Annotated in this window: 136 protein-coding genes, 2 tRNA genes, 5 pseudogenes and 2 riboswitches; of the genes and pseudogenes, 53 read left to right on the top strand and 90 right to left on the bottom strand. The window is 50.0% G+C overall.

Going from position 1 to position 111,675, the window contains the following annotated elements:
* Window positions 1-166: 166 nt before the first annotated feature.
* The 6 genes and pseudogenes from BM299_RS19910 to BM299_RS03805 all read right to left on the bottom strand — a co-directional run.
* Window positions 167-313: pseudogene (locus BM299_RS19910) on the bottom strand (FtsX-like permease family protein); the annotation flags it as partial.
* A gap of 51 nt (window positions 314-364) precedes the next feature.
* Entirely contained in the window at window positions 365-958 is a 594-nt protein-coding gene (locus BM299_RS03825; RefSeq protein ID WP_245779631.1) for a response regulator transcription factor, read from the bottom strand.
* A gap of 93 nt (window positions 959-1,051) precedes the next feature.
* The gene (locus tag BM299_RS03820; protein ID WP_092482132.1) at window positions 1,052-1,522 is read right to left on the bottom strand and encodes a Spy/CpxP family protein refolding chaperone; all 471 of its coding nucleotides are present in this window, start codon (window positions 1,520-1,522) and stop codon (window positions 1,052-1,054) included.
* 113 nt (window positions 1,523-1,635) lie between these two features.
* Window positions 1,636-1,698, bottom strand: a riboswitch (Fluoride riboswitch).
* Window positions 1,699-1,792: 94 nt separating this feature from the next.
* Window positions 1,793-2,389, bottom strand: coding sequence for a YueI family protein (locus tag BM299_RS03815; protein ID WP_207545120.1), 597 nt, complete (start codon window positions 2,387-2,389; stop codon window positions 1,793-1,795).
* A 238-nt stretch (window positions 2,390-2,627) separates the two neighbouring features.
* Complete coding sequence (locus BM299_RS03810) at window positions 2,628-3,791, bottom strand: MFS transporter (RefSeq protein WP_092482131.1); 1,164 nt, start codon at window positions 3,789-3,791, stop codon at window positions 2,628-2,630.
* Between the two features lie 83 nt (window positions 3,792-3,874).
* Entirely contained in the window at window positions 3,875-4,408 is a 534-nt protein-coding gene (locus BM299_RS03805) for a Chromate resistance protein ChrB (RefSeq protein WP_092482130.1), read from the bottom strand.
* 522 nt (window positions 4,409-4,930) lie between these two features.
* A riboswitch (Fluoride riboswitch) is annotated at window positions 4,931-4,988 on the top strand.
* A 79-nt stretch (window positions 4,989-5,067) separates the two neighbouring features.
* On the opposite strand from BM299_RS03805, the gene BM299_RS03800 reads away from it, so the two are divergent.
* From BM299_RS03800 to BM299_RS03785, 4 genes and pseudogenes are all read left to right on the top strand, one after another.
* A complete protein-coding gene (locus tag BM299_RS03800; RefSeq protein WP_092482129.1) occupies window positions 5,068-5,601 on the top strand; it encodes a helix-turn-helix domain-containing protein in 534 nt (177 codons plus the stop codon).
* A gap of 58 nt (window positions 5,602-5,659) precedes the next feature.
* Window positions 5,660-6,130 carry an HAD family hydrolase gene (locus tag BM299_RS03795; RefSeq protein ID WP_092482128.1) on the top strand — a complete coding sequence of 157 codons (471 nt, stop codon included), beginning with the start codon at window positions 5,660-5,662 and terminating at the stop codon, window positions 6,128-6,130.
* Between the two features lie 35 nt (window positions 6,131-6,165).
* Window positions 6,166-6,279 (top strand): annotated as a pseudogene (locus BM299_RS20165) (universal stress protein); the annotation flags it as partial.
* Window positions 6,280-6,325: 46 nt separating this feature from the next.
* The gene (locus BM299_RS03785) at window positions 6,326-6,976 is read left to right on the top strand and encodes a hypothetical protein (RefSeq protein WP_092482127.1); all 651 of its coding nucleotides are present in this window, start codon (window positions 6,326-6,328) and stop codon (window positions 6,974-6,976) included.
* A 13-nt stretch (window positions 6,977-6,989) separates the two neighbouring features.
* Here the strand turns inward: BM299_RS03785 and BM299_RS19225 are convergent, their stop codons facing one another.
* Window positions 6,990-7,151, bottom strand: coding sequence for a hypothetical protein (locus BM299_RS19225; RefSeq protein WP_165608169.1), 162 nt, complete (start codon window positions 7,149-7,151; stop codon window positions 6,990-6,992).
* A gap of 10 nt (window positions 7,152-7,161) precedes the next feature.
* The gene (locus BM299_RS03780; protein WP_165608168.1) at window positions 7,162-7,389 is read right to left on the bottom strand and encodes a transposase; all 228 of its coding nucleotides are present in this window, start codon (window positions 7,387-7,389) and stop codon (window positions 7,162-7,164) included.
* A gap of 42 nt (window positions 7,390-7,431) precedes the next feature.
* Here BM299_RS03780 and BM299_RS03775 point away from each other — a divergent pair, with 42 nt between their 5' ends.
* Complete coding sequence (locus tag BM299_RS03775) at window positions 7,432-7,749, top strand: (Fe-S)-binding protein (RefSeq protein ID WP_092482125.1); 318 nt, start codon at window positions 7,432-7,434, stop codon at window positions 7,747-7,749.
* A gap of 176 nt (window positions 7,750-7,925) precedes the next feature.
* Here the strand turns inward: BM299_RS03775 and BM299_RS03770 are convergent, their stop codons facing one another.
* The 5 genes from BM299_RS03770 to BM299_RS03745 all read right to left on the bottom strand — a co-directional run bounded on the left by BM299_RS03770 (window position 7,926) and on the right by BM299_RS03745 (window position 11,657).
* Complete coding sequence (locus tag BM299_RS03770) at window positions 7,926-8,894, bottom strand: sulfite exporter TauE/SafE family protein (RefSeq protein ID WP_092482124.1); 969 nt, start codon at window positions 8,892-8,894, stop codon at window positions 7,926-7,928.
* Between the two features lie 114 nt (window positions 8,895-9,008).
* Window positions 9,009-9,773, bottom strand: a complete 765-nt coding sequence (locus tag BM299_RS03765) for a JAB domain-containing protein (protein WP_092482123.1) — start codon at window positions 9,771-9,773, stop codon at window positions 9,009-9,011.
* A gap of 462 nt (window positions 9,774-10,235) precedes the next feature.
* Complete coding sequence (locus BM299_RS03755; protein WP_092482121.1) at window positions 10,236-11,048, bottom strand: extracellular solute-binding protein; 813 nt, start codon at window positions 11,046-11,048, stop codon at window positions 10,236-10,238.
* Window positions 11,038-11,418 (bottom strand): PadR family transcriptional regulator, encoded by a 381-nt coding sequence (locus BM299_RS03750; RefSeq protein WP_092482120.1) that lies wholly within the window; start codon window positions 11,416-11,418, stop codon window positions 11,038-11,040. Before BM299_RS03750 ends, BM299_RS03755 begins: the two co-directional genes overlap by 11 nt.
* Before the next feature lie 14 nt (window positions 11,419-11,432).
* Entirely contained in the window at window positions 11,433-11,657 is a 225-nt protein-coding gene (locus BM299_RS03745) for a hypothetical protein (RefSeq protein ID WP_092482119.1), read from the bottom strand.
* 213 nt (window positions 11,658-11,870) lie between these two features.
* On the opposite strand from BM299_RS03745, the gene BM299_RS03740 reads away from it, so the two are divergent.
* Both BM299_RS03740 and BM299_RS03735 read left to right on the top strand, forming a co-directional pair.
* Window positions 11,871-12,278, top strand: a complete 408-nt coding sequence (locus BM299_RS03740; protein ID WP_245779630.1) for a helix-turn-helix transcriptional regulator — start codon at window positions 11,871-11,873, stop codon at window positions 12,276-12,278.
* A gap of 109 nt (window positions 12,279-12,387) precedes the next feature.
* Window positions 12,388-12,669 carry a hypothetical protein gene (locus BM299_RS03735; protein WP_092482117.1) on the top strand — a complete coding sequence of 94 codons (282 nt, stop codon included), beginning with the start codon at window positions 12,388-12,390 and terminating at the stop codon, window positions 12,667-12,669.
* A gap of 128 nt (window positions 12,670-12,797) precedes the next feature.
* Here BM299_RS03735 and BM299_RS03730 read toward each other — a convergent pair whose 3' ends face one another.
* A complete protein-coding gene (locus BM299_RS03730; RefSeq protein ID WP_092482116.1) occupies window positions 12,798-13,163 on the bottom strand; it encodes a ferric reductase-like transmembrane domain-containing protein in 366 nt (121 codons plus the stop codon).
* Between the two features lie 160 nt (window positions 13,164-13,323).
* Between BM299_RS03730 and BM299_RS03725 the strand changes: the two genes are divergently transcribed.
* Genes BM299_RS03725 through BM299_RS03710 form a run of 4 tightly spaced genes read left to right on the top strand, consistent with a single transcriptional unit; the run spans window position 13,324 to window position 16,127 of the window.
* Window positions 13,324-13,797 carry a permease gene (locus tag BM299_RS03725; protein WP_092482115.1) on the top strand — a complete coding sequence of 158 codons (474 nt, stop codon included), beginning with the start codon at window positions 13,324-13,326 and terminating at the stop codon, window positions 13,795-13,797.
* Window positions 13,797-14,378: a permease gene (locus BM299_RS03720; RefSeq protein WP_245779629.1), complete on the top strand. Its 582-nt coding sequence runs from the start codon at window positions 13,797-13,799 to the stop codon at window positions 14,376-14,378. Before BM299_RS03725 ends, BM299_RS03720 begins: the two co-directional genes overlap by 1 nt.
* A 47-nt stretch (window positions 14,379-14,425) precedes the next feature.
* Entirely contained in the window at window positions 14,426-15,379 is a 954-nt protein-coding gene (locus BM299_RS03715; RefSeq protein ID WP_092482114.1) for an ATP-binding cassette domain-containing protein, read from the top strand.
* A complete protein-coding gene (locus tag BM299_RS03710) occupies window positions 15,366-16,127 on the top strand; it encodes an ABC transporter permease (RefSeq protein ID WP_092482113.1) in 762 nt (253 codons plus the stop codon). Before BM299_RS03715 ends, BM299_RS03710 begins: the two co-directional genes overlap by 14 nt.
* 269 nt (window positions 16,128-16,396) lie before the next feature.
* Here BM299_RS03710 and BM299_RS03705 read toward each other — a convergent pair whose 3' ends face one another.
* Window positions 16,397-16,864 carry a Spy/CpxP family protein refolding chaperone gene (locus tag BM299_RS03705; RefSeq protein WP_092482112.1) on the bottom strand — a complete coding sequence of 156 codons (468 nt, stop codon included), beginning with the start codon at window positions 16,862-16,864 and terminating at the stop codon, window positions 16,397-16,399.
* A 221-nt stretch (window positions 16,865-17,085) separates the two neighbouring features.
* On the opposite strand from BM299_RS03705, the gene BM299_RS03700 reads away from it, so the two are divergent.
* From BM299_RS03700 to BM299_RS03675, 6 genes are all read left to right on the top strand, one after another.
* Entirely contained in the window at window positions 17,086-17,664 is a 579-nt protein-coding gene (locus tag BM299_RS03700) for a rhodanese-like domain-containing protein (RefSeq protein WP_092482111.1), read from the top strand.
* Entirely contained in the window at window positions 17,664-18,122 is a 459-nt protein-coding gene (locus BM299_RS03695) for a MauE/DoxX family redox-associated membrane protein (RefSeq protein WP_092482110.1), read from the top strand. The genes BM299_RS03700 and BM299_RS03695 overlap by 1 nt, the downstream gene beginning before the upstream one ends.
* A 15-nt stretch (window positions 18,123-18,137) precedes the next feature.
* On the top strand, window positions 18,138-18,839 hold the full coding sequence (locus BM299_RS03690) for a rhodanese-like domain-containing protein (protein WP_092482109.1): 702 nt from the start codon (window positions 18,138-18,140) through the stop codon (window positions 18,837-18,839).
* Window positions 18,840-18,888: 49 nt separating this feature from the next.
* The gene (locus tag BM299_RS03685; protein ID WP_092482108.1) at window positions 18,889-19,191 is read left to right on the top strand and encodes a cupin domain-containing protein; all 303 of its coding nucleotides are present in this window, start codon (window positions 18,889-18,891) and stop codon (window positions 19,189-19,191) included.
* Between the two features lie 285 nt (window positions 19,192-19,476).
* The gene (locus BM299_RS03680; protein ID WP_092482107.1) at window positions 19,477-19,824 is read left to right on the top strand and encodes a thioredoxin fold domain-containing protein; all 348 of its coding nucleotides are present in this window, start codon (window positions 19,477-19,479) and stop codon (window positions 19,822-19,824) included.
* A gap of 4 nt (window positions 19,825-19,828) precedes the next feature.
* Window positions 19,829-20,500, top strand: a complete 672-nt coding sequence (locus BM299_RS03675) for a cytochrome c biogenesis CcdA family protein (RefSeq protein WP_092482106.1) — start codon at window positions 19,829-19,831, stop codon at window positions 20,498-20,500.
* A 415-nt stretch (window positions 20,501-20,915) separates the two neighbouring features.
* On the opposite strand, the gene BM299_RS03670 is transcribed toward BM299_RS03675, so the two are convergent.
* The 18 genes and pseudogenes from BM299_RS03670 to larB all read right to left on the bottom strand — a co-directional run bounded on the left by BM299_RS03670 (window position 20,916) and on the right by larB (window position 35,019).
* A complete protein-coding gene (locus BM299_RS03670; RefSeq protein WP_092482105.1) occupies window positions 20,916-21,284 on the bottom strand; it encodes a response regulator in 369 nt (122 codons plus the stop codon).
* A gap of 149 nt (window positions 21,285-21,433) precedes the next feature.
* Window positions 21,434-22,216, bottom strand: a complete 783-nt coding sequence (locus BM299_RS03665) for a trypsin-like peptidase domain-containing protein (protein WP_092482104.1) — start codon at window positions 22,214-22,216, stop codon at window positions 21,434-21,436.
* Window positions 22,164-22,346 carry a hypothetical protein gene (locus BM299_RS20305; RefSeq protein WP_131820601.1) on the bottom strand — a complete coding sequence of 61 codons (183 nt, stop codon included), beginning with the start codon at window positions 22,344-22,346 and terminating at the stop codon, window positions 22,164-22,166. Before BM299_RS20305 ends, BM299_RS03665 begins: the two co-directional genes overlap by 53 nt.
* Window positions 22,347-22,356: 10 nt before the next feature.
* Window positions 22,357-22,797, bottom strand: a pseudogene (locus BM299_RS03660) (response regulator transcription factor); the annotation flags it as partial.
* Between the two features lie 98 nt (window positions 22,798-22,895).
* Window positions 22,896-23,603 carry a LysM peptidoglycan-binding domain-containing M23 family metallopeptidase gene (locus BM299_RS03655; protein ID WP_131820600.1) on the bottom strand — a complete coding sequence of 236 codons (708 nt, stop codon included), beginning with the start codon at window positions 23,601-23,603 and terminating at the stop codon, window positions 22,896-22,898.
* Between the two features lie 297 nt (window positions 23,604-23,900).
* Window positions 23,901-25,064: a TolC family protein gene (locus BM299_RS03650; protein ID WP_092482101.1), complete on the bottom strand. Its 1,164-nt coding sequence runs from the start codon at window positions 25,062-25,064 to the stop codon at window positions 23,901-23,903.
* A 107-nt stretch (window positions 25,065-25,171) separates the two neighbouring features.
* Complete coding sequence (locus BM299_RS03645) at window positions 25,172-26,365, bottom strand: ABC transporter permease (protein ID WP_092482100.1); 1,194 nt, start codon at window positions 26,363-26,365, stop codon at window positions 25,172-25,174.
* Entirely contained in the window at window positions 26,362-27,576 is a 1,215-nt protein-coding gene (locus BM299_RS03640) for an efflux RND transporter periplasmic adaptor subunit (RefSeq protein WP_092482099.1), read from the bottom strand. Before BM299_RS03640 ends, BM299_RS03645 begins: the two co-directional genes overlap by 4 nt.
* Before the next feature lies 1 nt (window position 27,577).
* Window positions 27,578-28,276: an ABC transporter ATP-binding protein gene (locus tag BM299_RS03635; RefSeq protein WP_092482098.1), complete on the bottom strand. Its 699-nt coding sequence runs from the start codon at window positions 28,274-28,276 to the stop codon at window positions 27,578-27,580.
* A gap of 18 nt (window positions 28,277-28,294) precedes the next feature.
* On the bottom strand, window positions 28,295-28,825 hold the full coding sequence (locus BM299_RS03630; protein WP_092482097.1) for a hypothetical protein: 531 nt from the start codon (window positions 28,823-28,825) through the stop codon (window positions 28,295-28,297).
* A gap of 148 nt (window positions 28,826-28,973) precedes the next feature.
* Window positions 28,974-29,192: a hypothetical protein gene (locus tag BM299_RS03625; RefSeq protein ID WP_092482096.1), complete on the bottom strand. Its 219-nt coding sequence runs from the start codon at window positions 29,190-29,192 to the stop codon at window positions 28,974-28,976.
* A gap of 45 nt (window positions 29,193-29,237) precedes the next feature.
* Window positions 29,238-31,010, bottom strand: coding sequence for an ATP-binding protein (locus BM299_RS03620; protein WP_092482095.1), 1,773 nt, complete (start codon window positions 31,008-31,010; stop codon window positions 29,238-29,240).
* The gene (locus BM299_RS03615) at window positions 31,011-31,709 is read right to left on the bottom strand and encodes a response regulator transcription factor (protein ID WP_092482094.1); all 699 of its coding nucleotides are present in this window, start codon (window positions 31,707-31,709) and stop codon (window positions 31,011-31,013) included.
* A 151-nt stretch (window positions 31,710-31,860) separates the two neighbouring features.
* Entirely contained in the window at window positions 31,861-32,157 is a 297-nt protein-coding gene (locus BM299_RS19905) for a Spy/CpxP family protein refolding chaperone (protein ID WP_245779628.1), read from the bottom strand.
* A gap of 26 nt (window positions 32,158-32,183) precedes the next feature.
* Entirely contained in the window at window positions 32,184-32,327 is a 144-nt protein-coding gene (locus BM299_RS19900; protein WP_245779627.1) for a hypothetical protein, read from the bottom strand.
* Between the two features lie 297 nt (window positions 32,328-32,624).
* The gene (gene larE, locus BM299_RS03605; protein WP_092482093.1) at window positions 32,625-33,449 is read right to left on the bottom strand and encodes an ATP-dependent sacrificial sulfur transferase LarE; all 825 of its coding nucleotides are present in this window, start codon (window positions 33,447-33,449) and stop codon (window positions 32,625-32,627) included.
* A complete protein-coding gene (gene larC / locus BM299_RS03600) occupies window positions 33,446-34,258 on the bottom strand; it encodes a nickel pincer cofactor biosynthesis protein LarC (RefSeq protein WP_092482092.1) in 813 nt (270 codons plus the stop codon). The genes larE and larC overlap by 4 nt, the downstream gene beginning before the upstream one ends.
* The gene (gene larB, locus BM299_RS03595; protein WP_092482091.1) at window positions 34,255-35,019 is read right to left on the bottom strand and encodes a nickel pincer cofactor biosynthesis protein LarB; all 765 of its coding nucleotides are present in this window, start codon (window positions 35,017-35,019) and stop codon (window positions 34,255-34,257) included. Before larB ends, larC begins: the two co-directional genes overlap by 4 nt.
* 205 nt (window positions 35,020-35,224) lie before the next feature.
* Here larB and larC2 point away from each other — a divergent pair, with 205 nt between their 5' ends.
* From larC2 to BM299_RS03580, 3 genes are all read left to right on the top strand, one after another.
* Window positions 35,225-35,701, top strand: a complete 477-nt coding sequence (gene larC2, locus BM299_RS03590) for a nickel pincer cofactor biosynthesis protein LarC2 (protein ID WP_092482090.1) — start codon at window positions 35,225-35,227, stop codon at window positions 35,699-35,701.
* 210 nt (window positions 35,702-35,911) lie between these two features.
* Complete coding sequence (locus BM299_RS03585) at window positions 35,912-36,214, top strand: ACT domain-containing protein (protein ID WP_092482089.1); 303 nt, start codon at window positions 35,912-35,914, stop codon at window positions 36,212-36,214.
* A 17-nt stretch (window positions 36,215-36,231) separates the two neighbouring features.
* A complete protein-coding gene (locus tag BM299_RS03580) occupies window positions 36,232-37,590 on the top strand; it encodes a PFL family protein (RefSeq protein ID WP_092482088.1) in 1,359 nt (452 codons plus the stop codon).
* Between the two features lie 98 nt (window positions 37,591-37,688).
* On the opposite strand, the gene BM299_RS03575 is transcribed toward BM299_RS03580, so the two are convergent.
* The 3 genes from BM299_RS03575 to BM299_RS03565 all read right to left on the bottom strand — a co-directional run bounded on the left by BM299_RS03575 (window position 37,689) and on the right by BM299_RS03565 (window position 42,065).
* Window positions 37,689-40,046, bottom strand: a complete 2,358-nt coding sequence (locus BM299_RS03575; protein ID WP_092482087.1) for a DNA internalization-related competence protein ComEC/Rec2 — start codon at window positions 40,044-40,046, stop codon at window positions 37,689-37,691.
* Between the two features lie 145 nt (window positions 40,047-40,191).
* Window positions 40,192-40,998 carry a DUF169 domain-containing protein gene (locus BM299_RS03570; protein WP_092482086.1) on the bottom strand — a complete coding sequence of 269 codons (807 nt, stop codon included), beginning with the start codon at window positions 40,996-40,998 and terminating at the stop codon, window positions 40,192-40,194.
* A gap of 353 nt (window positions 40,999-41,351) precedes the next feature.
* Window positions 41,352-42,065 (bottom strand): ComEA family DNA-binding protein, encoded by a 714-nt coding sequence (locus BM299_RS03565; protein WP_092482085.1) that lies wholly within the window; start codon window positions 42,063-42,065, stop codon window positions 41,352-41,354.
* Between the two features lie 166 nt (window positions 42,066-42,231).
* On the opposite strand from BM299_RS03565, the gene BM299_RS03560 reads away from it, so the two are divergent.
* The 6 genes from BM299_RS03560 to BM299_RS03535 all read left to right on the top strand — a co-directional run bounded on the left by BM299_RS03560 (window position 42,232) and on the right by BM299_RS03535 (window position 47,106).
* Window positions 42,232-43,101 carry an HpcH/HpaI aldolase/citrate lyase family protein gene (locus BM299_RS03560; protein WP_092482179.1) on the top strand — a complete coding sequence of 290 codons (870 nt, stop codon included), beginning with the start codon at window positions 42,232-42,234 and terminating at the stop codon, window positions 43,099-43,101.
* A 238-nt stretch (window positions 43,102-43,339) separates the two neighbouring features.
* Window positions 43,340-44,611, top strand: coding sequence for a double-cubane-cluster-containing anaerobic reductase (locus BM299_RS03555; protein ID WP_092482084.1), 1,272 nt, complete (start codon window positions 43,340-43,342; stop codon window positions 44,609-44,611).
* A 14-nt stretch (window positions 44,612-44,625) separates the two neighbouring features.
* Window positions 44,626-45,375 carry an acyl-CoA dehydratase activase gene (locus BM299_RS03550; protein WP_092482083.1) on the top strand — a complete coding sequence of 250 codons (750 nt, stop codon included), beginning with the start codon at window positions 44,626-44,628 and terminating at the stop codon, window positions 45,373-45,375.
* Window positions 45,376-45,878: 503 nt separating this feature from the next.
* Entirely contained in the window at window positions 45,879-46,307 is a 429-nt protein-coding gene (locus BM299_RS03545) for a universal stress protein (protein WP_165608166.1), read from the top strand.
* 15 nt (window positions 46,308-46,322) lie between these two features.
* Window positions 46,323-46,745 carry a fluoride efflux transporter FluC gene (locus BM299_RS03540; protein WP_165608165.1) on the top strand — a complete coding sequence of 141 codons (423 nt, stop codon included), beginning with the start codon at window positions 46,323-46,325 and terminating at the stop codon, window positions 46,743-46,745.
* Window positions 46,738-47,106, top strand: a complete 369-nt coding sequence (locus tag BM299_RS03535) for a fluoride efflux transporter FluC (RefSeq protein WP_092482080.1) — start codon at window positions 46,738-46,740, stop codon at window positions 47,104-47,106. Before BM299_RS03540 ends, BM299_RS03535 begins: the two co-directional genes overlap by 8 nt.
* A gap of 82 nt (window positions 47,107-47,188) precedes the next feature.
* Here the strand turns inward: BM299_RS03535 and BM299_RS03530 are convergent, their stop codons facing one another.
* From BM299_RS03530 to BM299_RS03520, 3 genes and pseudogenes are all read right to left on the bottom strand, one after another.
* Window positions 47,189-47,659 (bottom strand): HAD family hydrolase, encoded by a 471-nt coding sequence (locus BM299_RS03530; protein ID WP_092482079.1) that lies wholly within the window; start codon window positions 47,657-47,659, stop codon window positions 47,189-47,191.
* A gap of 85 nt (window positions 47,660-47,744) precedes the next feature.
* A pseudogene (locus tag BM299_RS03525) lies at window positions 47,745-47,945 on the bottom strand (arsenic resistance protein); the annotation flags it as partial.
* Between the two features lie 78 nt (window positions 47,946-48,023).
* Entirely contained in the window at window positions 48,024-48,419 is a 396-nt protein-coding gene (locus BM299_RS03520; protein WP_092482078.1) for an ArsR/SmtB family transcription factor, read from the bottom strand.
* 191 nt (window positions 48,420-48,610) lie between these two features.
* Between BM299_RS03520 and BM299_RS19220 the strand changes: the two genes are divergently transcribed.
* Entirely contained in the window at window positions 48,611-48,754 is a 144-nt protein-coding gene (locus tag BM299_RS19220) for a hypothetical protein (RefSeq protein ID WP_165608160.1), read from the top strand.
* Here the strand turns inward: BM299_RS19220 and BM299_RS03515 are convergent, their stop codons facing one another.
* From BM299_RS03515 to BM299_RS03485, 6 genes are all read right to left on the bottom strand, one after another.
* The gene (locus BM299_RS03515; protein WP_092482077.1) at window positions 48,755-49,207 is read right to left on the bottom strand and encodes a hypothetical protein; all 453 of its coding nucleotides are present in this window, start codon (window positions 49,205-49,207) and stop codon (window positions 48,755-48,757) included.
* An 11-nt stretch (window positions 49,208-49,218) separates the two neighbouring features.
* A complete protein-coding gene (locus tag BM299_RS03510) occupies window positions 49,219-50,394 on the bottom strand; it encodes a hydrogenase iron-sulfur subunit (RefSeq protein WP_245779638.1) in 1,176 nt (391 codons plus the stop codon).
* Window positions 50,395-50,414: 20 nt separating this feature from the next.
* A complete protein-coding gene (locus BM299_RS03505) occupies window positions 50,415-50,735 on the bottom strand; it encodes a 4Fe-4S binding protein (RefSeq protein WP_092482075.1) in 321 nt (106 codons plus the stop codon).
* A gap of 31 nt (window positions 50,736-50,766) precedes the next feature.
* Window positions 50,767-52,533: an adenylyl-sulfate reductase subunit alpha gene (locus tag BM299_RS03500; protein WP_092482178.1), complete on the bottom strand. Its 1,767-nt coding sequence runs from the start codon at window positions 52,531-52,533 to the stop codon at window positions 50,767-50,769.
* A 36-nt stretch (window positions 52,534-52,569) separates the two neighbouring features.
* Window positions 52,570-52,887: a hypothetical protein gene (locus BM299_RS03495; RefSeq protein ID WP_131820599.1), complete on the bottom strand. Its 318-nt coding sequence runs from the start codon at window positions 52,885-52,887 to the stop codon at window positions 52,570-52,572.
* A 260-nt stretch (window positions 52,888-53,147) separates the two neighbouring features.
* Entirely contained in the window at window positions 53,148-53,846 is a 699-nt protein-coding gene (locus tag BM299_RS03485) for a Crp/Fnr family transcriptional regulator (protein WP_245779626.1), read from the bottom strand.
* 576 nt (window positions 53,847-54,422) lie between these two features.
* On the opposite strand from BM299_RS03485, the gene BM299_RS19215 reads away from it, so the two are divergent.
* Window positions 54,423-54,563 carry a hypothetical protein gene (locus BM299_RS19215; RefSeq protein WP_165608159.1) on the top strand — a complete coding sequence of 47 codons (141 nt, stop codon included), beginning with the start codon at window positions 54,423-54,425 and terminating at the stop codon, window positions 54,561-54,563.
* Between the two features lie 35 nt (window positions 54,564-54,598).
* Here BM299_RS19215 and BM299_RS03480 read toward each other — a convergent pair whose 3' ends face one another.
* From BM299_RS03480 to BM299_RS03460, 5 genes are all read right to left on the bottom strand, one after another.
* Window positions 54,599-55,057, bottom strand: a complete 459-nt coding sequence (locus BM299_RS03480; RefSeq protein ID WP_092482072.1) for a hypothetical protein — start codon at window positions 55,055-55,057, stop codon at window positions 54,599-54,601.
* A gap of 125 nt (window positions 55,058-55,182) precedes the next feature.
* The gene (locus BM299_RS03475) at window positions 55,183-56,166 is read right to left on the bottom strand and encodes a sulfite exporter TauE/SafE family protein (protein ID WP_131820598.1); all 984 of its coding nucleotides are present in this window, start codon (window positions 56,164-56,166) and stop codon (window positions 55,183-55,185) included.
* A gap of 420 nt (window positions 56,167-56,586) precedes the next feature.
* On the bottom strand, window positions 56,587-57,249 hold the full coding sequence (locus BM299_RS03470; protein ID WP_207545119.1) for a Crp/Fnr family transcriptional regulator: 663 nt from the start codon (window positions 57,247-57,249) through the stop codon (window positions 56,587-56,589).
* Between the two features lie 135 nt (window positions 57,250-57,384).
* Window positions 57,385-58,068: a Crp/Fnr family transcriptional regulator gene (locus BM299_RS03465; protein ID WP_165608171.1), complete on the bottom strand. Its 684-nt coding sequence runs from the start codon at window positions 58,066-58,068 to the stop codon at window positions 57,385-57,387.
* Window positions 58,069-58,390: 322 nt separating this feature from the next.
* Complete coding sequence (locus tag BM299_RS03460; RefSeq protein ID WP_092482069.1) at window positions 58,391-58,927, bottom strand: gamma carbonic anhydrase family protein; 537 nt, start codon at window positions 58,925-58,927, stop codon at window positions 58,391-58,393.
* 90 nt (window positions 58,928-59,017) lie between these two features.
* Here BM299_RS03460 and BM299_RS03455 point away from each other — a divergent pair, with 90 nt between their 5' ends.
* Both BM299_RS03455 and BM299_RS03450 read left to right on the top strand, forming a co-directional pair.
* Window positions 59,018-59,716, top strand: a complete 699-nt coding sequence (locus BM299_RS03455) for an AzlC family ABC transporter permease (RefSeq protein ID WP_092482068.1) — start codon at window positions 59,018-59,020, stop codon at window positions 59,714-59,716.
* The gene (locus BM299_RS03450; RefSeq protein WP_092482067.1) at window positions 59,695-60,015 is read left to right on the top strand and encodes an AzlD domain-containing protein; all 321 of its coding nucleotides are present in this window, start codon (window positions 59,695-59,697) and stop codon (window positions 60,013-60,015) included. The genes BM299_RS03455 and BM299_RS03450 overlap by 22 nt, the downstream gene beginning before the upstream one ends.
* 12 nt (window positions 60,016-60,027) lie before the next feature.
* On the opposite strand, the gene BM299_RS03445 is transcribed toward BM299_RS03450, so the two are convergent.
* Window positions 60,028-60,975, bottom strand: coding sequence for an NAD(P)H-dependent flavin oxidoreductase (locus tag BM299_RS03445; protein WP_092482066.1), 948 nt, complete (start codon window positions 60,973-60,975; stop codon window positions 60,028-60,030).
* Between the two features lie 231 nt (window positions 60,976-61,206).
* On the opposite strand from BM299_RS03445, the gene BM299_RS03440 reads away from it, so the two are divergent.
* Both BM299_RS03440 and BM299_RS03435 read left to right on the top strand, forming a co-directional pair.
* Window positions 61,207-61,470, top strand: coding sequence for a 4Fe-4S dicluster domain-containing protein (locus BM299_RS03440; protein ID WP_092482065.1), 264 nt, complete (start codon window positions 61,207-61,209; stop codon window positions 61,468-61,470).
* Window positions 61,467-63,401: an aldehyde ferredoxin oxidoreductase family protein gene (locus BM299_RS03435; protein ID WP_165608162.1), complete on the top strand. Its 1,935-nt coding sequence runs from the start codon at window positions 61,467-61,469 to the stop codon at window positions 63,399-63,401. The genes BM299_RS03440 and BM299_RS03435 overlap by 4 nt, the downstream gene beginning before the upstream one ends.
* 385 nt (window positions 63,402-63,786) lie before the next feature.
* Here the strand turns inward: BM299_RS03435 and BM299_RS03430 are convergent, their stop codons facing one another.
* Genes BM299_RS03430 through BM299_RS03415 form a run of 4 tightly spaced genes read right to left on the bottom strand, consistent with a single transcriptional unit; the run spans window position 63,787 to window position 67,251 of the window.
* Window positions 63,787-64,383 carry a LysO family transporter gene (locus BM299_RS03430; RefSeq protein ID WP_092482064.1) on the bottom strand — a complete coding sequence of 199 codons (597 nt, stop codon included), beginning with the start codon at window positions 64,381-64,383 and terminating at the stop codon, window positions 63,787-63,789.
* Window positions 64,380-64,691: a LysO family transporter gene (locus BM299_RS03425; protein WP_092482063.1), complete on the bottom strand. Its 312-nt coding sequence runs from the start codon at window positions 64,689-64,691 to the stop codon at window positions 64,380-64,382. The genes BM299_RS03430 and BM299_RS03425 overlap by 4 nt, the downstream gene beginning before the upstream one ends.
* A gap of 55 nt (window positions 64,692-64,746) precedes the next feature.
* Window positions 64,747-65,607: a DegV family protein gene (locus BM299_RS03420; RefSeq protein ID WP_092482062.1), complete on the bottom strand. Its 861-nt coding sequence runs from the start codon at window positions 65,605-65,607 to the stop codon at window positions 64,747-64,749.
* A gap of 15 nt (window positions 65,608-65,622) precedes the next feature.
* Window positions 65,623-67,251, bottom strand: coding sequence for a DAK2 domain-containing protein (locus BM299_RS03415; RefSeq protein WP_092482061.1), 1,629 nt, complete (start codon window positions 67,249-67,251; stop codon window positions 65,623-65,625).
* 157 nt (window positions 67,252-67,408) lie between these two features.
* On the opposite strand from BM299_RS03415, the gene BM299_RS03410 reads away from it, so the two are divergent.
* A complete protein-coding gene (locus BM299_RS03410; RefSeq protein WP_092482060.1) occupies window positions 67,409-68,557 on the top strand; it encodes an NAD(P)/FAD-dependent oxidoreductase in 1,149 nt (382 codons plus the stop codon).
* A gap of 165 nt (window positions 68,558-68,722) precedes the next feature.
* On the opposite strand, the gene BM299_RS03405 is transcribed toward BM299_RS03410, so the two are convergent.
* Together BM299_RS03405 and BM299_RS03400 are read right to left on the bottom strand one after the other, a co-directional pair.
* Entirely contained in the window at window positions 68,723-68,995 is a 273-nt protein-coding gene (locus BM299_RS03405) for a spore coat protein (protein WP_092482059.1), read from the bottom strand.
* A gap of 56 nt (window positions 68,996-69,051) precedes the next feature.
* Entirely contained in the window at window positions 69,052-69,276 is a 225-nt protein-coding gene (locus BM299_RS03400) for a hypothetical protein (RefSeq protein ID WP_092482174.1), read from the bottom strand.
* Between the two features lie 171 nt (window positions 69,277-69,447).
* Here BM299_RS03400 and BM299_RS03395 point away from each other — a divergent pair, with 171 nt between their 5' ends.
* The 3 genes from BM299_RS03395 (at window position 69,448) to BM299_RS03385 (ending at window position 72,217) form a co-directional block, all read left to right on the top strand.
* Entirely contained in the window at window positions 69,448-70,293 is an 846-nt protein-coding gene (locus BM299_RS03395; protein WP_092482058.1) for a L,D-transpeptidase family protein, read from the top strand.
* 113 nt (window positions 70,294-70,406) lie between these two features.
* The gene (locus BM299_RS03390) at window positions 70,407-71,537 is read left to right on the top strand and encodes a sensor histidine kinase (RefSeq protein ID WP_092482057.1); all 1,131 of its coding nucleotides are present in this window, start codon (window positions 70,407-70,409) and stop codon (window positions 71,535-71,537) included.
* Between the two features lie 29 nt (window positions 71,538-71,566).
* On the top strand, window positions 71,567-72,217 hold the full coding sequence (locus BM299_RS03385) for a response regulator (protein ID WP_092482056.1): 651 nt from the start codon (window positions 71,567-71,569) through the stop codon (window positions 72,215-72,217).
* 97 nt (window positions 72,218-72,314) lie between these two features.
* On the opposite strand, the gene BM299_RS03380 is transcribed toward BM299_RS03385, so the two are convergent.
* From BM299_RS03380 to BM299_RS03300, 17 genes are all read right to left on the bottom strand, one after another.
* Window positions 72,315-73,619: a HAMP domain-containing protein gene (locus BM299_RS03380; RefSeq protein WP_092482055.1), complete on the bottom strand. Its 1,305-nt coding sequence runs from the start codon at window positions 73,617-73,619 to the stop codon at window positions 72,315-72,317.
* Window positions 73,620-73,623: 4 nt separating this feature from the next.
* Window positions 73,624-73,995, bottom strand: coding sequence for a DUF192 domain-containing protein (locus BM299_RS03375; RefSeq protein WP_092482054.1), 372 nt, complete (start codon window positions 73,993-73,995; stop codon window positions 73,624-73,626).
* A 14-nt stretch (window positions 73,996-74,009) separates the two neighbouring features.
* Window positions 74,010-74,927: a type II secretion system F family protein gene (locus tag BM299_RS03370; RefSeq protein WP_092482053.1), complete on the bottom strand. Its 918-nt coding sequence runs from the start codon at window positions 74,925-74,927 to the stop codon at window positions 74,010-74,012.
* Between the two features lie 14 nt (window positions 74,928-74,941).
* Window positions 74,942-75,916 (bottom strand): type II secretion system F family protein, encoded by a 975-nt coding sequence (locus BM299_RS03365; protein WP_092482052.1) that lies wholly within the window; start codon window positions 75,914-75,916, stop codon window positions 74,942-74,944.
* Window positions 75,917-75,918: 2 nt separating this feature from the next.
* Entirely contained in the window at window positions 75,919-77,256 is a 1,338-nt protein-coding gene (locus BM299_RS03360; RefSeq protein ID WP_425429463.1) for a TadA family conjugal transfer-associated ATPase, read from the bottom strand.
* Between the two features lie 6 nt (window positions 77,257-77,262).
* Entirely contained in the window at window positions 77,263-78,498 is a 1,236-nt protein-coding gene (locus BM299_RS03355) for a CpaE/TadZ family protein (RefSeq protein ID WP_092482051.1), read from the bottom strand.
* A gap of 23 nt (window positions 78,499-78,521) precedes the next feature.
* Entirely contained in the window at window positions 78,522-79,232 is a 711-nt protein-coding gene (cpaB, locus tag BM299_RS03350; protein ID WP_245779625.1) for a Flp pilus assembly protein CpaB, read from the bottom strand.
* 69 nt (window positions 79,233-79,301) lie between these two features.
* Window positions 79,302-80,306, bottom strand: coding sequence for a TadE/TadG family type IV pilus assembly protein (locus tag BM299_RS03345; protein ID WP_092482050.1), 1,005 nt, complete (start codon window positions 80,304-80,306; stop codon window positions 79,302-79,304).
* A gap of 1 nt (window position 80,307) precedes the next feature.
* The gene (locus BM299_RS03340; protein WP_245779624.1) at window positions 80,308-80,709 is read right to left on the bottom strand and encodes a TadE family protein; all 402 of its coding nucleotides are present in this window, start codon (window positions 80,707-80,709) and stop codon (window positions 80,308-80,310) included.
* Between the two features lie 6 nt (window positions 80,710-80,715).
* A complete protein-coding gene (locus BM299_RS03335) occupies window positions 80,716-81,255 on the bottom strand; it encodes an A24 family peptidase (RefSeq protein ID WP_092482049.1) in 540 nt (179 codons plus the stop codon).
* An 82-nt stretch (window positions 81,256-81,337) separates the two neighbouring features.
* Complete coding sequence (locus BM299_RS19650; protein ID WP_092482048.1) at window positions 81,338-81,517, bottom strand: Flp family type IVb pilin; 180 nt, start codon at window positions 81,515-81,517, stop codon at window positions 81,338-81,340.
* 33 nt (window positions 81,518-81,550) lie between these two features.
* A complete protein-coding gene (locus BM299_RS03325) occupies window positions 81,551-81,739 on the bottom strand; it encodes a Flp family type IVb pilin (protein ID WP_342741310.1) in 189 nt (62 codons plus the stop codon).
* A 177-nt stretch (window positions 81,740-81,916) separates the two neighbouring features.
* A complete protein-coding gene (gene ychF / locus BM299_RS03320; RefSeq protein WP_092482046.1) occupies window positions 81,917-83,008 on the bottom strand; it encodes a redox-regulated ATPase YchF in 1,092 nt (363 codons plus the stop codon).
* 277 nt (window positions 83,009-83,285) lie between these two features.
* Complete coding sequence (locus BM299_RS03315; RefSeq protein WP_092482045.1) at window positions 83,286-84,119, bottom strand: carbon-nitrogen hydrolase family protein; 834 nt, start codon at window positions 84,117-84,119, stop codon at window positions 83,286-83,288.
* Window positions 84,120-84,183: 64 nt separating this feature from the next.
* Entirely contained in the window at window positions 84,184-84,405 is a 222-nt protein-coding gene (locus tag BM299_RS03310) for a NifU family protein (RefSeq protein ID WP_207545118.1), read from the bottom strand.
* A 154-nt stretch (window positions 84,406-84,559) separates the two neighbouring features.
* Complete coding sequence (locus BM299_RS03305) at window positions 84,560-85,828, bottom strand: DUF4349 domain-containing protein (RefSeq protein ID WP_092482044.1); 1,269 nt, start codon at window positions 85,826-85,828, stop codon at window positions 84,560-84,562.
* On the bottom strand, window positions 85,815-86,438 hold the full coding sequence (locus BM299_RS03300) for an RNA polymerase sigma factor (protein ID WP_092482170.1): 624 nt from the start codon (window positions 86,436-86,438) through the stop codon (window positions 85,815-85,817). The genes BM299_RS03305 and BM299_RS03300 overlap by 14 nt, the downstream gene beginning before the upstream one ends.
* 247 nt (window positions 86,439-86,685) lie before the next feature.
* On the opposite strand from BM299_RS03300, the gene BM299_RS03295 reads away from it, so the two are divergent.
* The 5 genes from BM299_RS03295 to BM299_RS03280 all read left to right on the top strand — a co-directional run bounded on the left by BM299_RS03295 (window position 86,686) and on the right by BM299_RS03280 (window position 89,115).
* Window positions 86,686-86,770 (top strand) — tRNA-Leu (locus tag BM299_RS03295).
* Window positions 86,771-87,141: 371 nt separating this feature from the next.
* Window positions 87,142-87,238, top strand: a tRNA-OTHER gene (locus tag BM299_RS19210).
* 23 nt (window positions 87,239-87,261) lie between these two features.
* Entirely contained in the window at window positions 87,262-88,347 is a 1,086-nt protein-coding gene (gene yedE, locus BM299_RS03290) for a YedE family putative selenium transporter (protein ID WP_092482043.1), read from the top strand.
* Window positions 88,331-88,543: a sulfurtransferase TusA family protein gene (locus tag BM299_RS03285; RefSeq protein ID WP_092482042.1), complete on the top strand. Its 213-nt coding sequence runs from the start codon at window positions 88,331-88,333 to the stop codon at window positions 88,541-88,543. Before yedE ends, BM299_RS03285 begins: the two co-directional genes overlap by 17 nt.
* Window positions 88,544-88,770: 227 nt before the next feature.
* Window positions 88,771-89,115 (top strand): hypothetical protein, encoded by a 345-nt coding sequence (locus BM299_RS03280; protein ID WP_245779623.1) that lies wholly within the window; start codon window positions 88,771-88,773, stop codon window positions 89,113-89,115.
* A gap of 72 nt (window positions 89,116-89,187) precedes the next feature.
* Here the strand turns inward: BM299_RS03280 and BM299_RS03275 are convergent, their stop codons facing one another.
* Both BM299_RS03275 and sigI read right to left on the bottom strand, forming a co-directional pair.
* Window positions 89,188-90,264: an anti-sigma factor domain-containing protein gene (locus tag BM299_RS03275; protein WP_092482040.1), complete on the bottom strand. Its 1,077-nt coding sequence runs from the start codon at window positions 90,262-90,264 to the stop codon at window positions 89,188-89,190.
* A gap of 13 nt (window positions 90,265-90,277) precedes the next feature.
* Window positions 90,278-90,994 (bottom strand): RNA polymerase sigma-I factor, encoded by a 717-nt coding sequence (sigI, locus tag BM299_RS03270; RefSeq protein ID WP_092482039.1) that lies wholly within the window; start codon window positions 90,992-90,994, stop codon window positions 90,278-90,280.
* Window positions 90,995-91,541: 547 nt separating this feature from the next.
* Between sigI and BM299_RS03265 the strand changes: the two genes are divergently transcribed.
* Window positions 91,542-91,793, top strand: a complete 252-nt coding sequence (locus tag BM299_RS03265) for an SHOCT domain-containing protein (protein WP_092482038.1) — start codon at window positions 91,542-91,544, stop codon at window positions 91,791-91,793.
* On the opposite strand, the gene BM299_RS03260 is transcribed toward BM299_RS03265, so the two are convergent.
* Entirely contained in the window at window positions 91,780-92,055 is a 276-nt protein-coding gene (locus BM299_RS03260; RefSeq protein WP_092482037.1) for a hypothetical protein, read from the bottom strand. The genes BM299_RS03265 and BM299_RS03260 overlap by 14 nt on opposite strands.
* An 88-nt stretch (window positions 92,056-92,143) precedes the next feature.
* Window positions 92,144-92,314 carry a twin-arginine translocase TatA/TatE family subunit gene (locus BM299_RS03255; protein WP_092482036.1) on the bottom strand — a complete coding sequence of 57 codons (171 nt, stop codon included), beginning with the start codon at window positions 92,312-92,314 and terminating at the stop codon, window positions 92,144-92,146.
* 205 nt (window positions 92,315-92,519) lie between these two features.
* Between BM299_RS03255 and BM299_RS03250 the strand changes: the two genes are divergently transcribed.
* From BM299_RS03250 to BM299_RS03230, 4 genes are all read left to right on the top strand, one after another.
* Window positions 92,520-92,900, top strand: a complete 381-nt coding sequence (locus BM299_RS03250) for a hypothetical protein (protein WP_092482035.1) — start codon at window positions 92,520-92,522, stop codon at window positions 92,898-92,900.
* A gap of 519 nt (window positions 92,901-93,419) precedes the next feature.
* Window positions 93,420-94,151 carry a nucleotide exchange factor GrpE gene (locus BM299_RS03240; protein ID WP_092482034.1) on the top strand — a complete coding sequence of 244 codons (732 nt, stop codon included), beginning with the start codon at window positions 93,420-93,422 and terminating at the stop codon, window positions 94,149-94,151.
* Complete coding sequence (locus tag BM299_RS03235) at window positions 94,144-96,033, top strand: Hsp70 family protein (protein ID WP_092482033.1); 1,890 nt, start codon at window positions 94,144-94,146, stop codon at window positions 96,031-96,033. Before BM299_RS03240 ends, BM299_RS03235 begins: the two co-directional genes overlap by 8 nt.
* A 5-nt stretch (window positions 96,034-96,038) precedes the next feature.
* Window positions 96,039-97,298, top strand: a complete 1,260-nt coding sequence (locus tag BM299_RS03230) for a J domain-containing protein (protein WP_092482032.1) — start codon at window positions 96,039-96,041, stop codon at window positions 97,296-97,298.
* A gap of 618 nt (window positions 97,299-97,916) precedes the next feature.
* Here BM299_RS03230 and BM299_RS19205 read toward each other — a convergent pair.
* The 4 genes and pseudogenes from BM299_RS19205 to BM299_RS20160 all read right to left on the bottom strand — a co-directional run bounded on the left by BM299_RS19205 (window position 97,917) and on the right by BM299_RS20160 (window position 100,521).
* Window positions 97,917-98,066, bottom strand: a complete 150-nt coding sequence (locus BM299_RS19205) for a hypothetical protein (protein WP_165608158.1) — start codon at window positions 98,064-98,066, stop codon at window positions 97,917-97,919.
* Window positions 98,067-98,131: 65 nt separating this feature from the next.
* Window positions 98,132-98,644: pseudogene (locus BM299_RS19895) on the bottom strand (class I SAM-dependent methyltransferase).
* An 11-nt stretch (window positions 98,645-98,655) separates the two neighbouring features.
* Window positions 98,656-100,227, bottom strand: coding sequence for a methyltransferase domain-containing protein (locus BM299_RS03215; protein WP_245779636.1), 1,572 nt, complete (start codon window positions 100,225-100,227; stop codon window positions 98,656-98,658).
* A gap of 159 nt (window positions 100,228-100,386) precedes the next feature.
* Window positions 100,387-100,521 carry a hypothetical protein gene (locus tag BM299_RS20160; protein ID WP_281246350.1) on the bottom strand — a complete coding sequence of 45 codons (135 nt, stop codon included), beginning with the start codon at window positions 100,519-100,521 and terminating at the stop codon, window positions 100,387-100,389.
* A 654-nt stretch (window positions 100,522-101,175) separates the two neighbouring features.
* Here BM299_RS20160 and BM299_RS03210 point away from each other — a divergent pair.
* Both BM299_RS03210 and vapC read left to right on the top strand, forming a co-directional pair.
* Window positions 101,176-101,406, top strand: coding sequence for a toxin-antitoxin system, antitoxin component (locus BM299_RS03210; RefSeq protein ID WP_092482029.1), 231 nt, complete (start codon window positions 101,176-101,178; stop codon window positions 101,404-101,406).
* The gene (gene vapC / locus BM299_RS03205) at window positions 101,403-101,828 is read left to right on the top strand and encodes a type II toxin-antitoxin system tRNA(fMet)-specific endonuclease VapC (RefSeq protein WP_092482028.1); all 426 of its coding nucleotides are present in this window, start codon (window positions 101,403-101,405) and stop codon (window positions 101,826-101,828) included. The genes BM299_RS03210 and vapC overlap by 4 nt, the downstream gene beginning before the upstream one ends.
* On the opposite strand, the gene BM299_RS03200 is transcribed toward vapC, so the two are convergent.
* The 5 genes from BM299_RS03200 to tsaA form a co-directional block, all read right to left on the bottom strand.
* A complete protein-coding gene (locus tag BM299_RS03200) occupies window positions 101,800-102,012 on the bottom strand; it encodes a hypothetical protein (RefSeq protein WP_092482027.1) in 213 nt (70 codons plus the stop codon). The two genes, vapC and BM299_RS03200, sit on opposite strands and share 29 nt — an antisense overlap.
* A 26-nt stretch (window positions 102,013-102,038) precedes the next feature.
* Window positions 102,039-103,655, bottom strand: coding sequence for an ABC transporter ATP-binding protein (locus tag BM299_RS03195; protein WP_092482026.1), 1,617 nt, complete (start codon window positions 103,653-103,655; stop codon window positions 102,039-102,041).
* A gap of 327 nt (window positions 103,656-103,982) precedes the next feature.
* Window positions 103,983-104,144, bottom strand: a complete 162-nt coding sequence (locus BM299_RS19200) for a hypothetical protein (protein ID WP_165608161.1) — start codon at window positions 104,142-104,144, stop codon at window positions 103,983-103,985.
* 212 nt (window positions 104,145-104,356) lie between these two features.
* Entirely contained in the window at window positions 104,357-104,956 is a 600-nt protein-coding gene (locus BM299_RS03190; protein ID WP_092482025.1) for a flavin reductase family protein, read from the bottom strand.
* Window positions 104,957-105,406 (bottom strand): tRNA (N6-threonylcarbamoyladenosine(37)-N6)-methyltransferase TrmO, encoded by a 450-nt coding sequence (gene tsaA, locus BM299_RS03185; RefSeq protein ID WP_245779635.1) that lies wholly within the window; start codon window positions 105,404-105,406, stop codon window positions 104,957-104,959.
* Between the two features lie 403 nt (window positions 105,407-105,809).
* On the opposite strand from tsaA, the gene BM299_RS03180 reads away from it, so the two are divergent.
* The 5 genes from BM299_RS03180 (at window position 105,810) to BM299_RS03160 (ending at window position 109,343) form a co-directional block, all read left to right on the top strand.
* Window positions 105,810-106,292 (top strand): hypothetical protein, encoded by a 483-nt coding sequence (locus BM299_RS03180; protein ID WP_092482169.1) that lies wholly within the window; start codon window positions 105,810-105,812, stop codon window positions 106,290-106,292.
* A gap of 46 nt (window positions 106,293-106,338) precedes the next feature.
* The gene (locus BM299_RS03175; RefSeq protein WP_092482023.1) at window positions 106,339-106,800 is read left to right on the top strand and encodes a hypothetical protein; all 462 of its coding nucleotides are present in this window, start codon (window positions 106,339-106,341) and stop codon (window positions 106,798-106,800) included.
* On the top strand, window positions 106,797-107,432 hold the full coding sequence (locus BM299_RS03170; RefSeq protein WP_092482022.1) for an accessory gene regulator ArgB-like protein: 636 nt from the start codon (window positions 106,797-106,799) through the stop codon (window positions 107,430-107,432). Before BM299_RS03175 ends, BM299_RS03170 begins: the two co-directional genes overlap by 4 nt.
* A gap of 4 nt (window positions 107,433-107,436) precedes the next feature.
* Window positions 107,437-107,568 carry a cyclic lactone autoinducer peptide gene (locus BM299_RS03165; RefSeq protein WP_092482021.1) on the top strand — a complete coding sequence of 44 codons (132 nt, stop codon included), beginning with the start codon at window positions 107,437-107,439 and terminating at the stop codon, window positions 107,566-107,568.
* 122 nt (window positions 107,569-107,690) lie between these two features.
* Entirely contained in the window at window positions 107,691-109,343 is a 1,653-nt protein-coding gene (locus tag BM299_RS03160; RefSeq protein WP_092482020.1) for an ATP-binding protein, read from the top strand.
* Window positions 109,344-109,376: 33 nt separating this feature from the next.
* On the opposite strand, the gene BM299_RS19890 is transcribed toward BM299_RS03160, so the two are convergent.
* The 3 genes from BM299_RS19890 to BM299_RS03150 all read right to left on the bottom strand — a co-directional run bounded on the left by BM299_RS19890 (window position 109,377) and on the right by BM299_RS03150 (window position 111,262).
* Window positions 109,377-109,505 (bottom strand): hypothetical protein, encoded by a 129-nt coding sequence (locus tag BM299_RS19890; RefSeq protein ID WP_245779622.1) that lies wholly within the window; start codon window positions 109,503-109,505, stop codon window positions 109,377-109,379.
* 35 nt (window positions 109,506-109,540) lie between these two features.
* Window positions 109,541-109,660 (bottom strand): hypothetical protein, encoded by a 120-nt coding sequence (locus BM299_RS19885; RefSeq protein WP_245779621.1) that lies wholly within the window; start codon window positions 109,658-109,660, stop codon window positions 109,541-109,543.
* 192 nt (window positions 109,661-109,852) lie between these two features.
* A complete protein-coding gene (locus BM299_RS03150; RefSeq protein WP_092482019.1) occupies window positions 109,853-111,262 on the bottom strand; it encodes an MFS transporter in 1,410 nt (469 codons plus the stop codon).
* Window positions 111,263-111,675 lie beyond the last annotated feature (413 nt).

Below are 111,675 nucleotides of genomic sequence, written 5' to 3'. Positions count from 1 at the left end.
ACTCCTCCATGAATGGAATGACGGGCTTATGATCACAAACCAACAAAAAAACTTTACCGAATGCGGTCTCTTTACCAACACCCGGCTTTACCCGAAAGATAAAAAACAATGTTTAATATCTATTTTTATTGAAATTAAGGAGTGCCAGGCACCTTTATTCGTGGCTTAACGCCTCCAGCAAAAACTGAAGCAAAATATCCGTTTTCCTGGCCCCGATGGCCTTTAAAATGCCGATCTCCCTGGTACGTTCCTTGACCGAGACAAACATAACGTTCATGATGCCGATGCCGCCCACGATCAGCACTATGGTGGCTACAATGACCAGTAGTACGGACATGGTGCGAGCCGTATCCTGGGCCGACATTTAATTACCTGCCTCAAATTTATAGCCCTGGCCCCAGGCCGTTTTGATATAGCGTTTACCCATATGGGCGCTGAGTTTTTCGCGCAAACGTTTGATATGCGTATCCACGGTGCGGGGGTCACCCAGGTAGTCATATTCCCAAACCTGCTGCAACAGCTGTTCCCGCGAAAAAACCCGGTCCGGGTTACCGGCCAAAAACCACAACAGCTCAAACTCCTTGGGGGGCATGGAGACAACCTGCCCGTTCATTTCCACCTGTTTGGCGGCGTTATTTAGGATCAAACCGGGTAATGTGATAACCTCAGCGTCTTTTTTTCCCTCCGCGTGGTGCATCCGCCTTAATACGGCTTTAACCCGGGCCACCATTTCCCGGGGGGAAAAGGGCTTGGTTATGTAATCGTCCGCCCCCATTTCCAGGCCCAGCACCCGGTCCAGTTCCTCTCCCCGGGCGGTGAGCATAATTATGGGTATGGAAAGCTGTTTTCTGATTTCCCGGCACACTGCCCAGCCGTCCTTTTTGGGCAGCATGATGTCCAAAAGGATCAGGTCCGGGTGGCGAATGGGCACTTTTTGCAGGGCTTCTTCCCCATCCAATATTACTGGCGTAAACTGAGCTTCATGGGCGTTGTTAAAAGGGGAGGGCGCATAAAATCCGTCCCTCCCTTTTCAGTTACCAAAACAAATCATTTACTGGGTGCTGCCGGCCCCAAAGCCTCCCCGAAAGCCGCGGCCCCATTTGCCCCTGTTTTGGGCCATCTGGGCCAACTGCTCCTGGGTAAGTAAAGACCGGCACTGCTCCCGGCTTTGCTGGGCGATGCCGTACAGCTTGCCGCGCAGATCGTTAATCTCCTTGATCTTGGCGTCTATTTTGGCTTTGTCCGGGTTTTTCTGTAGCTGTAGCTGCCTCAGCTCCTGCATGCTGTCCATTAGCTTAATGCGCAGGTCGCGGGTTTGCGCGTAGGTTTTTTGCCTGATTTCCTGCATTTTAGCGATTTGCTGGTCAGTGAGATTTATGGCATCCACCGGGCTGACCCAGTCATCGCTATTAAGCATACGCGGGCCGTTACCACCCCAGCCCATTCCGGCCGCCGCAGCCACCTGGACAATACCGAATACCAAAAGTAGTGTAACGGTCAAAAGCACTATTTTCTTGTTCACTATTACACCTCCTTTCCCATCTGATTCCTCCTTAGTAAATTGGTTTTATGTTTGGGGCCTTTAAAAAAATATTATTGCCTGTGCATTGCATAAAAAAAAACAGCTCCCACCACAAGTTGGTAGGAGCTATTAGCCTGACCGGCGGTTCTACGGCGGGCCCCATCGCCTGGTTATTTTTGGGGTAATTTTATATCACTTTGGTTTAGATAGTCAAGAAATTCATTTGATATTAAATTACTCTAAAAGCTTGCCTTTAAAAACTGTTACGGCTTATGGTTTACTTGCACAGGCCCGGCAATGCTCCCCCCAAAAACGATCTGACATAGTAAGCTTATGATAATTGATAACTTCGCCGGGGTCGGCACGAATAATTTTTTCTAAGCAATGCGAGCAAACTTTTTTTCCCGCAGCATTAATTAAAGCTTTGGAAAGCCCCAGTTTACTTAACCTTATTTCTCTATCCGGCACATTAAATTCTTCTACGTCTACGGCATCGTTGCTGACCACGGCTAAACCGGCTTCCCCTTTTAATTCCGGGTCATGCACCACCGTGTAAGGCTTTCCCAATTTCCGGGCCAATTCCTCGTATTTTTCAATAAAGCAATCAGCAATGTCGCCATTGATGACCAATCTGGCAGCCCTTTTGTCCTTTAGGGCCTCAATTATTTCCGGGTAAATGGCCGGTTCCGCCACCTGCTTCCTGGTCAGCAGCCTGATAACCCGCTCCTTAAATTCTCCCAGGTAATGAACTTTTTCATCGTGTTTGAGTTCCGGAGGCCCGTAAATACCTATGGCCAGTGCTTTTTCCAGTTCATTTTTATTCATCCATGTGCCAATTGCTTCCGCTTGAATATCTTGTTCTGTCATGTTTAAACCTCTTTCGGTGGTATATATCTTCCTCGCCCCGCTTTTGTCATTATAGGCGTAGCGCGGCAGTATTTGGGGACATTCCTCCGACCCCAAATCTGCAAACCCTAAAGAGGAGGTGTGTCCCCTTTCCTATGAAGTATAGATTGCCGCGTCGCTTAACTCCTCGCAATAACACGGGCTAAACGATGTAGCTTTGCTAGCTCTCTGTTAGTTATATTTATTTTCGCCAAATACATTAACCGGCTTGTTTGGTGTCCTCCATTTTTAGCACCACCGCCAGGCCCAGCGCCGCCAGCAGGCCCATAACACTCCCGAAATAAAATGTATAGGCAGCGCCAAAGTAATGCCAGATCAAACCGGCCAAAAGGGATGCCGGCAGCAATCCGATGCCCACCAAAGTGGCATGCAATCCCAGCATGGTGGCCCTGTGTTGTTGTGGCGCCACATCGGCCACAAGAGCTTTTTCCACGCCTTCCGTTACCCCGTGATACAGCCCGTAAATAATGAATAATAGCCATAGATGGCCGGCATCGTGCACCCGGGCAAAACCAAAATAAACGGCGCTATAAATTAAATAGCCGGTAATCAATAACTGCCGCCGGCCGATTTTATCCGATAACACGCCCGCCGGGAAGGAAACAAGGGCGTAGCTGACGTTAAATACCAGGTACAGTAAAATAACCTGTGCCGGGTGCATCCCCAGGTCCGAGGACCGCAGCAGCAGAAACTGGTTGGATGAATTGCCCAGGGCGAAAAGAAAAACGACAATTAAAAAACCTTTTAAGCGCGGGTTTAAAGATTGCCAATTCAGCGGCACGTCCTTAATCGAACTTTTAGGCGTTTTTTCTTTGGCCTCGCGCACCAGCGCCAAAATCAGCACACCGAGGAAAGCCGGAACCAATGACCAGATGAATACATGACGGTAATCCCCCTGATATGATGTAAACAAGTAATAAGCCAGGGCAACCCCGATTACTGCTCCGGCGGTGTCCAGCATCCGGTGCAGTCCGAAGGATTTGCCCTTTTGACGCGGGTCGGTGGAATCGGCAATAATGGCATCCCGGGGAGCGGTCCTGATCCCTTTGCCAAAACGGTCCCCGATGCGTCCCGCCAGCACCCAGGCCCAGGAGACCGCCGCAATGATGAGAATTTTCGATAACGCGGAAGAAGCGTAACCTGCTATGGCCAGCGGCTTGCGGCGCTGCAGTTTATCGGATACCCGACCGGAAAAAACTTTAAGCAGGGAAGCCAGGCTCTCGGCTATCCCCTCGATTAATCCGACAACAGCCGGGGTGGCCCCCAGCTGCTGCACTAAAAACAGCGGAATTAAGGGGTAGACCATTTCGGAGCCAATATCGGTTAATAAACTGGTCAGCCCGAGGATAATTATGTTAAACATTTAATACCAAACCACCTTTCTGACATCATGGTCCCCACCATTTGTCATTATTATTTGCTGCAATTTGGCCGGCTCCGCAAAGACTAATCAATGTTGTCCATATCTTCCCGGGCGAACACCTGGTCGCCAAAATTATCCAGGCAAGCCCGGCATGATGCCAGCAGTTGGTAGGTTTTTTCCTGCAGGAATGAAGTGAAATAATCCCGCTCCCGCACCTTTTCAAACCAGTTGTACAGCTTTTTCAAATCCTCTTCATTTTCTTCCAGCTCGGCATAGGTAAAATGCGCTGCTTTTGCCTCAGCATCCAGTTCATAGAAAAAATCGTGGCACTTCTCAATTATCTCGGCATATTCTTCGTCCCTGGTGTCGTTAAACAAATTAATGATTTTGTTTTCCGGGCCGATAAAATCAGCCTTGATCAAATACCCCTCACCGCCGTAATTTTCAATTTCATTTTTAATCTTGCGAAAGACCCGCTCGGTTTTTTTGTTAAACGGCAGGATGCAAACTGAATTTTGCAGGTAAACCGCCCCGATCTCCTTAATTTTTCTCCAAACCGACGCCCGGTACCGGGAAGGCTCAGCCGGTATTTTATAGATTAAAATCAACCATTCCACAGATTTCACCTCCATAAGTTAGGGACATTCCTTCCCCGTTATTTATACAATTTGTGCATCTTGAGCACCAAGGAAGGCGCGCCCGGACCGGGCGGACAGAGTCGTCCGCCCCTACAAATTTGCGCATCTTGGACAACCACGGAAGGTGTGTCCCCATTCCTTACTAACAATAGTTACAAACATTATTAAACAATTGCACATACTTGTCAAGCATAAAACAAATTAAGACCCCGGGTATCCACTTTGCTTACAGGTGCATGTTATATTAAGTGCAGTTATATTAGAGAAGTTTTAGGTTACCGCGCTATGCCCCAATGGCAAACATTTAAACCATGTCTGTACGGGGAATGAAACAAGGCGGCAATTGTAAATAACAATTGTTAAATGACAAATTAAACATTATAAATTAGAGAATAGTCCAGGATAAGCGAGCACAAAGGCATGGGATGGTTATAATCATTATTTTTTGCAGAATATGACAATTGACTGTTTCTTTCCGGGCAATTACATTTGTTATAAGTTACATATTACAGCGATGGAGCTCGCTTAACGCTGCAAAGCTAATAGCTCCTACCACCTTTAACGGGTTTGGTAGGAGCTTTTTTGTTTACCGCACAAGCCGGGTAATGTAATTGGTTAGCTTAACTGGAGCGCGTCATGTGAAAGGTGATTTTATGCAAACATTCGGCAATTACCTGAAACAGCTCCGCAATAAAAAAAACTTGACCCAAAAGGAACTGGCCCGTTTAGCGGGGATAGATCCCAGCACTTTATGCAGGCTGGAGCAGGGCAGCAGAAAACCTACCCCGCGCATGGTCAGGAAACTGGCCAGGGCGCTGGAACAGCCGCTGGCGGAATTGATGGCCCGGGCAGAAATGAAGCAAATTGCGGAAAACCTGCCTGTATTTGCAGAGCGGCTGCACAGCTTGCGTAAACTATCCGGCCTGACCCAGGAGCAATTGGCGGAAATACTGGACTGTCGTAAATCCGTGCTGGCCGGCTGCGAATCAGGGCGCAGGCCCCCCGGTTACCTGCTGTCTTTAAAAATTGCCAGTTATTTCAACGTCAGCCTGGATTATTTGTTTGGCTTGACGGAGGGCAATAAAGACGGCAATCAAGCTGGTTTAACCGTGGAGCAGGAAGTAGTCTTAAGCATTTTAAAGAACCTCCCGTGGTTAACTTGCAAAACTTAATCAAGTTGGGTGAAGGCGCCAGCGCGCAAATAATTCCCATCGAAAGGAGGTGTAAAGCGTGATTTCCGTGGATATACCCGGCCGCGGCATGCTGCAGCTAAAATACATCGTGCTGGATTATAACGGCACGATGGCCAAAGACGGCATACTGCTGCCCGGCGTCGAAGAAAGGTTAAATCAGCTCAGCGAGAGTCTCGAAGTACACATCCTTACTGCCGACACCTTCGGCAAGTGCCGGAGTGAATGCAAAGGCATCAAAGGCACCGTTCAGATCCTGGCCCAGCCGATCGGGGGCGATGAAAAAGAAGCCTTTGTGGAACGCCTGGGGGCAGAGCATACAGTGGCGGTGGGCAACGGCGCCAACGACAGGCTGATGCTGGCAAAAGCGGCCCTGGGCATTGTGGTTTTAGGGCCGGAGGGAACTTCCGTGCAGGCGCTGCAAAATGCTGATGTGGCGGTAAAAGATATTAATGAAGGACTGGAGCTGCTGCTGCAGCCCAAACGTTTGATTGCAACCCTACGCCTGTAGTTGATAAGGTTGCGGATGGCTGTAATAATAATTGCGACTTAATTGTTGTCGGCACCAGGGGGCGCGGCGACTTTAAAGGTATGCTGCTGGGCAGCGTTAGCCGAAGGGTTATCCAACAGTCGCACTGTCCTGTATTAGTGGTTAAGTAGTTGGGGAATTACAAATTTTATAATTTTTGGAGGGCAGGTGTTATATATGAGCCTGCAGTTAAACATTGTGCGGGAAGAAGTAGTTTTACTTGACCCCGGGTCGAATTTTACGCCCAAGAAAATGATAGTGGAAAAACGTTTCGACCCGTTGACCGGTGATGTGAGCAGAGTTGTCGGTTTTAAAAAATTTCAGCTTCCCATTGTGGATTGGTCCAAAGCAGTGAAGCGCTCACTGCAAACCCCCTGCCCGTTTTGCGGGGAAAACCTGTTCCAAATGACCCCGCAATTTCCCAAAGATCTTATTGAGGAAGGGCGGATTGGGGTGGGCAGGGCTACGGTGGTGCCAAACCTTTCCCCTTATGACCGCTATTCCGCGGTGGTGGTCATGGTTCCCGATCATTACGTTCCCCTGGAGGAAATTAGTTTTGATTTGGTAAATGATTCTTTGGAGGCCGCCGTCTTATTTTTGCAAAAGTGTGCCGCCAAAGACGCCGCAGGAGCGGCTTACATGACCGCCAATTGGAACTATATGCCCTACTCCGGCGGTACCCTGGTCCACCCGCACCTGCAGGTGCTGGCCGGGCCTTCCCCGGGCAATTACCATCGCAGGTGTATGATGGGGGCGGAAGACTTTGCCTGGAAAACGGGTAAAGATTTCTGGGATGAATTAATTAATTATCTCAAATTTCGCACTTGACAAAAAAGCAGATTTATGCTGCTTGAAAACATAAACGCAGTTTAATAAAACTGGGTAATTTTTCTAAAAAGCGTGTTAAGATTTGGTCAATCATGGCATCAGACAAAAACAGATTTTCCCGAAGAGTTTGTTTAAATAAATCCAACAAATAAAGCAAAGCTTGCGAAAAATCCATATCGGCCACTTCAAAATTGATAAAAGATACCCCCGTAAGCCCGGTTATCGACTTGCTCCCGGTTTTCAACGGCTAACATTATATAACGTATGGTTACAATTGTTATATGTGCAAACATGGCATCATAACTACGCGATTGAAATTCTTTGGCCAGTCGTAAAAAAGACTTACAAACCTTAAAATAAACTTCAATATCCCAGCGCAGGCCGTAAATACGGATCACTTCTTCTTCCGGCAAGTAGAACAGAGGCTGCTTACCCTTTACCCCCTAGAACTGGCCGTGGCTAAAGCGCTCAGTAGCACAGATGCTTACGAGCTGACCGACTGGGTAAAAAACTTGATTAATGACACTTACGCCAACAAGGACAAAATTAAGCCCATGTACGAAAGAAGGGCCAAACCCACCCCTTTGGAGATATACGGCTGGCTGCCTAAAAAGTCCGGCTGCCGGTTGTGCGGCGAGCCCACCTGCCTGGCCTTTGCCGCCAAGTTGGTTATGGGAGAAAAACAATTAAAGGACTGCCCGCCGATTTGGGAACCGGGAAAAGAAGACCTGCTGGAGCCACTGCAGGGGATCATGGAAGCATTGGGGGTTTAGTATAATTTTCATTAATAAGATATTGCCATATATGCTTTTTAAGCATTTAAATACCATTATAAGTAGGAAAGTAAAAAAAATGTAACCCTGATCGTAACCCTGATCTTTAAAGCTATTTAGCCACGTTAAAATTACTCTCTTTAAAAAATTTGAATCTTGACCATAGCCACTATCAATTAAAGAAAAAACTGTATAACATAGCGCAACGCCAGGAAAAGAATCAATGCTGCCATAATGGCTTTTACAATGTTCTCCTTGAGATACTTTTGAATATACGCGCCGCAGTATGTCCCCAGCAGGCCGCCAACTCCGAACAGCGCGCCCAGCGCCCAGTCGGGGGCCACGTTGGTGGACGCGCCCACGGCGGTCATCGCTAGAATGGAATAAAATATGACTCCCGCTATGGAGGTAAGGAACGTCCCGGCCAGGGCCGCCCCGGCCACGGTGTAAACGGGCAGACCAAGGATGGAAACGCAAAAGGGAGCGATGATAGCGCCGCCGCCGATACCGTAAATGCCGCCGATCAATCCCACCGCCAGCGCCAGCGTAAAAATGGTTATGGTGCTGAAAGAATAAGTTTCACCCCAGAATTCATATTCTATCCTGGTCAAAGAAAAGCTTTTGGTTTTTACAACAGCGTCTGTCGGCAACCCGGCGGCTATTTTTTTGTTGCTCTCCGCCTTAATCTTAGCCACCCGTTCTTTAAACTTTTGCTCCAGCGCTTTATTTTGCGCCTTTTGTTTTTTTGAGCCGCTGGTAAATTCGGTAACAATTTTTAACCCGAGATACAGTAATACGCCGCCCATAAATAATTTAAACGAACGGGGGTCGGGCAAATACTCTATCCTCACCCATGAACCTAAGAAAACCCCCGGCAAAGTACCGATAGACACCACCCAGGTCAGCGGCCAAGCCATGCGCCCCTCTCTAATAAACCTATAAAGGCCGCCCGGAATGGCCACGATATTATAAATCAAGTTGGTCGGGCTGACCGAAGGGCTGGTATAGTGCAGCACGCTAACCTGAAAAGGCAGCAGTAAAAATGCGCCGGACACTCCGGCGGAGGCGGTAATTGACGAGACAATAAACGCCACCAGCGGAGGAATTAACGGGTTAATCTCCACACCGGAAACAGGAAAAAACAATTATATCCACTCCTCTTTAAATAATGTAAAAACAGCCTTGTATATACTAGCGTTGCAAGCAACGCCACACCCCTGTGGGCCCGCTTGTTTAATGATCAGTGACCGGTTATACTCCTATTTAATTATTCTTTTCCACAGCTCTATTCCATAAGGAATAACCTTTTCCGGTTGAATTTTAAAGTTTCGGTCACCTTCGAGCTGAATTAAAGCATCCACAAGCCGGCTAAGCAAATTATCCGAAGTTTTAAGCCCGGCCAGTTCGGACTTAAATCCACCGTCATCAGGTTTTGGCGTAAAGACCCGTAAATACCAAGGTTTTTCATAATAGTTTCTAATCATATCCAAATTTTTTTCCAAGAGGTTTATTATGGTATCTACGACCGGGTGATGTTCCAGTACAAGTGACACCTGCACCAAAAAGCAATAAAGGAAACGCTTGATCTCAAAACCGCTGGTTTTTAGCGGACCGTTATGGTACAGGTTCATTTCCAATAAAGATCGTTTTTTATTTCCGGAAATAATTATATGGTCATGCAGTGTGATACCCAGTAAGGCCAGCTGCCATTTTAAAAATTCGGTGGCGGCTATATCATCATCGGAAGGGATAATTTCTCCATGCCAGGGTAGATGCGGGTGGTTATGTACCACTATGGCTTCCCGGAAATAAGTCTTGGTTTCACTGACCCACTCGATGATCTTGTTGACGGGCGGTATAATGGCCCAGGTATCGCTGCAGCTTTGTCCGCACAATACTGACACCTTACCCTCACTCCCACCAAAAATTAAAACCGCCCGTTCTTGTTCTTGGGTGGCGATATCTTGCACTTGGACAATACTGAATATATCCCTCGGCATAAAGGCGCAGTTCACGGCGGTCATTCTTAACCCCTCCCGTCGCCCTGGTTGAGCAGGTCGTCTTTTAACTTAAGGACGAATTCCTTTAAAAGCAATGCCCTGATGTTATACATTCCCAGACCTAAAGCCGCAATAATAGCGATAAAACAGAATTGCGGCAGCTGAACACCGCATATAGTAGGTACATCGTTTACAGACCTGGTTACGTCTCCCTTTTTTTCCCGCCATATAATAACTTTAGGCTCCTGGCTGCTTGCGCCCGGGTTTGTGCCTTTTTTGGTTTCCTCATATTGCAGGTATATCCCCCAATGCCAGGTTATATATTTGGGGCGCAAAAATGCAGTTAAATATAAGCTGGTAGATCAACACCGAGCTAACCAGAAAGATCAATATTAGGTTCCAGGATATTTGTTTTTCATATGTTTCTATCCGTTTATCCAGTTTTTTTTCCTTTACATTATAGTAAACCATCTAAAAATCACTTCCCTAACAGGGAATTAGCCCGTTCTCTTCCAATATCTCCTCTCCCCGGGGTCCCGTAAGGATTTCAATAAATTCCTGCGCCAGTTCCTTTTGATTGGAATTTTTGGGTATGGCCACGGCGAATTCAATGGGAGCGCCTACGATTACAGTTTCCAGGCCGGGGTAATTACCCTCAATGGTTACCTTGGCCCGGGCGTAATGATCCGCAAAGCGGGGGTCGCTCAGATTTATCTCGGGCGGGAACTGGATATATGGCAAATTCATTTGCTTGGCCACGGACAAGTACTCAAAACCGTAGTCAATTTTGCCTTCCATCAAGGCCATGGCCAGGTCGAGGGATTTGGGGTATAAGTTGCTCCAGCCGTTTTCCAGCGCCTGGTACAAACCGGGCCTGTGGTAATATTGTTCCGCCAGCTGCCAGAGTATCAAAGTGCGGTAACCGCAAGGGTGATCGGAACGCGCGTATTTAATGGTGGGATTGCCCAGCAGCACATCCATCCAGTTTTGCTCGTTAATTTTGTTCCTATCCGTGGAAAATTCATCAAAGGCCAGCACCATTTGGTCGGTGGCAAAAACAAAGGAGGTGTCCACAAACCGGGGGATTAAAAGATCGTTAAACACCTGGTAATCCGCCAGGGCAATTACATCCACAATTTTGCCTTCCGCCACGGCTTTGGCGCAAGCCCGTGAGCCAGCGTAATCAAGCTCCACTTTTAAATTCGGGTATTTTTCCCAAAGGATATGGATGCACTCTTTGATGGGCTTTCTGAGCGCGCCGGCATGCAGGATTTTCAGCGCGTTTGGGTCAGTTTTCATTAATGCTCCCCCTTGTCGCTAGAATATCATATTCCGTCAAGAAATCTTCAATTTGTCTCTTTTGTTGCTTCAGTTTCAGCATAGCTTCTTGCAAGGCTTTAATCCCTTCTCCGGTGATGGCATACTTTCTCCGGGCCGGCCCGGACTCGGCAGCCTCCCAGCTGGATAAGACAAACCCTTCCTTTTCCATGCGCCGTAGGTTCCGGTAAATAGTGCCCGGCTCCACTATTTCACCTTCGTGCAAAGCATTAAAACTTTGGATAAGTTCATAACCGTGGGTCGGTTTTTTTAAAATAAGCAAAAGAAGCATGGGCTGGATCATTCTGTCCAGAGAAACACCAGCGCCATTTTCAGTTTTTCCCGCGGCCATTTTTACCTCCCCGTTCAAGCGACGTTGCAGAAATAGTCAATATCATAGCCCTTTTGCAGTAAGGCTTCCATTATCGTATCCGCATCAATACAGGTAGGATTAAATGAAATCATAACCCGCCTGGCTGTTACATCAAAACTGCTTAAACGTAGTCCCGGTTTACAGCGAAGGATATCCTTGATGTTGGGCAAACTAGCAGCAGGACATTTTTGATTAAGCTGGATGATCATCCTTTCCATTGTCATCCCTCCAAATGTAAAGAATTTTACGGTCATTTCAGGCTTACTTAAACCTATGTGCATCATGCACTTAACGTTGTTGCAAATATAATAGCATTTTTTCTGTAGTTTTACAATATTTAATTACCAGCCATCTGGTTTTAATTATTGCCAGCTTAATGAACCTATGATAATATTCTATATAGGCAATATCCATATATGGGGGTTTTGATTTTGTGCCAGGATCACGGTAGCCATCACAAAGGCAGCTGCCGCTGCGCGGGTATGCAAATGGGGCGGTTTATGCAGCCCTGCCTGCTATTACTGCTGCACCGCCAGTCCACTCACGGTTATGAACTGATGCAGCAACTGGAGGAGTTTGGTTTCGCCAGCAGTGAAATTGACCCCGGGACAACCTACCGCCATCTGCGCAAAATGGAGGACGAAAGGCTGGTGCGTTCGCGGTGGGAAACGGAGCAAGGCGGCCCGGCCAAAAGATTGTATGAAATCACCGCCGAAGGGGAGGAAATTCTTCATGCCTGGGCGGTCACCATCAATTTTAACAAGCAGCGGCTGGAAAAGTTTTTGGAGCAGTATCAAAGCCAGTTCCAGGAACCAACGAATAAGAAAGGCGAGCCCTGAATAAACCCCTAGCGCGCGCTTTTAAAAATATGATACCTTGCGTTTGCCATAAATATGGCTATATGCACTTTGCTGTAAAAGTAAATTATTTTGAAAGGAGAGTTGGAACATGTGTCATGGAAATAAGCATCATTTCAACCGTTGTCATGGAGGCCCGCAGCAAATTAACACCTGTCACCAAGGCCCACACCAGCACATGAACCGGTGCCACGGTGGCTCACATCATCAACCGGTCCGGCATGAAGGCTGCTGCTGCAGCTCCGACGGGTTTAAGCGCCAGTTTTTCGGTAAAGAGGAACAAGCAGTCAAGCTGGAAAAATACCTGCAGGATTTAAAGTTGGAAGCCAAGGCAGTGGAAGAAAAGATCAAGGAGCTTAAAGGAGAGGCTTAAACCTCTCCTTTTTCCGGTTAACCAATTAACCTTTTAGTAATATGCGATAGAAATAAAGTAGGACAGAATATAAGGAAATCTAAACCCAGGATAAAACGCCATTTATAACGAAATGAGGTTACCGAACGCTAAACGTGGTACAGCACTAATAGAACCAGCAACCCCACCAACCAACAATGGTTACGTTTAAAGGGTATTTGCCGAAACGCAGACAATGCTAACACACTTACGACCAATAGTACCAACCAGGCAAGTATCCCGCTAATAATCTCATTCTGATAATGCACCCGGGCTCCCCATCCCCACCCTCGCCTTCCATTTAAGGCCTCAAGGCCATGCAGGGTTAATACAGCCAGGCATGCCAGAGCCAGGTGGTGGTGATAGCGAACCCAAAAAGTCAACCCTTTTCGCCAAAACTTTAAACGGCGCAATAAAAAAGGCATCAAGGTGCTTACTAGCAAGGTAAAACCGAGCCAACCCAGAAATTCTATCATGCATGTTCCCCCGTGTTGTTAAATCTATGCGACAATGAGCAATATTTAATGAACATTATTCTAATGAGTTACCAAAAATTCCTTCTTGCCCCGGTGGCAAAAGGACTCAACCACGACATTATGATATTTAACGCCATTATAATGAAATGAGGTTAACGATATGTTCAATGCTGCGCTTTTTATCCTCGCGGCGGTGGCTCTAATTGTTTCCTGGCGTAAGGACCGGGAAAAAACCGGCAAAGCCCTGCAGATCGCCAAAAAACAATTTTTTAACCTGTTGCCCAGCATGCTGGGGATTATCGGCCTCATCGGCCTGATGCTGGCCCTGGTGCCCCGGGAGGTTATCGCCGGCTTTTTCGGCAACGACAGCCCGCTGGGCATCCTGGTCATTTCTTTAATCGGCTCCATTACTTTAATCCCGGCGTTTATCGGTTTTCCCCTGGGCGCCTCATTAATTGCCGCGGGGGCCAGCGTGACGGCGGTGGCCTGTTTTTTAACCACCGTGCTGATGGTAGGCGTGGTCACAGCGCCGATGGAAATAGAGCTTTTCGGCAAGCGGTTTACCATTTGGCGTAACGCGGCCGGCCTGGTGACTGCGCTGGCCATTGGCATCATCATGGGGGCGATTTTATAATGAAAAATCAGTATAAGATGAAAGGGGACACACCTCTGAACAAGGAATGTCCCCAATTAAAGTATAAAAAGTACCTGTTATTTCTACTCGTGGTTATTGCAGACGGCTTTCTGTGGTATTACTACCCGGACCGGGGTGTGTCGGCCATTACCAGCGCGGCGGATTACCTGATAGAGATGCTTTTATTTATCCCGCCCATTTTTGTGCTGGTGGGCCTGCTGGATGTTTGGGTGCCGCGTAAAATCGTGGAAAAACACGTGGGTCCCGAGTCTGGAATTAAAGGTATCATCATCTCCATCCTGGTGGCCACGGCGGCGGCCGGCCCCCTGTACGCCGGGTTTCCGGTGGCTTACGCTTTGCTCAAAAAAGGCTGCCGGATGGCCAACGCGGTCATTTTCCTGGGCACCTGGGCCACCATCAAAATACCTATGTTAATGATGGAGATTAAGTTTATGGGCCTGTCCTTCGCCCTGCTCCGCCTGGTTCTGACCCTGCCCGCCATAATTATAACGGGTTACCTGCTGGAAAAATTGCTGGCCGGGCAACCGCAAGCCGAGGTGCCCCCGGCGGAACATGTGTAAACCGGTAATGTTAATTGAAATTTACGGTTAACAAGGTGGGGATACTTTTGCAAGCTATTCAGGCACAAAATCTGGTGAAAAGGTATGGATCCGTCCTGGCGGTGGATGATGTTTCTTTTTCCGTGGCTCCGGGGGAGATTTTCGGTTTTTTGGGGCCCAATGGGGCCGGTAAAAGCACCACCCAGCGCATGCTCACCGGGGTCATCGCCCCGGACGCCGGGGACATCCAAATTTTCGGCTATGACCTGCTGCGCTGCCCCAACCCGGCCAAGCAGCTGATGGGCATCGTCCCGGAAATGGCCAATGTTTACGTGGATTTGTCGGCCTGGAACAACCTGATGTTCATGGGCGAACTGTATGGGATTGGTAAAAAGACCCGGATAAGCCGGGCTGCCCGGCTTCTGGAGCAATTTAATTTGCTGGAGAAGAAAGACCTTAAAGCCAAAGGTTTTTCCAAGGGCATGAAGCAGCGGCTCTTAATCTGCATGGCCATGATGAACGACCCGCAAACTCTGTTCCTGGACGAACCGACCTCCGGGCTGGATGTACAGAGTACACACCTGATTCGTAATTTGTTGCGGGAGTTCAACGCCCGGGGCCAGACGATCTTTTTAACCACCCACAACATCGAGGAAGCCAACCAGCTCTGTGACCGGGTGGCTATCATCAACCGGGGCCGGGTCGTGGCCATTGACCGGCCGCAAAATTTAAAACTTACCCTGCAGAGCCTGCAATCGCTGGAAGTAGCGTTTAGCTCGCCTTTACAATCAATGGATATATTGTATTCCGTGGAAGCGGTTAACGAGGTTAAGAAGACGGGCGATAAATTCAGGCTTTATACAAATCAGCCGGCCAGAGCCATTTTATCGGTGGTGGATTTAGCCCGCCGGCATAACCTGGAAATCCTGTCCATCAACACCCTCGGCCCCAGCCTGGAGGATGTTTTTTTAAGGCTGACCGGGGGGCAAGAAAAAAGAGGTGCTCACAATGCAAGCTGTTAGCCAATCTGCGACCACCGGCCTGCGGCGTTCCCTGGCGGTGGCCAAAAAAAACGCTATGATTTACTATTTGAAACCACCGGTTTTAATTTTCGGCGTGCTGTTTCCCGTATTTATGTTCCTTGCCTTCGCAGTGGGGCGCGATGTACCCCGCCAGTCCCTGGCCCCGGGGCTGATAGCCATGACCATTTTGTTTACCGCCTCTTCGGTAGGTCCCATGATCGCCCCGTGGGAACGCAAGGCCAAAACTTACGAACGACTGTTGTCTGCGCCCCTGTCCATCTTGCAACTGGTTTTGGGCGATATCCTGGCCGGATTTATCTACGGCCTTGTGATATCCCTGGTGCCGTTACTGCTGGGCATCTTGATCCTGGGGGCGCATATCGAATATCCCCTTCTTTACGCCGCCGGCCTTATCTTATCCGCATTTTGCTTTGCTGCACTGGGCGCGTTAATGGCAGCCCTGCCCACCGATGAGCCCTCAATGGTGATGATGCTGTCCAACCTGGTGCGAATTCCATTGCTGTTTATCAGCGGAGTTTTTATCCCGATTAACCAAATGCCAGTTTGGGGGCAAAAGCTGGCCATGCTGTCTCCGCTGAGTTATACCAGCGACCTGATGCGCCTGGCCCTGGGGCATGGTTCCCTGTGGGGAGGTTATCTTAACTTTGCGGCCTTGTTGTTTTTTATCGCCGTTTTTTTACAAGCCGCCGTCTTTTTCCACCGGCGCGGCATCGTGCGCGTTTTTTAAACGGCTTTGGGAAAACTGCAACCGCCTTCGCAAACGCCTCTTAAATCAGAGAAACCGCTAATAAATATTATTAGTTATACTTTGTACTAAAAACCTTGACCTGTTAAAGAAAGCGCGCTTAGATCAATTACATTAAAGCGCGCTTTTCAATATTTTAATGTTTAGACTGGCTAAATATAGCCAGCATATACTTTTTTAAAATAGAAGCAAAAAGAGGGGAATGATTTCCCCTCCCGCCCGGCCGGTTGCTATTGTTTTGCCGGAATTATTTAATTGGTTCCACTAAAACCGCCAAATCCACGGGCCCCGTGTTTACCGAAACCCCTCATTTTAGCCATCTCCGCCAACTGCTCAGTGGTCAGCTGGGACTGCATCTGCTCTCTGTTTTGCGCCTTGATATTGTACAACTGGCTTCTCAGATCATTAATTTGTTTAATCTTGGCGTCGATCTGGGCCTGGTCGGGGTCCTTTTGCAGCTGGTACTGCCGCAGGTCAAACATTAAGTCGCGCAACTTGTCCCGCAGGTCCCCGGTTTGCTCATAAGAACTCTTTTGTAACTGCTGCATTGTTTCAATTTGCTGGTCGGTCAGGTTCAAGGCCTCCACCGGGCTGACCCAGTTGTCACTGTCCAGCATCCGCGGGCCGCCGCCCCAGCCCATGCCGGCAGCCGAGGCCACCTGGGCGATGCCGAGGACCAGCACCAGCGTTACAGTTAAAACTATCATCTTCTTTTTCACTTGTATCAATTCCCTCCTTAACTTAAAAAACTGTTCTGTGGGCTATCCCGCCGGGCTCTTACGCTTTTTATTATATAAGGTATTTTTTACTGTTCTGTGAATGAACTGTGAATAAATCCGGAACTTTACCTGTTCACAGGATGTTCAAACTTTTTTCACAAAATAGCCCCAAATAGTAGCTATAATAATATGCAGGAACTGGAAGGGGGGTACTAATTGAAATGAATACTGGAAATAACCAAGGGGATGGCAGGGAGATGACGCCGAAGAAAAATCTAGCCGGTACGGCCCTAAAACAGTGCTTATTTTTAGTCGTGCTGGCATGTTTACTGGGCTGGACATTTAACTATCCATTGGTAGTAAAATCACTTGGCGGTGAACTACTGGCCGAAATTCAACAAAAGCAGCTTGCTGATCTCAAAGCAAAGGCGGAGCAATTAAGCACCGATATAAGGTTTATCGACCTAATTTCCGCCAAGAAACTGTTTGATGAACGGCAGGCTATTTTTCTAGACGCCAGAAGCCCTGAAGAACATGCGGCAGGGACTATCACCGGCTCTATTGGCATATCCCTGATGTCGGTAGTGAAAGGGGAAGTGGTGCTGGAAGAAGCCATACCCGACCATAACGCCGTTATTGTAACCTATTGCAGCGGCGGGGAATGCGATGTGGGGGTGGAAATGGCCAAAGAACTGGTGGAACGCGGCTATACCAATGTGTACGTGTTGGGTGAGGGTTATCCCGGCTGGTTGGACGCGGGTTACCCAGTGTCTAATCCTAATGGAGGTGATATAAGCTGATGAAACTTTTACATAATGATTATTTTCAATTGGCGGTCAGGCTGATCATGGGCGGGTTGTTTCTCTATGCAGGCCTTGGCAAAATCATTGCTCCTTTGGATTTTGCCGCCTCTATGTACAATTATAAACTCTTGCCTGATGAACTGATCGGCCCGGTGGCGGTAGCCATTCCCTGGATTGAAACCCTGGCCGGAATTTGTTTGCTGCTGGGGTTTAACACCAAAGGAGGTTCGCTGGCCATAGCCGGGTTGCTAACTATGTTTATAATCATTTTAATAATCAGCGCCGTTCGCGGCCTGGACGTTGATTGCGGTTGTTTTAGCGGGGTGGAAAGAACGGTGGGCTTTTTGGCTATCTTTGAAGATTTAGCCATGCTGGCAGGAGCCCTTTTTCTACTTTACTTTGACCGGGTTAAACTGACCCCGTTGGCAGCACTTACCGGTAAAAACAAGTCCTGAAAGGAGTCACTTTTTATGACTGCGCTTAAAAATCTATGTGCCGTACTTTTCCTCATATTAATTTTGTCAATAAGCTCAGTGGGTTGCTTGCCAAGCAATGAAAGCAATCATGATCAAACACCGGTTGTTTCCGTGTCGCCTGAACAGCAAGAGGAAATAAATAATGCCTACGCGGAAGAAAACCTACCACATACTAACGGTGTTGACGAAGAACCAATTAATTCGGAACCAACCGCCGGTAGTATAAAATCAAACAATGTCATTGAGAACAACCAGATGCAAACACCCATTTCATCTGAACAACAAGAGAATACCGACCTATCCTCTTCCCAACAAAGTAGTTCCGATCAAGCTGTTACCCCAAAAGATAGCACCGGGGTTAAGGAAATCAGCGCCCGTGACTTAAATGAAATGATCGCTTCATCAACAAATCTGGTCATTATTGACATTAGCACCCCGGGTGAATATCAGGAGGGGCATATTGAAGGTTCATTGCTTGGAGATTTACGGTTGATGCGGACGCAGCCGGAACAATACCTGGATTCACTGGGAATAAATAAATCCGATACCATTGTGCTAACCTGTGAAACGGGCAACAAAAGCTACATGGTTGCAAAATTATTATTGGGGACTGAGTATCGAAATGTATATAACCTGGCCGGTGGAAAAATTGATTGGGTGCGTGCTGGATATGATTTAGTCGCGGGAGATAGCTAACGATTAGGTTAGAAAAGCATACCTATTTCAAGGAAATGAGGTGTCTAGAATGTCAGTTTTGAATATAAAAAATTTAATTGAATTCTCAGGCCGGGAGCAGGTAAAAAAGGTTTTGTTTGATCTACCCAAAACCAAAGGACTGTTAATCTGTTTTGAACCGGGCCAATCAGTTCCACCCTGTATAATGGCCTCTGATCTAATATTTTACACTGTGGAAGGAAAGGGCCTGCTGGAAATGGAGGGAGAAAAACAAGATATGCAAGAGGGTATATTGATCATGGTACCGGCGAATAAGGAGCGTAAGATTACCGCCATTACCAGGCTTGTAGTTTTAGCCATACAAATACACTGATAATTACCATCGTACTAATCTATCTTGAGACAGATGCGAAATAACCTTTAATCATATACACAGTGTTAACGAAGATAGGAGGTCAAAATGCACAAGCCCAATGCAAAAACAATTATATTCGGATTGATTATATTAGCCTTCATAGTCATAGGAACCAAACCGCTGTGGACAAATTAAGAAGACCGGGTCGATGTTGATTCAGAGCAGTCAGCTGTTACGGCCCAAGAAGTTCCAGGGCAAGATACACCAACTCCTGGCGTTGCAGCGGATACCGGTGCAGTCACCCTGACTCAACTGCTGGATAACAGTTTCGCCACAGGGAAACCCGTAGCAGTGATACTAACGTATGATGCGGATTGCTGCCCGGATACCAAGAAATTTTTCGACGAACACCGGGCAACTACCCAGGAGATTGAAAAGAAATACGGGGAAAAAGTTAGTTTTGCCTGGATTGATATTGCCATATATGATCAACTGGAACACGATAAATTAATGGAAGTTGCTGAAGAATTAAATGTCAATTCCGTTCCCGCCGTAGTATTGTTGGATAACAACCGCAAGGTGATTAAAAGCTGGATTGGAGAATTGAATCAAGAAGAAGTAAGCCAGGCTATAGAACAGGTGGTGAATTAAGTACATGCCATCAGTGGATGCACTATTAGCCGGCTCATTGGGTTTTTCACTGCTGGCCGTTTTGGCCGCCGGATTGGTTAGTGGATTGAGCCCCTGCACTTTGCCCACAGTGGTAATGGTGGTGGCCTATGTGGGAGGACACGACAACCGCTCCCGGTTAAAAGGGTTTATATTATCTTTATCTTTTGTGTTGGGGCTTTCCCTTACCCTGGCCGCTGCCGGTGCCTTTGTTTCCCTGGCCGGTAAGATGTTTTTAGGCAGCAGTGTTGTCTGGTACATAGCTGCTTTTGTGGCGGTACTGATGGGCGCCAACATGCTTGGCTTGTTTACGCTACCAAGTTATTCTGTAAATCTGCCCGGCATTAAGCGGAGCAGCGGAGTGTTAGGGGCATTCCTGCTGGGTATTCCCTTTGCCATAATTGCCTCTCCCTGCACCACTCCGGTCACAGCCACGGTACTGGCTTATGCCGCCACCAAGGGTAATGTATTTAACGGTTTTATCCTCCTGTTTGTATATGCCATTGGGCGCAGCATCCCTTTACTGGCGGCGGGCACCTTCACCTCGGTACTTAAAAACGCATCCAAATTCGCCCGGGTTAGCGAGGTGATACAAAAGATAAGCGGCCTGGCGCTGGTAGGATTAGGATTCTATTTGTTATATAGTACCATTAGCTAAAGCTTGACAAAAATTACGGGAGCACAAGATAAACATGCCCCCGCCGTTATGACGCCAAGAAGTCCGTTCCGGGGTAGCCACTCTGAAACGGACTTTTTTATTGTTAAAGTATACTTAATTGCAGTCAAAGCCGAGTGGTGGTACCTGGAGCGAACATACGAAGCCATAAATTGGGGACATTCCTCGAAGAGGTGTGTCCCCTCTCCTTAAAAGAGCGAACGAGGCGGAGGATAAGCGGCGAATCTGTTTGAGGCCCGAAGGGCCGAGTTATGCAGCCGCCCGGAGCTAAAGTAGGCTCATACAATTATAAGGCCGAGTCAGTGAGCGGAAGGTACCACCACTCGGCTTTTTTAATCGGCACTGTTCTTGATCCTTACCCATAGAGCCAACCCGGTTATACCACGCTTGTTAAAAATTAGATTGCAAATCGGACTCTATTCATTAAATCGTCCAGGCCGCTTTTGTCACCGTTAAAATCATATGTTTTAGCTATCTTATCATCGAGAGGCTTTTCCAGGTTCACATTTTCAGCACCACCAATGGCTATGATTGGTATTTCCCAGCGTTTAAATATTTTACGGCAATGCTCTCGAATGCTGTTTATATCACTCAATGCTCGATCTAATACAATCAGATCCGGTTTTATTTCTAATAAAAATTTTTCCGCCTCTTCGGCATTCGAGGCCATGATCACATAAAACCCTTCCGCTTCCAGGCCGACGCTAATCACTGCCTGCAGCAACTCATCGTCTTCAATGAGCATGGCCGTATTTTTCCCAGGCATTATTACCCCTCCCTGTTAATAGTGCAGTTTATGGTTCTTCTTTTCCTGATTTTATCCCTTAAATTTGAGCAAACTGTGAATAAATGTTGACATTTTTATGAATTATTTCAGGCAAGTTCCTCCAAAAGAATTTTTTACACATGAACAATTTATGAATAAAAAAAACAAATGCCAGTTAACGCAAAGTAGCTTGGCATTTGTTTTTTGCCTTTTACACTAAATCGGTTTAAACTGCAAACTACCAATGGAAGAAATCCCAAAGGCAGTTTTACCCGGCCTAATTTGGTTGTTCCGTTACTGTTATGGATAAGGATCGCTGCTGATTGCCGCGATAGAGAACAATGTCCACCTTTTGGCCGATTCGAGGCGTCGGTTTGCAGCAGGTTCTTGTAGCTGCGGTTTTCTACCTGCACCGGGCGTCCCTTGGCGCTGATTACGCCGACGGTTACGGTATGGTCCAGCCCGAACGGGTTGCCGATGGCGATTACCCAGTTGCCCACCTCTACCTTGGATGAATCCCCCAATTTAAGATACGGCAGGGTTCGCCCGGCATCCACTTTGAGCACCGCCAAATCCAAATTGTAATCCGACCCCACCACCTTCGCCGGCAGCGGGCTGTCCATTCCTTCTATGGTCACGGTTATTTTGGTCGCCCCGTCAATGACGTGTTCGTTGGTTAAAATATATCCATCTTCAGAAATAATAAAGCCGGAACCCAGGCCTTGTTGTTCCCGCGGCTGGGTCCTGTACCCGTAGGGGCCGCCAAAAAATTGCCTAAAGAAAGGGTCGTTAAAAAAAGGGTCCACCCCTCCGCTGGTGCTTACGGTATCAATTTTTACCACCGCCGACCCGACTTTCTCCACCGTGTTGGCCACGGTTTCAGTTCCTGTACCTGGTGGGAGTCCGGTGGCGCTGGCGGTGATCAATCCCAAATCCGAGGCGCCTGTTGCCCGGGCTCAAGTCGTTCACCAAAAGGCATCCCCCGGCAAACATCACCCCCGCCACAAAGGCAGTCAGGGCAATAAAAAGCAGTTTGCGCCTGAAATCAGTTAAATTTTTCATATTAACCTTCTTTATGGGCTATACGCTTATCTTCATCTGGAATATAGGGACAATCCGGATTAATAAATGGTTTTTTTGCCTCAGTTGATTTGTAAACCCGTTCCAGGAGACGGTGTGTGCAAGTAACAAGTTCCCGGGGTAAAAATGGTTTTGCCAGGTAGTCATCACTTCCCATCTCCAGGCCCATGATGCGATCCAAATCGGCATCCCGGGCGGACATAAAAATAACGGGAATGTCCGGGGACGCCTCTTTGATACTGCACAGCAGCTGGTAGCCGTCAATATCAGGAAGTATAATATCTAAAATCCAGAGGTGCGGGTGCTTTTCAATGGCTTGCAGCGCAGATTGCCCATTGGTAAAGGACCGTACTTCCCAGCCTTCTTTTTTTAAATAGCAAGTTAATATTTGATTTAAATTTATCTCATCTTCAACCAGGAAAATCCGGAACACGCGCGAACCTTCCTTTTAACTGCAAGCTAATGGCCCGGTCCATAAAATTGCCTCACTTTAACGCAGGTCTGAAATCATGCTCAGGTAAAAACCCAGCATTAAAAATATTGCCCCGGGTCCACCGGACGGCCATCGACCCGGACTTCCAAATGCACATGTGGCCCGGTGGATAGCCCTGTATTGCCCACCCTGGCGATCACCGTTCCCGGGGAAACCTGTTCTCCCACGGACACCAGGATGGAAGAGGCGTGAGCGTATAGAGTAGTAACGCCATTGCCGTGGTCGATCCTAACCGCCAGCCCGTAACCGCCGTCCCAGCCGGCGAAGGTCACCCGGCCGGCCGCGGCCGCCCTGATCGGCGTTCCTTCCGGCGCGGCCAAATCCCAGCCCTCGTGAAAGTCCCGGCTGCCGGTAATGGGATGGGTGCGCTGCCCATACCCGGCGGTAAGGCGGCCCTGGACCGGTAAAGTGAATTTCCTGGCCGTGCCGCTGCGGGAAGTTGCCGGTACATTGGCCGTTGATCTCATCGTTCTTACCGGCCTGGCTCCGGGGATGATTATCTTCTGCCCGGGCTGCAGACCAAGGGGGTCAAGGTTACTATTTGCTTCCAGAATGCTTTCAACTTCAACCCGGTAGCGCAGCGCTATTGCCGCAAGGGTTTCCCCCGGTACAACCCGGTGCAGCAAACCCTTTACCGGCAGAATGACCAGTTCCTGGCCCACGTCCAGCCGGTGGGGGTTGGGCAGGTCATTGGCCCCCAGGATGGTTTCCACATCAATACCGTAACGCTCCGCTATGCCGCTCAAGGTATCCCCGGCTGCCACCTGATACAGAACCGGCTCTAGGCTTTTGGGGGAATCCTGTTTTTCCGAAGGTGTTTGGGGTGGTGGTTCCGGTGTTTTTAAATTAGAAGGTTTTTCAACTGCATCTCCGAAGGTATCTTTATCTTCGGTTCCGGGGTTAAATAGATCAGCGTTTTGATAGGCTAAGAATAATATCCCGACAATTACAATAACAGGGTTATCAAAAGTAATTTATTATCTCGTAAAATACCCATCTCCACTCCACGATGTTCCCTTAATTATTTAAATATACTTACGATATTACTTACCTGAAGACCCGCTCGTACCGCCCAGCGTGCTGTAGGCGGGCGCCCAGGGCTTCTGGAATAGCAGCTTGGTGTAGGCGTGCTGGGCGGCTAGTTCTTTCAGCAGTTGCTCCGCCTCGGCCAAGGCAACCTCTGCGGCTGCCACATCAAGTTTGCCGGCAACCCCGGCCTGGTACATCAACTCTTTGGTTTTTAGTTCCTCCTCGGCCCTGGTCACTCCCTTTTCCGCAGACTTATAAGATTCCTCCAGGTTTTTCAGGGTATAGTACAGGTCTCGCACCAGGAGGCGGGTGGCATCTTTGGCGCTTTGGGCGTCCAGTTCGGCCTGCTCCAATTCCGCCTCCCGGGCATCGTAGGGGGTATACTGCCCCTTGGCCCACGCCAGGTCGTTAATATATTCCTGAAGCTGCACCCCCTGCTCGGCCAGCCACACGGACGGGCTGTTCTCCAGAGCGCGGTTAACCTCGGTGTCCAGGTTGGTTACCTCCAGCGGGTGAAATTCCAGTTCGTCCACCAACACCGGCCGGTCCTCGGGCCACAGCCCCACCAACTGGTTAAATTCCGTGTAAGCGTGATCCAGTTCATTTTGCGCCGCCGCCAGGTCGCTTTCCGCTTTATCCATCGCCGCCTCGGCCTGATCCAGCGCCATCATGGTTGTTCCGGCTGAGTTACCTTGGCCGAACTTGGCCACAATTCCATGCTGGTAGGCCGCCCGGGATTGCTGCAGTTCCAGGCGGGCTTGCTCAAGAACAATTTCTTTTACTTCTACACTTTCCCGGGCCTTTAAAACATTCCAGTACAGCTGGTAGGTATCCAGGGCGATGCCGTCCAGCCGGGCGTCGTAACTTTTTTTAGACATGCGCCAGGTCAGGTCCGCCTGCAGCAAGGAGGCCCAGGCAATTTCAAACTGCGGATCATAATAGACCACATCTCCGACGGTGGGGATAAAATCCAGCTGATCAGACGCCTCATCCCTAAGCGCTTCGGTGCGATCTATTTCCAAATCAGCTTTTTTGACCACTTCGCTGTGCTTAATCGCCTTTTCTATGGCCTCGTTCAGGGTAAGCTCGGGCCGCGCGGGTTCCCTGGCCAACGCAGGCTGCAGCCCACTGAACGTAAAGCTGACAATTAAAATCGCAAGCAGCAATTTTTTTAACAACTAACCCCGCCTCCCATGTAGATTATTGATGCCTGGCACCGACAATAATTTTTAATATCCGTTTTTTGTCGAAATTAAGGAGTGCCAGACAGGCACCTTTATTCGCGTTATTCGTGACTCAATGCCTCCAGCGGGCTTAAGCCCGCGGCTTTCAGGGCCGGGTAATAGCCGAAAAAAGTGCCCGTGAACACGGAGAAAACCAGCCCCAAAATTCCACCCAGCGGAGTCGGCATAGCCTGCAAATCAAAATACTGCATCAGGGGGACCACCAGCGCGCCCAGGGCCACCCCAATCACCCCTCCGGCCAGGCTGATGATTACCGCCTCCAGCAAAAACTGGAGCAGGATATCGGTTTTCCTGGCCCCGATGGCCTTTAAGATGCCGATCTCCCTGGTGCGCTCCTTGACTGAGACAAACATGACGTTCATGATGCCGATGCCGCCCACGATCAGCACTATAGTGGCTACGATGACCAGCAGTACGGACATGGTGCGGGCCGTATCCTGGGCCGCGGCCAGGCGGCTGCCGGCATCCCTGATCATAAAGTCATCCTGCCCGCGGATACGGTGCGTTTCCCGGAGCACCCCGGCAATTTCCCGCATGGCCGAGGGCACGCTTTCCAAATCCCTGGCCAGGGCGATCATGCGGGGGTACACGTTGGCGCCTAGGATATATTTTTCCGCCACCACGTACGGCACAATAGCACTTTCATCGGTATTGACGCCGCCCGTGGCGTCCCCCAGCCGCTCCAGCACCCCGATAACCTGGAAGTTGCGCCGGTCGATTTTGACGGTACTGCCCACGGCGGCCGCCGCATCACCGCCGAACAACTCTTCGGCCAGTTCCGCCCCCAGCACGGCCACCCGGTTTCTTTGCTCATTGTCTTCATCGCTGATGAACGCGCCCGCTTGCAGTTTCAGGTTGCTCAGGGCCTGGTATTCGGGAAAGGCGCCGATCGCATCGCCCTGAAAAGTGATGTCGTTATAACTAGCTTCAACCTTGCCATTAATAGCTATGGTGACCATTTCCACCGAGGGCGCTTTTTCTTTGATGGCCTCCACATCGGTGGTGGTTAAGGGCTTTCTGTACATATCGCTCCCCCGGGCGGACATGACATAAATGGTGCCGGCGTTAAGTTTGGCAAACTGCTCCGCCACCGAGGCCTCGCCGCCCTTGCCCACGGCCACCACCAGCAAAATGGTAGCCGCGCCCACAATAATGCCCAGGGCGGTGAGAAAGGCCCGGAATTTATTGGCGTAGATGTTTACAAAGACCATTTTAATCAGTTCACTGTATTTCACACCTTACCCCCCTGGCCGGCGGGCCTGGTCCGGATGACCACTTTATCTCCCTGCTGCAAGCCGTCAATCACTTCCACGTTACTGCCATCGGTAAAGCCCGTCTTAACCTTTCGGGTCACAATTTCACCGGCCTCGTTATACATTTCCACCACTGCCGCGCCGTCCACCCTTTTCACCGCTGCGTTGGGAATAATTAATACATCTTTCTTTTGTTCAATGATCAAGGACACGGCCCCCGTCATGCCGTTTTTAATCCGGGCGTCGGGCTGATCAAGCAGTATACTGACCTCATACGCGACAATGCCGCTAGGGTCTGAAACAGGCAATGCTTCAATACCGCCAACTTTACCAGAAAATGTCTCACCCGGCAGGGCTTCAAACTCCACCTCCGCCGCCTGGCCCAGTGTCACCTCGGCAATATCCAGCTCCAGGACCTGGGAAATAACCGTCACGGCATCGCCGGTGGACACCACGGCAAATTGTTTGTCCGCATTATCCCCTCCGCCGGACACGGTTTCCCCCACCTTATTGGCAATGTAGAGCACTGTACCGTTCACCGGGGCTCTTAACACAGTATCCTCCAGGTTCTTTTCCGCCTTTTTCAGGTTAACCAGGGCCTGGGCCACAGCGGCTTCTTCCATTTGGATATCTGAAGTGGCCCGCTTGGCCGCTTCATAGGCCTCCCGGGCGCTGTCCGCGGCCAGTTTTTTTAAAGCCACTTCCTGCGCCGGGAAAATGTCGGGCACTTCGCTCATGGGCTGGTAGACCAGCATGGCGTTGTCCATTTTTTCCTTGGCCGCGATCAGTTTATTGTTATAATCATCTTTGGCTTTAGCCAGCTTGGCCCGGGCCGCTTCGTAACCCGCCCGGGCGGCTTCCAACTCCAGCTGGTATTTTTCCGCGTCCAGCCGGGCAATGATATCCCCGGCCTTAACTTGATCACCCGGTTGGACGGAGATTTCCTTAATTACTCCATTAATTTGAAAATTCAGCCCCACCGTGTCCAGTTCGGCTTTACCGTCCGCGGCCAGGTCAATTTTCAGCTCCCCCTTTTTTACCGTTACTTCCTTTATTTCTTCGGCCACCGCTTCCCCACCGCGGCCGACCGCAAAAGAATACAGGCCAAGGGCAATGGAAAGACACAAAGCCGCTGCTATGATTAGAAATGTTTTTTTATTTTTTAAGCCAGTCAGCTTTTCCGGTAGACTCAAGTCAACTCACCTCTCTTTTCGCTGCAGTACCCCCGGAGGCCGGTATCACCCGGCCGTCCTGCAGGTAAATAATCCGGTTGGCCTGCCGGGCAATGTCCTGGTCATGGGTGATTAAAACCAAGGTACGCCCCTGGTTGTTCAGTTGTTTAAACAGTTCCATGATTTCCGCCCCCGAGCGGGAGTCCAGGTTCCCCGTGGGTTCGTCGGCTAAAATCAAAGGGGGATCGCCGATTAGCGCCCGGGCGATGGCCACCCGCTGCTGCTGGCCTCCGGACAGTTCGTTGGGCCGGTGGCGCAGCCGGTCGCCCAGGCCCACCATTTCCAGGAGCCGGGCGGCCCGCTCCCGGGAAACGCTCCTATCCTCGCCCCGGTAAATTAGCGGGATTTCCACGTTGGTCTGGGCGTCCAGCTTGGGCAGTAAATTAAACTTTTGAAACACAAATCCTATTTTGCAGTTGCGCACGGCGGCCAGCTTTTGTTCGGGGCAGGCCAGTACATCTTCCCCGTCCAGGAAATATTCCCCGGCATTGGGCCGGTCGAGACAGCCCATGATGTGCATCAGAGTGGATTTACCCGATCCGGAGGTGCCTGTGATGGCGACAAATTCCCCTTTGGACACCGTTAAGCTGACCTGATCCAGGGCCTTTAATTCCAGCAGGCCGTTTTTATATATTTTGACGATATCTCGCATCACAATCATAAATTAGCCCCCATAAAGCTACTGACCATAGCCGCCTTGATTAATTTGCACAAATTCAGCCATTGACTCCCCCTCGCCAGAAGGTTCCTCTTCCAGCCAGAATTTAACTATGTCGCCCTGTTTAATTTGGGAAATGTCCACTTCCGCGGCTTCCCCGCCAAAATTACCGGTGGCGATCACCGGCACGCCCACCGGGATGATAATGTCCACCGTTTCGTCACTCACCTTAATCCGCTCCGCCCGGGCCTGGGCCCTTTCCTCAGGGCTTAAAGACTGCATTTGACCCCGCAGCGCTTCCCTTTCTTCCTCCGTTTGAGCAATGTTGTTTTCCACTTTAAAAACAGTCAGTTTGTTGCCCCGAATGGTCTTGACCTGGCCCCATAAATCCGCCGGCCTTTCCGGACCACCCCACCGGGTTACATTTTGGGAGGACTGGCCGGAGCTTTGCGCGGGGGCATTGGCGGTATCATTGCTTCCTGAATTACAGCCCTGAAGCAGTACAAAAACAAGCAGGCTAATGAGCAAGAATATGACTTTTTTAAGGCGCAAACTTATCATCACCTTCTCTAGTATTTTTTCTGTAGTGGACTTGTTATTTTGCAAAATTTCACAATAGCAACCCGTCTGTCTAGTGTGGCCATCTTTTTTGCTTACCAAAGGCTACCCGGTGCATTTTATTTCCTGTTACCTGTGGCTTCTATGGCGATTTACCCTTTAGCCGCTGCACTTCTTCCCTAAGCTGAATCAGCTCCGCGTACAGGTTGGGGCATTGTTCAGCCGCTATTTCCTCCTCGTCAAGGGTGGAAAGATCTTGCTTACCACATTTGGCCACCAGGTAAACCAAACCAACGATACCGATAATCATGATGGGCCACAACCAATTTCCCAGGTTAAAACCCGTAATCGAGTGGTGCATATTACCCCCCCCACTGGCTGAAAAAATTACCATGATCCTTTAACCTTATATTTCAGCCGGTACAGTTTTCATAGTAAAACTAAAGGTGGACCCCTGGCCCGCTTCGCTCTGCACGCTTACTTTACCGCCGTGGGCCTCCACAATTTGCCGGGCGATGGCCAGCCCCAGCCCCGTACCCCCCAAAGCCCGGGAACGGGATTTCTCCACCCGGTGAAAGCGCTCCCAAATATGTTCCAGGTCTTCGGGCGGGATGCCCGGCCCCTGGTCGGCGATACTGACCGTGATGTTATCATCCTGCGCCTGCGCCCGCACCGTAACCTTCCCGCCGGGGCATGAAAATTTTACGGCGTTGTCCAGCAGGTTCACCAGCACCTGTTCAATGCGGTCTTCGTTGCCCAGCATTGGCGGCAACTGGTCCGGAAAATACCTGTCAACAGTTACCTGCTGCTTTTTTATAAGCGGTCGCAGTTTTACCAATACCTGGTCCACAAGTTCCGGTACGTCTATTTCGTTCATATCCCATCTTTCCTTACGCGATTCAATCCGCGATAAATCCAACAGGTCATAGATTAATTTTTTTAGGCGCAGCGTTTCCCGGTGGATAATGGTCAGGTACTTGTCTTGGTCCTCGCCAGGGATGGCGCGATCCAGCATGGCTTCCACGTAACCCTGGACCGAAGTGAGGGGAGTACGCAATTCGTGGGATACGTTGGCCACGAAGTCCCGGCGCAGTTGATCCAGTTTCCTTAATTCGGTAATATCCTGCAACACGCCCACGGCACCGAAGCTGTAGCCTGTCTGGTCAGTTAGCAGAGAAATATGGGCCAGGGTATAAGTCCGCCCGCCATCAGGTGTATATTCCCTGCTGCACGGCTCCCCGGATGCTAGAACCTTGGCAAACAATTCATGCAACTGTTTATCCGGGACGGGTTCCCCGTAGGCTTGCGCTAAAAAGTCTGCGGATTCCCCCAACCCGAAGGTGCGGGCCGCCCGATTGTTAAGTAAAATCACCCGGTTGGCGCCGTCTACAGCTACCACCCCTTCGGCCATGTGGGCCAGAATGTTTTCTATTTTCTCCTTTTCCAGGGCCAATGCGCCCACGGTCTCTTCCAGAGATAAAGCCATACGGTTGAAATTTTGCGCCAGGTGGCCGATTTCATCACCGGACTTAAGTTCCACCCGCTGTTTATAATCACCGTCCGCTATTTGTACGGTGGCTTCACTGAGCCGGCGCAGCGGCCGGGCCACCGAACGGGATAATAATAAACCCAGCAGGGCCGCCAGCAACAGGGCCGGCAGGGCGGCCAAGAACATCAACCGGCGCACAGCCCCAACGGTATCGGTGATATCGGCCATCGGGGCCGACAGAAGCAGCGCTCCCTGCACCTCGTTATTTACCAGCATAGGCACGGCGGCAAAAATAACCAGTTGTTCAAAACGGGGGAGATACCCCCGCCTGGAAACGGTTTGGCCATCCAGAAGCTTTTGGGCGTCGACCGGTTCCAGCCAGAAACGCCGCGAAGTGCCGGAAAATTCGCTGTGGGCCATCAGTAAAAGCTTATCCCTGTTGATTAAGGACATGTGATTATCCCCAAAACGGTTTAAAATGTCCACTACATCGGCGGCAGGCCGGTTCTGTCCGGTGTTTTCAGCCATAATGCGCGACACTTCCCGGCCTTTATTTAATAGCTCTGCCTCTTTAGTAGAGTAATAGTAGTCACCCAACAGGTAGGACATGGCCAGGCCCAGCACCAGCAGGGTGATTAAAATAATGGCGATGTAGGTGGACATTAGCTTGCTAAATAAACTTTTGAACATTTAATTGCCTGCCTCAAATTTATAGCCCTGGCCCCAGACCGTTTTTATGTAGCGCTTACCCGTATGGGCGCTGAGTTTTTCGCGCAAACGTTTGATATGCGTGTCCACGGTGCGAGGGTCACCCAGGTAGTCATAATCCCAAACCTGCTGCAGCAGCTGTTCCCGCGTAAAAACCCGGTCCGGGTTAGCGGCCAAAAACCACAAAAGCTCAAACTCCTTGGGGGGCATGGAGAAAACCTGCCCGTTCATTTCCACCTGTTTGGCGGCGTTATCTATGATTAGGCCTGGTAAAGTGATCACCTCAGCGTCTTTTTTTTCCTCCGCCTGGTGCACCCGCCTTAACACGGCTTTGACCCGGGCCACCATTTCCCGGGGGGAAAAGGGCTTGGTTATGTAATCGTCCGCCCCCATTTCCAGGCCCAGCACCCGGTCCAGCTCCTCTCCCCGGGCGGTCAGCATAATAATGGGTATGGAAAGTTGTTTTCTGATTTCCCGGCACACTGCCCAGCCGTCCTTTTTAGGCAGCATGATATCCAAAAGGATCAGGTCCGGGTGGCGGCTGGGCACTTTTTGCAGGGCTTCTTCCCCATCCACGGCTATTTCCACTTGGTAACCTTCCTTTTCCAGGTATAGCCGCAACAGCTCCCTTACCGGTTCTTCATCTTCCACAACCAGTATATTACCGGCATATTCCTGCATTTTTACACCTCCCTTACCCCCGTCCTTTTTACGATAATGCAAAACCGTAGCACTTTTATATTACTGGCGTGAACTGAGCTTCATGGGCGTTGTTAAAAGGGGAGGGCGCATAAAATCCGTCCCTCCCTTTTCAGTTACCAAAACAAATCATTTACTGGGTGCTGCCGGCCCCAAAGCCTCCCCGAAAGCCGCGGCCCCATTTGCCCCTGTTTTGGGCCATCTGGGCCAACTGCTCCTGGGTGAGTAAAGACTGGCACTGCTCCCGGCTTTGCTGGGCGATGCCATACAGTTTGCCGCGCAGATCGTTAATCTCCTTGATCTTGGCGTCTATTTTGGCTTTGTCCGGGTTTTTCTGCAGCTGTAGCTGCTTCAGCTCTTGCATGCTGTCCATCAACTTAATGCGCAGGTCGCGGGTTTGCGCGTAGGTTTTTTGCCTGATTTCCTGCATTTTAGCGATTTGCTGGTCAGTGAGATTTAAGGCACCGGGCTGACCCAGTCATCGCTATTAAGCATACGCGGGCCGTTACCACCCCAGCCCATTCCGGCCGCCGCAGCCACCTGGACAATACCGAATACCAAAAGTAGTGTAACGGTCAAAAGCACTATTTTCTTGTTCACTATTACACCTCCTTTCCCATCTGATTGCACAGAAATTTTAGTTATTTTCCCTGTGCTAACTATATTCTACCCACCAATTGTGAACAAACTGTGAGAAAAGATTGGGAAGTTTATGAACTTATATTATATTTCTAAATACTTTTTTAAGTGTAGTGCGCACCGGATGATTTAAAAGCATATCGCGTTTGCGACAATATGGCCGAAAGTAATCGCTAATAAATAATAAAAATAAGGCCTCGCTAAAGGCCTAAAAGGAGGGCGTCTAAATTATAGGCAGATCCAAAATTTGGACTTAACTTAATCACCCTTTTGGCAGGCATACCTTTTTTCCAATAATTCATTCAGACTTCCCGTGCGATAACCGCATAGGTCCAGCGTTACATATCCAAACCCCATTTCCCGCAGTGCGCGCGCCACTTGCGCATATTCTCCCGCCAGGCGCACAATATCGGCGGGTGGCACTTCAATGCGGGCCAGATCACCGTGATACCGCACCCGCACCTGCCTGTAACCGCGCTCTCGCAGCCATTGTTCCGCGGCGCCGATGCGGCGCAGTTTTTCCGACGTAACCGGCGTGCCGTAAGGAATCCGGGAGGCCAGACAGGCCGCCGGGGGCTTGTCCGCCGTAAAGAGGCCCAGATGCCGGGAAAGCGCCCGCACGTCAGTTTTGTCAATGCCCGCTTCCAGCAGGGGACTGCGGATACCCAGTTCCCGCAGGGCCCGCATCCCGGGGCGATAGTCGTGCATATCCCCTGCATTGGTACCGTCGACCACCACGGCGAGGTTTTCCCGGCGGGCCAGGTCCAGTAAAACAGACATTATATATTTCTTGCAATGGTAACAACGCTGCTCATCATTCTGGGCCACCTCCCGCACCGACAGCGGGTCCACTTTTTCCACCCGGTGCCGGATCCCGGACAGGACGGCCACCTTGCGGGCATCCTCAACCTCCCCCGGCGGGTTCAATTCCGAAACCAGGGTAACGGCCAGCACCTTTTCACCCAGCGTCTCCACGGCCACCCGCGCCAACAAGGAACTGTCCACGCCTCCCGACAAGGCTATCAGTACGCTGCCCATTTCCCGCAAGATCTGTTGGAGCCGGGCCAGTTTATCACTGTTCATTTATTGTTTCCCCCGTTTACGCATTCAGCCCCATGCCGGTGATGCGTTTGCACGGCATGGAGGTCAACCGGGCGGTAGTTTTCCGTAGCCGGTTCCCCAATAATCACTCGCAACAGGTTGGGCCGGTCATATTGCCGTTTGCCGGCTCCGTAACCGACCCGTTCCACGGTCATGGAGGGTAATCCCACCCGCCCCCGGGCCAGCACAGCCATCAGGGCCGCGCCCGTGGGCGTAACCGTTTCCATGCGCACACCGGCGTCGTATACCGGTAGACTTGCCCCGGCCAATATCTCCAGGGTGGCCGGGGCGGGCGAAGGTATCACGCCGTGCCGGCAGTGGATGAACCCCGACCCCAGGGGCAGGGGCGAAATATATACTTTATCCACACCCAGCAGGTGCAGCCCCAGCACCGTACCCACCACATCGATTATGGCATCCACCGCCCCCACCTCGTGAAAGTGAATTTTATCCGGGCTGGTGCCATGGACTCGAGCCTCCGCCCGGGCCAGGGTTTGAAAAACCTGTTTGCTTTTATCCTTAACCCTTTCCGGCAGGCCGGCGGCGTCGATAAGCTGCTCAATTTCCGGCAGGTGACGGGCCGGCTGCTCGAATTCGGCCAGTGCCACGGTAATGTTTTCGGCGGTAATACCCGACTGTATTACCTGTTCACGGCGCAGCGCATACCCTTCCACAGGAAGCCCGGCCAATTCCTGCCGCAGCCTGTCGATATCAACCCCCGCTCCCACCAGGGCCCCGAGGCACATGTCACCGCTGACACCTGAAAAACAATCAAAAAACGCTATTCTCATTTCGCCGCCTCCCACTTGACCCGGGTTACGGCATCCGCCAGCGCCGCCGCCCCAAAGCCATTGTCTATATTCACCACACCCACTCCGGACGCGCAACTGTTCAACATACTAAGCAAAGCGGCCAGCCCGTTGAAGCTGGCCCCGTACCCCACACTGGTGGGCACGGCGACAACGGGCCGGTCCGCCAGCCCGCCCACCACGCTGGCCAGTGCACCCTCCATGCCGGCCACCACAATGATTACATCGGACCATTCCATCAGCTCCCGCTGGTCCAGCAGACGGTGGATACCCGCCACCCCCACGTCATAACAGCGCCGTACATGATTGCCCATCACTTCCGCGGTGACTGCGGCTTCCTCGGCCACAGGCAGGTCCGCGGTGCCGGCGCTCATCACCAGCACGTTTCCTTTCCGGGGCAACGGCTCGCCGCGGCTGATGGTAATGACCCGTCCCAGTTCGGAATACCGGGCGTCGGCACAGATCGCCCGGACTGCCTCAAAAACCTCCCGCCCGGCCCGGGTCGCCAAAACATTATTGCTGTGGGCGCACAGTCTCTCCACTACGGCAGCCACCTGTTCCACCGTTTTACCCTGACAAAAAACCACCTCCGGGAAGCCCTTGCGCAAACCCCGGTGATGGTCCAGCTTGGCAAATCCCAGGTCCTCGTAAGGCAGGGTCTTCAGCCTGTGCAGGGCCTCTTCCACGCTTACCCGCCGCTGTTCCACCTCTTTCAACAATGCGCGCAACTCAGACAACAGCATTGTAATTTACTCCTTATCCAGTCTATTTTATATCCGTGTCGTTTCATAGATAATATAACATTTTTATTTACAGTTAAAAAGATACGTAACTTGCATGCCGGAACGCAATTTGCCCGGGGAACGGGCAAGGAATATCCGCCATCGTAGGCGAAATATTATATGGATAAGTTTAGCGGAACAATAAAGGTGGTGAACAGCAACAAAGATGACAACACATTACCACTGGGAAGAGATCACCGTGCTGGAAACGGCCATTGATGATATGAACCCGGAATTTCATCCTTATGTAATCGAAAAATTACTGGCCGGGGGGGCGCTGGACGCTTACCTACAGCCAATCATCATGAAAAAAGGCCGCCCCGGCGTATTGCTCACCGTTCTGGCCCGTCCCCGGGACGTGGATCACCTGCTGGCAGTTATTTTTACCGAAACCTCCACCCTGGGGGTGCGGATACGCACCGAGAAAAGGGCCTGCCTGGCCCGCAGCTTTTTAACCGCCCAAACAGAATACGGACCGGTGCGGGTAAAAGTAGCTTATACGGGCGATAAAAATACGCCCGTTCGGTACAGCCCCGAATACGAAGACTGCCGGGCCCGGGCGCTGGAACGGGGCGTGCCGTTGCGGGAAGTATTCCGGGCCGCCCTGCAGGCTGCGCAAAAGACGGAAAAGACACCCCAATAAATATGCGTGGGTCCGATAACCCCCGCCGGCAAGATCCAAGGACCATTTTTTCATAAAAAATAAAATAAAGAACTGTTGGCAAATCGATAACTTTGTAATTTTTTATACTGGGTGGTATCATAAGTAGGGCAAACCCGGTTATTTTTCACCGCTATTCAACATCTTTAGCATGCCAAACCAAGCGTTAATTTTTACTTAGGAGAGATATACATGAAATACTTGAACACAGAAAAAGAGCAGGGCAAACGCATCATCATCACCGTTATCGGCCCCGACCGGGTCGGCATCATCGCCGGAGTCACCGGCATTCTGGCCGCCAATGACATCAATATCCTGGACATCAGCCAGACCATTATGCAGGAATTTCTGGTTATGGTACTGATCGCCGACATGGAAAAAAGCAAGATTGACCTTTCCACGCTTAAAGACAATTTAAGCAGCAAAGGGGAAGAACTGGGCGTGCGCATCGACGCCCAGCACGAAGACGCCTTCAAATTCATGCACCGGCTGTAATAAAGGGGGTTGTGCTGTTGCTTACCATACAGGAAATTATGGAAACCATCACCATGGTCCAGGAGGAACACCTGGATATACGCACCATCACCATGGGCATAAATTTGCGCGATTGCGCCGACGCCGACCCCCGGGCCGCCTGCCGCAAAATCTACGATAAAATCACCCGGCTGGCCGGCAACCTCGTTCCGGTGGGAGAAAAAATTGCCCGGGAATACGGCATCCCCATCGTCAACAAGCGCATATCGGTTACCCCCATATCCATTGTGGCTGAAAGCAGCCAGGCGGATGATTACCTGATTTTCGCCGAAACCCTGGACCGGGCGGCGGATGCGGTGGGGGTAAACTTTATCGGCGGCTTTTCCGCCCTGGTGCACAAAGGAATCACCGGCGGTGACGCAAAACTGCTGCGATCCATCCCAGCCGCCCTGGCCGGCACCGAGCGGGTGTGCGCCTCTGTGAACGTGGCCACCACCAAGGCGGGCATTAACATGGATGCGGTGGCCCTGATGGGTCGGATCATCAAGGACGTGGCCTCCCGAACCGCCGACCGGGACGGCCTGGGGTGCGCCAAGCTGGTTGTATTTGCCAATGTACCCGAGGACAATCCCTTCATGGCCGGTGCCTTTCACGGCGTGGGCGAACCTGAATCGGTGCTCAACGTGGGGGTAAGCGGCCCCGGAGTGGTCAAGCGGGCCGTGGAAAAGGTCAAGGGAAGCGACTTCGGCACCCTGGCCGAAACCGTCAAGAAAACAGCGTTTAAAATCACCCGCATGGGTGAACTGGTGGGGCGTACCGCCGCCGAAAGACTGGGCGTGCCCTTCGGTATCGTGGACATTTCCCTGGCGCCCACCCCGGCGGTGGGGGACAGCGTGGCCGAAATACTGGAGGCCATGGGTCTGGAACGCTGCGGCACCCACGGCACCACAGCGGCCCTGGCGCTGCTTAACGACGCCGTCAAAAAAGGCGGGGCCATGGCCTCATCCTACGTGGGCGGTCTTTCCGGCGCCTTCATCCCCGTCAGTGAAGACGCGGGCATGATTCGCGCAGTGGAAGAAGGTGCGCTTCACCTGGATAAACTGGAAGCGATGACCTGCGTGTGTTCTGTGGGCCTGGACATGATTGCCGTGCCCGGCGACACCGGCGCGGAAACCATAGCCGCCATTATCGCCGATGAAGTGGCCATCGGCATGATCAACCAGAAAACAACTGCTGTGCGAATTATTCCGGCACCGGGCAAACATGTGGGCGACTATGTGGAATTCGGCGGCCTTTTGGGCCGCGCGCCGGTAATGCCGGTGCATCGTTTCTCCGCCGCAGATTTTGTCAAACGGGGCGGCCGCATCCCGGCCCCCATCCACAGCCTGAGCAATTAAATACGCCCCCAACCCTCCGGGGTGCGCCTGGACGGCCTCACTCACGGCCGTCCAGGCATGCTTTCACAGTATCCAACCAATCATCAAACTGGGTAAAATTACCTGCCGGTTTTTACCACTATTTTATTCCCGTCGGAAGTGATCAGCACCGCACCATCACGGTCGGTACGAAAAATACTTGCGCCGGTGTTTTCCAGGGCGTCCAGCGTTTCCTGCGCCGGGTGACCAAAACGGTTGCGACGGCCCACCTGAATAACGGCATATTCCGGTGCCACAGCTTGAAAAAACCCGGGTGTAAAAAAACGACTGCCATGGTGGGGCACCTTTAGAACGTCCGATTGCAGTTCCATACCGCCGGCCAGCAGCGCCCGCTGGGCTTCCACTTCGATATCGCCGGTCAACAGCAGGGAAAAATCCCGGTACTCCAGGCGCAGCACCAGGGAAGCATCGTTTAAATCCTCATGCTCCTGCGCCGGCTTTCCGCCAGGCCCCAGCACCAGTACATCCACCCGGTCGTCAATTTGCAACATCTGACCGGCCCCGACCCGGTAAACGGGTATTTGCAAAGGAGCCAGACCGGCCAGTAGTTCCTCATATCCTGAAGCAGCAGTGATCACCACCGCTCCGGCATGCAGCTTATCAGCCACCGGCAGCGCCCCGCCGGCATGATCGCCGTGGGGGTGCGTGACTGCCAGCACATCCAGCTTATTGACGCCCAGCCGGTGTAGATAAGGTACCACCACCGATTCCCCCACTGCTTGCCCTCCCTCCGGGTCCCCCATCCGACCGCCCGCGTCAACCAGCATAGTACGCCCGCCGGGAAACTGCACCAAAATGCTGTCGCCCTGGCCCACGTCTATAAAATGCACCCGCAACTGATCGCCGGAACCGCCCCAGGGCCACCAGATGACCAAGACAAGCAGCGGCACTGTCGCCGCCGGGATAAATCTTTCGTACCGGCCGGCCCGGGATAAATCAAGACGCCCCTGCACCGTTTCCACAAACAAATATAACCCGGCATACCACAGTATCACCCCATACCAGGGCGGCGCTGCCACATAGGCGGACCCGCCGGGTATCATGCTTATTTGCGCAGCCAGCCAGAGGAAAAAGTCTATCAACACCCCCGTGCCGAAGTTGACCGGTTCCGCCGCAGGCAAATAAATACTCCCCACCACACAGCCCGCAAAGCCCAGCAGCATTATCACCCCGACCAGCGGCACCAATAATAAATTGGCCAGGGGAGCCACCGGAGTCACCAGGTTGAAGTAATATATCAGCAGGGGCAGCGTACCCAACTGGGCGGCCACCGTAACTTGCAGGGGCAGGCCCAACCACCGGGGCATTCCCCACCGTTTAATAAGTAATTTCCCCAGCGGGGGACCCAGGTAAAGAATGCCCCAGGTGGCGGCGAAAGACAGTTGAAAGCCTGTTTCATAAAGGGAAGACGGATCAATAGCCAAAATAACCAGGGCCGCCAGGGCCAGGGCCGTGGGCCAGTCCCTTTCCCGGCCCAGCTGCGCCGCCAGCAGCACAAGCACGGCCATAATGCCTGCCCGCTGCACCGCCGGCCCCATGCCGGTCATCACCGCGTAAAACAGCAAAACCGGCAGGACCAGCAAGAGTGCCGCCCGGCGCGGCATCCTAAGCGCCCCGGCCAACAGCAGGGTACCCGCCAGCACATAGCCCACATGCAGGCCGCTGACGCAGAGCACATGGGCCACTCCACTCCTTGCAAAGATGTCCTCCGTGGCCCGGTCGATGCCTTCCCTGCTGCCAAACAGCACCCCGCTGATAACCGCTGCCTGTCTTTCGTCCAAAGTCTCGTACGCCACCTTAAGCAATGCTTGTTTGGCCCGCAGGGCGAGGCGCACCGGCGCATTACCGCCGCCGGTACCCACCAGCCGGACGTCCCGGGGCCCGTCAACTTTCATTAAACAGTAAATTCCCCGCCGCTCCAGGTATGAGCGGTAATCAAAGGCACCGAAATTGCCGGGTTCCCCGGGAATGTACAGAAAACCCCGCAACCGCAGCCGGTCACCGTAGCCATAAACCCTCTCGTTTTTCGCCGCTTTAACCAGCACCAAACCGGAAACTTCCACAATGTGTTTACCGATTGCCACAATGTCCGCCTGTATCAGATACCGGACATTATCCTTGCCCACCTGCGGCTCTGCGGCCACCCTGCCCTCCAACGTCACAAAGTGGCCGGCAAAGCGTTCCGGACCGTCCGGCGGCCTGGCACTGTCCACCGCGGCAGTCCCCCAGCCCAGCAGGATAAACAGCAAAACAAAAACCCGGCGGTTTTCACGCCAGGTCAATATATACCCCACCACAGCCACACAAAAAACAGCCAGGGCCAAAAGCAGAACAACCCCGGAATCCACTTCAAACAGGGAGTTGATTACTATTCCCGTAATAAAACCTAACGTCATAGCAAGTAAAGGACGGCCCATAATTCACCACGTACTTATTTGTTTCAGCTGCGTAACATCAACTATTTAATTAAAGCAATCAAGTATTATAATAGCACTCCCGGCGTTAAAATCAAACAGCAAAAAGGACGGAACATGCTGCTGTTCCGTCCCCGGTATTAAGTATTTATTCGGCATCTTTAAATTTAACCATGGGGCACTTCTTACATACATGAAGGCCGGGCCATTCCTGACCGGGAGAACCAACCATGGAAGGTCCGCCGTACTTGGCGGTGCGGCGCACCAACTGCCCGGCCAGCGCACCGATATCCCCGCCGGGTATAAACAGGTTCAATTCACCCTTTTCGGTTTTACCGGAAGTGTAGCTGCCGGCGCACATGGTGTTCATATTGGGCTTTTGTTCATTATAGCACCAGGCCATACCACCGCATACCGCTGAATTAACGGTGTGGTTGAACTGCAAGGTGGGCACCTTTTTACCCCCTATGTAATCGTTCAATATGTGATAAGCCTGCAGGGCGTTGACCACCATAAAAACAACGTCCGGTTCCACCGGAGTCTTGCCCAGCGGAGCCGTCATAAAGCCTTTTAGTTTGCCCAGGGGCAGCATCGGCTTGGCCAGCAGGCATTCTTTGGCAAAATCCCAGTCGGCGGTATACTTTACATGGCCGTCAACCTCTTCGTCGCTGGCCGCCCGAAAGCCAAAACAGGTTTTGGCGTTACCGCACATTAAATTATCCGCGTTTGCTTTAACGATGTAATTATTCATGCGGGAAGCAAGGGCAATCTGGCAGACGGTCATCTTGGGCCCGGGCACTTTTTCGGCCTTAAAGTTGTTATATTCGGTTTCGTCCCAGAAGAATTTAACGGCCACGGGATGGTAATCCAGCTTGTAGAGATACTCCATAGCATCGGCCATCTCGGAATAAGTTAAATTCTCCTTTTTAGCAAGCGCCTCAACGTTTAACAGCATACTTGCCTTTCCCCTCCTTTATTTAAATAAATACTTTTTAATTAGCACAGGTTATTTTTAATATAATTAATTGTTATAATAACCTTAACAGATACACGACAATTTTCATGTCACGGCAGCGACATACGGAACGTCTTTTTTGCGACAAAATAATGTCTTGTGGGTGACATTTTCCCTGCACATGTTTTCCACGTACGGCATGTCACTGAATTTAAGGGAAATAAAAAAACAAAAAGGGGACAGGCACCGTAAAAGGGGACTGGCTCCGATTCGTTTTGTGAATCGGTACCTGTCCCCCTTTTATCCCCTTTTACCGGAGCCAGTCCCTTTTTGGTCATTATTCAATGCACTGTTCAATTTATAAAGATCATATCCTTGATTTGTTCAAAACGCTTGTCCCCGATACCGGAAACATTTTTTATATCCTCCGGAACCATAAAAGGGCCGTTTTGGTTGCGATAGTCGATAATTCTTTGCGCCAGGGCCGGGCCGATACCGGGCAGCTTTTCCAGTTCGGCTGTCCCGGCTGTATTTAGATTTATTTTTCCGGCAGAGCCTGTGCCGCCTGGCGCGGCATACGCGGGTGGCGACGCGGGCGCAGCGCCGGGCAATCCCGATGCAACTGCCCCAACGCTGCCAGCCGGCTTTTGCGGCACTGCGGCGGCCGCTGATTGCCGGCTCTTGATATCCTCCAGAGAAGGCACTACAATTTGCCGGCCGTCCTCCAGCGGGGCGGCCAGGTTCAGGTAATCCAACGCCGAGTCGTTTGTCGGGCCCGCCTGATGCACGGCATCACCCACCCGGGAACCGGGAGACAAGCGGTACAAGCCGGGTTTTTGCACCGCCCCGACCACATGGACTACAATTTCCCCGGAGCCGGCGGTTTTACCCTGTTCCCCTGCCGGGGACACCTCCCGGCCGTTTTCCGCACCGCCGGCTGACATCACCAGGGGTTTATCCCCTGCTGAATTAATTTCCTTTATCAAAGCATATTTATAACCGGCGCCGAATAAAATGAACGCTGCGATAATTAACAGCACCAGCTGGTGTCTTTTTTCCAACTGCATGGGCCCCACCCGCTCCTACACAAATACAACGAAAAATTCGATTTTGTCCGGTAAAATCCCTCTTTTTAGACGGCTAATATTTTCACCGTCCCTTTGCACAGGAATAGCCTTTGGGGTGGCGAAAATATTATTAACCATTTTTATTAAGGAAGGCAGGGGTGTTAATATGGATTTGTTTAGATGCCTGTTGTTCGTGCCCGGCACCGACCGTAAAAAAATCCAAAAGGCCTATACCCTGAACGCCGATGCCGTAATCATAGACATGGAGGACGCGGTGGCTTTCAGCGAGAAGGACAGCGCCCGGCAGGTAATCAGCGAAGTAATCGGCTCCCCGGATTTACCCACCACCTACGTACGGGTCAACGGGGTGCAAACCCGGTATATCCTGGACGACCTGCAGGCAGTGGTGCAACCCGGTCTGAGCGGCATCATGCTGGCCAAGGCCGAATCCGCCGAAGAAGTGCGCCGCGCGGATTGGCTGATAGGGCTCCTGGAAGAAAAACGGGGCATTGCCCGGGGCACCCTGGAGTTGATTCCATTTATCGAAAGTGTCCGGGGCATTGAAAACTCAGGCGACATAGCCGCCTCCTGCCCCAGGGTCAAAAGATTGGCCTTCGGTGGCAATGATTATACCGCCGACACCTGGACCACGTATACCGAAGACGGCTCCGAGTTGTTTTACGCCCGGGCCAGGTTGATCGCGGCTTCGCGGCTGGCTGACATCGAGCCGCCGCTGGATACCGTTTGCCCTTTCATTAAAAACATCGAAGCCCTGCGGGAAGACGCCCGCCGGGCCAGAAAAATGGGCTTCCAGGGCAAGCTGGTCATCCACCCGGCACAAATTGAACCAGTGAAGGAAATATTCAGCCCCACCCCGGAGGAAGTGGCGGCGGCGGAAAAGATCGTGGCCGCTTTCGAGAAAGCGGAAGCCGAGGGCACCGGAGTCATCCAGGTAGACGGCAAAATGGTTGAATACCCCATCGTCAACCGGGCCCGGCAAATCCTGACCACGGCGGAAAAGATAAAATTCAATTAAATGAAGTCAAACAATAAGGAGAGGGCTATCCTCTCCTTTTTGTTTACCCCCGGCTCGTTCTTAAAGCGAAGGGCAAGTACAGTTAAAAACCTACATTAAGAATAAATAGATTTTAGCTTACCGTGCTTTTTAATAAAAATATTTTATTTGTATCATGCAAAACGCTTATATATAATTCATAATGTATATGTGTAAATACACCTGTGATATTTTTTTCTTTTGAAAGGAAGATAGTTGAATGAGTAATTATAATGAAATGTGGCGCTCCCTGGGGTTGAACATGGAAGCCCATGACCGGTTGCTGCAAGCATTGCCGCCCACATATCACGATGTCTACCTGACCCAGCCGAACAGGCCGCAAGGCCTGGAATATTTCGATTTTGTGGTCAACGAAATCCACGGATTAAGAATCCAGGAACTGCAGGAGCATAAGCAAAACGGCGGTAAAGTAATCGGCGCATTTTGCGTATTTGTGCCCGAAGAAATTGTCCGCGCCGCCGGCGGCATCTGCATCGGCCTTTGTTCCGGCATTGATATCGGCGCTGCCGAGGCCGAAAAGGTGCTGCCGCGCAACATTTGCCCACTGATCAAGTCATTTATGGGCTTCAAGCTGGCCAAAATATGCCCCTACTTTGAGTCCTGTGACATGGTGGTGGGCGAGACCACCTGCGACGGCAAAAAGAAAGCTTTTGAAATATTAAACGACTACGTGCCGGTACACGTTATGGAAACGCCCCAGATGAAAAGGGGGCGGGACCGGGAGCTGTGGCTGGAGGAAGTCAGGGATTTTGCGCGTCTGGTGGAGGAAACCACAGGCAACAGGCTCACTACCGAAACCCTGGCCAAATCCATCCGGGAAGTGAACGGCAAACGGCGGGCCCTGCGCCGGCTGGCTGAACTGCGCAAAAACGACCCCGCGCCTATCAGCGGCCTGGACAGTCTCCTTATTGAGCAAATCGCCATGTATGACGATGTGGAAAGGTTCACGGGCAAAGTTAATGAACTCTGCGATGAACTGGATAAAAAAGTGCAAACCGGCGAAGGGGTTTTCCCCTCCGGGACCCCCAGGGTGATCGTCACCGGCACCCCCATGGCCATTCCCAACTGGAAAGTGCCGCACCTGATCGAAACCAGCGGCGCGGTGATAGTGGCTGAGGAACTGTGCACGGGACTGCGTTATTTTGAGAATGAAGTGGCTGAAGATGCCGGGGCCATGGATGCCATGCTGGAAAACGTGGCAGCCCGGTACCTGGGAGTCAACTGCGCAGTGTTCACACCGAACACCGGGCGTATGGAGCGGCTGGTTCAGCTGGTCAGGGAATACAACGCCGACGGGGTTATCCACTGCGCCCTGTCCTTCTGTGACCCTTACGCCGTGGAAGCCAACCGGGTGGAAAAGGTTTTAAAAGAGGAAAACATACCGCTGTTGAAGATCGAAACGGGTTACGACCAGGAAGACGCCGGGCAATTGAAGACCAGGATAGAGGCATTTATTGAAATGCTCGGGTAAAGGGGTTAAAGCCATTGTACGCAGGAATAGATATCGGGTCCAGGACCATCGGTTTTGTGGTGCTTTCCGAAGGCCGGGTGGCATTGTCCCGGCTCATTGATACCGGTTTCGAACCGCTGGGCGCGGCCAAAAATATGCTTACAGAGAAGTACCGGCGGGTGGTGGCCACCGGTTACGGCCGGCACGCGGCCAAATCCCACTTTGCCGACGCGGTGATTACTGAAATAAAAGCCCACGCCCTGGGGGCCGCCCATATTTTCCCCGGGGTGCGCACGGTACTGGACATCGGCGGACAGGATACCAAGGTTATCCTGCTTGACGAGCGGGGTGTCGTTGCCGATTTTCAAATGAACGACCGGTGCTCCGCCGGAACGGGTAAATTTTTGGAGGTGATGGCCGCCGCCCTTGGATACGGTGGTATGGACGAATTCGGTGAGGCTGCTCTACAGGGCAGCGGCGGCATTAAAATCAGCAACATGTGCACCGTATTTGCCGAATCAGAAGCGGTGTCCCTGATGCACCGGGGAGCGGCCCGGGAAGACATCGCCCTGGCATTGCACTCCGCCGTGGTGGAACGAACCGCGGGTATGTTGCAAAGAATCGGCTTGACTCCACCGCTGGTATTCTCCGGCGGGGTGGCCAACAACCGGTGTATTGTAACCCTGCTGGCCGAAAAACTGGGGACGAAAGTTCTGGTGCCCCCGGAGCCACAGCTGGTGGGAGCCCTGGGTGCCGCCCTGGCTGCGGCAAAAGAGCAGCATTAGAAGGTTTCACCGACGTTTTATCAAAAATTTACTTAAGAACGTGTATTAATAATCGCTTTATTGTCTTTCGTGATTTCAGCGGCTTATTAAAGCCTGTTTTTTTTATTTTTAAAGCCGGATATATCGTAACGTAACCCAAGCTGAAAAAAAGCCCAGCATAAAACTTAATCCGGTATAAAGCCCGGTAACCAACACCTTTTTTGAGTAATTGCAATATTTCATATTCAAAAGTGGAAAAAGTAAAGGACGGGTATTATCTTGTTAAAGCAATGAGTAAGACCGAAGTTGCCGCTCGAAAATATGAATTCTATGATAGAAAACTGCGCGGATCATAATGTAGCAATTTTTTTCATTACGAAACTAAAAAGCTGCACAATGCCTGTAAAATAAGGCAAAGTATGAATACCTTCCTTTTTTTATTAGCGTTATATATGATATAATTAATATATATATCTAACTTATATATTTTACCTGCGGTAACTGCACTGGAAGGAGAATTGTGCTTGATTAAAAAAATTTTTCTAGCGTTTGATGGATCACAAAATGCACTGCGGGCGGCTAAGTTTGCTGTTGATTTGCACAAAAGCATACCGGAAGCCCGGTGTACTATAATTATTGTGGCTTCCTTCACTAAGGATGAGGCAGAATTTCTTGGCGCCAACGAAGCTGAATTTGACAATGCGTTACAAATCAATACAGATCGTTTGCTGCAAAGTGCTGTGGAATTATTTAAAAGCGAAGGATTAATAGTGGAAAAGGTTATATTGCAGGGAGATATTGCCAAAAGCATCATTGAATATGCCCGGGAACATGATTTTGATCTTATTGTCATGGGTACCCGGGGGCTGGGTAATGTAAAGGGGATGCTGCTGGGCAGCGTTAGCAATAAAGTTATTCATCAGGCACACTGCCCGGTAACCGTAGTAAAATAAGACAAGGTGATGCAATTGCGCTTTTTTAGCGTTGGTGTGGGTGGAATTTTAGGCGCACTGGCCCGCTATGCCATAAGTTTATTATTAAATGACAAAGGTATGCTTCCCTGGGGGACTTTTGCCGTAAATGTAGGGGGTTGTTTTTTTATTGCCTTATTCCTAACCCTGGTGCTGCATAAATTAAGCGGCCAATCATATTTCGTGCTAGCCGTTGCCACCGGCTTTATCGGATCGTTTACCACTTTTTCTACGCTCAGTGTGGAAGGCATCGTACTTTTTCAAACTTCTGCACCATTGGCATTGCTTTACCTGGGGCTGACACTTTTGGTAGGATTTATTTTTACCTGGTTCGGTTATGCCACGGGGCAATATATCTTAACCACCGGTTGGGGTCAAAGATGGACTGGTTTAAGTGTAAAGGGAGAAAGAAATGGTTGATTTAGTTGCAGTGGGTGCCGGTGGTTTTTTGGGCGCTACCGGCCGCTATTTAATTGGACGATTACTTGGTAAATTTTGGAAAAGGGATTTTCCACTGAGCACTTTTGTGGTTAATATGTTGGGTAGTTTTGCCCTTGGCTTACTGATGAGCCATCCCCATTTTATATCTACGCTGATGGACGGCAGCGCCCGCATAGCTTTAAGCGTGGGTTTTATGGGGTCCTTTACCACCTTTTCTACCTTGATATATGAGAGTTTTATGCTGGCCGAAAGGGGTAATTTGTCCCTGAGCGCTGCCAACATTATTCTTTCCATTATTACAGGTCTGCTTTTAGCCTGGTTGGCCATCTACTGTTTTTAAATTTAATCTCAATGATTTATGTTTATTCTGAGCAGAACCGCAACTAATAACTCCTATGGCTGGTTAGTAACAAAAAAGGATGCTACAGACGTAGGGTTGCAATCAATCGTTTGGGCTGCAGCAGTAGATCCAGGCCTTCATTGATTTCCTTTACCGCTACATCGGCATTTTGCAGCGCCTGCACGGAAGTTCCTTCCGGTCCTAAAACCACAATACCAAGGGCCGCTTTCGCCAGCATCAACTTATCGTTGGCGCCGTTGCCCACCGCCACAGTATTCTCCGCTCCCAGGCTTTCCACAAAAGCTTCTTTTTCCCCGACCCCGATTGGCTGGGACAGAATCTGAACGGTACCTTTGATGCCCTTGCACTCACCCCGGCACTTGCCGAAGGTATCGGCAGTTAGGATGTGCACTTCGAGACTCTCGCTGAGCTGATTCAACCTTTCCTCGACGCCGGGCAGCAGGACGCCGTCTTGGGCCATCGTGCCGTTGTAATCCAACACGATGTATTTAAGCTGCAGCATACCACGACCGGGTATATCCACGGAAATCACGCTTTACACCTCCTTTCAGATGAGTATGGCCGCACACCAGCACGTCGGCGTTCGCTTCCTGTAGCATGGATAACACCTCGGGCGCCCTGGCCAGGGGCGGGTACATCATGACGATCAGGCCGATGGCAATGGGGATGTTGGTGGCGCCCACCTGGCAGCGTCCCCAAAAGCCGGCAATCTGCGGGTAAATGTAGCCGCCCGCCACACCCACTGCCATCGCCAGGAAGATCCACAGAGTTAAATACCGGTCCGGAAAAGAGAGTTTGCCGGTTACTGAATCCGACATATATAAGCCTCCCAACACATTCTATTATATAAAAATCATCTTATATTTTAGACTAAATCGTGTCTGACGTGCAGCAGTTCAGGCATTCTGTTTCAAATTTAAGACCTGGGTTTTCCCTTCTTTACAAAGTGATACTTCCGCATCGCTTTCCAGCTGCTTCAGCCGCAAATGCTCCTCTTTAAATTGCGGCAGGTCGGCCAGGTCGGCATGGAAAAAGGCAATTAAATTGTTAAAACACTCGTCAAGGTATTCGATTTGCAGGCTGTAAAAGGTACGCTGGGCTTCTTTTTTTTCGGTAACCAATCCTGCTTCCTTCATGGTCCGCAGATGCTGGGATATTCTCGGCTGGCTCATGTGCAGCACCGACTCCAGTTCGCAGACGTACATGGGCCTGATGGACAAAAGTTTCAGTATTTTCAACCTGGTGGGTTCGCCCAGGGCTTTAAATATCTTTACATAATTATTTAAGTTCATTGTCAACCCCCATTAATATTTATATAATGATTTTTTTATTAAATAATATCTTTATTCATTATTATTGTCAATATTAGTTATTTTCCCAATAAGGAGGCCACCATTAAATATTAACTAAAATTCAATGGTGGAAAATAATATGCAATAACTTAAAACTATAATAGGGTAAAATAAATTTGGAGGTGAACAGATTGAAAAAAGAAAGAAAAAAAACCACCCGCCCCCGAGTAGCCCCGGGAATGAGCGATTTTTCAGAAAAAAAAGCCACCCGGGAAGAAATCCGCAAAGGTAATTTCACCCGGGTGACCAGACTTTCTTATGACGAAACAGATTAATTACAATTTAAACGGATTTGGGCCGATTTCCTTGATTACTGATTCATACTCCGCCAATTTTTGCTTTAAAACATTGTCCGGAGGATTGTAACGCTTTGTGTAAACGATTTGGTTAACAGCCAAATAAATAATTTCCTTACAAAGTTTAGTGGCAATATCAGGTTCTTCGCATGCCCATGAACATTGTTCCCTGATATTTGCGATTTCCACCGGCGCATCAAACAACGTTTTTATTCTGTTCTCCATGACAAGTGGCGAACAGCCCGCAAAAACCGTTGGACGCTTAGGAACATTAAAGGGGGAAATAAATTTTAAGTTGTTTATTTCGAGGCAAAAATTTTCGTGAATAATAACTTCATGCCTTTTGCTTTCAAAGTATTTTTTTATTTGTGGAAAATCTATGATGTCGCCAAGGCATTCTTTTTTAGCGCAGATAAGTATATTTGTTTTCATGCTCCCCCCCCCTAGCTCGCCAGTAAAATCTTCATAGCCGTTATTATCTTTTCGTCAGTACAGTACGGTAAGTCAATTGCCCCGGACCTGCAAGAACTTACACAGGTGCCACAACCCCGGCAAGCCTTACCATTAACTTCAAATTTGCCGTCTTCAACCATCTTAATTGCTCCGTAAGGACAAACCTGCCGGCAGAGACCGCAACCGGCACATTTTTGGTGGTTTATTATAGAGGGTTCTACCAGCCCTTCGCCCAAAGCGACATAACTCAGTCTTTCTCTCTCCAGAAATTGTTCTTCCAGACCTTTTTGGGCATTGGCTATTCTGTACCGAGCCAATTCATTCCCTTTCCTGAGCTGACACTGGCTGGAATCACAGCCGGCTACGATGATTCCGTCAATACCTTCCGCAATGGCATCATTAACCATGATCATATTAACCGCCCCGGTGCACGGGACCTTGATAATATATAAGTTCGGTGAATAACCTGACCCTATTTGACCCATCAAGTCAGCCTCGCCGTAAGTATAATCACAGAAAAAACCTACTATGGCCGGAGACTTGGCGCTGGCCACGGGGGCCATCATGGCGCTGATTTCTTCCAACCGGAAATCGGGTAAAGAGATTACACCCAGAGGGCATCCACCGACACAAACACCACAGCGCTGGCACACTTTCGGGGCAACTGCCGGGTACCCGTCGTCCCCCAGTTGAATAGCCTTATTGGGACATTCCTCAATACAGCGCTTGCATTTGTCACACTTAATCTTATTGATATAGGCGTGGTTTACCTGCCATTGCCCCACATCCTTGGCCTTAATCACCCTTTTTAATCCCATTTTTAAAAGAATCAAGGCCTTTTCGACTGCATCCCCGCCGTCATGGACCCATGCACATTGTTCACGCAAATTGACAATTTCAATATGCTGTCCCGGCAGGTTAAATTCCCGGGCGTATCCTTCAAAAACCGCCCCTTTGGCAAGGGGGGAGCAGGCCGCTACAACCAACCTGTCCACATCTTCTATAGCAGCCAACTCCTCAATAGCCTTTTTCCCTTGAGGACTGCAGGCCATATCTACCTGAATAACGGAGTGAACATTTTTTTCGTTGGCCATCTTTTCAGATAGATGATTAAAGTCCAGCTTGCTGTCAATAATTGAGTTGCAGCGGCATAAAACTACTCCCACTTTAGGCAATTCAGGTCCTCCTAATCATTCCTTGTTTTTACTATAAATCTTTCTATCTTTCCGTCTTTGTCAACACAAGTCCAAATAATCTTGTTCGTACCCACTTTGGGAATCAATTTTGCCGGATAATACCCTAACTGGTAAGGCAGCCTGGTTTCGATGGCACCCTGGGGACAAATTTTGGTACAGCTCATGCAGTCCCAGCAATCCCGGCTTTCCCGGCACATGGCTTTTCCGTCATCATTTAAAGTCATCAAGTTGCCGGGGCAAATCTGCTCGCACAAGGGTTCCTCTTCTGCTTTGCACCCGTCGCATTTGGTTAAATCTACTTTTGGTGGCATAAGATATTCCCCCTTATAAGTAAATTATTCTTTAGTTTGGTTTCATTCTGTCGCCCGGGACAATTTGTTCGTATTCCCGGGTAAATATTTTAACTTCCCCTGTTTCCGGGTCCCTGGTAGAATTTACGAAGCAATCAAAAGCCTCATCATTCTTTTCAGGATAATCGGTCCTGGTTTGCCAGCCCGGCCACCTGGTCTCTTTTCTGTATAACAGGTGATGAATTAATACTTCCGCCACATCGAGCCTGTCAATAACTTCATGGGCACCCATTAATTCGTGCAGGTCATTGGCGATCAGGTACTTAACCTGGTCTTGCAGTATCTTAATGTGCTTTAACGCATATTGCAGTTGTTCTTCATTCATGCGGAAAAACTGGTGTACACCGCCAGCATACTCATCCATCAACCGCTGCATTCTTTCTTCCATTTCCTTGGGCTTGACCCCGTCGCCTTCCTCGATTAATCTGAATACCGGGGCATAAATCCTTGCTTTTTCTGCTTCAACTTGTGCTTCATCAATTTCGATTTCGCCGTTCAACTGGGCCACATATTCAACTGCTCCCCGCGCTGCCAGCAAACCTTCCGCGGCGCAGCCGCCCACAAACTTATTTGGAACGCCCCCTGCCACGTCGCCGCAGGCAAACAGACCGGGCAGCGTGGTGCTCCAATCCTCGGAATTGAGCCAGTAGCCGCTGGCTGTGTGACCGCCGACTATATAAGGGTCATTGCCGTAGATCTCGATGGGTTCTTTTTTAAGGTCCTGCCCCCTGGCGGCCAGAAAAAGCACGTAAGTAGGCCTTTCATTCAGATAATCATTTTTCATTTGTTTAATTTCTTCATCGGACATGCCTGTTGTGTCCATGAAACAGGGGCCTCTACCTTCCATCCACTCTTCCATTGGAGCATTGGCTCTGATAAACCTCGGAGCGGTTTCACCACCCCACTCGGCATATCTCTTTTGCAGGATTTTCTCACCTTTACCGTTGATCATAGGCGTGCCGTAGCCTACCGAAATGGTATCAATGGGTCCGGTAAAGTCCTTGGTCCTGGTGGCACACCATCTCATTTCAAAGGTGGTCATTTCAGCACCCGCCCTGATACCCATGGCGTAACCGGCTCCCGTATTAAAGGGACTGTACCATAATTGGTGGTGACTGTCGGAACCGTCGTTGGTGTAGGGTTTATAGATGCCAGCGGCACCTCCGGTGGCTATAATGGTGGCCTTGGCCTTTACGACAACCATTTTCCCCTGTCTCACATGAAATCCCATGGCACCCACTACCCTGCCATCCTTGAGCAGGTAATTGGTTGCCACTACCCTGTTCAGCACTTCACAGCCGTATTCCCTTACTTTTTCAGCAATGATTGGTTTCATGGATTCACCTTGAATGGTAATATCCCATTTACCCCGGTTGGCATACTCTGCGGTATCTTCATTTTTCTTGATCGGCAAACCCCATTCTTCCCACTCCTCAACCGGAGCATTGAGGTTTTCCGCCACTTTTATGGCCAGGTCCTCTCTAAGGAGTCCGCCCGCCTGGGACCTGCTCCATTTGATAAAATCCTCGATTGTTTTACCTTTTTTTAGATAGGTGTTGATTGCGTCCATCCCTGCCGCCAGGCAGCCGCTGCGGTCGATATAAGCTTTTTCCATCAAGGTAACCTTCAAGTCGGGATTTTTGCGCTTGGCTTCAATGGCGGCAAAACAACCGGCGTTTCCCGCACCAATAATAAGAATATCGGTTTCGCAGTAAACTTTTTCCACTTGGTCCAAGCTTTCGGGCAACTTTGCTTTCATTGCCATTTGTTCTCCTCCTTTGCGAAATTACTTCAATTAACCATGTGGTAACATGCACTTGGCCATGCGTGCTTTAAACCCGTGAATGCTGCCGGTAGCCCAGAGCAGCACGGCTAATCCGAAACAGGCCAGTACCATTTTTTCGGTAAAGCTTCGGCCCCAAAGCAGCAAAATGGGAATGGCCAGCCCGGAAATACTCTTGGGCAAGGTGTCGGTAACCCAAATTACAATCGTCCAGGCCATTATGGCCATGGCGGCCCTGCCCTCCGCGGTTAACTCCTGGGATGTTGACACCTGCTTAATCACGGCGAAAAGAACAACCCAGGATTTGATCGGCGCCGGTAGCGCCTTCATAAAACAAATCACAAACACCTGCAGTTATATTTTTTATTTTTACTCTACTAAACCAACTTTTTTCCCTTTACTTACTGCCCCCGATACCTATCTAATTCCCACCCCCAAGCATAAGTTAAACTAATTTTTCATATAAGTGGTTTTAATAAAAATACCAAAATAATAAACACCGCATTGTCACAACTCGGACATAAGGATGTCGGGTTTGCGACATTTGAATGTAACCTTTTCGACAAAAAAAAAGCCCTTTGGGCTTTTAATTAGCTTATCCAGCTGGCCAGCTTTTCGGGATATATTTTATATATATCCCTCCCTTTAAAGATCACACTCTGTTCTTTTTTAAATGTATTTAAAACCGAGGTAACAGTTTGCCTGGATGTACCTACCATTCGAGCTATCTCTTCATGAGTTAATTTTAAATTTATTTGTAAGCCATCTTTTGAAGATAAGTTACTTTTTTCTCCAAGTTTGATCAGTACAGAAGCAATCCTTGCGGGAACCTGGCAGTAGGCCATTTCATGAATCACGGAGTGGGCTTCTCTTAACCGTGATCCTAAAACCTCAGCCACGCTTATTGCTAAAATTGGGTTATTAGCTAGAATCTTTTTAAAATCTTTATAACTCACTGCGATTACTGTTAAATCTTCCATAGCCTCTGCAAAACATATTCTTTCCCCTCCATAGAGGGCCTCAGCCAGACCCACAACTTCACCGGCGTTGCGAAAGGCCACTGTTACCTGGTGTCCTTTGTTGGTTAGCCGGTAAATATTTAACAAACCTTTTTCGATGAAATAGATATGATCCGACTTATCCCCAGCAGCAAAAAGCAATTGCCCCTTGATATAATGAAACTTGTTACCGTATGCATTGAAAATGTTTTTATCCGATTCATTGAGAGTTAATTTATTAGCGACTAAATTGAACGGATAATCATTTGATTCAATTGAGGACTGAGTCAAATATTTCACCTCCTTAGTACCTACTCATATAATCTATTGTAATATAACTGACAATTTTGATAAAGAGCTTTGACTATTTCGTTAAACAAAAGTATTTTCCATTTGAATAATCAACTGGAAAAGCGATCTCATAGCGATTCAAAATAAATGGGTTCATTAAATTTTGCGCTAATTTCAATGAGATAATTTTATAACTCTTATTAAAATTCAGCCTTACGCGTCAATAAATGTCGCCTACTACTTGAAGATGTTGCATTTTTACCTATGCTAAAATAAGCTGAAATTTGCTTATGATATTACTAGATGGAGGGGTAATTATGGAGTCAGCAGTATTGAAAGAAATTCAAAATCATTTGCTAACGCTTACCCCTAGTGCTCAAAGATGTCCCGGTCCATCACGTTAATGGACAAAAGTTTTAGTATTTTCAACCTGCTGTGTTCGCCAAGGACTTTAAATCTTTCCCAGCAAGGGCGTAACCATTAAGTATTAACTAATTTTCAATGGTGAAAAATAATATATGCAATAACTTAAAATTAAAACTATAAGGGGATAAAATAAATTTGGAGGTGAACAGTTTGAAAAAAGAAAGAAAAAAAACCCGCCCCCAAGTGGCTCCGGGAATGAGCGATTTTTTAGAAAAAAAGGCCACCCGGGAAGAAATCCGCAAAGGTAATTTCACCCGGGTGACCAGACTTTCCTATGACGAAACGCATTAAAACTGATACAACTTGATAATTGCCTTTAAGGCTGGTTATACCCAGTAAGGTCTAAAAAATCTAATCTTTGGCCTTAGACGTTTAATAACCAGAAAGAAAAATGCAAAAGCACTGATAACATACCAACCCACGCTGCCCAAACCGTCCCCGAAACCCCACACATGAATTGGAAAGCGAATAACCGTTACTGGGTAATATTTTTGTAAAATGCCCAAGGCTAGGACGTGTAAAGCAATTTCCACTACAGCTTCTTTATAGATGGTCATAAAATAATTCATCAGCGTTTCATTACCTTGTTTCTGAAATGCGGCGTACATACTTTTAGCCCCTACTTCGGAAGCATCCCTGGAAAGCTCGTTATATTTTTTTATTTCGGACATTATTTCGTCTTTTCTCTTTTGTTGGGACAGCCGGGCAGATATTATAACCACCAGTGTGGTCACAATAACAGCAAGCAAGCTGACAAAAAAGGCAGCTTTTACATTTATTACCACCACTACCCTTCAAAATTTCTATTGTAACAGTATATAAGTAATTTAAATAGAGGTCAAATGCATTAAAAAGCTATCACTGGGATTATCCCCGGTGATAGCTTTTAAAAAATCCAAGTTAATTTACCTTAGATAGGAATACCCAGCGCAGCCCATACGCCCATATAGCGCAGGCCGTAGAAAAGCAGAATGGCTGCCAGGAACAACCTGAGATATTTTTCTTTATAATACTTCTGGGTAGCAGGCCCGACAAAGGAACCGATGGCGATACCAACCAGCATGATACCCATAAACAAAAGGTCGGGCTGGGCGCCTTTTTGCAGGTAGCTGATAATAGCCACCACGGAGTTAACAAGCACAATGGTAATAGAAGTGCCGGAAACTACGAACATCGGCAACACGAATACGGAGGACAGGTACGGCACCAGCATAAAGCCGCCGCCCAGACCGAACATGGAAGCGATAATGGCGATAAAGAAACCACCCACTGCTGCCATAATGGGGTTAATGGAGAATTCCTCACCCCAGAAAGTGAACTTTAAGCTGGAAACATTGAATCTGTTGACTTTAAAACCTTCAGCAGCCAGTTCGTTCCAATTGCCGGACTGTTTAAGTTCTTTAACCTTGGCTTCAAACTTTTTGGAAATGTTCTGCAGTTTTTGTTTACCTTTACGATAAGTTTCAGTGGTTTCATAATATAATCTAATGCCAATAAAGAAAGTAATAACCCCGAACCAGAACTTATATTGTTTTAAGGTCATGGGGATCATGGGGCCTATTATTGCGCCCAGGACTACACCGGCAGCTACGCACATGGCAAGGGGTATGGCCACCCTTTTCTCCTTAAAGTACCTGGGTACCGCAATAATGGGAGAAAAGATAACAGCCATCAAATTATGCACCTTCAAGGTGTTTTTGGCGGCAGCTTTGGCTTCAGCCTCCGCCACCCCGGCGCCCATGAGGTTCTTGATCATGGCCTTGTCAAACTTAAACACAATGGTTTGACCGATAAAGGTTAAGATAGCGCCGGCGGCACCTACTGTGGAAAACACATAACCTACGATAATTCCCCAAAGCAAAATCATTATTGGATTACCTGCTATAAGATCCAAAACAAAAACCCCCCTGTTATTTTTATTTTGAAAATAAATAGTATTACTACTGTTACTTGTCAAATCCCCCCCTTTTGAATAATTTTCACGCTGCCTGACAACCGATGTTAAATTAATTAATCATCAGACTTTTTTTATAAACAGTTGCCGGAAAGCGTATTATTATCGCATGACCGTCAGCTATAACGGCCATGACCAGATCAAAGCAAGAAAGGCTTAACATTTTAGAATAATGATCATTTTTAATAATGTTTACAATAAGCATAGCAAATAATTTATACGCTAGATGTCACCGGCTTGACAGTCAAAAAGTCGTCTTAACGACAAAAAGGTGTCGCCTGCACGACACCTTTTTATGAGTTGTATTTGTATCTTTTTATTCGCAGCGCCGGCGCGAACAATCGACTGACACCTTACACATCAGGAAATAAAGCGCTGCAGAGCATGCCAGTTGGTTATTTTTATCGAGCCCCCTTCAATTTCCACGCATTGTTCGTCACGCATGGCAGTCAGTATCGCCGTAACCGTCTGCCGGGACGCCCCGATCATGGCTGCCAGTTCCTCGTGGGTAAAACGGGGTTCAATGGTAATTCCGCCGGCTACCTGCTGGCCGCAGCTTTCCGCAAATTTCAACAAAAGCGTGGCCAAACGGCCCGCCACCTGGCGGGTGACGATTTCATGCACGGCCATCTCGGCGTCCCGCATGCGAAAGGCCAGTAGTTTGGCCACCTTCAAGGCCAGCAACGTCTCGCATTCCAGCAATTCGAAAAACTTTTCCCGGTAAATGGTTACCAGTTGCACATCCGTAACGGCACCGGCGTTACAGGTACGCTCCACACCATGCAGCGCTTCCGCCAACCCCATCATTTCACCGGGCTGGCGTATGGAACCCACCGTAACGTACCGTCCGTTCCCATTAATACGAAAAATTTTGACCCAACCGCTTTCAATCAAGTATACCCGGTCCGCCGGGTCCCCGTGGCAAAAAATGTTTTCCCCCCGTTTATAATACCTGGTCAATCCCACCTGACGCAACATTTCCCTTTCGCAATCTTCCAGTTTAACTATGTTTTTTATATCCATGGACTTTCCTCCGCTTGACATTAAATAAAGCACCTTAATACATTAAAATATCTTTTGTCCTTCATTGCAGTCACACATCAGACAATAATCAGTCGCTTAAATGTCAAAAGACCGGCGCTAACAGCTACCGGTCTTTTATACCACCCATTTGGCCAGTTTATCGGGATTGACGATGCGAATCGTCCGTCCTTCAAAAACAATGCTTTTTTCCTGCTTGAAGGTGTTCAGCAGCGAAGTAACCGTCTGCCGGGATGTTCCCACCATGTTGGCTATTTCTTCATGCGTCAGCTGCAGGTTTATCTTGATGCCGTTCTTGGTCTGCTCGCCCATCCGCTCGCCCATTTTCATCAGCATCAGAGCTAATCTGCCGGGAGCCTGCCAGCAAACCATTTCGTGGATAATGGCCTCCGCCTCGCGCATCCTGGCACCCAGTAACTTGGCCACTTTTATGGCCAAAAAAGGATGCTGGGCCATTAGTTCCTCAAATTTGCTTTTGGTCATAACCACCATGGATACATTGTTAATGGCTCCGGCAAAGCAGGTACGCTCCACCCCCAGTATGGCTTCCGCCAGGCCCATCAATTCACCGGGATTGCGGATACTGCCAACCGTAACCCTCCGACCGTCGGCGGACAGCCGGTAAATCTTCACCCACCCGCTCTCCAGCAAGTAAACCCGGTCGGAAATATCTCCGGCGGCAAATATTACGTGCCCCTTGGGATAATGTACCATGGAACCGGCCCCCCGGATAAGCATCTTTTCCATCTCGGTCAGCATGGGGTCGGACCTCAATATGTTGCTGTTGGCGGACAAATCCATGATACCGCTGATGTTACTCATATTTTATCACCTCATTTTGCAACGATCTTATTAGCAACAAAAACCAATTAATTAATATATTAACAATATTTCAATATGCCACCCTGATACAAGCAAATGCTTAGGGTTATCATATGATTTTTTAAAAATTTGCGCAAGTTAAAAATAGCAGCCGACAACCAGCGCCAAAAACAGCAGGAACAAAATTGCGCAAAATATAAACAGCAATTTATATTATAACACAAATCAGTTTTTTTGGGGCCTGAAAGTATTACCTTCGGTTAGAACCCTCTGAACAAGTGACACTACCTGTCCCACAGCTTTAAAAATCGGGATTTTGGTCCTCCCCCCGGCAGTATATGGCCCGCTTGCGGTAATGTTTTGCCATTTTACCGAAGTTCTCTATATCTTCCTGGGACAATTCCCTCACTACCCTGGCCGGGGACCCCATGACCAGCACGTTGGGTGGAAACTCTTTGCCCCCGGGCACCAGCGCCCCGGCTCCGATGACGCTGTTGGCGCCGATCCGGGCTCCGGACATAATAATGGCCCCCATGCCGACCACAGCGCCGTTACCGACGTGGCAGCCATGCAATATGGCATTATGCCCCACCGTTACGTTGTCCCCGATGACCAGCGGGAAGCCTCCGTCCTCGTGCAGCACCGCTCCATCCTGTATATTGGTACCGGCACCAATTTTCACCTCATCAACATCACCGCGGATTACCGCATTATACCAGACACTGGAATCAGCGCCGATCTCCACCCGGCCAATGACTCGGGCTCCGGGGGCGATAAAAACAGTTTCGTGCAGCACCGGTTTTCTATCTCCGTAAGCGTAAATGTTTTTTTCTGTCATAAAAACCCTCCTGAAATACTTGACATAAAACACATCAGGTGTATGCTAAAAAAGTAACTCCAACTAACCAAATACAAAGCGGTGATTATTTTGCGAGACGGTACCAGAGAATTTATTCAGGGTTTTGTCGCCACCTTTATCTTTGCCTTTGAGCTGCTTCCGCTGGGCCTGTTGTTTGGCACCATGTCCGCCGATGCAGGGCTGTCGACCTGGGCCGCCGTGGGTATGTCCACCATTGTTTTTGCCGGTGCCAGCCAGTTCCTGGCAATCACTATGCTCGGCGCGGGGGCTTCCGCCACCACCATCGTTTTAGGTACTTTCTTTATCAACCTAAGGCATTTCCTGATGAGTTCATACGTGGCCGGCCTGATCCCGGGCCGCCGCCTGGCAAGTTACCTGCCCGTCGGACTGCTTATTACCGACGAAAGCTTCGCCCTGATTTCCCAGCGCTTGGGCAAGGGACAACGGGCCTCTTACCAGTATATAGTAGGCGCCAACCTGTCTGTCTATGTACAGTGGTTTATAGCCACGCTGGCCGGTCTGCTGCTGGGCAGTGCGCTTCCCGGGCTGGCGGACTTGGGCATGCAGGCCGCCCTTTATTCGTTGTTTGCCGCCATCCTGGTGCTTTCAGTTTCCAGCTATCCGGAATTTTGGGCGGCGGTACTGGCCGGTACCCTTGCCGTGGCGTTCACCATGGGCGGCTACCGCAACACTGCCATTCTGCTGGCCAGCTTGATAGCTTCCGTAACCGTACTGGGGGTGCAAAAATGGACGCAAAAATCTGGTTGATCATCGGCGGAATGGCCCTCGTAACCGCCATCCCCCGTTTATTGCCCTATTACATTTTAAATAAAACAAATCTTTCCCAACCGGTGCGCAAATGGCTCAAATTATTGCCCACCGTTATTTTTGCCAGCATGATCACGCCGCCCCTGCTGGTGGAAGGCAACAGCCTGGCACCGCAGGCCCACGTGACCGACCTGGTCACCGTGCTGGCTGCCGGCATAATCGCCTATTTCACTCGGAACATCGCTTTCAGCCTGGCCGGCGCGATCACCGTGCTGCTGGTTATACAATACCTGTTTTGAACAACGGGTGCTTTAACTCACCGATTGAACCTCGCGCACGATGCGCTGAAAAATTTCTTTAACGGACAGGATTTCCTTGATTTTAAACACATTTTGCCCGCAAAAAACCAGCCCCTCGTCCACCTCCCCGGTACGGGAGTTCTCCAGGGCATCCATGATACAATACTTGTTGGAACATGCTTTGAGGCAGTTGCGGCATCGCTCCGGTCCGGGTTGAGTGCCATGCATCAACTTGTCTACAAACTTGTTGCGCAAAGCCCGCCCGGGCATGCCCACTGGACTTTCCACCACCAGCACATCCTCCGGCCTGGCCCGCAGGTACATTTCCTTGAAAGCATCGGCCACAGCGCACTCCTTGCTCAATACAAAACGGGTAGCCATTTGCACCCCGTCGGCGCCCAGTTTGAGCATCCGGGCCACCCCAAAACCGTCGACGATGCCGCCGGCGGCAATCACCGGGATTTTCACTCTCTTTCTGATCTCCGGCAGTATTTCACAAATGGAGCGGTTGGTGCCCAAATGTCCCCCGGCTTCCGTACCTTCGGCCACCACTGCGGCGGCGCCGTATTTCTCGGCAATGGCGGCCAGCTTGCCCGAGGAAACTATGGAAACCACGGGCACCCCGGCCTCGCGCCCCCAACCGAATATATCCCGGGAAAAACCCGCCCCCGAGAATATGACGTCTATTTTTTCCTCCAGGGCCGTCCGCACCAGGGTGGCAAAATTGCGAATGGCAAACATAATGTTCACCCCGATAATGCCGTCAGTCTGCCCGCGCGCTAACCTGATTTCCTCGCGCAGCTCGTCCGACTCCATCCCGGTGGCCCCGATCACCCCGATGCCCCCGGCGTTGGCCACGGCGGCGGCCAGCGAAGCGGTGGACACCCGCAGAGCCATTCCTCCCTGGATAATAGGCAGCCTGGGAAGCAAATTGCCAATTTTTAGTTGTGGTAATTGCAAACCATATTCTCCCTTCAATAATTGCTTTTTGACGGTACATAATTATTTACCGCCGTAACCCCTTATAACTTATATTTTATCGTAATCTATTATAATATAATCCACAATACCAATCCTGGCAAATACCTGAAACTTTTTCTCTTTTTATGTTATTTAAATAGTCACTGAATAAAGGTAAAAGGAAAAAAATATTGAATATATTTCACAAACTTTTTTTGCGTGGTGAAAATTATGGCCACCGAAATAATAGTCAGACCGTGGCAGTGCATCGGCTGCAGCACCTGCGCCCTGACCTGTTCACTGGCCCACCACGGTGTGTTTGACACCGGGCGGGCCAATATCCGCATTTGCCGGGACGAATTTGCCGGAACGTTTGAACTGCGATTTTCCTCTACCTGTAACGGGTGTAAACAATGCGCCCGGGTCTGCCCGTCAGGAGCCCTGCAACTGGTGGATGTACCGGGGAAAAAAGAGAGGGAGGTAAGCAGCAGATGACGGCAATCTTCGGATATGCAGGAAAAATCCTTGACATTGACCTTTCCACGCATAGCATTAAAACTTACCTGCCGGATGGGGAGAGTAATCGAAAATACCTTTCCGGCGTGGGATTTAACGCCAAAGTATTGTATGAAGAACTACCGGCCGGCGCCGACCCCCTGGGCCCCGAAAACATACTGGTTTTCCACGTGGGCGCACTGGTGGGCACCAATGTTCCCACCGCCAGCCGGTCGGAAGTGTCGGCCAAATCCCCGGCCACCGGCCTGTTCGGCACCGCCAACTCCGGTAATTACTGGGGCAGCGAGCTTAAATACGCCGGTTATGACGGCATCGTCATCCGGGGCCGGGCCGCGCACCCGGTTTATATCCTGGTTACCAACGATAACGTGCGCATCATTCCCGCCGGACACCTGTGGGGCCGGGATGCCTGGGAAACCATTGCCGCCCTGCGCGCTGAATTACGGGACCGGGATATGCAAGTGGCCTCCATCGGCCCCGCAGGCGAAAACCTGGTCCGTTTCGCCAGCATCGAAAACGGTCCATTCGATGCCTGGGCCCGCACCGGCCTGGGGGCGGTGATGGGCTCCAAAAATCTGAAAGCCGTCGCCGTCCGGGGCACCGGACATGTTCGAGTGGCCCGGCGGCGGGAATTCATGGAAAAGGTGGCGGCCACCCGCAAGGCCATTTACGCTTCCCCATTTTACGGCCCCTTCGAACGCTTCGGCACCATGCTGGTAACCCTGCCCTACCAGGAATTCGGCATCCTGCCCGGTCGCAACTTTCAAACCGGTATCGTTGACGGTTGGGTGGAATCCAGAAGCCGCAAACAGGTATCCCGGTACAGCAACCGCGGGGTGGCCTGCATCGCCTGTCCCATCGCCTGCGCCCACTGGGTGGAAATCAAAGACGGCCCGTATAAGGGCTTGAAAGTCAAGGATATGGAGGTAACACCGGTAATCGGGTTCGGAGCCGGTTGCGATATCAACAACCTGCCGGCCATCGCCCGCATCACGGAAATTTGCCAGCGCCTGGGCCTGGACATGGTTTCCGCTGCCTCAGCCGTGGCCCTGGCCATGGAGTTATACGAGAAGGGAACAATAAGCGAGGGCGACCTGGGTTATCCCCTGCCCTGGGGCAGCGAAGAGCAAACCTTTAAACTGCTGCACGACATCGCCCACCGGCAGGGGATCGGGGATACGCTGGCCGAGGGCACCCGCCGGGCCTCAGACCGCATCACGGGCAGCGATAAAAACGTCCCCCATGTCAAAGGGCTGGAGTGCTTTTTAATCGACCCGCGCGGGCGCTGGTCCACCTGGACCCTGGGATACATTACCAACATCCGAGGCGGCGACCACCTGCGCACCCGCAACCCGGTGGAAAATTTACGCTATAATGACAACCCAACGCCCTACCGCACGGAGAAATTTGCCTTTCCGGAAGCCATGTACCACAACCTGGACATGCCGGAAGCACTGAAAAAAGAGATCTTCGATCCCACCACCCGGGACGTGGACATCCCCAAAATGAGCAAGTGGTCCGAGGACCTGATTTCACTTTACAACGCCACGGGCATGTGCATCAGGCCCCCGGTGCTGCACACCGTCGGGCCCACCCTCATCGCCGGGCTGTATTCAGCCCTCACAGGCATCGACATCACCCCGGAGGATGCTATCCAGGCCGGGGAAAGGACCTGGAACCTGCAAAAGCTGTTTAACATCAAACACGGGGAAAAACCCGCCTATAGCGACTACCCCGCCCGGTTTTACGAGGAACCGGTGGGCGCCGGCCCCCAAAAAGGACGCAAACTGGACCGGACCAAAGTGCGGGAAACCCTGGCCGACTACTACCGCGCCCGGGGCTGGGACCCACAAACCGGAAAACCTACCCCTCAAAAACTGGCCGAGTTAAAACTTGATGATTTGTTTTAAAAACTATTCTAACAGAGGGGGTAACAGCAATGCGTTCTGATAGGTTCAGGATTTACCTCAAAAACCAAGTTTCTTATTTAGCCAAACGATAAAAAATAACACAAAAAAATACCCCTCTATTACATAAAGATAAATCTATTTTTAAGGCTAGAAGCCATTCACACAAAATATCGAATATTCCCCGGCTCCTCTGTGCCTTGTAGTTCATTTATATTGTAGGTTCTAACTGTTTTACTGGTAATGACTCTTCTATTACATCTAAACCCAAACCTGATACTATTTGTTGGGTTGGGGTAAAAAAAGTTGTAGATCCTTTTCCTGCAACAGTAATACCACATAAACCGTTATTGTTCCATGTTGTAAGTGGACCACCTTACCTGGCCCGCTACAGGTGTATCAACAGCGGCACCAGAAACGGCACCAGGGCAGATAAGGTGGTTCCGTTGACCACGGCGATCACCGTGGTATCCGCGTCGGTGGACCGCGCAATCAAAGGCAGGGTGGTATCCATGGTGGTGGCCCCGCCGGGAGATACCGCCACCAGGTGGCCCAATCGCACCGCCAGCGCCGGAATGAGCACGAAAGCCAAGAGTTCCCGGCTGATATTGGTCAAAAACGCCAGCGCCCCGGTTTCCACGCTGTATATCTTGGCAATGAGCACCCCGGACAGGCTGTACCAGCCAAATCCCGCGCCGATAGCCGACGACTCATTGACGGGCAATCCCAGCAGCCCCCCCCCGGCCACCGCGCCGGCCAGGCTGCCCAGGGCCACCAGGGCGGGCACCAGCAGCACCTTCCAGCCCAGGGCCCGCAGGCGCAGCCAGGTCTGGCGCTGGCTTCCCAGGTCCATGCCCACTCCCACCAACATCAGACACAGGGCAACAGTGGTAACAGTATCCAGGTGGGTTGTTATGTCCGGCGGCAGCAGCCAGTAGCCCAGCATTACGCCCGCCAGAATGGCGCCGATTACCAATACAGTCATTGCTTTTCCCTCCTTTGCCCGCGGGTCAACTTTGCATCCAAACCCCGGTAAATAAAGTTGCGGGCCAGGTATACCATAAGCACGCTGCCCAGCACACTAAAAACCGACAGCACAACCGCCTGCAGCCCCATCCGCCCCAGGTTCGCCAGCACCCGTTCATCACTGCCCAGTTGCGCGCCCATGGATACCAGCATGATAAACAGCCCCGCCAGGGTTACTACATGGGCCGCCCGTGCCCCCCGGCCCGATAACGGGCGCAAATGCCCCCAAATTATGCCTATGCCCAGGCTGACAAATATTAATGTCATTGTTCTTTCTCCCCACGTAAAAAATAAAAATGGCGGCGCGTTACCGCACCGGCGCTTATTTATCCAGGTAATTGTACCGGCAGACCCCCAGGCCCAGCACACCCGGACCGACGTGAGTTCCCACCACCGCGCCCATCTGGCTGATCATAATTTCCGCGCAGTTCAGCCCGGCCTGCACCAGCTTTTGCAGTTCCTGCAGTCCTTCCGGGTCGTTACCGTGCGTGAGAAAACAAAAAAGCGATTCCGTGTCCCGAAAACTATCTCCGATAAGCTGTACCAGCCGGTTGACGGCTTTTTTGCGCCCCCGCACCTTTTCATGAGGACAGATGATTCCCTTCCGAATGGTGCAGACGGGTTTTACATTTAAAATGGTGCCCCAAAAGGCCTGGGCCTTGCCGATACGCCCCCCGCGCTGCAGGTACTCCAGGGTGTCCACCATAAAGTAAACCCGGTGGTCAGCAATCATTTTATCCACCACGTCCATGACCTCTTCCCGGGAACAACCGGCGGCCGCAGCGCGGGCCGCCCCCAACACGATCATCCCCAGCACCACGCTGACCGTACGGGAATCTATCACTGCCAACCGGTCGTATTTCAACATAGTTTTGGCCAACTGGGCAGAATGGACGGTACCGCTCATGTGCATGGAAATGTGTATGGAAATAATGTCCGCCCCCTCTTCCACCAAGGGCCGGTAGTACTCAACGAATTCAGCCGGCGAAGGCTGGGAAGTGGTGGGCAGTTCCCGGCTGGATTCCAGGCGGCGATAAAATTCGCCGGTTTTCAGGTCCACCCCGTCCAGGAAACACTCCGAACCGAAAAACACTTTCAGGGGCACCACCGTTATACCATATTTATGCACCACGTCCGCCGGCAAATCAGCTGTACTGTCAGTGACAATACGCACCCGGGCCATATCGAAACACCTTCCTTATTCGATGGAAATTATAAAATTATACAAGGGCTGGCCGCCATAATGCAGTTCAAAATCTATGCCGGCAAACTCATCCTCCAGTTTGCCCAAAATCTCCCTGGCTTCCCCGCCGGCAGTATCCGCTCCGTAGTAAAGGGCCACCAGGCCGGTATCATCATCAATCATTTTCCGCACCAGCGCCATGACCAGGTTATCCAGGTAGTGATCAAACGCCAACAGCCGACCGTCAGCCATACCGATAAAATCTCCTTTGGCGATGGACATGCCGTCCACCGATGTATCCCGCACCGCCATGGTCACTTCCCCGGTCTTGACATCCCCCAGAACGGCTTGCATCCGGTCGGCATTTTCCCCCACGCTGTCGTATGGATTATAGGCCAGCAGCGCAGTAAAGGCCTGCGGAATGGTTACCGCCGGCACCACATGCACTTCCTTGCCGGCCAGAGCGGCCGCCTGCCGGGCCGACAGCAGGATATTGGCATTATTGGGTAAAACTATTACCGCTTCTGCATTACAGCTTTTAATAGCTTGCATCAAATCTTCTGCCGAAGGGTTCATAGTCTGCCCCCCCTCAACAACCACGTCCACCCCCATGCTTTCCAGGATGGTGGCAATACCTTCCCCGGCCCCCACGGCCACCACGCCCACCGGTTTGGCCGCACCCGCCTGGGCCGGCCTTGCCCGCATCTCCTGGTGCTGCTCTTCCATGTTGCTTATCCGCACCGCCTGCAGGGCACCGTACTTCAATCCGCATTCCAGCACCAGCCCCGGGTGGTTGGAATGAATATGCACCTTGGTAGCCCGGTCGTCGCCCACCACCAGCAGGCAATCGCCGTATGGGGCCAATTCCTGGCGCAATGTATCCACCGGTATCTGCCTGCCTGAAACTATAAATTCAGTACAGTAAGTAAATTCGATCTCATCAGTAAAGTCGATGGGCCGGGTACGGACAAACTCCTTTTGCTGGCTGGTCGCCAGGTCGAACAATTCTATATCGCGCCGGGCGGCGGCGTCTTTCAGGGCCCGGATAATCCCTTCCAAAACCACCACCAGCCCCTTGCCGCCGGCGTCCACCACGCCGGCTTCCCGCAGCACCGGCAGCAGGTCCGGGGTTTCTTCCAGGGCCTGTCCGGCCGCCCGGTAAGCATGAAGGAGCACCCGCACCGGGTCCTTGCTTCTGGAGGCTGCTTTTTCCAGCGCATCGGCTGTTTTGCGGCACACGGTCAGGATGGTCCCTTCCACAGGGTTGCCCACGGCCTGGTATGCGGCCCGGGCGCCGCTGCGAAACGCCCGGGCGATATCGGCGGCGCCGGCCCGTTCTTTGCCTCGCAGGGCCCCGGCAAAACCGCTTAATATCTGGGACAAAATGACACCGGAGTTTCCCCGCGCCCCCAAGAGACAACCACGGGCGGCAGCGTCCACCACTTCGCCTATTTTTTCGCTGTCCACCTGCCGTGCTTCCTTGACCCCGGCCAGCAGGGTCAGGTACATGTTGGTGCCGGTATCCCCGTCGGGCACCGGAAACACATTCAGCGCGTCAATTTCCGCCTTGTTTTCCGCCAGCTGGTTGGCGGCGCCGATCAACATATATTTCAATTGCTCTCCGTCAAAGGAAAATATGTACAAAAAAATTTCCCCCTTGTCAATTACAATGACCTCATATAAAATACCCGAAAATATTAATTCTTCATTTTTACCGGCAAACCTTTTATCAATTGCGTTGAAAAACTGACATCAACTTCATATTATTATATAACATGTGCTTTGAGAGAGGAGAAAACCCATGACAGAAACGGCGGATGTTATTGTCATCGGCGCCGGGGTGATCGGCCTGAGCACGGCCTATCACCTGGCCGGCAAAAATAAAAATTTGCGCATTGTCATCCTGGAAAAGGAAAAATTCCACGGTGCGGGTTCCACCGCCCAGTGCACCGGGGGTATCAGGCACCAGTTTACCAACCCGTTTAATATTCAGTTGACTCAAATCAGTTACCCTTATTTTATCCGTTTTGCAGCAGAAATGCAGTACCCCATCTACTTTCGCCGCCGGGGCTACCTTTTTGTAACCTCCCGGGAACGGCGCTGGGCGATATTAAAGGAAATGCACAATCAAATGGAACGGCTGGCTGTGCCTGCGGAATTGCCGGCACCGGAGGAAATTGCCGCCCGGCACCCCTTTATACGCACCGGTGACCTGCTGGGCGGCAGTTATTGTCCGCTGGACGCCTATGCCGACCCCTACGGTGTAATGGAAGGTTATTTCAAACAGTGCCGCCGGCTGGGCGTGGAAGTTTTTTACAGCACCGAGGCAGGTGCCGTTATCGTACAAAACGGTGCCGTCAAGGGGGTGCAGGCCGGCCGGGAAGAAATACACGCCCCCGTGGTCATCAACGCCACCGGACCCCACCTGCATCTGGTGGCCCGGTCCGCCGGCCTGGATATTCCCGCAGCCCCTTACCGCCGGCAGGTATATGTCTGTGCCCCCATGCCGGACATCCCCCCCGACATACCGCTGATTGTAGACTTGGATACGGGGTTTTATATACACGCAGAAAAAAACGGCATCCTGCTCCTGGGCGGCACCGACCGGAACAGCGCCCCCGGGCTGGAAACCGCGGTGGACCGGTCCCGGCTGACAGATTTTATTGAGGCGGCCACCGCCCGCATCCCGGTCCTGGAAGAAGCCCAGATTACCCGCGTCTACGCCGGCATTCGCTCCCTGACCCCGGACGGCCTGGGCATCCTGGGCGAAACGCAAATTAAGGGCTTTTACTGCGCCGGGGGATTCGGCGGCAACGGCTTCATGCACGCCCCTGCCATCGGGTTGATCACCGCTTGTCTCGTCCTGGGGGAAAAACCGCCCCTGGACCCGGCGCCTCTTTCCCCCAACCGTTTCAACAACACCAGCCTGGCCGAAAACGCCCTTTTCTAGCCCGCCCGGGGCAAAAAAGGGGACAGGCACCATTTTCAAAAAACGAAAATGGAGCCAGTCCCCTTTTTTGCCAGTCCCCTTTTTGAGTATACTTTCCTGGCTTAAAAACAAAAAAAATTAAAGCCCTGTTCACGCGGGCTTTAATTGCACAGGCTATAAAAGCATCTAATAAGGCATTTGTTGCTGCATTCCCATGGCTCCCATGCCCGGCCTGGCCTGCCAGCCCGCGGTATTTGCGGGACGCACTTCGTACCAGTTGCGGTCATGCATTAAATTAAAAATCTGTTTCTGCAGGTTAATTTCGTCATTGTTAAGCTGGATCAGCGTATTGCGAATCCTATCGTTGGCAGATTCCAAAACCGCCTTATGGTAACTGCCGGAAATATACTTGGTGCCCATGAGCAAGTCGGTCATGATATCCTTGTCTCCGAACTGCATATTTACACCTCCCGGTATGCATTTAATGTCCTGTCGCGCTTACCAACATACAAGGTTTAATGCTGCGACATAGTGGGCGAAAAGCCGGCATCCTGCAGCATGCTGTTCAAGGTGCTGATGTGCCGCTGCCCCTTTTCGGCCAATTGCTGCAGGACGGATTGCACCGCCGGGTCGCGGCTGACGCTCATGTATAACTGCACCTTTTTGGCACAGAGCTCCTCGGCCCGCAGTTGCTCCTCAATGGCCAGCTTTTCCATCTCGGTAAGTCTCCCCATATGCATTTTCTTTTTCACCCCCCTGCAAATTTTTACAATGTTATTTTTTGCACCCAGGGTGATTTTATGTAAATCAGGCGCTGGGAAAAAATACAATTAGTAAATTTGAAAACCGGGCAGTCATCAATACCGGCCTCCCATCGTAATATGAATTATCGCATTATAAGGAGGAACACGATGGGCAAGAGGTTGGCTGTGTTATTACTGACCGTGTTGATATCGGTGACCCTGGCCGGGCCGGCTTTTGCCGGCGTACAAATTGTCATCGACAAATCCACCAACCGGCTGCAGTACTGGAAAGACGGCATACTGGTCAAGTCCTTCCCCATAGCTACCGGAAGGGACCCCTCATATACCCCGGAGGGTCTTTTTAAAATCGTGGTCAAGGTTGTGAACCCTTATTACGCCCGTAAAAATATCCCGGGCGGCAGCCAGCAAAACCCTCTGGGCTGCCGCTGGCTGGGCTTGAGTATCGGCGGCGGAGGCATCTACGGCATCCACGGCACCAATAATCCCGCTTCCATCGGCACTTACGCCTCGGCCGGGTGCATCAGAATGCACAACCGGGACGTCATCTGGCTGTACGATCATACACCGCTGGGCACGCCGGTTAAAATAATACGCTCCCATGGGGTTCCCGAGCCCCGGCCCAAGCCCCAGTCCGTCACCATAGTGGTGAATGGGAATAAAATCCCGGCTACCATACCGGTTGCACCTGCCGGGGACGGGACTCCCCTGCTGCCGCTGCGCACGGTGTTTAACGCCCTGGGGTATACCCTGGCCTGGGATGGCGCCGCTTCTACCATCCAGGTCAGCAAACCCGGCGTAAACATTAGCATTGCGTGTGTCACCGGTAAGGTAAAGGTCGGGCCAATAGAATTTACCGCTAAAGAACTGACCATGGTGAACGGCACGACCTACGCCCCGGGGTCCCTGTGGCAAAAAGCGCTCCCGTCCCTGCAGGTACTGTGGAATCCCCAGCAGCGCACGGTGACTTTTACAAGCCAACCCGCCGCCGGGTAGGCAGCGAGGGATTATACATTTTTCCAAAGGAAACTTTTTTAGACAATCTTTGCAGGATAGCCGGTACCTGACAGCGAATATTTAAGCACACAGTCAATGGCAGGTGGAACTTCTTGCTTGAAGCATCAAAGCTTGACAAAATTATTAATGATATTATTTTTTACATCAAAAAATCCCAGGAACAAATATATGATATTACAGAAAATACCCGCAGTGAGTATGTCCACATCAAAGAAGAATTGGAAAAAGTTAAACTATCGGTGACCCAGTTGATCGACCGGGTGGATAAACTCAGTATTAGGGAGAAAAAAGCGCGCCTTCACCTGATGGAAGTAAGCAGAAATTTCAACCGTTACACGGAAAACGACATCAAGCGGGCTTATGACAGGGCGCAAAAAATGCAGGTGGAACTGGCCATCCTCCGGGGGCAGGAACAGGTGCTGCGCGACAAGCGGAACGACCTGGAACGCAGCTTGCGAAGGCTGCAGGATATGCTGGGTAAAGCGGAAAACATGATGTCCCACCTGGGAGTGGTCTTTAATTACCTGAGCGAAAATATGGCCAGTATATCCTCCCAAATAGAGGAACTGCATAAGATACAGCAACTGGGCATCAGCATTATCAAGGCCCAGGAAGAAGAGCGCAAGCGAGTGGCCCGGGAAATCCACGACGGTCCCGCCCAATTATTGGCCAATATCGTCATGCGGGCCGAATATATTTTAAAACTGATGAACGTGAACCCCGGGGCCGTAAAGGAAGAACTCACCAACCTGCAGCAACTGGTACGCCAGAGCCTGCAGGATGTACGCAAAATCATATTTGATTTAAGGCCCATGGTGTTGGATGACCTTGGACTGGTACCGGCCCTCAACCGCTATATTGAAGACTTTAAAAACCAGTATAAAATAAATGCGGAACTGGTATTCTTCGGCAAACAGGAGCGCCTGCCGCCGGCCACCGAAATTGCCTTGTTCCGGGTGGTGCAGGAAGCACTCAATAATGTACATAAGCATGCCCGGGCCGGGCAAGTGTTGGTGAAAATGGAGCAACTCAGCGATAAAATAACCATCCGGATCAAGGATGACGGGCGGGGCTTTGACCCGGCATCCATCGAACAGAGCAAGGACCGCGAATGCTACGGGCTGATTAACATGCGTGAACGGGTGCAGATCTTAAAGGGAGAATTTAAAATAAACAGTTTACCGGGGAAGGGAACGGTAATTACTCTGACCATACCGGTATAAACTGGCAATAGCAAGGGGGGCATTGGAAATTGCAGCAAATTACCGTACTGATAGTGGATGACCACGCCCTCATCAGAGAAGGTATCCGCAAAACACTTGGATTGGAAGAACGCATCAAGGTGCTGGCTGAAGCGGCCAACGGCAAGGAGGCCATCAGTATCTGCCGCACCCGGCAGCCGGACATTGTTTTGCTGGACATTAACCTGCCGGACATAACGGGCGTTGAAGTGTGCCGGACCATCAAGCAAGAATTGCCGGCCACCGAGGTTATTGCCCTGACCATCCATGACCAGGACGAATATATTATTGAGATGATTAAAAACGGCATTGCCGCTTACTTGTTGAAGGATATCAGCCCCGACCAGCTCATCGACACCATTTTACAGGTAGCCGAAGGAAAATCCTTCATTTCTCCGTCCTTGACGGCCAAAATATTTAACCAGTTGAATAAACTCTCCACCAAACCACCGGAAAACAGGCCCTGGGGTTTGACCGACAGGGAAATCGAAGTGCTGCGCCTGGTGGCCAACGGCGATTCCAATAAAGTAATTGCCGGCAAGCTGTTTATCAGTGAAAAAACCGTCAAAAACCACCTGACCAATATATTTCAAAAACTGAACGTTTCCGACCGCACCCAGGCCGCTTTGCTGGCGATCAAAGAGAAACTAGTGGACATTTAAAAAACCCCGCCCGTAAATTGGAGGGGTTTTGCGTATTTTACCGGGACTTTTTACCCATTCTTTTCAGGAGTATATTACCGGGCATGCAGTCCCAAGTTTAGATTTTGAATTGTAAGCACAGGTTGTTTAAAGTATTGGACACCCGCAACATTTTGCGCAAGATTGCTTCCAGTTCAGCCAGCAGTTCCGCCTGCTTATGGCCGGCCTCCCCGGTGGCGGCGATGGTTTGGGCCGATTTTTTCAGGCCGCTCATTACAATATCCAGGGTCTCCAGCAACTGCTCCCCCTGCTTCCTGTTCTCCGCCCAGGCCGTCATCAGTTTATCGACCGCATCTTTTTCCCGGTTCAGCCTATTGCTTATCTTCCCCCAGCACTCACCGGTTTCTTCCATACTTTTTTGCCCCTTTTGGGCTGCCGTAATATTTTTTTCCAACACTTCATCCATATTACTGGCGGCTTCTCCGGCCAGCTTGATTTTATGGATAATCTCCCTGGTATTTTCCATACCCTCATCGGCCAGCTTCTGTAACTCCTCCAAAGTGTCCGCCATGTTGGCCCCGCCCATTTTGGCCACTTCCACGGCAATATTGAAATTAAACGTGCGGCTGCGGTCAAGGTAATCGGCAAACAACCCGGCTATCCGCTCCACTTCCAGTAGGGTTTCTTTACCGGCCCTCACCGCCGTTTGCATTTCCCGCAGGGTTCGGCCGATTTCCCCCACGTCATCAAGCGCCCCGCCCAGCAATGCGCCGGGTTCCCGCCCGGCATCCACGGCAGCGGCCATCGCACCGGCGGACCGCTGCAGGGCCCGCCCGGTTTGTTCAACCTGATCCACAAGCTCGCAGGCCAGATCGGCGCACCCCTGCAGCAGTTCAATTTGCTCTTCCATTTTACCGGTATGCTGATGCATGGATTCGATCAGCCGCCCGGAGGAACTGGCGGTGGACTTCAAGTGCAAACTTAAAGACTGGGAAGACTTGACCAGTTCGTTCGTATAGGAAGTGATGGAACGAAAAAGATTGGCCAGGTAACCGGTCATCATGTTGAAGGACGCGGCCAGGTTGCCCAGTTCATCCCGGTGCCGGAGATTTACTTTCCCGGAAACGTCCCCGGCGGCGATATTCTCCGTGGCCGTCACCAGGTCCTTGATGGGCTGATTCAAAATGCGTTTACTGATCAACATGGCCAAAAATATTCCGGCAATAATGGAAGCCGTGGTGATAGCTCCCCAGAACACGCTGAAGTTTTTAAAAACTTGCTGTAAATGCTGGGTTTGCACGGTCATTTTCAGGTATCCCCACATCACCAGCCCCATCATCAACATTAAAAAAGTTATCAACAGGCTCAAGCCGGCGGCTATTTTAGTGGTGATGGAAAATTGCCCCCGTCCCGGTATTTTCATGTTTCTACCTCCGGTCAGAAATATTTAATACATCGTTTTCCGCAGTGCCGGTTTCGCCGATGGTGCCCGGAGGCAGTTCTATAACCATCCGGGCCCTTTTCAGGTATGGGCTGATTCTGTATGGCTGCAGGCAAGGTACGACCTTTAAAACCAAACCGTCTTGATCCACGAACAATACATCAATGGGAAAACGCATGAACCAGGTGTGTACCTGTTTGCAAGGGGCGATAACCAGTGCCGACCCGGCCGGAAAATCATCGCGATCCAGTCCCCAAAGGCCCCGCAAACGCTGTGCGAAAGTCCCGGCCAGCAGCACCCGGTCCCCGATAACCGTGTCCCGGGATTTATTCAGTAACAGCAAATTGCCTGCCAACATGCCACCTCCGCCCGTTACCGGATAAACGACCGGTAAATTTGAATGGCCCCGGGACCCAGAATAATGATAAACAATGCGGGAAAAATCATGAACACCAGCGGGAAGAGCATTTTTACCGGGGCTTTCATGGCCCTTTCCTCGGCCTGCTGGCGCCTGCGCAGTCTGATCTGGTCCGCCTGTCGCCGCATAACGTTGCCGATGCTGATGCCCAGCTGTTCACCCAGTATCACGGCGCTCACAAAATTGTTCAGATCATTGACATCAAACCTGCCGGCCAGGTCCTTTAAGGCCTCGCGCCTGGTTTTCCCCACCCGGACTTCCTGCATCATCTTTTTCAACTCCAGCGCCAGCACCCCCCTGGTTTTTTCTATTACCTTGGAAACAGCGCCGTCAAAACCCAGGCCCGCCTCCACGCTTACCGTCAGCAGGTCCAGGATTTGCGGCAGGGCGGCTTCCACCTCCGCGTTTCGGCGCCTGGCCCTGGTCACCAAGTAATATTCCGGCAGCATCAGACCCACCGCCACGGCCAGCACAATGATACAGGTGGATTTGACCAGCGATCCGCCGGCTACACCGGCAATAAACACGGCGGCCAAACCCAGCAGCCCGGCGCCCAGGTACTTGAACACCATCACTTCCACCGGAGTTAAACGTTCCGTAAGACCGGCGCGGACCAGCTTATTCCGCAGCGCCGCCTCCTTTTCCGACGGGAGTATCCTGACCAACACCGCGGCCGCTTTCGCCATCAGCGGCTTAATTACCCGCGCGGCAAAGGGAGCGCTCAATTCCTTCTCCCTAATGGTTGCGGGCGGCGCCCCCACCACCTGGTTAACCCGCCTGGCCAGCGTAATTCGTTCACCGAAGATAAAAACGTAACCCAGCAGGAACGTAAAAAAAGCAGCTCCGAAAACCAGCGACAACAAGTAAAGCATCATTACCCCCCCGTTCAATACCTGATGTCCACTATCCGCCTGATGATCAAAAAGCCGGTGGTCTGGGCTACCAAGGCCACGCCCAGCATTACCAGCCCCAGCCGGGTGGTAAAAAGAACAGCGAGATATTCCGGATTAATAGCCGACAAAAACAAGGCCAGACCCACGGGCAACAGGCCCACTACCACGCCGGAGATGCGCCCCTGGGCGGTGAGGGTTTTTATTTCCCCCTTGACACGAATCCGCTCTCGCATGGTATGGGCAATCTTATCCAGCACCTCCGCCAGGTTGCCCCCCACCTGCCGCTGGATCAATACCGCCGTGATGACCATCTCCAGATCGTCGCTGCCGGCCCGCTCCACCATGTTTAGCAGGGCCTGCTCTGTCGGGGTGCCCAGGTTCACTTCCTGGAAAGTACGCCCGAATTCCCTGGCAATGGGATCGGGCATTTCCTTCCGGACCAGTTCCATGGCTTGCAAAAAGCTGAAACCGGACCGCAGCGAATTGGCTATAATCGTCAGGGCATCCCCGATTTGGGCGTTTAATCTGGCCAGGCGTTTATGTCTGGCCCGCTGGATGAAAAGATAGGGAACGGGCAGTAGGACAATCAACGCCAGCAACGTCATCAGCAAGCTGCCTGTTACCAGAATAGCGATTAGGACCGCCGCACCAATACCCGCCAAAGAGAAGGCCAGGAATTCTTCCCCCCGCAGGGGCAGGTCGGCCTTGGTCAGTTCCTTTTCCATCCACTGCTTGAGCCGGGCGGTGACAACCAGTTTACCCAGCGCCCGGTTCAGACCCCGGACAATGCCCCTGTAACCACCGGGGAGGCCTTTCCGATCCTCCCCGGAGCCGGGCTCCTTTTTTTTCATTATCCGGCTCAACCGGCGGGAAAACTCCTGCTGGTCGGCAAGCGCCGGCCGGTACAGCCCCAGCACCGTCAGCAACACGCTAATAAAAACAAGCCCGGAGATATATTTGGTTTCCACAATTACCAGTACCCCCCCGCGAAAAGATCAGCGCGTAACTTGATGCCGTAAGCCTCCAGGCGATCCATAAACCGTGGCTGAATGCCGGTGGCCTCAAACCGGCCCGTAATCTTGCCGTTCTCATCAACCCCGGTCTGGCGGAAAACAAACAGGTCCTGCAAGGTGATAACATCCCCCTCCATGCCCTGCACCTCGGTAATGTGCGTGATCTTGCGGGTGCCGTCCTTCATCCTGCTCTGTTGAATAATCAAATCAATGGCGGATGCTATTTGTTCCCTGATGGCCCGCACCGGAATCTCCATACCCGCCATCAAAACCATGGTTTCCAGGCGGGATATTATATCCCGGGGCGAGTTGGCATGCCCGGTGGTCAAAGAACCGTCATGCCCCGTGTTCATGGCCTGCAGCATGTCCAGGGCTTCACCGCTGCGCACTTCGCCCACCACTATCCGGTCGGGGCGCATGCGCAGGCAGTTGCGCACCAGGTCGCGAATGGTGACGGCCCCCTTGCCCTCGACGTTGGGCGGCCGGCTTTCCAGGGTAATTACATGGTCCTGCCGCAATTGCAGTTCCGCTGAATCCTCGACGGTGACGATCCTTTCATTGCTGGGTATAAAGGAAGACAGCACGTTTAAAGTAGTGGTTTTGCCGCTGCCGGTACCGCCGGAAACGACTATATTCAGTCGCGCCTTGACACAGGCTTCGAGGAACTCCGCCATTTCCGCCGTCAGCGTGCCCAGCTTGATCAGGTCGTCCACCTGCAACGGGTCCCGGTAGAATTTACGAATAGTAATGGTAGGACCGGTAAGGGCCAGCGGCGGAATGATCACGTTCACCCGGGAACCGTCGGGCAGCCTGGCATCCACCATCGGCGAACTTTCATCTATGCGCCGCCCTATGGGGGCCACTATTTTTTCTATAACGTGATGTACGTGGTCGTTATCCCTGAATTTTATGCCCGTCAATATCAAGCTGCCGTTGCGCTCTATATATACCGTGTCGGCCCCGTTCACCATCACCTCGGTGATATCCGGGTCCTCCAGCAGCGGGGTTATGGGTCCGTAACCGATGGCGTCATTGGTGATTTCCTCCACCAGCCGTTCTTTGTCCAGTCTGGACATACCCCCGTTCAACCCGGCCAGGTGCTCCATAACCAGCGCTTCTATTTTACGGGCCATCTCTTGCATGTCGCCGTCGGGGCTCATTTGGACGCCGGAAAGCTCGGCAATTACTTTTTTATGCAGATCGGCCCGGAGCTCTTTATAAGTATCCTTGGCCGGCCCAACCGGAGGCGCTGTTTTTTCCAGATTGCTTTTTTCCAGACGTTCCAACAGGGACACCGTTTATCACCTCGACAAGCTGAATATTTTTTTAATGGGGTTGAACCTGGCCGCCCCTTGAGCGGGATTTTCTTTCTCCGGTGTTTTCACGGCGCAAAGTTGATCAGCCAATTCGACAACGCTTCCGGCCACCCGGCTTTTTTTTTGGGCCAGCACAAAGGGCTGTCCCTTGTTTACAGACTGCAGCACCGTCTTATCATCGGTGGGAATCACCGTGGTCATGGAACATCCCAGGTTTTTTTCCAGGTCTTTGACACTGATGCCGTCAGGCCGCAGCTGGTTGAGCAATAAAACTATTTTTTCCGTGTAACGCAAGGCGTTCAACACCTCCATAGCAGAACGGACGTGCCGGAGTGTGGGCAGGTCCTGGGTGACCGGCACCAGCACCTTGTCGGTTATTTCCAGGATATTCAGGTTTACTTCACTGTACGACGGCGCCGTATCAACTATCACATACTCATACTTCGTTCTAAGATAACCGATTATAGCCGTAACATGGTCCTGAGTCACCAGTTCCGCCTGTTCCGGGCTGTTGGGGGCGCAGAGCACCTTGATACCGGAAAAATGCGCGGCGAGAAAGGTATCCGTAACCGCTATATCGTTTTCCAGGTCCTCCTGCACCAGGTCGGCAATGGTTTGCGAAGCAACCAGATTCAATATTACCGTCACGTCGCCGCCCTGGAGGTCGAGGTCCACCAGCACCACGCTTTTGCCCTTTTCCGCCGCCAGGGCTATGGCCAGGTTACAGGCCAGCGTGGTTTTGCCCACACCGCCCTTGGTGCTGAAAAAAGTAATAATTTTGCCCGGAGATTTCCCCCGCCTGGCAGCCGGCTTTTCCCCTTCGCCCACGAGGCGCAGGTGCCGCTTACGGGAAAAATCATTGGCCCGTCGCACGGTATCGGCCAGGTCCGTGCTGGTAAAGGGCTTGACCAGGTAATCCCTGGCACCGGCGGCCATGGCTTTTTTGAGGTACTCTTTTTCTCCCTGAATGGAAATGATGATAATGGCCGCCTCGGGCACCTGCACCGAAATAATTTCCGTGGCACTGATGCCGTCCATCCCGGGCAGGTTTATATCCATTAATATAACGTCGGGTTTTAAACTGTTGGCCAGATCCACGGCCTCCTCCCCGGTAGCCGCTTCCCCGACCACTTCCATATCCTCCTCGAAGTATAAAAACCGCTTGATGTCTTCCCTGGTGTTTTCCACATCATCCACTATCAAAAGCCTGATCGGCTGCACCGGGATGCCCCCCTTTTCTTTGGTTATCTCACCAGCCCGTTCATATTGGTGGAAGGAATATTGACTATCTTTTCATCAGCGGGCGAGCGCATTATCAGCCTGATACTGCCTTTCTCCGAGGCCAGCACCAGGGGCTGGGCCTGCTGCGGTGTCACGGACAGGGTTACCGTCCGGGCCGCTTCCTGTTGACTTCCCTGCCCGGCAGCGGCGCTCATATTCCGGTCCACGGCCAGCACCGTAATGTCTTGCAGGATTAATGAAGTCAGAGTTTTTTCAGTGACCTCAAAGGTAACCAATACATCCACGCTGTCCCCCGGCCTGACCAGGCCGGCAACGCCCGATACCTCATTTACTGCCACGGTCACCGCCCTTTTCCCTTCGGGAATAATAAAGGCCAGGCCCTCGGAAGTGTCATTTTTGCCCGCCAGCTTTCCCCGAAGAATTTGTTCATCCGGATATATGGCCGTTTTGGTCAACTTGCCCGTAATCTCCCCGGGGTCCACCGCAGCGTCTTTATTTACATACTTGGCAGGTATTTCGCGCATGGTAAACATCTGCGGAGCAACCCGGGTTTTGGGCGGTATATATTGCCCGGCCACGGCCACCTGAATAAAATGGCCTTTTTCCACATATGCAGCCCGAACGCCGTTCAAATACTGCAGCACTCCGTAGGCCGCAGCCACCCCGAAAACCACCGCCAGCAGCAAAATAACATTTATCCTGTGCATTTTCATGGGTTATTCTCCTTTGTCATCTTAAGGTGCCGGGTGTTGAAAGTTGTTTTTTGTTGAAAGTGTGACCGGTTATTTAACCAATTTAATGTTATAGCACCCGAAATCTCCGCTGGGCGTGCCGGGATCGCTTTCTCCCTCGGCAAATCCGCCAATGAGCACAGCTTTGATATAACTCTCCTGTCCGTTATCGACATAATTGCTTAAATGGACCAGGGCAAAACCAGTTATCTCAACTTTCCTTACCTTATTGTCGTCACCCGGTTCCCCTACCGGCACATATACGGGCACCAGCACCACCCGTGGGCAGGAACGGTCATAATTATCAGGGTAGCAATTGCAATCTTGCGCTTTGTTTAGCCTGTCATCGAGCACTTGCTTGACCGGGCCGCTTCTGTTTCCCGGAATGGTGTCAATCACGTCCCCCATGGTCAACCAGCCGTCGTACCCTTCCATAAAGTCCTCCCGCCACTCGCTGGACCCCTTGCCGCGGGGACCGCCCGGAAAGTCCAAAAGCCCGCAGTTGCCTGGTCCCAGGTAGTTGTACCAATCATCATGGCTCGCGTCCCGGGCTGAGATCTTTAAATCATACTCCCGTCCTGGTTCCAGCGTCTGGCCCGGCGGGGGTTCTTTAATGCCCACCGGCACGAGGTCCGTCGCCGAGGTTAAAAGGTCAATTCGGGCAGCGCTGGTACAGTTGACCGTGGAAGATGTTATGCCCAGCACCCGGGCCAGGAAAAATTCAACATCTGCTTGACCGGTGGCCGTTATTGTGCGCCGGTCGCCGGAAATGTCAACTCCGGTCAGAGAAGCCATATCCATGCCGTTATCTGTAAAACAGCGGGCAGCCTTGTCCCGGGCCTCATCGGGGGAACCCGGCAATTCCTGCACCCCCGCCAGAACGGCGGCGTCCAAAGCGTTGTTCAACCTCTGCCTGGTCAGGAACAGGTTGCCTATATCCACCACCAGGGAGCAAAAGCCTATCAGCGCCACCATCGCCGCGGCAACGATAATGGTGACGGTGCCTTTATTGTCAAACATCAATTTTTTACCCACGTTGATTGCCAGGCTGCCCACTTCACTCAATCCTCATCACTGACCGGGCGCTGATATCCAGGGGGTCCGGCAAGAAATTGCTTAACAAAGGGGTAATAAGAAAAACTTTATACCGCACATCCACCGTCAAGTAATAGCCGGGTTTCCGGTTGACGGGATCCTGGGGGGCGACGGTTATTTCCAGTTGCGCGGTATCCAGTGCCGAACACACGGTTCGGACGCAATTTTCTATATCGGCATCCGGGTTTACCACTCCCAGCCTGGCCCCTTCCCGGGCCGCATTGGTTATAGTCAGGTAGGAATGAAAAATGTTTCCGAATTCAAAAACAGCCATCAATAGCAGCAGCAGCAAGGGAAGTACCAGGGCAAACTCCACCAGCGCCTGTCCCCCGCTCTCCCTGCGCATTTTTGCTAACAGCGCCACGATAAATCACCCCAGAATATATGCCCATGCTGCCCCCAGACCCAATGCCAGGGCATAGGGGAAACTCTCACCCTGCACCGCCGTTTCCAGTTTGTTGAAAGTTATGCTTGATGGAATATGTAACAATTTGTTAAGGAAAAGATAGTAGATTTTCTTTAACGTCAGCAATAATTTGCCCTTTCGAGCAAGCAAATAAAGGGATACGATGCCGCCGGCAATGGCTCCGGCCAAAAAGACGGTAAAAACAAACTCGGGCCCTTTAAAAGCGCCGATGGCGCCCAGCAGTTTGACGTCACCCGCCCCCATGCCCCCGGCGGCGAAGGGGATGATCAACAGGGCCATTCCCAAAAGCAGCCCTTGCAAGCTGTCCAGGCAGGCGGACAATCCGCCATTTAGAAAGTTGACCATAAAAGCCGTCACGACGGCAGGTAATAAAACATGGTTGTATATTTTCCGAGAACGCAGGTCGGTATAACAACAAATCAGCAAAAGAATAATCACCGGAACATCAATGTAAGTAACAAGGGGAACGTCCGGGTTTATCATCAGGGTCACCCACCTTTTGAAAACGCGACCCTACTTAAGTTGGGTCCTAAGTAGGGTCACCTGGAAAATTTAGCATATTATGTTACTGGAATTCAGCGGCTGTTTTGTCAACTAAGATAATTATTTTCGGGGCCAGGCTTTGTAAGGCAGTTATGCACATAACGGCAATCAATGAAAGTATAAGTACGCATTCCACTATTCCCTGACCGGTTTCGTCGATAACTACATTTTTTAACAAAGTTAATAAGCTATCGATGGGCATCGTCCCCTAAAAATCAAGATAACATATCAATAGTTATTGAGTAGGAGTAGAACTACCGTTATTTTCAATTTGGGTGCCAACTTCATTTAGTTTACTCGAAATTTTACCGCTCAATCCTGTAAATGCGGCAATGCATAAAACTGCCACCAGGGCTAAAATTAAACCATACTCCGCCATTCCCTGACCGCTCTCTTCCTTCCACAGCTTGGCCAACAGCGACATCAACCATCACCTCCGATTTTTTTTTATAATTTTACTTTTTTTAATAGCCGACAGCATGTATCTACGGTCTTAAAGCTTAAACGACACAGTCTTATTTTTTTCCGGGACCGTAAGCCTAAATTGAAAAGGACGCGGTATAGATTCCTAAATGAGCACAAAGCCCGGCGCGTTGCCGGGCTATACATTAAACCGGATATTCATAATATCCCCGTCCTTGACTATGTAGTCCTTGCCCTCCAGGCGGGCCAGGCCCTTTTCTTTGACTTTGGTCATATTCCCAAGTTCATAAAGGTCTTTAAAAGCTACCACCTCGGCCCGGATAAACCCCCGCTCCAGGTCGGAGTGGATCTTGCCGGCAGCACTTTTGGCATTCAATCCCTCCGGTATCGTCCAGGCCTTAACCTCGTCCTCACCCACAGTGAAAAACGATATCAGGCCAAGGGTGTCGTAAGCAGCCCGGGCCAGCCGGTCGATACCGGACTCGTTGAGTCCCAGGTCCTCCATAAACTCCTTTCTGTCATCACCGGGAAGCTGGCTTATTTCCATTTCAATCTGACCGCATATCTCCAGTAAAATAATGCCCTTTTCCGCAGCAAATTCCCGCACCTGCTCCATTTCAGGGTAGCTACCGGAACGCAGTTGCTCCTCGTCAATATTCACAGCCATTATCATGGGCTTGTCCGTTAAAAAGCTATAGTTGACCAACAGCTCCCTTTCCGCTGCCGAAAGGTCTATGTTATGTACAGTTACCTCGTTTTCCAGTGCCTCCAGGCACTTTTGCAGCACTGCTATTTCTGCTTCCTGTTCCTTCTTTATTTTCTTCCCGGCCTTAATACGCTCAATTCTTTTTTCCACCAGGTCCATGTCGGCCAGCAAAATTTCCATGTTTACGGTTTCAATGTCCCGCATGGGGTCGATGCTGTCATCTACGTGGGGCACATCCTTGTTCTCGAAGGCCCGTACTACATGCACCAGGAGGTCTGCGTTGCGGATGCCGTCCAGAAAACGGTTGCCCACCCCCTTGCCCTCGCTGGCCCCCCGCACCAGACCCGGTACGTCGCTGAATTGAATCTGGGCGTAGGTGGTCTTCTTGGGCTTGTATAGATTAGCAAGAAAATCAATCCTGGTGTCTGGAACATTGGCCATGGATACATTAATTTCAGTCTTACCCGTTAAATAATTGGATGTCTCAAAATCCGAATTGGTTACTAAATTAAAAATTGTGGTTTTACCAACCATGGGCAAACCAACAATACCACATGTAAGCATACTTATACCTCCATTTCTCCTAAAGGTATTTATACACCTCTATACCGGCTGCGTCAAGCATCATCAACGAACAGCATTCTACATAAAGTAGTCTTTCATTTCGCCCATCATCGTAGTCACAAACAACCCCCGGTAAAACTGCAACCTTTTACCGGGGGCTGTCCTTAAATATATAGTTAGATATTATTTTACCGGATCACTTTTTTAAAGGCGCAGCCAAGGAAGAAGGGACCGAAACAGAGAAAGTATTTTTATGATATTTTTAACCGATTCCCCGTCACCGGCCACTCTTTCGTAATTCATACAGGTCGGTGCGCATCTGAGCCAGCAAAGGCAGGCGGGCGCGCACCTCCTTAATTCTTTCCGGGTCAATCTCCCCGATAATGATTTCTTCGCCGGTTCCGGCCCGGGCTACTGTATCGCCCCAGGGGTCCACCACCATAGAGTGACCATAAACCACGTAACCGGCGTTTTCATCCCGGGCCGGTGAAGCTGCAGCCACGTAAACCTGGTTGTCCACCGCCCGGGCCCGCATATTTAAATCCCAGTGCGCAGGACCGGTAATGGTGTTGAACGCGGCCGGGACCACCAGCACATCAATGCCGCCCAGGGCCAGCAACCGGGCCAGCTCGGGAAACCGCACGTCAAAACAGATCATCACCCCCAGCTTGACAAACCCGGCGTCCATCACGGCCACATCGTTACCCGGACCCAAAGTGCTTGATTCCCTGACCCGCAGGTTGGGCAAATCCACATCAAAAAGGTGCACTTTACGGTGCCGCCCCAAAAGTTCTCCTCTTGGACCGAAAGTAAAACAGGTGTTGTAAACGATATCCCCATCTTTTTCCGGAATGGATCCGCCCACCAGCACAATACCCGCGTCGGCCGCCACCCGGGACAGCATTCGCACCGTTTCTCCGTCCGGGTAAGGTTCGGCATAATCAGGGAACAGCCGGGTTTCATACGGGCAGTTGAACATTTCCGGCAGCACCACCACCCGGGCACCCATACCGGCGGCTTCCCGAATCATATCTTCGGCGCGCCGGATATTCTCCGCCTTTTTTTCCACTACATTATTCTGGCATACCGCCAGTTGGAAACTTTCGGTCATTGCAAAACCCCCAAACCATGTTCTATAACCATAAAACCCCCGCCGGAGCAGGGGTTGCTTCAATTCATGCCTGGACTACTTCTTTCACCTCGGGCACAGCTTGCTTGAGCGACCGCTCAATCCCCATTTTCAGGGTATACGTGGACATCGGTCACCCGCCGCAAGCACCTTTCAATCTTACTTTTACTACGCCGTCAGGCGTAACTTCAACCAACTCAACATCACCGCCGTCGCGCTGCAGGGCGGGACGCACTTTATCCAGGGCAGCTTGCACTTTTTCGCGCACTTTTCCGACCTCCCTTCTAATCCTAGTATAACTAACGGGGTTAAACATTATAAGCATGTCCAAACCGCAACTATTCCTATTTTAACTGCAATTTACCAGCGAAGCAATAGCTTTAACAGGTTATTGGGCTTGGTTGCCAAATAATAAACTTGACCTATTGCACCATAATTTGTACCGTGACCATATTGGGGGCTTGCTGCATGCCGGCCAGAACATGCCTGAGGGTGGTAATTTGCTCCTGCAGCTCAGACAGTTCCTTGTCCACGCCCGATTTTTGGCCGGCATCTTCCGCAACGCCCCGCTCTTGCAATAATTTTTCTTCCCGTGCCAACAACTCGTTTAACTTATCCCGAGTCCGGCCAAAATCAGCAGTTAAATCATTTGATTGGATACATTTGTCTTCCACTTTTCCATATTTTTCAATTTCATCAAAAAACAGTTCAACTTGACCCGCGGGAATGCGCATGGACCAGTACTGCCCCGGCTCAACCGGTTTGGACTCAATGACCCCGCCGTACTTGCCCGCCGTTTCCGTCAACAATTGTTCCGGGTTTTCGGGCAGTCCTTTTACAGTCACAGTATATTCCATAGCCAAAATGGTTTCGTCTTCCATAGTCCTACCACTGCCGCCTGCCCTGCCGTCTTTGGCACCGGGGTCCCCGGGCTCGGCCCGGGGTACCGCGCTGACAGTCAACTGCGGTTCATCTCCGGCCGGGTGTTTACTCTCCGGAGATTGGTTCTTGGTAGCCCGGTCCGCTGCGCCCACCGGAGCGGACAGACTGCGCACCTGTTCGCCGTCACCGGGAGCTGTCGTACCCGGTGCGGACTGCGCCACCAACGCCCCGGATTTTTCCAGCCCCCCCATGCCGGGCGGCGCGTTGTAGGCGGGGCTGGATTCCTCCAGGCTGGGGTTAGCAACATACTCCTGCTGCCCGTCGGCAACCTTTTTTCCGTCCATTGATTTATAAGCATTCGGGCTAACCGTATTTCCTTTGTCGATAGTATCGGCACTATTTTGATTATTCTTCTCCACATTGTTCTGCAAAACCGGGTCGAGGATTGCACCGTTATTGCTGTTATACCACAGGGCGGTCACCCCGACAGTCAGGAATATCACCGCCGCCGCAGCCAGCGTTCCGCACCACTTACCCCGGGCCAGCTTGTATAGCAGCCCGGTTTTAAGATTTGTATCCGCCGGTGCGGGCAAAGAACGCAACTTTTGCTGCAGCCGGTCATGAAATTCGGGTGGCGGGGCAACCTCCGGCAGCCCCCTGACCAAGTCCACAGCGGTCCTCAAATCTTCATATTCCATTTTGCATACCGCGCAGGACGCAATATGTTCTTCCACCCGGGCAGCCTGGGAGGAATCAAGCATGCCGTCGATATATGCTGATAACAGTTCACAGATGTCATGGCATTGCACTTCTCTTCCCCCCTTTTCCGTTCAGACGCCCGTCGCGGGTCAAAAGTTCCCCTTTCTTACGCATCTTTTCTTTTAAGGCGTTTCTGGCCCTGCTAATGCGGGACTTTACCGTCCCCAGGGAACATTCCAGTACACCGGCAATTTCCTCATAACTCATGCCTTGCATTTCCCGCATCAGAAGAATCAACCTGTGATCTTCGGAAAGTTCATTTAAACAATCCTGCACCTGGCGCTGCACTTCACCACGCTGGGCGACCTCTTCGGGTGAATAATCATCGCCGGCCACGGGCACATTGGCCGGGGAGGCGTCCATCATCTCCTCCATGGAAACGCTGCGCCGCCGCCGGCGTTTTCTCAACTCGTCACGGCAGGCGTTGGCGGCGATTCTATACAGCCAGGTGGCAAACGAAGAGTCGCCCCTGAACCTGGCCAGGGCCTGGTAGATGCGGATAAAGGTTTCCTGGGCCAGATCGCTGGCATCCGCGTGATTACCCATAAACCGGTAAGCCAGGCCGTATACTTTGCCTTCATAACGGCGCACCAGTTGATCAAAGGCATCAAGATCACCTTTGATTGATTGTTGCACCAGTTCTTCATCGGGAAGGTGCAATTTTATTTCACTCCCGTCATAATAAGAAAAAAGCCAGGAATCATATTTCACCCTGGCTTATTTTTCGACAACACCCAACACCTTTCCTGCACGGACAACCTCCCTGTTTTGCCACTTGGCTGCTGCCATGTCATAACAGACATTTTCCATTTTGATACTGTTGACAATGGCGTTTTAACTGTGTTAAAATCTGATATGCAGGTCGTTTGAGAAAACTTTTAATTGACTTGCATTTAAAAATAACCATGCCGAAGTGGCGGAACTGGCAGACGCACACGACTCAAAATCGTGCGGGTTTTCCCGTGAGGGTTCGACTCCCTCCTTCGGCACCAAAACCACAAAAATTAACGGATTAGAGGTTGGACGCAGAAATGCACGTCCAACCTTTTTGTTTTGTTACATGTTTTATGGGTAGTGTTGCAAACGATGGATTCTTTTTTCATAGTATCTTTGGAAAGTACCACTGTAAAATAAAATGAACAGCCCGCTTCTTTCATCAATGGGAGCAGAATAGTCCAATATGATAGCCAAAGCTCGCTGATTCCTTTTTAGAAAGGAGGGCGGGCTTTTATGTTTTGCAAACCATTGTATTTATTTTATGTCTTAAGTTCATAAAAAAGTTTAAACAAAAGGCAAAGCTTAATAAAATAATTAAATAACGTTAATAAAGGATACCCATGGAATAATATTGAATAATAGAGCCGGGGAAAATGGGGTTGGTGCCCCCCACGGGCTGCAAACCCCTTGGCCTGCTTGTGATCCAAGTGGAAGTCCGGTTCGATTCCGACTTTTCCCCTCCATATAAGTTCCGAGAGGTGGTTATATGCAAAAGAAGAGGTTGTTGGTGGGGGTAACAGGGGGAGTTATTGGCGTAATGGCAGTATTGCTTGTTAAATACGGGAACCCACCCAATATGGGTTACTGCATTGCTTGTTTTTTACGCGATATCAGCGGCGGGCTGGGTTTTCACAAAGCGGCACCCGTCCAGTACATACGTCCCGAAATTTTGGGTATGGTCATTGGTGCTTTTGGAGCAGCCTTGCTTACCAGAGAGTATAAATCAGTAGGCGGATCCAGTCCTTTAATCAGGTTTTTCCTGGCTTTTGTGGCCATGATCGGTATGCTTGTCTTTTTGGGCTGCCCCGTCCGTGCGGTGTTGAGATTGGCTGGTGGTGATCTAAATGCGATTGTCGGAATTGTAGGTTTGATAGCTGGTATAGCAGTAGGAATTTACTTTTTAAACCAAGGCTTTTCCCTTGGCAGGGCAAATGTGCAGCACAACTTAAACGGCCAGGTATTTCCCCTGGTAACCCTTGTGATAACCGTATTGGTTCTATTCGGCACAACAGTATTTTATACAAGCCAGGAGGGACCTGGGGCGATGCACGCTCCGGTATTTCTGTCACTTGGGGCCGGGATTGCCGTGGGAATTTTGGCCCAGCGGTCGCGGTTTTGTATGATTGGTGGTATTAGGGACTTTATTCTGTTTAAAGATGTGCATCTGCTGATTGGTTTCGTAGCCATGCTTGTTTTTGCTTTTGCAGGGAACTTAATTACCGGGATGTTTACCCCTGGTTTTGCAGGCCAGCCGGTAGCCCACAGTGACGGTGTTTGGAATTTCCTAGGCATGGCCCTGGCCGGTACTGCAGTGACGTTGCTTGGGGGATGCCCTTTAAGGCAGTTAATAGCCGCCAGTGAAGGTAATACGGACTGTGTAATTTCAATTTTAGGTTTAATAGCTGGTGCGGCTTTTGCCCATAATTTTGGCCTTGCTGCCAGCCCGAAGGGGGTACCTGTAGCGGGTCAATGGGCTGTCGTAGTTGGTTTAATCCTGGTTCTGGGTCTTGGATATTTAGGCAACAAACAATTTTCTATGTCCGGGGGTGTAAATTTTGAGCAGAACAGTTGATGCCAGGGGGTTACTTTGCCCTGAACCCGTTTTACTCACGAAAAAAGTAATTGACCAGTTACCAGGCGGTTCCATAGAGGTTATGGTGGATAATCCAGCCGCCAAAGAAAACGTAACTAGATTGTGCGAAAATAAGGGATGGAATGTTATAGTTAAACAACGGGGATTAGATTATATACTTAACATTTCCAAATAATATCGAACTAGAGTTTGCAACACTGTAAATGGCTCCCTTAACAGGGAGCCTGTAAAAGCAACCCGCTCTCCTCATATAAAGGAGTTGCGGGTTTTAGGTTTTATAACATCTTGATATTCCGGGGAACAGCATCGCGGGTATTTGACAACAAATAGTTTTCCCTCCCCCGGTTGGCATGATGCCAATAAATCTTTATCTTAGCTGCAGGGGTACTCCTGGTAGTTGCCTTGATAGCCCCCAGCGCAATGGCTGCCATCAATCCCAACAACGGATACCCCAACCAATTCTTTGATCAAATGTTTGACTGGCATGAACAATGGCTTAATGACGCCGTGAAAAATGGCCAAATAAGTGACGATCAAGCCAAAGCCTGGAAAGAGCATTTTGATTACATGAGAGATTTCCATAATCAATATGGTTTTGGCATGATGGGTGGCATGATGGGTGGCATGATGGGCGGTTTTGGCGGCAACGGCAATTACGGATATGGTATGATGGGTGGCTATAACGGTAATTACGGCCCTGGCATGATGGGCGGGTACGGCAACTACAGTGATATTCAGACCCAATAAGCAAATGAATTAAAATGATTGTCTAAAATCTTGCAAACCCAGGGTTTATGCGACCCTGGGTTTACTTTTTTTTTAATATTTTATTCTTGACATATCATGGTTCATTTGTTTATTTGGATATTTCATGTCCTCATATTGGTCATGATTCATATCAGTATCACCGGTGCGCGACGACTCCATTGTTTGTTCATTTTTTTCGCTGCCATTATGCATTGTATCGTTTTTCATATCTCCCGAACGTTGTATATAATTAAATTGTGATTTGGATGAATCTCTATCCATATTGTTGCTCATTAAAGCGCCACTGGTTTCCATCATATCACTGTTGTTCTGCATGCCAGCATTTTTTCCTGGGTTTATTTCATTTTGATGTGTCAGTGTTGTATAATCCTGTTTTTTAGTTAAATATATATTATTATCTTTCATAATATCCATCATATTTTTATTATTAATTTCTTGGGCGCTAATATTTAAGCCGGCCTCATGATAATGTTCCATAACTTTATACCTATTTACGGAAAGCCCATTTTCGGCAGCAATATTGCGTGTTTTTTCATTACTTGTATCTACCAATATATAACTGTCAATTTCCTTTTGCTGTATATTATTTGCAATTACTGATTCCAACTTTTCTCTATCAACAACAGTTTCTTCACCAACCGGCACTACCGAAGCAATAACCAGATTTTTTTCATCAAGTTTTATATACCCAAGGGCAATTGCTTTATCCATTATTTTTTCCACAGCTTTATATACATTTGCATCCTTTAAGTTCAAGTCTTTCAATAACTTATCAGCATCTTCGTTAATACTGCGGACATCCATTACTTTTGCTTGCTTGTTGATTTTAAGTTCCAAACTGGGATTGAAATCCAGAGCTACGTAAGCCGATACCGGGACAGTAAAAAATGCAAGGTAAATACTTAAGAACATAACCAAAGCAAATACGGCTGCGGCAGCTGAAATAACCCGCATAGATAACATTGTTTTTCTAACACATCGGGTTGCGTTTTGTGGTACTTCGATTATTTCCCCGGTTTTTATATCAAATCTTGGAGCAGGTACCTTCAAGAACTGGCCATTGCTGGTATAAACAGTAACCATATTTCTTTTTTTACAAGTTTCAATAACTACCCCCGAAATTTTCATGGCAGACACCTTCTTAAATTGTATTAGGAAAACTTGTGAAATTCTTCAGTGCTGTTAACTCCGGTTCGGTTAAAATGAGAGTCAGGGCAATTATGTATTTTCTCCCCTTTTCAATTACTTTACGGCTTACCCCCAGCTTTTTACAAAGTTCATGAACAGGTAAACGCTTTGTTTTTTTCAACTGAGTAAACAACTCGTTATTCTCAGCAATATATAATGCTATACGCATCAGGTTTTCTCTTGTATCGCGGTGTTTCGGTGAGCACTTTACCAAATTTTTAAAAGTTATTCCATAATCCTTGAGAATCATATTAAAGGTTGCTATAGTAGCGACGAGGTCCTCTTGTTGCGTACTGTCTTGATATTTGATTATGGAAATGTCTTTTTCCGCTTTACTAAATTCATTATTATCTTCGTCAATCGGTACCAGTGACAGATGTTGCTGCTTTACTTCTTTTCGGAAGTAATCCACCAGCCGGCGATGTATTACCCTGTGCGCAAAAGTTGTAAAAGTCGTCTTATTATCTTTATTATAGGCATCTATGGCTTCATTATAAGCCAACAGAGCAACACTTAATTCCTCGTCCCTACCCCAGCATAGATATCTCTTGCAAATAGTGGAACTTACCTTGGCTATGAATGGCTTACCTTGTTCAATGATTTGCTCCCGCGCCAGGTGATCACCCAATTGGGCCTGTTCAATTAATGATTCACATATTTTTTCATGCAATTATCTCAACTCCAACCTTTTATGCTATTTAGATTGGTGACAGTGGATGGAGTCTTGCCGGTTTTGGTCAGTTATTCGAAGGCAGCTTTATATTTTGGGGGCATTGAAATAAAAATTTTCAAGGCAGCCACCGGATGGCGTCTGCCTTGTCACCTTCAAGATTTGTTTCACCCATTGCCTGGCAAGATTATATTAATTATAAAGTTTAAATGTATAATATTTTGCACGCCATTTTAACAATTTTGTTACAATCCATTCATTAGCGTAGCAAAAATCCAACCCTGAATTCAGAGTTAACAAAATATTTAATTCTTCTTTTGTCTTTTGTTACATTTTTCTGTTATTATTGCTTACAGGATCCCCAATAACCACCTCCTTTTTAAAAAACCAAAATTGAAATCCCGGCCAACTATCACCGGGATTTCAAACTTTATAAATTGCTATATTCTAATTGCAATTGTTATTATTTATTTATAATCATGTGATATTTTCGTAAAACTTTTCAATTATTATATTTTCAAATACAGAATTTATGGGAGGTATATAAATGCATATGTTTTATGGTGGGGGTTTAGGATTCTTCGGTATGATCTTGCCTATGCTTATTTGGCTATTTATTATCATTGGGGTTATCGTTTTATTAGTACGTTGGGTAGGTGGAAAAAACAAGCTAAGCCATAATTATCACGAAGCCGGTGGCGGTGAATCAGCCCTTGAGATATTAAAGAAACGTTATGCGGCAGGTGAGTTGACAACAGAAGAATATATTGCCAGGAAAGAAGAAATTAAAGGTTATTAAAAAGAAAGGCGCACACTAAAATCAGTTCTTTATTGTGCGCCTTTCTTTTAAAATGTACCGTATTCACATTACCCCTGGCCAGGGATGCAAAGATGCCCCCGATACAAAGAAAGGTAAAAATGATAAACGCTGTTTTGGCGCCCTTGTTAAGGCCACCCCGTAAAATATCATCCACCTTAAATTTAACAGCCATATTTTGCAATTCTTCGGCATTTCGTTTAAAGTTTCGGTGGATGAAGCCGGATGAAGCCATCTTTTCCATGACGGCCGTCGCTTCCTCGGTGGTGCTGGCAACATTTTGTACGGTTACCTTTTGAATTCCATCGCGACCCTTTTCCGCTTCCGTTTTACTAACCTCTGCAGTTTTCCGAATGGTCGTTCATAATCCCGTCCTTGGCGGCTCTAAACTCCCGCATGGCGCTTCCCACGGCCCTGCCCACCCCGGGCAGCTTGCCGGGCCCGAAAATCACCAGGGCGATTATTAGGATCAAAACCAATTCACCGAAACCTAAACTGGGCACAGCTTATACCTCCTGTAAGCCGGGCATCTTGTTTTTCCGGCTTGAAATTTTTTCATAAATTATGATTAGCCAAATGGTTAACTCGTATAACCCCAGTAGCGGTTTTTACATTATATTTTCAAATGATTGTAACAGTTTTGTGAAACTTTAACGTTAAAATATAATCACAAAGAAAAAAAATTAAAAGAAAGGGTGTTAAAAACACATGAAAAAAGCATTTATCTTAGCTGCAGGGGTACTCCTGGTAGTTGCCTTGATAGCCCCCAGCGCAATGGCTGCCATTAACCCCAACAACGGGTACTCCAACCAATTCTTTGATCAAATGTTCGACTGGCATGAACAATGGCTTAATGACGCCGTGAAAAATGGCCAAATAAGTGACGATCAAGCTAAAGCCTGGAAAGAGCATTTTGATTACATGAGAGATTTCCATAATCAATATGGTTTTGGCATGATGGGTGGCATGATGGGCGGTTTTGGCGGCAACGGCAATTACGGATATGGTATGATGGGTGGCTATAACGGTAATTACGGCCCCGGCATGATGGGCGGGTACGGCAACTACAGTGATATTCAGACCCAATAAGCAAATGAATTAAAATGATTGTCCTAAAATCTAGAGGTCGGGGGCGGCCAGCCCCCGACCTCTCATACAACCTAGCATGCGGGTCCGCACTAGGCGGTTCCCAAAGGTTACGTAGTTCCAGATAGCGAGCACGTAAACTTTTCAGCCCTTGCGCCTTCCAGTAGGAGGTGTCAAGGGCGTTATTTATATTACGGGACATAAACCAGCACCCTCTACGGGAGTTGGCCATCATAAAAACAGCCCAATCAGGAACGCCCAAAGAACGTAGCTTCCGAATCCTGTTTCCATGTCATTTGAGATACATTAATGCATGCAGCATCTTCCACTAATGCTTTGTGGAATACGTCAATTCTTTAAAATAACCCAAAATACCCGGGCTTAACTTTTCCAGCTTTTAGGAAGAAGGTAGGGCCATCTTTTTTGCTGGTTTTTATCATATTTTTCAAGTATATTAGTGAGTAAGGTATTTTCAGGCGAATTAGGGCACCAGTTTTATCCGCCTTTCAAGGAGAGTGAAAAATGAACTGGAAGTTCTGGGAGGTAAAAAAGAAGCGGGATGAGCGCCCATCCCCTGCTGTTATCAGTGAACAATTAGCAAATATAGCCGGCAGACTGGATAATTTGGAAGCATTTTTAAAGAGCAGTCAGCAGCAAGTTTACCATATTGACGGGCAATTGGTCCAAAATGCCGGTCAATTGACGGAAACTGCCGCCCAGGTACAAAAACTGGCCCGCCTGCACTACAAAACGGGCCAGGAAACTCAAAGCAAACTGGATAGGCTTATGACCGGTATAAAAAAAGTACAGCAGTGGCAAGAGCAATATTTGCAGGAAACGGTCCAGCTGCAATTAAAGGAAAAGCAGATTACAGCTCTGGCGGAAGCTGTTATGAAACAACTGGATGATATTGATTATATCCGCCGGGTACTAAAAGACGAACTACAAGACGACGCAAGGGATAACTGGCGGCAAATGTTGGAGCAATGGGCCGTCCGGCTGGTACAAGCTCTGGCTGAAGCAGGCATTCTGGAGATAGATCTGTATGGTAAAAGCTTTGACCCCCGGTGGGCTGAAGCCATCGCCACCGTGACCAGGGCGGAAGCGCTAAAAATGTGCACTGATACAGATGCAGATGCATTACTGCCGTATCAAGTGGTGGAGGTAACCAGACGGGGTTTTGTCACCCCGGAGGGGCGTATACTGCGCAAAGCACAGGTTATCACTGTTCAGGAGGAGGATAATTATGTCTAAAACCAACAACCATGACGCCCGACCGGTAGTGGGCATTGACCTGGGCACCACCAATTCTGCAGTGGCTTATATCAACCGGGGAAAACCGGAAATTATTCCTTCCCCCGGCGGGGATAGAATTATTCCATCAGTGGTGCTGATTGATTTAACAAACAACATCATTGTGGGAGAAGATGCCCGCTCGGCTTTAATAGCCATGCCGGACCGGACGGTGGCTGCCGTTAAAAGAAAAATGGGGTCCCCGGACCCAATTCCCATCGCCGGTCAGCAACTGCTGCCCCAGGAAATATCCGCTTTAATATTAAAAGAGTTAAAAACTTATGTAGATGCCAAATTCGGCGAAGGTGAAAAAGAAGCCGTCATCACCGTGCCCGCTTATTTTACCGATGAACAGCGCCGGGCCACCAAACAGGCCGGGGAACTGGCCGGTTTTGTGGTGGAACGAATTATTAATGAACCAACTGCGGCAGCGATGGCTTTCGGATTAAATCATTTAAAAGAGGACCAGCATGTTCTGGTTTACGATTTAGGCGGGGGCACCTTTGACGTTTCCGTGGTGGAAATGATGAGCGGCATAATGGAGGTCAAAGCCACCAGCGGCAATAACAACCTTGGCGGGGAGGATTTTGACTGGCGCATCGTGGACTGGCTGGCAGATAAAATTAAACTGGAGCAACAGATTGACCCGCGCCTGGATATAAGGGCCAGGGCTTTGTTGAAAGAAGAAGCTGAAAAAATAAAAATAAAACTTTCCACAACGGATCGGGTGAATATTTCTCTGCCCCTGGTGACTGTAAAGGATGGCAAACCAGTTGGCATATTTACCGAATTTACCAGAGAACAATTTATTGCTCTCATTGATCATTATCTCATGGAAACAATGGATTGCGTGCGCAGGGTAATGGCTGATGCCGGATTAAAACCTGAAGATATCCACCAGATCCTTTTGGTGGGAGGGTCCACTCGTATACCCAGGGTAAGGGAACTGATCAGAGATTATTTCAATAAAGAGCCCCGTTCCGACGTGCACCCGGATGAGGCAGTGGCCCTGGGAGCGGCAGTCCAGGCCGGGATAAAATCCGGCACACTGGCTAAAAAAGGACTCATCTTAACGGATGTGGCCCCATTTTCCATGGGTATTGCGGTTTTAAAGGAATGGAAATATTCTACCATGCGTCCCGGCGGCTACCACGTTATAATACCCCGCAACACTACCATACCGGTCAGCAGGACGGAAAATTTTTACACTGCGACAGATGGCCAGACAGCTGCAGCCATTGAAATTTATCAGGGGGAAAATCAGTGGGTCAAACAAAATCACCGGCTGGGTGAGTTTTTACTTGACGGCATCCCTCCCAACAGGGCCGGAGCGGAGACCATAGAGGTTACCTACAAGTATGATATCAACGGCATCCTGGAGGTAACCGCCAGATGCGTATCCAACGGCAAAGAAATGTCTGTTAGTGTTCATGACAATTTGAACCGGAACTCCCGGGAGGCCTTTAATGAGAGCGTGGCAAGGCTGGAGGAACTGTACACAAAAGCCGGCGCTGAAGGGGCGGATATGGATGAAAATGAGGACTGGGATGAGGCATTCGACCTGAACATTGAAGACGATGACATGGCTGACTGGATGGATGAAGACGGGCTGGGGGATGAACCGGAGGAAGAATTAAGCACATGGGAGGAGTTGCTGGCCGAAGGGCAGAATTTGTTGAACAAAGCCCGGCAATTACAAGATAAGGGCACAGTAAAAGGACGGAAAAAGCTGCAAAAGGTTATCCACAATTTACAGAAAGCCATCACAGCCGGCGATGAAAACAACCTGCGGTCAGCCATTGATGAGGCGCTGGATTTATTTATTGATTTTGAATGGAGTTGAGCTAATTGGTTTTTCCCTTTTCTAAAAAAACTACAAAACGCAAGAAAAAACAGCCGGTGGAAAATTACTATAAAATACTAAACACCAGAGCCAACGCTTCCCAACTGACTATTAAAAAGAAATATATTGAAATGGTTAAAATGTATCCACCGGAGACTCACCCGGAGGAGTTTCAGAAAATTCGCCAGGCTTACGAGACTCTCCGGGACCCGGTAAAGCGCAAGGAATACGACTTTTTGCGCAAATTTGGCAGTAAAATTGAAAAGTTAATGGATCAAGCCTTTTATTATTTTATGATTGAGGATTATGACGCAGCAGAGGATAATTTACAAAAAGCCCTGGTAATTGCCCCGGAAATGCCGCAGATTCATATTATATTGGCTAATGTAGCCTTAGCAAAAGATAATGTGCAAAAATTTTACGAGTATTTTAATCTAGCTTTGAAATTTACGTCGGAGAAAGACCTTATATCCGTTAGATTATTACAGGCCACTATGCTGATTGATTCCGAACGGTACGAAGAAGCGCTTAAAATTTTGGATGCCGCCAGGGAAAAATACCCGGACCAGGCCCATAACTTAAACAGCGCCTACCTAAATGTTTATATGCAACTGGAGCGTTATGAGGAGGCCTGGCAACTTATCCCCAACATGCTGCCGGAACCGAAAGACCAGACAGCCGACGATATTCACGTGTATATAGGCTGGATTAATATAATGATTGAAGCGGAAAAATGGGATAAATGGTCCCTTATCCAGAACAAGGTACGCAAATTAATCAAATCCGTTACCGATATTGAGGATAGAAAAATGATGGCCATGGCTTTCGTAGAGGAACATGATGATTATTATCAAGTTGCCCGTTTTAAAGAGGCAGAAATTTTTATTGATCTGGCCTGCCGTGCCATGCCGAAAGATAAAAGCTATGCTGAAAAATACCGCCAAACCAGGGAAATGGCGCGCTTTGAAAAAGCGTTTTTTCGTTTGCAGCGGGATGAGGATATAATCCCGTTATTGAGCCTTTATGCCTTTCAATGGTTTTACGAGGACTTCTTAGGACCGGAGATGACAGCATTTTACCGTAAGCAATTGGGTGAAGATTTTATCCGCCAGATGGAGCAATTAGATGAATTTATTGTAGAGGGAATAATGGCCTTAAAGAAAAAGTACCCCGTGATTTACATACGTTTTAAAGCACAATGGGATGATATGATTACCAGCCGCTATGGCATGCTAAACCGGGAGGCCAGAAGGAGATTGAGGTAGGAGGTTTTGTTGTAAAATTTTTATACCAATAAACCCCACTCAACTTGGTGTGGGGTTTATTGGTACGTTATTATTCTCTTTGCGGTTGATGATATTTACCGTGCTTCCGGTCCCACGACAGCAATTTCCGCTTAAAACTCAATTATGCTTCCGGCAGTATTAAAAAAGAAATCCATACCGAACTCCCGGGCCAGCATCATTGCAGCCGGAAGCCCGGTACAATGCGACACACCAAGTTTTTTCACACCCAACTCGCGCAGCGCGGCAACCGTGCGGTTAATCTGCTCTTCCCCCGCCTTTTTTTACTTTAGTTTATTATAACGTCAGAAGATGGAAATCAGAATAAGAAACCGGCAAAAACATTTGCGTACAACCCACGTATTAGCCAAACCACCAAGGTTGACCTGAGCTTAATGACGCAAGTCTGGACTAAAAAAGCACCCCCGATTTTCGGGGGTTTTGGATCGCTGCCAGGAATTCTTTTTGCTCCCTGGTCAGGTCGGCAGATGCCAATTTTAGTAACCTGATGACGTTATGTATTTTAGGCGGTACTTTTCCGGTTATTGCGGCTCCGTGTTTTCATCCCCTTTATTGGTCATGACAATTAAACCTATTTTATCAAAACAATTCACCCGGCCTGCCAATAATATGCGGTGTCAGGAAAACAGCAGAAAATGCGCCGGGCGCGGGTTCGGAAAAGAAACCTGCGCCTGTCGGCTTGCGATCGACAAATAATTTACCTTCGGCCATGGATCGCGTAGTAACCATATTTGTAGCTTACCCGGTACCTGAACGGCATGTGTTTTTTCTGGATCTCAACCAGGTCGTCCAGTTTAACCAGCTCGACATCCTTGAACCCGGCCTTCTTGAGATAATCCGCGGTCCGGTCGGGGGGGCACTCCTCTGGCGTTGGGCAGCGCCGCGTTTATTTCCGCCGTATAGCTGTCCTTGGATATGTCGTTCTTTTCCAATAACCGGATCAGTAAAGCCGTAACCTTCCTGCGCAGGCGGGTGCCCAGCCTGCCGTCGTCGTTCCACAGGCAATCGATAACTACAGCCTTCCCGTTTTCTTTAAGCACACCAGCCCAACTGTTGACCGCCTGCTGGGGGTTGGGCAGCGTCCAGAGCACGTGCCTGGTCACTACGGCATCAAATGAACCCGGGGCGAAGGGAGGATTCTAGGCATCTCCAATTCTGAACTCGACGGCCGGAGCGTCATGGCTGTCCGCCGTTGTCCTGGCTTTGGCCGTCGCCCGGTCGAGCATTTTGGGAGATAGATCGATGCCGGTCACCCGGTGCCCCATGCCGGCAAGCACCAGGCTGATCTCACCCGTGCCGCAGCCCACATCCAGGATGTTCAGCCGTTTCTGTTATTCTTCACAGCGTCTATCGTATTCCAGCCCGGACGCCGGATAAAAGGCTCCATGCTGCTCCTCGCTTCGTCTGGCGAAGTTACGTACCCCAGCCTCAAAGAGCCGGGTGTGGACCAGTGCCTGCCGGTGAGGATGATAATGTCCGGGCTGTTGTCCACCAGGTATTCCGGACTGAGGGCTTCGCTCTTTTCACCCAGCGGCGGTTCGGCAATGTTATTACCGCCGGCCTTGGTGACGATGGAGCCCCACCCCACGTTTCCATAAGAAATGCCGTAATCATCCGGGCCCTTGGATGCGCATTCGATATATACATCGGGCTTGTTGCCGTTAATCCCGGCCAGGCGGGAGTATACAACGTCTACCTGATCATTGTAAAAGTCGACGATCTCCTGAGCCCGCTGTTTTTCTCCCATAATCTCGCCCAGCAGCAGCATGCTCTTGGTGGAATTGGTCATGGGCTCCATGTAAAAGTCAACGAACAGCACAGGTATTCCCGCCTGCTCCAACCTGGCGAGGGCGTCCTTGATGGGGTCTCTTAATGTCCAGGTCAGATTCCGACAGATGATCAGATCGAATGTCCCGCCGGCAAAATCCAGTTGATGGGAGTCCATATTGTAAAATTCCACCTGGTAACCTGCCGCCCGGACATTATTTTCAGCTTCCGCCAGCATGTTGTCGGTGCAGTCGATGGCGGTAACCCGGTGTCCCATGCCGGACAGCAGCAGGGCGAAAAATCCCGGGCCGGTACCGATGTCCAACACTTTTAACGGTTTGCCCGGGGGCCGGTGCTCGTCGATCAGTTCGGTCCAGGCGTCTTTTTTAAAGCTGTTCATTTCCCCCAGGATGTGCTTGCTGTAGCTGCCTGAACGGCCTTGCCAGTAGTTTTCGTTCTTTTTTGAATATCCAATGCATAGGATCTCCCGCAGCCCCTGCACCCCGTCCACCGCTTCGGAGTTGATCTCCGCCAGTTTATCCCGGGTGTCCCGGCCCTGCCGGTCGGCCCTGGTCCGCAGCCAGAAAGGCACGCTGAACAGCACAATCATCCAGGGCAGGACCGCCAGGGGCAGCAGCCAGTGCACCAGGCCCAGCATGACCAGGGTGACCAGCGAAACCAGCACCGCCACCAGAAAACTCCCGGCGGTGTGGGCGAAAAACCACTCCAGCACTTCGGTGTCGGCCATCAGGGTGGAGGCCAGCTGGCCGGAACGCATGTTCAAGAGGTAGGCCGGGGCCACCCTTTCCACCGCCTGATAAATCTTGATCCTGAATTCCACCAGGATCCGGAAGGCCACTTCGTGAGCCACGTACATGTCGGTAAAGTACATGATCACCCGCAATGTCACCAGCAGGGCCAGCACCGGCAAAAAGGGCCAAATCTGCTCCCGGCCGCCCCCCGTGGCCGCCAGCCCCACCAGGTAGGCGGCCAGGGCCGTCCCGGCTATGGCAAACAGGTGATGAAAAGTGCCGCTGCTTACGGAAATGGCCATGCCCTTCCAATAAGGCCGCAGGTATACCAAAAGCTTGGCAAAACCCGCCAGGTGAAGTCTGGCCAGCATACCGCTCAAAGCCGTTCCCCCTCTCATTAACCATGCTGCAGCCCGGTCAGCTGTGCGTAAACGCCCCGGGCCGCCAGCAATTCGCCGTGGGTGCCGGTCTCCCTGACCCGCCGGTCGTCCAGGACGATGATGCGGTCCGCGCTCTGGATGGTGGACAGCCTATGGGCGATAACAATGGATGGTTAACAGAAGCAGCCCCAGGCCGTCCAGACTTTTTTGGTAGAAGACTATTTTGAGACCGGCGGCTACAGCCAAGGCCTGGCCCACAAAGGTGGCGGTAATCAGTATCCCCAAGCCGACCTTGCCGGCAATGTGGTGGTAAGAGCCCCGCAGCAGGGTAAATAACCTTAGGAAAAAAAAACATCGTCGTTACCTCGCGTTAGATTTTGGTCAAATACCGAATCCAATTATGTCTCTGATTACGAGAAAAATACAAAAAAACCACGAAAAAGAGATTCGCCCCCGGCGAATAATCTCAACCTTCGTGGTTTTAAGAGATATTACTGATTCTGTTTTGATAAAAGGATTATAGCACAGACTATAATTCTTGTACATATTTATTGTTTATTAAATGCTGTTGTAGAAGAAAATTACTATGTTGTCAGAGGCACCTACCGGGTATGCGCTACCGCTAAAGTTTGTAACACTTCCGGCAATCTGTTGGAAACCCAATCACTATATTCTGATACGTCAACATATTGATTAAAGACGGTTTATTCACCATGCCATAATTCGGAAATGTACTGTTCATCAAAGAGCTTTCACCAGTATGGGGCATAAGAAATATTCGTACCAATGGCTTTCGTGGCTAAATTTAACAGGGAAAATTGCAAGAGTTAATGCTTAAGTTATTTTGATGCTTCAGCACTGCTGGCTGTCACACATATTTGACAAAATATTGAAGCACAAGTATAATATATAATATAATTGTGAAAGAAGGTGGTTACTATGCCGCAATTATCACTTTATATTGATGATGAAACCTTATCCAAGATAGAAACTGCCGCCAAAATTAACCAAATCTCAATTTCCAAATGGGTTTCAGAAAGATTAAAAGAATCTCTTGCCAATAGCTGGCCGGAAAACTATGCAAGTTTATTCGGTTCGGTAGATGACGATTCATTCGTTGTTGAAAAGCGCAATAGCTTTTTTGATGATTCGAAGCGAGAAGAGTTATGAAATATTATCTTGATACGAATATCTGTATTTATTTTTTAAAAGGCCAATACTCTCAATTATTGAATATAATTATGTCACATAGCCCGGCTGATATAAAAATTTCATCAATGGTAAAAGCTGAGTTGCTTTATGGAGCTGAAAAAAGTAAAAAAAAGAATGAAAACCTGGAAAAGGTGAAGAAATTCCTCTTGCCTTTTGAAATAATACCCTTTGATGATAAAGCTACAGTTGAATACTCTGTTATTCGGGCAAAAATGGAAAAAACAGGTATCGTAATTGGACCCAATGATTTAATAATAGCCGCAACGGTCCTTTCCCGTAGCGGCATCTTAGTTACAAACAATGAAAAAGAGTTTGGAAGGATACCCGGCCTGACAGTGGAAAACTGGCTCTTCAAACAAAAGCCGAATCCCAGAATCTAACTCGGCGAATGCCGAGAGACTGCTTATTATTTGCACGACAAATTGTATTTGTCCCGGCTTTGGCAAACAGGTGATGAAAAGTGCCGCTGCTTACGGAAATGGCCATGCCCTTCCAATAAGGCCGCAGGTATGCCAAAAGCTTGGCAAAACCCACCAGGTGAAGTCTGGCCAGCATGCCGCTCAAAGCCGTTCCCCCTCTCATTAACCATGTTAACCATGCCGCAGCCCGGTCAGCTGCGCGTAAACGCCCCGGGCCGCCAGCAATTCGCCGTGGGTGCCGGTCTCCCTGACCCGCCGGTCGTCCAGGACGATGATGCGGTCCGCGCCCCGGATGGTGGACAGCCGGTGGGCGATAATGATGGTGGTCCTGTTTTGAACCAGCTGTTCCAGGGAGGCCTGGATCAGTTTTTCGCTGGCCCCGTCCACGTTGGAGGTGGCCTCGTCCAGGATCAGCAGCGGGGCGTCCTTCAATATGGCCCTGGCAATGGACAGCCTTTGTTTTTGCCCCCCGGAAAGCCGCACTCCCCGTTCCCCGATTTGGGTATCGTAGCCGTTCGGCAGATCCGTGATGAAGTCATGGGCGTGGGCCAGCCGGGCGGCCCGCTCCAATTCTTCCCTGGCGGCCCCGGGACGGGCTACGCTTAAATTTTCAGCCACGGTGCCGTAAAACAGGTAGGTGTCCTGGAATACAACGGCAATCTGGCTGCGCAGCAGCGGCAGGGAGTAGTCCCTGATATCCCGCCCGTTGAGCAGTATCGACCCCTCCTGGGGATCGAAAAAACGCAGCAGCAGGTTCACCAGGGTGGATTTGCCGGAACCCGACTTGCCCACCACGGCCACCGTTTCCCCCGGGTGCACCCGGAAGGAGACGTCCTGCACCGCCGGCCTTTGTCCCCCGGCATAGCCGAAGGTGACGTTGACAAACTCGATCCCCGGCCGGGCGCGGGTTTGTGTTTCCGCGCCGTTTTCTCCGGGCCGGTCCCGGATGTCGACGGCGGTGTCCAGGATGGCAAATATGCCCCTGACCGCGGCGACGCCCAGAAAACTGCGGTGCCAGAGCATGATCAGGTCGTTTAAGGGCCGGAAACACTCCACCGACAGAAAAAGGATTACAAACAGTTCCGCCAGGGGCATGTCGCCGGTGCTGACCCTGAGCGCCCCCACGCCGGCGGCCAGGGCCGAGCCGGCTGCGGCGGCCCATTTAACCACGGCGGAATCCAGCAGTGAAATGCCCAACCCCTGCATGGAATGGCGGTAGTGCCCCCAGGCCTCCCGGGCCAGTTCCCGGCCCTTTCTTCCGCCGGCATTGAACATTTTCAGGGTGGGCATGCCTTGCATGGCGTCGATGTAATGCGCATTCAAACGGGCGTGGGACTGCCAGTAATCCAGCATTATTTTGCCCACCCGCCTGCTCATCAGCTGGGGGAACACCACCGTGATGAGAATGCCCGCCAGGGCGATGACCCCCACCACCGGGTCCAGGCTGAATATGTACAGGGCAATGAGCCCGGAACCGAAAAAAGCCACCAGCAGCTGGGGAATGTAGCCGGTCAGCAACGGCTCCAGGGATTCCACCCCGTCGGTCAGCAATGCCTGCAGGTCGCCGCTGCGGCGTTTTTCCTGGTAGCCCGGTCCCAGGTTTAAGATGTGCTGGAACAGCCGCTCCCTGATTTTGCTTTTGACCAGAAAGGCGATCCGCATGCCGTAGATCTCGCTCAGCCAGTGGAGCACTCCCCGCAGCAGCACCAGCAGCCCGATGGCAGGCAGAAGCAGCCCCAGGTCGTCCAGGCTTTGCCGGTAGAAGACTATTTTGAGGCCGGCGGCCACGGCCAGGGCCTAGCCCACAAAGGTAGCGGTAATCAGGATCCCCAGGCCGACCTTGCCGGCGATGTGGTGGTGGGAGCCTTGCAGCAGGGTGAACAATCTCAGGAAAAAAGACATCGTCGTTACCTCACGTTGATTTTGGTCCGAAACCGAATCCATCCCTGTCCGGAAAACACAAAAAAAACCACGCAAAAGAGATCCGCCCCCCGGCGAATGACCTCAACCTTCGTGGTTTTAAGGAAAATTGTTGTATCTTGTTTTGGTAAAATGATTATAGCATAAACTCTGTTTTTCCTTCAACCGCTTTCTTGATAACCTTATTGGCACATTCTAACATGTATGCCGGCAGATCGGGACGATGTGGATCGCTCCCGCACTGTTCACGATTTCCACATCCATCCTGTATACCTCCCGCAGCATAACCCTGGTCAATACTTCAGACGGGGCACCGTGCTCCTTGTAATTTTTTGCCAGCGTATCTGTCTTAATCATTTCAATCCTGCTGAAGCTGTGTCATCCATACCCCGTAAAGGTCGTAGGGCAGGAAGCGGTCATAATATTCCTCAAGCATCGCCAAATAATGATCTGGACGCCTGGGTTATTGCAGATAAATTGCGCTTTGGTCGCCTTCCTCAGGTTACGAGGAGGTTCCATATTAGCTCCAGTTACCAGAAAAATCAATCCGAATGAGATTGAAAACGTTTTTATTCCACCGGGGTATGGTTTTCTTGACTAAGAAACATCTCCGAGTACTCCGCATATCGGCCGGCAAATACCGGCCTGGTAAAATACATGCCCTTGTCGCCCAGCATGACGGAAAGCGGCTTGGCCCGTTCGTAATCCATTTCTCCGGCCTCATTAAAGAAACCCTCGTCCACCTCCAGGTGAACCACTGTCCCAATGACCAGTGAATAATTTTTTCTGCTGATTTCCTCCACCAGAGTGCACTCCGCCCAAGCCAGACAACCTTCGATGCCCGGCGGTTTGACATTCCGGGAGGGTCGGGCCCGGAGCCCGGCCTGTTCAAATTCATCAACCTCGGGGGGATAATTTTTTGCGCAAACCATTACCGCCTCCACCATGTCGACAGTGGGCACGTTAATGACAAATTCCTTGGTAGCGCGAATGATGTTCAAGGTGTCGCGCTTAACCCACGAACCGAGAACGATATCGTTAAAGGGTCTCAGTATGGGAGTGATGTTTGACCAGGGTGCCGCATTTTTTACCCCGTCTCCGCTCAACGTCGATATCAATACCACCGGCAAAGGCATAATATGTTCTCTTTTACGTGGCGTCAGGATCATTTAACCCACTCCTTTTTCAAATTTTACATTTTTTTGTTTATCAAACCAGCGTATCCGGGCCCCGGGAACGCTATCGATATGAGAAGAATAAGGCTTTATATCCACAACCGGGCTGCCGTCCAAAGCCTCCAAACCTTGCACCACCAAACGATTTCCTTTGCGGCTCAATAACTCGGCCACACAAAAAGCTATTGGATTGGGCCGGTTTGGTGAGCGGCAGGCAAATACACCATGTACATCCGGGCCGTGAGGCGTTTTGGTCTGCAGTATGTCCCGCCGCGCCCGGTCAAGCCAATACAAAACAATAAGATGAGTTGCATCTTCTATATCTTTTAGCCCTGCAGTAAATTCCGGATAAATCTCCAGTTCCGTTATTTCACTAGCATCACGACCCTGAAAAGGAGCGTCTCCCTTGGATTTATAGATACTGTGCACAACCCCTATCGGCACTAATTTCAAAAAACCACCTCCCGGCAATAAAAAAAGCCACAAAACCTCCTTTCCAAACATTTGGGTCGGAAAAAAGGTCTTCGTGACCTCAATATTTTCCAAGTTAACTTATATACTTATTATTTTACATAAGTTTAATGAATCCTGCAATCGAATCTTATTTTTTTCTTTAAATAATACTCAAACCCATTCAATTTTTATGATAGCACAAGCAACAAACGAACTTTACGCGTACCTGCCAATTTAAGATTAATTCTACTTCTAATATTAAATTTTGGTGTTTATTGTCATAATTTGCGATCGAAATATGGGTTGTTCTGACAGGAGTTTCAGCAAAGCTGTCGAATGAATTTTTTTGAATGAATAGATATAGTTGGATTTTATTGTATTGGTTGTATTTATTATGTTTGATTTTCTTGAAGTATCAGAATTTTTATTGTTTTTGCTGCCGGGTGCGGTTGAATCCGCAGGGATTGTTGCCTGCAGTCTGGCCCTGGTGAGGGTCAAATTGCGCTGGACGATAATAATACCGGCGGCATCCACGCTTGCAACGATTATTTATCTAATCAGGCATATGCCGGTAACCTTTGGTTTACATACCATTGCAGGCTTTCTACTGCTGGTAATGTTTTTGACCAAGGGCACCAGGGTTCCCCCATCCTCAAGTTTCATGGCCTCTTTTATCAGTTATGCCATTCTGGCTTCGTTGGAACGATTAATGATAGAATTGTCAGTAATGGTATTAAAAACTGATATTAATAATATTATGTCTGATTATTTATTATGGACAGTATTGAGCCTGCCCCAGGGCGTGCTGATGGTGGCAATAGCTCTGTTGATAGCGAAAATTCGAACTCCCTTGGAAGGTATGTGGAGAATACGTTGAACAGCACTTATTGACTTCTTTGATGCTGCTTTTATGAGGTGTGAAGATGTTACAGGCACTTTTGTTTTTTATGCAGGGAATTCCCGAATCTATAGGATTATTCGCCTGTTGCCTGGCCTTGGCCAGGGTGAAACTGCGCTGGGAGGTGATTCTGCCCTTTGCCGGTATTATGACCTTGGTAATCTACGTAGTTAGGAGCCTGCCTGTCACCTTCGGACTACACACCGTGACGGGGATCTTGCTGTACACATTGTTTATCGCCAGAGCCACCAGGGTACCGCCTTCCTCAAGCTTTATCGTTTCTTTCGCCGGTTTTGCCTTGCTGGCGCTGCTGGAAGTTATCATGTATGAACTAATTGGCAACCTTTTTAATACGGAAGTCAGCCAGTTATTATTGAATGATTATACACAGATGTTAATAGGGTTGCCTCAGGCTCTTACCATGATTGCAGTTGCCCTAGTTATTGCAAAATACAGAAAACCGCTGGAAGGTATGTGGAGGATATGAGCTATCTAGCATTCAGCAAACGCTGGGCCGGTTATCTGAGCCGAAAAACCGGCCTTTCAGCAGAGCAGGAAACCATCCTTACATATGTTATTGAAGTGCTGGTATTAAACCTTATGAATATTGTTTTTACACTTTTACTGGGGGTATTGTTAGGTGTATTGCCCGGTACCGCAGCCTGTCTGATAACAGCAATATTATTCAGACACAGCGCCGGGGGAGCCCATTCCAGTTCCCCTTGGCGTTGCGCCGCCGTCACCATTGCAGTTTTCCCACTGCTTGCCCTGCTGGGTTCATTTTTCAGCCGCTTGGGCCAGGGGTTTGCTGACGTGCTGTCTGTCGGGGCCTTGGGGGTGGGAATGACGACCGTGGTACTGCTGGCCCCGGTGGATTCTCCGGCCGCTCCCATCATATCCCCTCTAAGGAGAAGAAAGCTGAAAATAATATCAATTGCCCTTATGGTGCTGGTAACCATTATTGTACTGTTACTCCGGGAAAGCCGGTGGCAATATGCCGGAATGATTCAGTCCTGCATAGCCCTGACTTTACTGTGGGTCAGTTTCATGCTCACCGGTTGGGGCCATAAACTGATGTCTTTTGTTGATAAAATTTTAAAAAAAAGAAAGGAGGTGTAATGTAATGAAAAAAATTATATCCAGGTTTTTTATATTTACAGTTACGACGCTGCTGTTTTTAGCCAGCGTCACCGCCGCATCCGCCTGCTATTTTTCCTCTTATCAGCCAGAAGTACCTGAAGCATTAAGAAAATAAAGAAACAATTGATCTACAAGTTAAAAGTACTTACGTAATTGATAATTTTATCATAATTGCTTTGTTTTAAGGGGTGGTTATTCCACCTCTTCGCTTTGACGATTATAAAGAAGGTGAAAAGCATGGTAACGGGCGATATGCCTCAAAGGGAAAAAGAGTTGCAGGAATATTTGATCACCACGCATATGCTTTGCCTTCTAATCATGATATCCTCACTGGTCCTAAGCAATAAATTCTTTGCATCGTCTCAAATATATCCTGTGATCAACCTGCGTTTTTTTGCCTTAGCAGGGCTGGTTGCGTTGGGTGTTGTTTTTATTTTTCAAACAAGAAATAGTTTATTTTTGGGCGACATTAACACCATGTCCTTAACCAAGGCAGCTTATTTAGCTTTTCCCCTGGTGGTGACGGTAGTCACTCTGCTGGCCGTAAACAACAGCCTGGACAACGTCGAGACCGTTCTGCTGCTGCCCGTTCTGGTGGTCGCTTCCATGACCGGTAAAACCGGCGGATTACTCATGTCCACCCTGTGTACTTTCATTCTGGTTCTTTATAACACCTGGATTATTGGCAACACGGACATTTACCGGACCGTGGAAGCAGATCTGCTTTTTATCGGCATGATGTACGTAATGGGGTGGTTCGTGGGCAGCCTGACCAACATGGAGGCGGACCACCGCAGGCGTTTAAACCGCAGCCTGTGCTCTCTGAAAGAAGAAATTGCCTCCCGGGAAAAGGCCGAGGAGCAGCTCCGGGTATTGTCCTGCGCCGTGGAACAAAGCCCGGTCATGGTTGTTATAGCGGGCACAGACGGCAGAATAAAGTATGTCAACAACAGTTTCACCCGGATTACCGGCCATGCCCCCGAAGATGTTGCAGGCAAGGAGATAGTAGATTATTATGGAAACCGGACCGAGGCTTCAAGGCAGTTGTCGGAGATAATCAAAACCGGCCAGGAGTGGAAGGGCGAAATAACCAGCACAAAAAAAAACGGGGAATCTTACTGGGAAAATGCTTACTTTTCCCCCCTCCGGGACTCCGAGGGCCGGATTACCCATATTTTAAAATTTGCCGAGGATATAACCGAGAGAAAGCAAATAGAAAAGGAAATGGCCGGCCTGGACCGGCTAAACCTGGTAGGAGAAATGGCCGCCAGCATCGGGCATGAAATAAGAAATCCCATGACCACGGTACGCGGTTTTTTACAATTGTTGAACGGCAAAGAGGAATGCCGGGGATATAAAGAATATTTTGATTTGATGATTCAGGAACTGGACCGGGCCAATTCAATAATTAAGGAATATCTTTCCCTGGCCAAGAACAGGCCCGTTGATTATAAAAAGCAAAACCTCAACGGCATAGTGCAAGCCATGCTCCCGCTGATAACGGCAGATGCCATAAACTCGAACAAAATCACGGAACTGAACCTGCAGGCGGTGCCTGACTTGCTGCTGGATGAAAAGGAAATCCGGCAGCTGCTGTTAAATCTGGCCCGCAACGGTCTGGAGGCCATGAATCCCGGAGGCAAGCTCACTATAAGAACATTTGTAAACGAGGATGCGGAGGTGGTTTTATCGGTACAAGATCAAGGCTGCGGCATTGCTCCGGAAATTGTGGATAAAATCGGCACCCCCTTTTTTACCACCAAGGAAGAAGGCACCGGACTCGGCCTGGCGGTTTGCTTCAGTATTGCCGCACGGCACAACGCCACCATAAAACTGGATACCGGCACCGGAGGCACCACTTTTTCTGTCGTTTTTAGAAAAAAAGATTAAAGTCAACCGGGCCGAATTTAAGTTCCGGCAAAACTATTTTATTCGAAATACGTCGTTTAAATCAATCTGTAATCCTGACAACAGAGGTGAAACTAAGATCTCATCGCTGCTGTATGCTTCATGTAAAATCCAATTTTTTTTACCGGGGGTAAATACCTGCACTACTTTAGCATCCGGATCTACAATCCAATATTCTTTTACTCCATGGTAGGTGCGTCCATTAGTTTTCCGAGATTTTTCCTGCGCACAAATGATGTTATATGCCAAACTAAATTAGCCTTTACCAACTGGTGAACAGTTTTTGGCGCTGGAACCAAAATCAACTCACCCTCGACCAGTTCATACTGGTTGTCATCATTTATTTTTAAGTATTCTTCATAAGTGTACTGTTTGTTAGGAGTTTCTTGTATTATCAGAAGCCCCCTTTTTGACTTTTCTTCTGCTAACCTTAAATAAAATCAATAAAGGTTATTATATCCTTTGCTTAAAGCGTATAGAGCATATCATGTTTACCGATTGTGCTTTGTTTGCATGGCATCCGCATTCACATTGCCCCTGGCCAGGGATGCAAAAATGCCCCCGACACATAGCACAGTGAATATGACAAACGCTGTTTTGGCACCCTTGTTTATCAGGTCGGTAGAAGCGTTGCTCAGTTCAACGTTACCGATATACATGGCCAGTAAAAGTGTCACTATGGCCATGCTGATAGCCTGGCCGGTCAGACGCATGGTGCCCAGGGTGGACGAAGCCACCCCGTAAAACCTTTTTTCCACGGAACCCATCACGGCGTTGCTGTTGGGTGATGAGAACAACGCAAATCCCGTACCAAGTACCACCAGATTAATAATAATCAGCCACAGGGGAGTGTCCTTCGTGATGAATGAAAGAACAAACAGCCCCAGGGCAGTGAAAGTCATTCCCCAGGAAGCAACCACCCGCGGTTCGACCCGATCCGAAAGCCGACCCGCAAAGGGCGATAACAAGGCCATTATTACAGGCTGGGAAAGCAGAATTAAACCTGCTTTTTGTGAATCATAGCCCATCACCACCTGCAAGTGCAGGGAGAGCAAAAACCCCACCGCAAAAGTAGCGCTGTAATTTATCAACGCAGCCAGGTTGGAAAAAGCAAAGGTAACATTGCGGGTAAACAGCCTGATATTTAAAACGGGCTGGGCGACTTTGATTTCATGCCGGATAAACATTATCATCAATGCCAGGCCCAATATTAGCAGGTATTTGGCCCGGGGCGACGCTGCTATGGATGACATCCCGTACATGAATGAAACCAACCCCACCGCATAAAGAACCGCTCCGGCGAGATCAAATTTTTCTCCCCTGGCACCGGCCCATTCCCCTTTTAATTTGAAAACGGCCAGGAATATTACAAACACGGAAATTGCGGCGGTAAAATAAAAAATGGATGCCCAGCCCAGGTTATGGTTTAATGCGCCCCCGAGCACGGGTCCCAGGGAAAGGCCGATATACACCGTGGCCACGTTGATCCCCAGCACCTTGCCCCGCTCCCGGGGCGGGAACACCGATGTCAATATGGCCATGCCGGTGCCGAATATCATGGCGCTCCCTATTCCCTGCAGTACCCTGAAAGCTATCAATGATTCTATAGACCAGGCCAGTCCACATAGCAGAGAAGACACGCAAAAGGACACAACGCCCGTGATAAAAATTTTCTTTCTGCCCACGATGTCCGCAAGCCGGCCGAAGGGCACCAAAAACGCCGCCGAGGCCAGAATGTAGCTGGTGGCCACCCAGCTAAGCAAAAAGGCGGTGCTGTTAAATTCCCGGCCAATGGATGGAATGGCCAAATTTATGGCGCTGCCCATAAACGGAGTCAAAAATGACGCCGTAGCTGCCACCAGCAATGTATACTTTTTAAGGGAAGCATCCTGCTGCTCCATCAAAAAACCCCCTCTTCAGACTTTTCTAATAAATCCATTAAATCCATAACTTTATCATAACATCGAGTAGGGTAGCGCCGCAGTAATTTGCTGCGGCGTTATCCCTCTCACAGAACCGTACGTACGGGCCTCGTATACGGCTCCTGATAAACCTCAGTCATTTCTCTCGAAAATGATGCAAAATGCCGACATTGTATGAGGTTAGGTTAATTAGCCCAAGCTCATCGAACCAACTGTTAGGCAACGCCATATTTATCAGCGGGCTGGCAGAATTACGCCATCGCGTCATGGAGATTTTGAGAAAATCTCCTTTATAGCCCCGCCTTCTTAGTGCTTTGTGCAGTTGCTTCCACTTCTTCCATTCCCGCATCTTTTTCATTCGCAGCCTTCGCCGTATCCATTCCATTAATTGA

Origin of the sequence: Desulfoscipio geothermicus DSM 3669 (assembly GCF_900115975.1) — a bacterium.
GTDB lineage: Bacteria > Bacillota > Desulfotomaculia > Desulfotomaculales > Desulfallaceae > Desulfoscipio > Desulfoscipio geothermicus.
This window is presented reverse-complemented; position numbering and strand designations above follow the sequence as displayed.

Excerpts from the sequence above, each read along its gene's own strand:
- BM299_RS03815 (WP_207545120.1), bottom strand. The coding sequence starts at position 2,389 with ATGACAGAACAAGATATTCAAGCGGAAGCAATTGGCACATGGATGAAT.
- BM299_RS03810 (WP_092482131.1), bottom strand. The coding sequence starts at position 3,791 with ATGTTTAACATAATTATCCTCGGGCTGACCAGTTTATTAACCGATATT.
- BM299_RS03785 (WP_092482127.1), top strand. The coding sequence starts at position 6,326 with ATGAGCCTGCAGTTAAACATTGTGCGGGAAGAAGTAGTTTTACTTGAC.
- BM299_RS19225 (WP_165608169.1), bottom strand. The coding sequence starts at position 7,151 with ATGGATTTTTCGCAAGCTTTGCTTTATTTGTTGGATTTATTTAAACAA.
- BM299_RS03765 (WP_092482123.1), bottom strand. The coding sequence starts at position 9,773 with ATGACCGCCGTGAACTGCGCCTTTATGCCGAGGGATATATTCAGTATT.
- BM299_RS03755 (WP_092482121.1), bottom strand. The coding sequence starts at position 11,048 with ATGAAAACTGACCCAAACGCGCTGAAAATCCTGCATGCCGGCGCGCTC.
- BM299_RS03750 (WP_092482120.1), bottom strand. The coding sequence starts at position 11,418 with ATGGCCGCGGGAAAAACTGAAAATGGCGCTGGTGTTTCTCTGGACAGA.
- BM299_RS03745 (WP_092482119.1), bottom strand. The coding sequence starts at position 11,657 with ATGGAAAGGATGATCATCCAGCTTAATCAAAAATGTCCTGCTGCTAGT.
- BM299_RS03735 (WP_092482117.1), top strand. The coding sequence starts at position 12,388 with ATGTGTCATGGAAATAAGCATCATTTCAACCGTTGTCATGGAGGCCCG.
- BM299_RS03730 (WP_092482116.1), bottom strand. The coding sequence starts at position 13,163 with ATGATAGAATTTCTGGGTTGGCTCGGTTTTACCTTGCTAGTAAGCACC.
- BM299_RS03725 (WP_092482115.1), top strand. The coding sequence starts at position 13,324 with ATGTTCAATGCTGCGCTTTTTATCCTCGCGGCGGTGGCTCTAATTGTT.
- BM299_RS03720 (WP_245779629.1), top strand. The coding sequence starts at position 13,797 with ATGAAAAATCAGTATAAGATGAAAGGGGACACACCTCTGAACAAGGAA.
- BM299_RS03710 (WP_092482113.1), top strand. The coding sequence starts at position 15,366 with ATGCAAGCTGTTAGCCAATCTGCGACCACCGGCCTGCGGCGTTCCCTG.
- BM299_RS03700 (WP_092482111.1), top strand. The coding sequence starts at position 17,086 with ATGAATACTGGAAATAACCAAGGGGATGGCAGGGAGATGACGCCGAAG.
- BM299_RS03695 (WP_092482110.1), top strand. The coding sequence starts at position 17,664 with ATGAAACTTTTACATAATGATTATTTTCAATTGGCGGTCAGGCTGATC.
- BM299_RS03690 (WP_092482109.1), top strand. The coding sequence starts at position 18,138 with ATGACTGCGCTTAAAAATCTATGTGCCGTACTTTTCCTCATATTAATT.
- BM299_RS03685 (WP_092482108.1), top strand. The coding sequence starts at position 18,889 with ATGTCAGTTTTGAATATAAAAAATTTAATTGAATTCTCAGGCCGGGAG.
- BM299_RS03675 (WP_092482106.1), top strand. The coding sequence starts at position 19,829 with ATGCCATCAGTGGATGCACTATTAGCCGGCTCATTGGGTTTTTCACTG.
- BM299_RS03670 (WP_092482105.1), bottom strand. The coding sequence starts at position 21,284 with ATGCCTGGGAAAAATACGGCCATGCTCATTGAAGACGATGAGTTGCTG.
- BM299_RS20305 (WP_131820601.1), bottom strand. The coding sequence starts at position 22,346 with ATGAAAAATTTAACTGATTTCAGGCGCAAACTGCTTTTTATTGCCCTG.
- BM299_RS03635 (WP_092482098.1), bottom strand. The coding sequence starts at position 28,276 with ATGATTGTGATGCGAGATATCGTCAAAATATATAAAAACGGCCTGCTG.
- BM299_RS03625 (WP_092482096.1), bottom strand. The coding sequence starts at position 29,192 with ATGCACCACTCGATTACGGGTTTTAACCTGGGAAATTGGTTGTGGCCC.
- BM299_RS03620 (WP_092482095.1), bottom strand. The coding sequence starts at position 31,010 with ATGTTCAAAAGTTTATTTAGCAAGCTAATGTCCACCTACATCGCCATT.
- BM299_RS03615 (WP_092482094.1), bottom strand. The coding sequence starts at position 31,709 with ATGCAGGAATATGCCGGTAATATACTGGTTGTGGAAGATGAAGAACCG.
- BM299_RS19905 (WP_245779628.1), bottom strand. The coding sequence starts at position 32,157 with ATGCAGGAAATCAGGCAAAAAACCTACGCGCAAACCCGCGACCTGCGC.
- larE (WP_092482093.1), bottom strand. The coding sequence starts at position 33,449 with ATGAACAGTGATAAACTGGCCCGGCTCCAACAGATCTTGCGGGAAATG.
- larC (WP_092482092.1), bottom strand. The coding sequence starts at position 34,258 with ATGAGAATAGCGTTTTTTGATTGTTTTTCAGGTGTCAGCGGTGACATG.
- larB (WP_092482091.1), bottom strand. The coding sequence starts at position 35,019 with ATGCTGTTGTCTGAGTTGCGCGCATTGTTGAAAGAGGTGGAACAGCGG.
- larC2 (WP_092482090.1), top strand. The coding sequence starts at position 35,225 with ATGACAACACATTACCACTGGGAAGAGATCACCGTGCTGGAAACGGCC.
- BM299_RS03585 (WP_092482089.1), top strand. The coding sequence starts at position 35,912 with ATGAAATACTTGAACACAGAAAAAGAGCAGGGCAAACGCATCATCATC.
- BM299_RS03575 (WP_092482087.1), bottom strand. The coding sequence starts at position 40,046 with ATGGGCCGTCCTTTACTTGCTATGACGTTAGGTTTTATTACGGGAATA.
- BM299_RS03570 (WP_092482086.1), bottom strand. The coding sequence starts at position 40,998 with ATGCTGTTAAACGTTGAGGCGCTTGCTAAAAAGGAGAATTTAACTTAT.
- BM299_RS03565 (WP_092482085.1), bottom strand. The coding sequence starts at position 42,065 with ATGCAGTTGGAAAAAAGACACCAGCTGGTGCTGTTAATTATCGCAGCG.
- BM299_RS03560 (WP_092482179.1), top strand. The coding sequence starts at position 42,232 with ATGGATTTGTTTAGATGCCTGTTGTTCGTGCCCGGCACCGACCGTAAA.
- BM299_RS03555 (WP_092482084.1), top strand. The coding sequence starts at position 43,340 with ATGAGTAATTATAATGAAATGTGGCGCTCCCTGGGGTTGAACATGGAA.
- BM299_RS03535 (WP_092482080.1), top strand. The coding sequence starts at position 46,738 with ATGGTTGATTTAGTTGCAGTGGGTGCCGGTGGTTTTTTGGGCGCTACC.
- BM299_RS03520 (WP_092482078.1), bottom strand. The coding sequence starts at position 48,419 with ATGAACTTAAATAATTATGTAAAGATATTTAAAGCCCTGGGCGAACCC.
- BM299_RS03515 (WP_092482077.1), bottom strand. The coding sequence starts at position 49,207 with ATGAAAACAAATATACTTATCTGCGCTAAAAAAGAATGCCTTGGCGAC.
- BM299_RS03505 (WP_092482075.1), bottom strand. The coding sequence starts at position 50,735 with ATGCCACCAAAAGTAGATTTAACCAAATGCGACGGGTGCAAAGCAGAA.
- BM299_RS03500 (WP_092482178.1), bottom strand. The coding sequence starts at position 52,533 with ATGAAAGCAAAGTTGCCCGAAAGCTTGGACCAAGTGGAAAAAGTTTAC.
- BM299_RS03495 (WP_131820599.1), bottom strand. The coding sequence starts at position 52,887 with ATGAAGGCGCTACCGGCGCCGATCAAATCCTGGGTTGTTCTTTTCGCC.
- BM299_RS03470 (WP_207545119.1), bottom strand. The coding sequence starts at position 57,249 with ATGGATATAAAAAACATAGTTAAACTGGAAGATTGCGAAAGGGAAATG.
- BM299_RS03465 (WP_165608171.1), bottom strand. The coding sequence starts at position 58,068 with ATGGATTTGTCCGCCAACAGCAACATATTGAGGTCCGACCCCATGCTG.
- BM299_RS03460 (WP_092482069.1), bottom strand. The coding sequence starts at position 58,927 with ATGACAGAAAAAAACATTTACGCTTACGGAGATAGAAAACCGGTGCTG.
- BM299_RS03450 (WP_092482067.1), top strand. The coding sequence starts at position 59,695 with ATGGACGCAAAAATCTGGTTGATCATCGGCGGAATGGCCCTCGTAACC.
- BM299_RS03440 (WP_092482065.1), top strand. The coding sequence starts at position 61,207 with ATGGCCACCGAAATAATAGTCAGACCGTGGCAGTGCATCGGCTGCAGC.
- BM299_RS03435 (WP_165608162.1), top strand. The coding sequence starts at position 61,467 with ATGACGGCAATCTTCGGATATGCAGGAAAAATCCTTGACATTGACCTT.
- BM299_RS03430 (WP_092482064.1), bottom strand. The coding sequence starts at position 64,383 with ATGACTGTATTGGTAATCGGCGCCATTCTGGCGGGCGTAATGCTGGGC.
- BM299_RS03425 (WP_092482063.1), bottom strand. The coding sequence starts at position 64,691 with ATGACATTAATATTTGTCAGCCTGGGCATAGGCATAATTTGGGGGCAT.
- BM299_RS03420 (WP_092482062.1), bottom strand. The coding sequence starts at position 65,607 with ATGGCCCGGGTGCGTATTGTCACTGACAGTACAGCTGATTTGCCGGCG.
- BM299_RS03410 (WP_092482060.1), top strand. The coding sequence starts at position 67,409 with ATGACAGAAACGGCGGATGTTATTGTCATCGGCGCCGGGGTGATCGGC.
- BM299_RS03405 (WP_092482059.1), bottom strand. The coding sequence starts at position 68,995 with ATGCAGTTCGGAGACAAGGATATCATGACCGACTTGCTCATGGGCACC.
- BM299_RS03400 (WP_092482174.1), bottom strand. The coding sequence starts at position 69,276 with ATGCATATGGGGAGACTTACCGAGATGGAAAAGCTGGCCATTGAGGAG.
- BM299_RS03395 (WP_092482058.1), top strand. The coding sequence starts at position 69,448 with ATGGGCAAGAGGTTGGCTGTGTTATTACTGACCGTGTTGATATCGGTG.
- BM299_RS03380 (WP_092482055.1), bottom strand. The coding sequence starts at position 73,619 with ATGAAAATACCGGGACGGGGGCAATTTTCCATCACCACTAAAATAGCC.
- BM299_RS03375 (WP_092482054.1), bottom strand. The coding sequence starts at position 73,995 with ATGTTGGCAGGCAATTTGCTGTTACTGAATAAATCCCGGGACACGGTT.
- BM299_RS03370 (WP_092482053.1), bottom strand. The coding sequence starts at position 74,927 with ATGCTTTACTTGTTGTCGCTGGTTTTCGGAGCTGCTTTTTTTACGTTC.
- cpaB (WP_245779625.1), bottom strand. The coding sequence starts at position 79,232 with ATGAAAATGCACAGGATAAATGTTATTTTGCTGCTGGCGGTGGTTTTC.
- BM299_RS03335 (WP_092482049.1), bottom strand. The coding sequence starts at position 81,255 with ATGATAAACCCGGACGTTCCCCTTGTTACTTACATTGATGTTCCGGTG.
- BM299_RS19650 (WP_092482048.1), bottom strand. The coding sequence starts at position 81,517 with ATGCCCATCGATAGCTTATTAACTTTGTTAAAAAATGTAGTTATCGAC.
- BM299_RS03325 (WP_342741310.1), bottom strand. The coding sequence starts at position 81,739 with ATGTCGCTGTTGGCCAAGCTGTGGAAGGAAGAGAGCGGTCAGGGAATG.
- ychF (WP_092482046.1), bottom strand. The coding sequence starts at position 83,008 with ATGCTTACATGTGGTATTGTTGGTTTGCCCATGGTTGGTAAAACCACA.
- BM299_RS03315 (WP_092482045.1), bottom strand. The coding sequence starts at position 84,119 with ATGACCGAAAGTTTCCAACTGGCGGTATGCCAGAATAATGTAGTGGAA.
- yedE (WP_092482043.1), top strand. The coding sequence starts at position 87,262 with ATGCAAAAGAAGAGGTTGTTGGTGGGGGTAACAGGGGGAGTTATTGGC.
- BM299_RS03275 (WP_092482040.1), bottom strand. The coding sequence starts at position 90,264 with ATGAAAATTTCGGGGGTAGTTATTGAAACTTGTAAAAAAAGAAATATG.
- BM299_RS03265 (WP_092482038.1), top strand. The coding sequence starts at position 91,542 with ATGCATATGTTTTATGGTGGGGGTTTAGGATTCTTCGGTATGATCTTG.
- BM299_RS03260 (WP_092482037.1), bottom strand. The coding sequence starts at position 92,055 with ATGGAAAAGATGGCTTCATCCGGCTTCATCCACCGAAACTTTAAACGA.
- BM299_RS03250 (WP_092482035.1), top strand. The coding sequence starts at position 92,520 with ATGAAAAAAGCATTTATCTTAGCTGCAGGGGTACTCCTGGTAGTTGCC.
- BM299_RS03240 (WP_092482034.1), top strand. The coding sequence starts at position 93,420 with ATGAACTGGAAGTTCTGGGAGGTAAAAAAGAAGCGGGATGAGCGCCCA.
- BM299_RS03235 (WP_092482033.1), top strand. The coding sequence starts at position 94,144 with ATGTCTAAAACCAACAACCATGACGCCCGACCGGTAGTGGGCATTGAC.
- BM299_RS19205 (WP_165608158.1), bottom strand. The coding sequence starts at position 98,066 with ATGGTTACTACGCGATCCATGGCCGAAGGTAAATTATTTGTCGATCGC.
- BM299_RS03215 (WP_245779636.1), bottom strand. The coding sequence starts at position 100,227 with ATGCTGGCCAGACTTCACCTGGCGGGTTTTGCCAAGCTTTTGGTATAC.
- BM299_RS03210 (WP_092482029.1), top strand. The coding sequence starts at position 101,176 with ATGCCGCAATTATCACTTTATATTGATGATGAAACCTTATCCAAGATA.
- vapC (WP_092482028.1), top strand. The coding sequence starts at position 101,403 with ATGAAATATTATCTTGATACGAATATCTGTATTTATTTTTTAAAAGGC.
- BM299_RS19200 (WP_165608161.1), bottom strand. The coding sequence starts at position 104,144 with ATGATTAAGACAGATACGCTGGCAAAAAATTACAAGGAGCACGGTGCC.
- BM299_RS03190 (WP_092482025.1), bottom strand. The coding sequence starts at position 104,956 with ATGATCCTGACGCCACGTAAAAGAGAACATATTATGCCTTTGCCGGTG.
- BM299_RS03180 (WP_092482169.1), top strand. The coding sequence starts at position 105,810 with ATGTTTGATTTTCTTGAAGTATCAGAATTTTTATTGTTTTTGCTGCCG.
- BM299_RS03175 (WP_092482023.1), top strand. The coding sequence starts at position 106,339 with ATGTTACAGGCACTTTTGTTTTTTATGCAGGGAATTCCCGAATCTATA.
- BM299_RS03170 (WP_092482022.1), top strand. The coding sequence starts at position 106,797 with ATGAGCTATCTAGCATTCAGCAAACGCTGGGCCGGTTATCTGAGCCGA.
- BM299_RS03165 (WP_092482021.1), top strand. The coding sequence starts at position 107,437 with ATGAAAAAAATTATATCCAGGTTTTTTATATTTACAGTTACGACGCTG.
- BM299_RS03160 (WP_092482020.1), top strand. The coding sequence starts at position 107,691 with ATGGTAACGGGCGATATGCCTCAAAGGGAAAAAGAGTTGCAGGAATAT.
- BM299_RS03150 (WP_092482019.1), bottom strand. The coding sequence starts at position 111,262 with ATGGAGCAGCAGGATGCTTCCCTTAAAAAGTATACATTGCTGGTGGCA.